The sequence below is a fragment of the Bacteroidota bacterium genome, from assembly GCA_016722565.1.
In the GTDB taxonomy this organism is placed as follows: domain Bacteria; phylum Bacteroidota; class Bacteroidia; order 2-12-FULL-35-15; family 2-12-FULL-35-15; genus 2-12-FULL-35-15.
Map to the genome: position 1 here is coordinate 346029 of JADKIU010000002.1, position 115343 is coordinate 461371.

92 protein-coding genes and 4 pseudogenes (2 of these 96 cut by a window edge) are annotated in these 115343 nt (G+C 36.9%); 61 read left to right on the forward strand and 35 right to left on the reverse strand.

Annotated elements, in window-relative coordinates; genetic code table 11:
• From IPP64_06875 to pdxH, 9 genes are all read left to right on the forward strand, one after another.
• Positions 1–250, forward strand: partial view of a hypothetical protein gene (locus tag IPP64_06875; protein ID MBL0329130.1) — the 3' portion only. 212 nt of this gene lie to the left of the window's left edge; 250 of the gene's 462 nt are visible here — the last part of the coding sequence; its start codon lies beyond the left edge, outside the window; it ends in the stop codon at positions 248–250.
• A 152-nt stretch (positions 251–402) separates the two neighbouring features.
• Complete coding sequence (locus IPP64_06880; protein ID MBL0329131.1) at positions 403–1251, forward strand: OmpA family protein; 849 nt, start codon at positions 403–405, stop codon at positions 1249–1251.
• Between the two features lie 123 nt (positions 1252–1374).
• Complete coding sequence (locus IPP64_06885; GenBank protein MBL0329132.1) at positions 1375–2967, forward strand: PD40 domain-containing protein; 1593 nt, start codon at positions 1375–1377, stop codon at positions 2965–2967.
• A gap of 85 nt (positions 2968–3052) precedes the next feature.
• Positions 3053–4360 carry an NAD(P)/FAD-dependent oxidoreductase gene (locus tag IPP64_06890; protein ID MBL0329133.1) on the forward strand — a complete coding sequence of 436 codons (1308 nt, stop codon included), beginning with the start codon at positions 3053–3055 and terminating at the stop codon, positions 4358–4360.
• Positions 4357–4896, forward strand: coding sequence for a DUF1572 family protein (locus IPP64_06895; protein MBL0329134.1), 540 nt, complete (start codon positions 4357–4359; stop codon positions 4894–4896). Before IPP64_06890 ends, IPP64_06895 begins: the two co-directional genes overlap by 4 nt.
• A 136-nt stretch (positions 4897–5032) precedes the next feature.
• Positions 5033–5644 (forward strand): rhomboid family intramembrane serine protease, encoded by a 612-nt coding sequence (locus tag IPP64_06900; protein MBL0329135.1) that lies wholly within the window; start codon positions 5033–5035, stop codon positions 5642–5644.
• Complete coding sequence (locus IPP64_06905) at positions 5641–6120, forward strand: HAD family hydrolase (GenBank protein ID MBL0329136.1); 480 nt, start codon at positions 5641–5643, stop codon at positions 6118–6120. Before IPP64_06900 ends, IPP64_06905 begins: the two co-directional genes overlap by 4 nt.
• Positions 6121–6178: 58 nt before the next feature.
• Entirely contained in the window at positions 6179–7030 is an 852-nt protein-coding gene (locus tag IPP64_06910) for an aminotransferase class IV family protein (GenBank protein MBL0329137.1), read from the forward strand.
• Positions 7031–7116: 86 nt separating this feature from the next.
• Positions 7117–7767: a pyridoxamine 5'-phosphate oxidase gene (gene pdxH, locus IPP64_06915; GenBank protein ID MBL0329138.1), complete on the forward strand. Its 651-nt coding sequence runs from the start codon at positions 7117–7119 to the stop codon at positions 7765–7767.
• Between the two features lie 164 nt (positions 7768–7931).
• Here pdxH and IPP64_06920 read toward each other — a convergent pair whose 3' ends face one another.
• The 5 genes from IPP64_06920 to IPP64_06940 form a co-directional block, all read right to left on the reverse strand.
• Positions 7932–8099 (reverse strand): 30S ribosomal protein THX, encoded by a 168-nt coding sequence (locus IPP64_06920; protein ID MBL0329139.1) that lies wholly within the window; start codon positions 8097–8099, stop codon positions 7932–7934.
• A 94-nt stretch (positions 8100–8193) separates the two neighbouring features.
• Positions 8194–8868 (reverse strand): RNA methyltransferase, encoded by a 675-nt coding sequence (locus IPP64_06925; GenBank protein ID MBL0329140.1) that lies wholly within the window; start codon positions 8866–8868, stop codon positions 8194–8196.
• Entirely contained in the window at positions 8868–9923 is a 1056-nt protein-coding gene (locus tag IPP64_06930; GenBank protein MBL0329141.1) for an agmatinase family protein, read from the reverse strand. Before IPP64_06930 ends, IPP64_06925 begins: the two co-directional genes overlap by 1 nt.
• A gap of 83 nt (positions 9924–10006) precedes the next feature.
• Complete coding sequence (locus IPP64_06935) at positions 10007–10282, reverse strand: HU family DNA-binding protein (protein ID MBL0329142.1); 276 nt, start codon at positions 10280–10282, stop codon at positions 10007–10009.
• A gap of 261 nt (positions 10283–10543) precedes the next feature.
• On the reverse strand, positions 10544–11509 hold the full coding sequence (locus IPP64_06940; GenBank protein ID MBL0329143.1) for a methionyl-tRNA formyltransferase: 966 nt from the start codon (positions 11507–11509) through the stop codon (positions 10544–10546).
• Between the two features lie 102 nt (positions 11510–11611).
• Here IPP64_06940 and IPP64_06945 point away from each other — a divergent pair, with 102 nt between their 5' ends.
• From IPP64_06945 to IPP64_06960, 4 genes are all read left to right on the forward strand, one after another.
• Entirely contained in the window at positions 11612–13078 is a 1467-nt protein-coding gene (locus tag IPP64_06945; GenBank protein MBL0329144.1) for an SLC13/DASS family transporter, read from the forward strand.
• Between the two features lie 56 nt (positions 13079–13134).
• The gene (locus tag IPP64_06950; protein ID MBL0329145.1) at positions 13135–13878 is read left to right on the forward strand and encodes a hypothetical protein; all 744 of its coding nucleotides are present in this window, start codon (positions 13135–13137) and stop codon (positions 13876–13878) included.
• A gap of 220 nt (positions 13879–14098) precedes the next feature.
• On the forward strand, positions 14099–16510 hold the full coding sequence (locus tag IPP64_06955; GenBank protein ID MBL0329146.1) for a CotH kinase family protein: 2412 nt from the start codon (positions 14099–14101) through the stop codon (positions 16508–16510).
• Positions 16511–16513: 3 nt separating this feature from the next.
• Positions 16514–17548 (forward strand): PorP/SprF family type IX secretion system membrane protein, encoded by a 1035-nt coding sequence (locus IPP64_06960; GenBank protein ID MBL0329147.1) that lies wholly within the window; start codon positions 16514–16516, stop codon positions 17546–17548.
• Between the two features lie 50 nt (positions 17549–17598).
• On the opposite strand, the gene IPP64_06965 is transcribed toward IPP64_06960, so the two are convergent.
• The 3 genes and pseudogenes from IPP64_06965 to IPP64_06975 all read right to left on the reverse strand — a co-directional run bounded on the left by IPP64_06965 (position 17599) and on the right by IPP64_06975 (position 20444).
• Positions 17599–18831, reverse strand: coding sequence for a cation:proton antiporter (locus IPP64_06965; protein MBL0329148.1), 1233 nt, complete (start codon positions 18829–18831; stop codon positions 17599–17601).
• A gap of 75 nt (positions 18832–18906) precedes the next feature.
• A pseudogene (locus IPP64_06970) lies at positions 18907–19817 on the reverse strand (M20/M25/M40 family metallo-hydrolase).
• Positions 19818–19829: 12 nt separating this feature from the next.
• On the reverse strand, positions 19830–20444 hold the full coding sequence (locus tag IPP64_06975) for a YigZ family protein (GenBank protein MBL0329149.1): 615 nt from the start codon (positions 20442–20444) through the stop codon (positions 19830–19832).
• A gap of 100 nt (positions 20445–20544) precedes the next feature.
• On the opposite strand from IPP64_06975, the gene IPP64_06980 reads away from it, so the two are divergent.
• On the forward strand, positions 20545–20982 hold the full coding sequence (locus IPP64_06980; GenBank protein MBL0329150.1) for an ATP-binding protein: 438 nt from the start codon (positions 20545–20547) through the stop codon (positions 20980–20982).
• Here the strand turns inward: IPP64_06980 and ribD are convergent.
• Positions 20979–22025 (reverse strand): bifunctional diaminohydroxyphosphoribosylaminopyrimidine deaminase/5-amino-6-(5-phosphoribosylamino)uracil reductase RibD, encoded by a 1047-nt coding sequence (ribD, locus tag IPP64_06985; protein MBL0329151.1) that lies wholly within the window; start codon positions 22023–22025, stop codon positions 20979–20981. The genes IPP64_06980 and ribD overlap by 4 nt on opposite strands.
• 44 nt (positions 22026–22069) lie before the next feature.
• Here ribD and prmC point away from each other — a divergent pair, with 44 nt between their 5' ends.
• The 11 genes and pseudogenes from prmC (at position 22070) to IPP64_07040 (ending at position 36690) form a co-directional block, all read left to right on the forward strand.
• Positions 22070–22945 (forward strand): peptide chain release factor N(5)-glutamine methyltransferase, encoded by an 876-nt coding sequence (gene prmC / locus IPP64_06990; GenBank protein ID MBL0329152.1) that lies wholly within the window; start codon positions 22070–22072, stop codon positions 22943–22945.
• Between the two features lie 11 nt (positions 22946–22956).
• The gene (locus tag IPP64_06995) at positions 22957–23751 is read left to right on the forward strand and encodes a TonB family protein (GenBank protein MBL0329153.1); all 795 of its coding nucleotides are present in this window, start codon (positions 22957–22959) and stop codon (positions 23749–23751) included.
• A gap of 5 nt (positions 23752–23756) precedes the next feature.
• A pseudogene (gene ligA, locus IPP64_07000) lies at positions 23757–25810 on the forward strand (NAD-dependent DNA ligase LigA).
• A gap of 105 nt (positions 25811–25915) precedes the next feature.
• Complete coding sequence (locus IPP64_07005) at positions 25916–26491, forward strand: hypothetical protein (protein MBL0329154.1); 576 nt, start codon at positions 25916–25918, stop codon at positions 26489–26491.
• 85 nt (positions 26492–26576) lie between these two features.
• Positions 26577–27761 (forward strand): GlmU family protein, encoded by a 1185-nt coding sequence (locus tag IPP64_07010; protein ID MBL0329155.1) that lies wholly within the window; start codon positions 26577–26579, stop codon positions 27759–27761.
• Between the two features lie 6 nt (positions 27762–27767).
• Positions 27768–27998 (forward strand): uroporphyrinogen decarboxylase, encoded by a 231-nt coding sequence (locus IPP64_07015; GenBank protein ID MBL0329156.1) that lies wholly within the window; start codon positions 27768–27770, stop codon positions 27996–27998.
• Positions 27999–28197: 199 nt separating this feature from the next.
• On the forward strand, positions 28198–30630 hold the full coding sequence (gene lon / locus IPP64_07020; GenBank protein ID MBL0329157.1) for an endopeptidase La: 2433 nt from the start codon (positions 28198–28200) through the stop codon (positions 30628–30630).
• A gap of 152 nt (positions 30631–30782) precedes the next feature.
• Complete coding sequence (porQ, locus tag IPP64_07025; protein ID MBL0329158.1) at positions 30783–31862, forward strand: type IX secretion system protein PorQ; 1080 nt, start codon at positions 30783–30785, stop codon at positions 31860–31862.
• Positions 31863–31912: 50 nt separating this feature from the next.
• On the forward strand, positions 31913–32608 hold the full coding sequence (locus tag IPP64_07030) for a (d)CMP kinase (GenBank protein ID MBL0329159.1): 696 nt from the start codon (positions 31913–31915) through the stop codon (positions 32606–32608).
• 122 nt (positions 32609–32730) lie between these two features.
• Positions 32731–35640: a PKD domain-containing protein gene (locus IPP64_07035; GenBank protein MBL0329160.1), complete on the forward strand. Its 2910-nt coding sequence runs from the start codon at positions 32731–32733 to the stop codon at positions 35638–35640.
• A gap of 12 nt (positions 35641–35652) precedes the next feature.
• On the forward strand, positions 35653–36690 hold the full coding sequence (locus tag IPP64_07040) for a PorP/SprF family type IX secretion system membrane protein (protein ID MBL0329161.1): 1038 nt from the start codon (positions 35653–35655) through the stop codon (positions 36688–36690).
• Between the two features lie 55 nt (positions 36691–36745).
• Here IPP64_07040 and IPP64_07045 read toward each other — a convergent pair whose 3' ends face one another.
• A complete protein-coding gene (locus IPP64_07045) occupies positions 36746–38191 on the reverse strand; it encodes a right-handed parallel beta-helix repeat-containing protein (protein ID MBL0329162.1) in 1446 nt (481 codons plus the stop codon).
• 240 nt (positions 38192–38431) lie between these two features.
• Between IPP64_07045 and IPP64_07050 the strand changes: the two genes are divergently transcribed.
• Genes IPP64_07050 through IPP64_07060 form a run of 3 tightly spaced genes read left to right on the forward strand, consistent with a single transcriptional unit; the run spans position 38432 to position 45555 of the window.
• Positions 38432–44428: a PD40 domain-containing protein gene (locus IPP64_07050; GenBank protein ID MBL0329163.1), complete on the forward strand. Its 5997-nt coding sequence runs from the start codon at positions 38432–38434 to the stop codon at positions 44426–44428.
• Between the two features lie 13 nt (positions 44429–44441).
• Positions 44442–44744, forward strand: coding sequence for an ATP-dependent Clp protease adaptor ClpS (locus tag IPP64_07055; GenBank protein MBL0329164.1), 303 nt, complete (start codon positions 44442–44444; stop codon positions 44742–44744).
• 10 nt (positions 44745–44754) lie between these two features.
• A complete protein-coding gene (locus IPP64_07060; GenBank protein MBL0329165.1) occupies positions 44755–45555 on the forward strand; it encodes a M48 family metallopeptidase in 801 nt (266 codons plus the stop codon).
• A gap of 54 nt (positions 45556–45609) precedes the next feature.
• Here the strand turns inward: IPP64_07060 and IPP64_07065 are convergent, their stop codons facing one another.
• Entirely contained in the window at positions 45610–46128 is a 519-nt protein-coding gene (locus tag IPP64_07065) for a hypothetical protein (protein MBL0329166.1), read from the reverse strand.
• A gap of 64 nt (positions 46129–46192) precedes the next feature.
• Here IPP64_07065 and IPP64_07070 point away from each other — a divergent pair, with 64 nt between their 5' ends.
• Both IPP64_07070 and IPP64_07075 read left to right on the forward strand, forming a co-directional pair.
• Complete coding sequence (locus IPP64_07070) at positions 46193–46741, forward strand: hypothetical protein (GenBank protein MBL0329167.1); 549 nt, start codon at positions 46193–46195, stop codon at positions 46739–46741.
• Complete coding sequence (locus IPP64_07075; protein ID MBL0329168.1) at positions 46732–46926, forward strand: hypothetical protein; 195 nt, start codon at positions 46732–46734, stop codon at positions 46924–46926. The genes IPP64_07070 and IPP64_07075 overlap by 10 nt, the downstream gene beginning before the upstream one ends.
• A gap of 4 nt (positions 46927–46930) precedes the next feature.
• Here the strand turns inward: IPP64_07075 and IPP64_07080 are convergent, their stop codons facing one another.
• Positions 46931–47893, reverse strand: a complete 963-nt coding sequence (locus IPP64_07080; protein MBL0329169.1) for a DMT family transporter — start codon at positions 47891–47893, stop codon at positions 46931–46933.
• Positions 47894–48113: 220 nt separating this feature from the next.
• Here IPP64_07080 and IPP64_07085 point away from each other — a divergent pair, with 220 nt between their 5' ends.
• A complete protein-coding gene (locus tag IPP64_07085; GenBank protein ID MBL0329170.1) occupies positions 48114–48476 on the forward strand; it encodes a T9SS type A sorting domain-containing protein in 363 nt (120 codons plus the stop codon).
• A 58-nt stretch (positions 48477–48534) separates the two neighbouring features.
• On the opposite strand, the gene IPP64_07090 is transcribed toward IPP64_07085, so the two are convergent.
• On the reverse strand, positions 48535–49347 hold the full coding sequence (locus IPP64_07090) for a DUF3108 domain-containing protein (protein MBL0329171.1): 813 nt from the start codon (positions 49345–49347) through the stop codon (positions 48535–48537).
• Positions 49348–49458: 111 nt separating this feature from the next.
• Here IPP64_07090 and IPP64_07095 point away from each other — a divergent pair, with 111 nt between their 5' ends.
• A complete protein-coding gene (locus IPP64_07095) occupies positions 49459–51291 on the forward strand; it encodes a T9SS type A sorting domain-containing protein (protein MBL0329172.1) in 1833 nt (610 codons plus the stop codon).
• Between the two features lie 72 nt (positions 51292–51363).
• Here IPP64_07095 and IPP64_07100 read toward each other — a convergent pair whose 3' ends face one another.
• Positions 51364–52584 (reverse strand): 4-hydroxy-3-methylbut-2-enyl diphosphate reductase, encoded by a 1221-nt coding sequence (locus IPP64_07100; protein MBL0329173.1) that lies wholly within the window; start codon positions 52582–52584, stop codon positions 51364–51366.
• Positions 52585–52606: 22 nt separating this feature from the next.
• Positions 52607–53956 (reverse strand): FAD/NAD(P)-binding protein, encoded by a 1350-nt coding sequence (locus tag IPP64_07105; protein ID MBL0329174.1) that lies wholly within the window; start codon positions 53954–53956, stop codon positions 52607–52609.
• A gap of 128 nt (positions 53957–54084) precedes the next feature.
• Here IPP64_07105 and surE point away from each other — a divergent pair, with 128 nt between their 5' ends.
• The 5 genes from surE to IPP64_07130 all read left to right on the forward strand — a co-directional run bounded on the left by surE (position 54085) and on the right by IPP64_07130 (position 58620).
• Complete coding sequence (surE, locus tag IPP64_07110; GenBank protein ID MBL0329175.1) at positions 54085–54858, forward strand: 5'/3'-nucleotidase SurE; 774 nt, start codon at positions 54085–54087, stop codon at positions 54856–54858.
• Positions 54859–54868: 10 nt separating this feature from the next.
• On the forward strand, positions 54869–55144 hold the full coding sequence (locus tag IPP64_07115) for a hypothetical protein (protein MBL0329176.1): 276 nt from the start codon (positions 54869–54871) through the stop codon (positions 55142–55144).
• On the forward strand, positions 55145–56245 hold the full coding sequence (gene lpxB, locus IPP64_07120; protein MBL0329177.1) for a lipid-A-disaccharide synthase: 1101 nt from the start codon (positions 55145–55147) through the stop codon (positions 56243–56245).
• Between the two features lie 5 nt (positions 56246–56250).
• Positions 56251–57417, forward strand: coding sequence for a SpoIID/LytB domain-containing protein (locus tag IPP64_07125; GenBank protein ID MBL0329178.1), 1167 nt, complete (start codon positions 56251–56253; stop codon positions 57415–57417).
• A 222-nt stretch (positions 57418–57639) separates the two neighbouring features.
• A complete protein-coding gene (locus tag IPP64_07130; GenBank protein MBL0329179.1) occupies positions 57640–58620 on the forward strand; it encodes a DUF2279 domain-containing protein in 981 nt (326 codons plus the stop codon).
• Positions 58621–58818: 198 nt separating this feature from the next.
• Here the strand turns inward: IPP64_07130 and IPP64_07135 are convergent, their stop codons facing one another.
• Together IPP64_07135 and IPP64_07140 are read right to left on the reverse strand one after the other, a co-directional pair.
• On the reverse strand, positions 58819–60303 hold the full coding sequence (locus tag IPP64_07135) for a T9SS type A sorting domain-containing protein (GenBank protein MBL0329180.1): 1485 nt from the start codon (positions 60301–60303) through the stop codon (positions 58819–58821).
• Between the two features lie 282 nt (positions 60304–60585).
• Positions 60586–61815: an MFS transporter gene (locus tag IPP64_07140; GenBank protein MBL0329181.1), complete on the reverse strand. Its 1230-nt coding sequence runs from the start codon at positions 61813–61815 to the stop codon at positions 60586–60588.
• 181 nt (positions 61816–61996) lie between these two features.
• Between IPP64_07140 and IPP64_07145 the strand changes: the two are divergent.
• The 3 genes and pseudogenes from IPP64_07145 (at position 61997) to IPP64_07155 (ending at position 65609) form a co-directional block, all read left to right on the forward strand.
• Positions 61997–63264, forward strand: a pseudogene (locus IPP64_07145) (metallophosphoesterase).
• Between the two features lie 112 nt (positions 63265–63376).
• Positions 63377–64462, forward strand: coding sequence for a DNA alkylation repair protein (locus IPP64_07150; protein MBL0329182.1), 1086 nt, complete (start codon positions 63377–63379; stop codon positions 64460–64462).
• A gap of 139 nt (positions 64463–64601) precedes the next feature.
• Positions 64602–65609, forward strand: coding sequence for a flippase-like domain-containing protein (locus tag IPP64_07155; GenBank protein MBL0329183.1), 1008 nt, complete (start codon positions 64602–64604; stop codon positions 65607–65609).
• On the opposite strand, the gene IPP64_07160 is transcribed toward IPP64_07155, so the two are convergent.
• The 3 genes from IPP64_07160 to IPP64_07170 form a co-directional block, all read right to left on the reverse strand.
• Complete coding sequence (locus IPP64_07160; protein MBL0329184.1) at positions 65610–65864, reverse strand: hypothetical protein; 255 nt, start codon at positions 65862–65864, stop codon at positions 65610–65612.
• Positions 65865–65929: 65 nt separating this feature from the next.
• Positions 65930–66118, reverse strand: a complete 189-nt coding sequence (locus IPP64_07165) for a hypothetical protein (protein ID MBL0329185.1) — start codon at positions 66116–66118, stop codon at positions 65930–65932.
• A 143-nt stretch (positions 66119–66261) separates the two neighbouring features.
• Positions 66262–68088 carry a M2 family metallopeptidase gene (locus IPP64_07170; protein ID MBL0329186.1) on the reverse strand — a complete coding sequence of 609 codons (1827 nt, stop codon included), beginning with the start codon at positions 68086–68088 and terminating at the stop codon, positions 66262–66264.
• A 111-nt stretch (positions 68089–68199) separates the two neighbouring features.
• Between IPP64_07170 and IPP64_07175 the strand changes: the two genes are divergently transcribed.
• The 8 genes from IPP64_07175 to IPP64_07210 all read left to right on the forward strand — a co-directional run bounded on the left by IPP64_07175 (position 68200) and on the right by IPP64_07210 (position 79535).
• On the forward strand, positions 68200–69345 hold the full coding sequence (locus IPP64_07175) for a glycosyltransferase (GenBank protein MBL0329187.1): 1146 nt from the start codon (positions 68200–68202) through the stop codon (positions 69343–69345).
• 173 nt (positions 69346–69518) lie between these two features.
• Complete coding sequence (locus IPP64_07180; protein ID MBL0329188.1) at positions 69519–70319, forward strand: toxin-antitoxin system YwqK family antitoxin; 801 nt, start codon at positions 69519–69521, stop codon at positions 70317–70319.
• Entirely contained in the window at positions 70320–71423 is a 1104-nt protein-coding gene (mnmA, locus tag IPP64_07185; protein MBL0329189.1) for a tRNA 2-thiouridine(34) synthase MnmA, read from the forward strand. It begins immediately after the preceding gene.
• Between the two features lie 100 nt (positions 71424–71523).
• Positions 71524–72303 (forward strand): hypothetical protein, encoded by a 780-nt coding sequence (locus tag IPP64_07190; protein MBL0329190.1) that lies wholly within the window; start codon positions 71524–71526, stop codon positions 72301–72303.
• Positions 72304–72307: 4 nt separating this feature from the next.
• The gene (locus IPP64_07195) at positions 72308–73987 is read left to right on the forward strand and encodes a S8 family serine peptidase (protein ID MBL0329191.1); all 1680 of its coding nucleotides are present in this window, start codon (positions 72308–72310) and stop codon (positions 73985–73987) included.
• Positions 73988–74006: 19 nt separating this feature from the next.
• On the forward strand, positions 74007–76166 hold the full coding sequence (locus tag IPP64_07200) for a S46 family peptidase (GenBank protein ID MBL0329192.1): 2160 nt from the start codon (positions 74007–74009) through the stop codon (positions 76164–76166).
• Between the two features lie 64 nt (positions 76167–76230).
• A complete protein-coding gene (locus IPP64_07205) occupies positions 76231–77490 on the forward strand; it encodes a competence/damage-inducible protein A (protein ID MBL0329193.1) in 1260 nt (419 codons plus the stop codon).
• A gap of 74 nt (positions 77491–77564) precedes the next feature.
• Positions 77565–79535: a response regulator gene (locus IPP64_07210; protein ID MBL0329194.1), complete on the forward strand. Its 1971-nt coding sequence runs from the start codon at positions 77565–77567 to the stop codon at positions 79533–79535.
• Here the strand turns inward: IPP64_07210 and IPP64_07215 are convergent.
• Positions 79532–82789: pseudogene (locus tag IPP64_07215) on the reverse strand (PD40 domain-containing protein). The gene IPP64_07210 and the pseudogene IPP64_07215 overlap by 4 nt on opposite strands.
• Before the next feature lie 373 nt (positions 82790–83162).
• On the opposite strand from IPP64_07215, the gene IPP64_07220 reads away from it, so the two are divergent.
• The 7 genes from IPP64_07220 to IPP64_07250 all read left to right on the forward strand — a co-directional run bounded on the left by IPP64_07220 (position 83163) and on the right by IPP64_07250 (position 95375).
• Positions 83163–83873 (forward strand): hypothetical protein, encoded by a 711-nt coding sequence (locus IPP64_07220; protein ID MBL0329195.1) that lies wholly within the window; start codon positions 83163–83165, stop codon positions 83871–83873.
• A 26-nt stretch (positions 83874–83899) separates the two neighbouring features.
• Entirely contained in the window at positions 83900–89053 is a 5154-nt protein-coding gene (locus tag IPP64_07225) for a gliding motility-associated C-terminal domain-containing protein (protein MBL0329196.1), read from the forward strand.
• 107 nt (positions 89054–89160) lie between these two features.
• Positions 89161–91056 (forward strand): gliding motility-associated C-terminal domain-containing protein, encoded by a 1896-nt coding sequence (locus IPP64_07230; GenBank protein ID MBL0329197.1) that lies wholly within the window; start codon positions 89161–89163, stop codon positions 91054–91056.
• A gap of 17 nt (positions 91057–91073) precedes the next feature.
• Positions 91074–92513 (forward strand): type IX secretion system membrane protein PorP/SprF, encoded by a 1440-nt coding sequence (locus tag IPP64_07235; protein ID MBL0329198.1) that lies wholly within the window; start codon positions 91074–91076, stop codon positions 92511–92513.
• 241 nt (positions 92514–92754) lie between these two features.
• Positions 92755–93009, forward strand: a complete 255-nt coding sequence (locus IPP64_07240) for a type B 50S ribosomal protein L31 (protein ID MBL0329199.1) — start codon at positions 92755–92757, stop codon at positions 93007–93009.
• 232 nt (positions 93010–93241) lie between these two features.
• A complete protein-coding gene (gene sucC, locus IPP64_07245; protein ID MBL0329200.1) occupies positions 93242–94453 on the forward strand; it encodes an ADP-forming succinate--CoA ligase subunit beta in 1212 nt (403 codons plus the stop codon).
• Positions 94454–94529: 76 nt separating this feature from the next.
• Positions 94530–95375: an outer membrane beta-barrel protein gene (locus tag IPP64_07250; GenBank protein ID MBL0329201.1), complete on the forward strand. Its 846-nt coding sequence runs from the start codon at positions 94530–94532 to the stop codon at positions 95373–95375.
• Positions 95376–95450: 75 nt separating this feature from the next.
• Here IPP64_07250 and IPP64_07255 read toward each other — a convergent pair whose 3' ends face one another.
• Positions 95451–97607, reverse strand: a complete 2157-nt coding sequence (locus IPP64_07255) for a T9SS type A sorting domain-containing protein (protein MBL0329202.1) — start codon at positions 97605–97607, stop codon at positions 95451–95453.
• Between the two features lie 335 nt (positions 97608–97942).
• Here IPP64_07255 and IPP64_07260 point away from each other — a divergent pair, with 335 nt between their 5' ends.
• Positions 97943–99103, forward strand: coding sequence for a SpoIIE family protein phosphatase (locus IPP64_07260; protein MBL0329203.1), 1161 nt, complete (start codon positions 97943–97945; stop codon positions 99101–99103).
• Positions 99104–99163: 60 nt separating this feature from the next.
• Here IPP64_07260 and IPP64_07265 read toward each other — a convergent pair whose 3' ends face one another.
• The 12 genes from IPP64_07265 to IPP64_07320 all read right to left on the reverse strand — a co-directional run bounded on the left by IPP64_07265 (position 99164) and on the right by IPP64_07320 (position 109129).
• The gene (locus tag IPP64_07265) at positions 99164–99571 is read right to left on the reverse strand and encodes a hypothetical protein (protein MBL0329204.1); all 408 of its coding nucleotides are present in this window, start codon (positions 99569–99571) and stop codon (positions 99164–99166) included.
• Between the two features lie 60 nt (positions 99572–99631).
• On the reverse strand, positions 99632–100243 hold the full coding sequence (locus tag IPP64_07270) for a hypothetical protein (GenBank protein MBL0329205.1): 612 nt from the start codon (positions 100241–100243) through the stop codon (positions 99632–99634).
• A gap of 9 nt (positions 100244–100252) precedes the next feature.
• The gene (gene maf, locus IPP64_07275; GenBank protein ID MBL0329206.1) at positions 100253–100840 is read right to left on the reverse strand and encodes a septum formation protein Maf; all 588 of its coding nucleotides are present in this window, start codon (positions 100838–100840) and stop codon (positions 100253–100255) included.
• Positions 100830–101798 carry a geranylgeranylglycerol-phosphate geranylgeranyltransferase gene (locus IPP64_07280; GenBank protein MBL0329207.1) on the reverse strand — a complete coding sequence of 323 codons (969 nt, stop codon included), beginning with the start codon at positions 101796–101798 and terminating at the stop codon, positions 100830–100832. Before IPP64_07280 ends, maf begins: the two co-directional genes overlap by 11 nt.
• Before the next feature lie 40 nt (positions 101799–101838).
• Positions 101839–102360, reverse strand: coding sequence for an HAD-IIIA family hydrolase (locus IPP64_07285; GenBank protein MBL0329208.1), 522 nt, complete (start codon positions 102358–102360; stop codon positions 101839–101841).
• Positions 102361–102409: 49 nt separating this feature from the next.
• Positions 102410–103174 carry a DUF2520 domain-containing protein gene (locus tag IPP64_07290; protein MBL0329209.1) on the reverse strand — a complete coding sequence of 255 codons (765 nt, stop codon included), beginning with the start codon at positions 103172–103174 and terminating at the stop codon, positions 102410–102412.
• Positions 103175–103193: 19 nt separating this feature from the next.
• The gene (ccsA, locus tag IPP64_07295) at positions 103194–105617 is read right to left on the reverse strand and encodes a cytochrome c biogenesis protein CcsA (protein MBL0329210.1); all 2424 of its coding nucleotides are present in this window, start codon (positions 105615–105617) and stop codon (positions 103194–103196) included.
• A 72-nt stretch (positions 105618–105689) separates the two neighbouring features.
• Positions 105690–106079 (reverse strand): cytochrome c maturation protein CcmE, encoded by a 390-nt coding sequence (locus IPP64_07300; GenBank protein ID MBL0329211.1) that lies wholly within the window; start codon positions 106077–106079, stop codon positions 105690–105692.
• Positions 106080–106084: 5 nt separating this feature from the next.
• A complete protein-coding gene (locus IPP64_07305) occupies positions 106085–106282 on the reverse strand; it encodes a CcmD family protein (GenBank protein ID MBL0329212.1) in 198 nt (65 codons plus the stop codon).
• A 16-nt stretch (positions 106283–106298) separates the two neighbouring features.
• On the reverse strand, positions 106299–106943 hold the full coding sequence (ccsA, locus tag IPP64_07310) for a cytochrome c biogenesis protein CcsA (GenBank protein MBL0329213.1): 645 nt from the start codon (positions 106941–106943) through the stop codon (positions 106299–106301).
• A 125-nt stretch (positions 106944–107068) separates the two neighbouring features.
• Positions 107069–107725 (reverse strand): heme exporter protein CcmB, encoded by a 657-nt coding sequence (locus IPP64_07315; GenBank protein MBL0329214.1) that lies wholly within the window; start codon positions 107723–107725, stop codon positions 107069–107071.
• The gene (locus IPP64_07320) at positions 107726–109129 is read right to left on the reverse strand and encodes an MBL fold metallo-hydrolase (GenBank protein MBL0329215.1); all 1404 of its coding nucleotides are present in this window, start codon (positions 109127–109129) and stop codon (positions 107726–107728) included.
• A gap of 125 nt (positions 109130–109254) precedes the next feature.
• Between IPP64_07320 and IPP64_07325 the strand changes: the two genes are divergently transcribed.
• A complete protein-coding gene (locus IPP64_07325) occupies positions 109255–109806 on the forward strand; it encodes a glutathione peroxidase (protein ID MBL0329216.1) in 552 nt (183 codons plus the stop codon).
• A 3-nt stretch (positions 109807–109809) separates the two neighbouring features.
• Positions 109810–110574, forward strand: a complete 765-nt coding sequence (gene bshB1 / locus IPP64_07330; GenBank protein MBL0329217.1) for a bacillithiol biosynthesis deacetylase BshB1 — start codon at positions 109810–109812, stop codon at positions 110572–110574.
• Here bshB1 and IPP64_07335 read toward each other — a convergent pair whose 3' ends face one another.
• The gene (locus IPP64_07335) at positions 110575–111333 is read right to left on the reverse strand and encodes a hypothetical protein (GenBank protein ID MBL0329218.1); all 759 of its coding nucleotides are present in this window, start codon (positions 111331–111333) and stop codon (positions 110575–110577) included.
• A 125-nt stretch (positions 111334–111458) separates the two neighbouring features.
• Here IPP64_07335 and IPP64_07340 point away from each other — a divergent pair, with 125 nt between their 5' ends.
• From IPP64_07340 to ffh, 3 genes are all read left to right on the forward strand, one after another.
• A complete protein-coding gene (locus IPP64_07340) occupies positions 111459–112535 on the forward strand; it encodes a methyltransferase domain-containing protein (GenBank protein ID MBL0329219.1) in 1077 nt (358 codons plus the stop codon).
• A gap of 17 nt (positions 112536–112552) precedes the next feature.
• Positions 112553–114253 (forward strand): T9SS type A sorting domain-containing protein, encoded by a 1701-nt coding sequence (locus IPP64_07345; GenBank protein ID MBL0329220.1) that lies wholly within the window; start codon positions 112553–112555, stop codon positions 114251–114253.
• 93 nt (positions 114254–114346) lie between these two features.
• Positions 114347–115343 carry the 5' portion of a signal recognition particle protein gene (ffh, locus tag IPP64_07350; protein MBL0329221.1) on the forward strand. It continues 347 nt past the right edge of the window, so the window shows 997 of its 1344 coding nt (coding positions 1–997); the start codon lies at positions 114347–114349; the stop codon falls past the right edge of the window.

Genomic DNA, 115343 nt, shown 5'->3' on the forward strand with positions numbered 1-115343 from the left:
AAATGGTTTTCATATTCGTTTTGAACTAAATCAAGCTTCCCAAGAGTACACGATTAAAAAGCCGGATACATCTGCATTATCGTCAGGTTTTACTACCTCTTCTTCTTCTGGTGGCGGAGCTTCGGTTGGCAAATCTAAAAAGCATAATCCTTCTCTTGAAGAACGGGCTTTTAATACCAAAAAACGTTTCAGAACATGGTTCCCAAAACGTAAAAAACGTTACCGCCCTCATCTATGTGGTAGATTTTAACCAGCCAGTTGGCAGACACCTCTGATACCTTTTATAGTTTTCATTATTATATGAAGTAGTTTGGCTTTATATATGTATTGCTATATTTGTAACACATGAGATGGATTTTAAAAGTATTTTTTAGTTTATATTTTAGTTCTATGTTTTTCTGCATGAGCAGTCAAACAATCGGAAAAGAATACCCTGCCGGCAATGGCGGTAAAATTTTTCTTCCCCAAGGGGATATTTCTTTTGCGGATGAAGTTGTAGACTTTAAAAGAGGAGAGCCGGATGCCGTTACTGAAGCTTGTGATTCCATGTTATCTATTGGTATTGCCGATTTTGCAGGTGTAGCATCTAATTTCACCTCTTTAGGTTGTGGTGGAACACTTACTTTAAGGTTTACCGACAATGCCCTCATCAATATTGAAGGTCCCGATTTATACGTTTTTGAAGTTGGAAAATACATTGAAACGACACAACTTTATGTATCGAAAGATGCTAAAAACTGGATTTCGGTTGGAGCAATCAGCGGTGGCGTTTCTTTGGTGGATATTGGAGATTCGGTAAAACAATTTGATGTATTCCATTATGTAAAATTGGAAGATTTAAAAACGGATTGCAAAGGCTCATGGCCCGGTGCCGATATTGATGCCGTTGCAGCAATTGGTTCTGGACCACAAATTACACTTAGCAGTGCCGTCCTTTTCGATTTTGATAAATATGAGTTGTTGGCGAATTCCAAACTAGAATTGGATAACCTCATCGAACAAATAAAAAAGCAAAACCCTTCAAAAATTATTATTGAAGGACATACCGATAATATTGGTCAGGAAAACTATAATCAAACACTATCTGAAAAACGAGCAGGGGCGGTAAAAGACTATATTCTTTCAAAAGTCGTGATGAGTAAATCGAAGGCAAAATCCATCGGTTATGGCAGCTCTTTGCCAGTCGCCCTTAATGAAACAAAGGAAGGACAAGACAAAAACCGCAGGGTGAGCATTATCTTGATACCATAACTTTGGTGTGCGGCACTTCTGTTTTTAATAAAAACGGTGTTACAAATCTATTCGTCTATAAAAAGCGTTCATTCGTTGCTTTTTTTTATCTTTGCATTCCAAAATAAAAAACATTCGTTCACAATGAAAAAATTAGGTTCACTTACTTTACTTATCGCTTCCCTTGTTTGTGCAAACATCGCTGTGGCTCAATCAGATAAAAAAGTAGATCCATATGTTGCGGATCAAAATTTCATCAATGGGAATTATGAAGCGGCACTCGAAGATTATTTGCTGCTGCTGGATGATACAAAAACCGATAAGTACAATTATAACATTTCGATTTGTTATTTGAATACCAATATTAACAAAACCAAAGCGATTCCTTATTTGGAAATCCTTACCCGCAAGCCGAAGTACGACCCTAATTCCATGTATTTGTTGGGAAGAGCATATCATTATGCCTACCGTTTTGACGATGCAATTAAAGCATTTAACACCTTCAAACAAACCGGAAGAGGGAATGCTGATAACCTGAAAGATGTGGATCGTCAGATTCAATTTTGTATCAATGCAAAAGAGTTGATGAAGTTTCCAGTAGATGTGAAATTTGAAAACCTTGGCCCAAATGTGAATTCACCTTATACAGATTATTATCCATTCGTTCCAAGTGATGAATCGTTTATTATGTTTAATACACGTAGACCGGACGAAGGTGCTGAGCGTGTAAAAGAGGATGGTACGCATCCTGCAGCCATTTATGTATCTAAAGTGGTAGATGGTGCTTTCGTAAAATCAAAAAACATCGGTCCACCTATCGCTAAAAAAGACGGGGAACAAGAAATTATTGGTTTGTCAGCCACCGGAGAAATCATGTTGCTGTACTACACGAATTTAAAAGGAGTAGGTGATATTTATAGTACCACCACCGATAAAAACAAGAGCTTTAAACCTGCTGATAAATTGGATGAAAACATTAATTCATCAAAAGCAGAAGAAATTGCAGCATGTATTAGTACCGATGGTTTGATTTTATATTTTGCAAGCAACCGTGAAGGTGGCAAAGGTGGAACGGATTTATATTTCAGTCGCAAATTACCTAACGGAATGTGGGGGCCGGCACAAAACATGGGTGATGAAATCAATACACCTTTTGATGAAGATTTTCCGAACGTTTCTGCTGATGGGAAAGTGATCTATTTCAGCTCAAACGGTCACACCACAATGGGTGGTTATGATATTTTTAAGGCAGAATGGAATGCCGAAACAAAACAGTTTTCGAATCCTAAAAACGTTGGATATCCAATCAATACTCCTGAAGATAATTACAATTTCCGAATCTCCAGCAATGGTCGCTTTGGTTATATTTCAGCTTTACGCGAAGGCGGTTTAGGTGATTTGGATATTTATCGTGTTACGTTGAACGAAGTGGAGCCACAATATTCAGTTATTAATGGTGACATTACTTCCGCAGACTCAACTCAAAAATTAAATTTCCCGGATGTGTTCATTACCGTTTCTGACAGTAAAACACAAGAAGTAGTTGGGACATACATTCCCAATCCGAATTCCGGACGTTATGTAATGGTTTTAGCACCGGGTAACTATGAGATGAATGTGGAAGCGAACGGATTCCAAACCATCACGGAGAAGATTACTGTCTTAGATAAAAGTTCCTTTAAATTTGAAATTTCAAAACATATACAACTCAAACCCGAAGGATTTCAAACAAAATAATTCACAAAAAGCATCGCAAATAAAAGCGGTGCTTTTTTATTTTAGACTGGTTTTATTCGGTAATTTTGTATTCTAAATTTTTTGTATGAAAGCCAACATTGTTGAAACTTCTCAAAAACGAATCGTTATTGTAGGAGGCGGATTTGGCGGACTTCAATTAGCCCGTAAATTATTAAAATCAGATTATCAAATTGTGCTGATTGATAAAAACAATTATCATCAATTTCAACCTTTGTTTTATCAAGTAGCTACTGCCGGATTAGAACCCAGCACGATTGCCTTTCCTTTTCGTAAAATTTTTCAAAACAGCAAAAATATTCACGGTCGAATCGCTGCAGTTAATAGTGTTCGTACAGCAGATAATCAATTGGATACATCAATTGGTGTAGTGGATTACGATTATTTAGTAATCGCAATTGGAGCCGACACCAATTTTTTTGGAAACAAAAAGATGATGGAACTGGCCTATCCAATGAAATCGGTAGGGGAAGCTTTAACATTGCGGAATACCATTTTGCAAAATTATGAAGATGCATTATCCGAATCCGATAAAGAAGAAAGAAAACGATTGATGAATGTGGTTGTGGTTGGTGGTGGAGCAACGGGAGTGGAGGTTGCAGGAACATTAGCCGAGATGCGTAAAAGCATTTTACCCAAAGATTATCCGGAATTGGATTTTAAAATGATGCAAGTGTATCTTTTGGAAGGTTCGCCAAAAGTATTAAATGTGATGTCGGAAAATGCTTCTTCAAAAGCTGAAGAATATTTAAAAGGTTTAGGTGTGAATGTATTTTTAAATTCAAGGGTGAAAGATTACGATGGGAAAAACGTGTTTTTGGAAAATGGAAAAGAGATTCCTACAAAAACATTGGTATGGGCTGCAGGTGTTATCGGAAACAAAATACAAGGTTTAAATCCTGAAGTTGTTGCACCGAATAATCGAATTAAAGTGAATCGAAACAATCTAGTGGAAGGATATTCAAATATTTATGCAATTGGTGATATTGCGTTGATGACAGAAGATAAATTTCCGAAAGGACATCCGCAAGTTGCTCAAGTTGCCATACAACAAGCGGTTGCATTGTCACTGCATTTTAACAACTTACTTAATAATAAAATATCCAAAGAATTTTCTTACAAAGATTTAGGCTCCATGGCAACCATTGGAAGAAATAAAGCTGTAGCTGATTTTCCAAAATTTAAGTTTGCCGGCTTTTTTGCTTGGCTGATATGGATGTTTATACATCTTATGTCCTTAGTAGGCTTCAAAAACAGGCTGTTTGCTTTTATTAACTGGGCATGGAGTTATATCACATTTGATCAATCTTTACGTTTAATAATGAAACCATCCTCCAATAAAATGAAGGATGATGAAAAAACAAAAACAACATGAGTTTTGAAAAACATTTTTTAGAAAACACCGTTGGCGTATTTACAAATTACAGAACATTAGCCGAAAAGTCGTTTGCTCAATTGAGTGAAGATCAATATTTTCATTATTCACCGGATGCAGAGTCGAATAGCATAGCGATTATTATGAAACACATGGCTGGAAATATGATTTCTCGTTGGACTGATTTTTTAACGACTGATGGAGAAAAACCAACAAGAAACAGAGATGGCGAATTTATTGAAGGAAAGGAAACAAAAGAAGAATTACTAGCTTATTGGAATAAAGGGTGGGACGTGTTTATGAATACATTAACATTTCTAAGGGAAGAAGATGTATTAAAAACGATTACCATCAGAGGAGAAGCGTTAACAGTAACACAAGCATTAAACCGACAAACAGCGCATTATGCATACCACATCGGGCAAATTGTTTATCTGGCAAAACATATAAAAAGCAGTGACTGGAATTCGTTGTCTATTCCTAAAAATAAATCTGCCGAACACATGAAAGGTAGCTATCTTGATAACATAAAGTAATGTTTTTGGGTTGTCATTCCGATCGAAGTGGAGGAATCTTTATAATTTAATGAATTAATACGAATAGAAAGATCTCTCCACTTCGGTCGAGATGACATTTGAGTAAAAATTAAAGTATTTCGTTATCTTTACCTATATGATTACTTACATAATTTTAGCGATAACCGTTTTTACTTCCATTACAGCGATGGACAATCATACGTTGAAAAATAAACTGATGTTCAACGCTTATATGATTAAAGAACGAAAGGAATGGTATCGCTTTTTTTCGCATGGCATCATACATGCCGATTGGATGCATTTGGGATTCAACATGCTTTCATTATACATGTTTGGTAAAGCTGTAGAAGATGCTTACGCTGCTATTTTTGATGGGAAGGGGATGTTGTTTTTTATTATCCTTTATGTTGGCGGTTTGGTGATGTCATCTTTGTATTCCTACGAACGTAACAAAACGAATATTTATTACAACTCTTTAGGCGCTTCGGGAGCTGTTTCGGCTGTCATTTATGCGTATATCATGTTGGCACCAACTGCTCAATTGGGAATTATGTTTATCCCGGTTCCAATTCCAGCATACATTTTTGGTTTCATTTATTTAGGAATTGAGTACTATTTAAGCAAACGTGGAAACACCGGAATTGCTCATGATGCACATTTTTGGGGTGCAATTTATGGAATTGTGCTCACCATCATTTTAAGACCACATGCAGTATCTATCTTTTTAGATCAAATTTTAGGACGATGAAAAAAGCAGTTTTTTTGGATAGAGATGGAGTAATTAATGTAGAACGTGGTTATACGCACCGTTTAGAAGATTTTGTAATCCTCCCTGATTTATTAGAAGTACTTCAGTTAGTTCAAAAAAAAGGATATTTATTGATTGTTGTCTCCAACCAAAGTGGAATTGCAAAAGGTTTGTACAAACAATCGGATGTCGAAGTTTTGCATAAATACATGATGGGGGAGTTTGTGAAAAATAATATTAAGATTTCTGAAATCTATTACTGTGTGCACCATCCGGATGTAAGTAAATGCATTTGTCGTAAACCTGACTCATTATTTGTAGAAAAAGCGTTGGCGCGTTTTGAAATAGATCCCAAACAATCCTATTTTATAGGTGATAAAGAGCGGGATACTGAAGCTGCTGAGAAAGCAGGCGTAAAAGGAATTTTAATTGAAGCAAACATCTCATTGAAAACGATTTTAAATCAAATTAATTAATTTTATTTTTCATCCCGCTAGCTTTCGGGATTCCAGTTTTTAAATTGGGAATACTACAATGGAAAACTATATCAATCATAACGGTAATTTTGTTTTGTCGGATGCACCCATCGTAACCGCCAACAACCGTTCATTCAGATATGGTGATGCATTGTTTGAAACCATCCGCTTGGCAAATTACAACCCTCAATTTTTAAAAGAGCATTTGCAACGCTTAACTGCCGGTATGGAGGTGTTGAAGATGGAAAAACATCCTAATTTGAATACTGTGTTCATTGAACATGCCATTTTAGAATTGGCGCAAAAAAATAATGTCACTTCCGATGGACGAGTAAGGTTAACGATTTATCGTAATGAAGGTGGTTTATATGCACCGAGCGACAATAAAGTATCGTTTGTTGTGGAAGTCTACCCGATTGAAGAGAAAGGGTATGTGCTGAATCAAAAAGGATTTACCGTTGACTTGTTTACCGAATTTAAAAAGGCACAAAATGCATTGTCATCTATTAAATCAGCAAATAGCGCGATTTATGTGATGGCGGGAATTAATAAAATCAATAATAAACTGGATGAATGTCTGCTGTTAAATGACAAACATCATATTATTGAAGGGATAAGTTCCAATATCTTTGCTGTGAAAAATGGAGTGCTGTATACACCTCCCGTGAGTGATGGTTGTGTAGATGGCGTGATGAGAAGGAAGATTATTGAAATTGCTCAAGCAAATAAAATTGCAGTATATGAAATTTCTGTGATGCAAAATGTTTTGCTCGGTGCAGACGAATTGTTCTTAACCAATACCATCAATGGTATACGTTGGGTAGTTGCATACAAACAAAAAAGATATTTTAACGATACATCACAAAGATTAACACAAAAATTAAATGAATTGATTTCAACTTCTTCTTAACCTAATGTTGGGTTCATTCGAACTTTCATTTCATCCCGATAGCTATCGGGAGAAGTCGAGAAATCTGTATTTAAATTAGACTTATTATGGAAGACCTCAGATTATACATTAATACATTGCGTCACGATTTTGCTAAACAAACATTAGGAAAAAAGGATGTCCACGTAAACCCTATATTGCAATTTGAAAAATGGTTTAAAGAAGCAGTCGAGTCAAAGGTGAATGAACCCAATGCAATGACTGTTGCTACCGCTACATCCGATGGTAAACCAAGTGCCCGCATTTTATTACTTCGAAATTTTGATGAAAAAGGTTTTGTATTTTATACCAATTATACCAGCAGAAAAGGTGGAGAGATTTTAAAAAATCCGTATGCCTCGCTATTGTTTTTTTGGCCGGAATTGGAACGACAAGTTCGAATAGAAGGAAGGTTGACAAAACAAAGTGCCGAAGAGTCGGATGCTTATTTTCAAACACGCCCGCGAACAAGTAAGCTAGGTGCATGGACATCAGAGCAAAGTAGAGTAGTAGCAAGTAGGAGCGTATTGGATGAAGAATACAAAAAGCTTTCAGAAAAATATCCCGGTGAAGTCGTTCCACGTCCTATCTATTGGGGTGGCTATGTTTTAGAACCCACCAGTATAGAATTTTGGCAAGGCCGACCGAGTCGTTTGCATGATCGTCTCTTATATACAAAAGAAAAAAGTAGTTGGAAGTTGGAACGATTAGCTCCTTAGATAAAGTGTGATATTGTATATTTCATCCCTACGGGGTTGATAATTCAAAAAAAATCCCTTCGTTTTCATTTCGACAAGTGTCGAGAAAACAAAGGGATTTTTATTTGAAAAGAATTGAATCTTATTCTGCTTTTTTAGCTGCTTTTTTAGGGGCTGCTGCCTTTTTAGGTGGCTGCCTTTTTAGGTGCTGCTGCCTTTTTTGGAGCTGCTGCTTTTTTCGCTGGACCAGCTGCTCTTTTCGCTTTCGCTCTTGCAGATTTATTTTTTCTACGAACTCCAAATGAGCCCATTGCTAATTTGCCTTTTTTACTTTTTTTATCACCTTTTCCCATAATAGTTTTATTGTGTTTTGGTTAATTTCTGATACAAACGTACGTTAATTTTATAAAAAATCAAATTCTTATTCGTCTTAATACGTGTTACTTACTAAAGAGCACTTTTCTTAGCGATGTAATCTTTTTCAATCAATTCAACTTTCGGAATTGAATTGCGCAACCATCTTAATAATAATTCTTCTTTCTCTATATCACTCAAATGCCAATGAATATTCGATTTGTGAAGTTTCTCTTTTAGCGTATGCAAGCATAAAGCTGCACTTACTGAGATGTTAAAACTTTCAGTAAATCCATACATCGGAATTTTTACAAATTCATCAGCATGTTCACGAACTGTATCCGATATTCCGGTTAATTCTGTTCCAAAAAATAATGCAATTGGTTTGTCAACAGATAAGTCTTCTAAATTACAATCTTTCTCATGTGGAGTGGTTGCTACAATCCGATAGCCTTGTGCTTTTAGTTTTTGAATGCAATCCAATGAATTGTTTTCTGCTTTGCGATATCTGTGCAAGTTTAACCACTTAGGGGCACCCAAGGCAATGTCTTTGTTAACCGTGTAGGCATTTTTGTTTTCAATGATGTGAATATCTTGAATCCCAAAAATATCGCAAGAGCGTAAAACAGCACTTGCATTGTGTGGTTGATACAAATCCTCCAATGCAATGGTGATGTGTCGTGTTCTGTATTCCAGTACATTGTCAAATTTCCCTCTGCGCGTTTCGGAAATGAATTGCGATAAGTATGTGATTAATTCTTTTGTCATTATGCTCTGCCATTCGATTTTGCAACCATGTTTGCGATACGATACAACAATCGAGCTCCAACATTTGCGTCCCATTCGTCACCACCCGGAGCAACTTCATTGATATCAAATGCAATGATCCGTTTGCCGGAGTCAACAATTTTTTCTATTAACATTAAAATCTGTTCAAACTCAAATCCTCCTGCAACAGGTGTTCCTGTACTCGGACAAAGTTTTGGGTCTAACCCGTCAATATCAAAACTTAGATACACTTCATTGGGTAACTGTGCAATGATATCATTACAAATCGTTGTCCAGGTTGCTCCATCCAATTGTCTGTGTTTGATATCTCTGTCGAAAAAAGTATGTATTCTCCCGTTCGAATTTTTGATGATGTCAAATTCAGCTTGACAATAATCACGAATTCCAACTTGAACCAGTTTGGATACTTGCGGTATTTTAAGTGCATTAAACATGATAGAAGCATGGGAGAATTCAAATCCTTCGTATGCATCGCGTAAATCAGCATGCGCGTCAATTTGTAAAATTGCAAAAGAGTTATTCTTTTCAGCTAACGCTTGCATTAATCCAAGTGGAGTAGAGTGGTCACCACCCAACAAGGCAACTATTTTGTTTTTATCCATAAAGGAAAGTGATTTTTCCTTCACCCAATTATTCATTTTTACACATTCGGCATTGATGAGTTGACGGATGTTTTCCATTTCGTCATTCGACTCAGGGGAATCTCCTTCTTGTAACAATTCAATGTAGGTCTCTGCTTTCCTTCTAAGACTTTCACTTTTGCTAGCGATATCATCAGAGATGGTATCCATGGCTAATCCAATTTTCCATGCATCTGGAATTTTAGGGTCAAATAAATCTACTTGGTAGGAAGCGTTGTATACTACTTGAGGACCTAACGCAGTTCCACCACTGTAAGATACGGTTACTTCCCAAGGTACAGGAAGAATGACAACCTCAGCTTCGTCCACCGTAAACGGTAAACCATAAATATTGTTATTTGCATCCCCCAAACTGTTGGGATCGAAATTGTTTATTTTATCTTGCTTGCTCATATTTTATTTTTGAGGAACGAAAATACATAAAATAAAAAAGTCCCGCATTTCTGCGGGACTTTTTTATTTGATTTAGTCAACGACTATTTGTTAACTGTTTTAGCTAAATCAGCGCCAGCTTTAAACTTAGCAACTTTTTTAGCAGCAATTTTAATTGCTTTTCCAGTTTGTGGGTTGCGACCAACTCTAGCAGCTCTTTTAGAGATAGAGAAAGATCCGAAACCAACTAATGCAACTCTGTCACCTTTTTTAAGTGCTTTTGTTGTAGCGTTTACGAATGCATCTAATGCTCTTTGAGCATCTGCTTTTGTTAATTTCGCTTCTGCTGAGATAGCGTCAACCAATTCTGCTTTGTTCATTTGATTAGTTTTTAAAGGGTTTAACATTTAATTATATAACAAAATTACTAAGATTCACTATCTGTGCAATATTTGGAGCTAAAAAAATGAGAATTTGTTGATAAGTCGCCTTTTTGTTAATAACTGTGTCTGTAAGGCTATATATAGTTATAGTTCAGGATAAGTAAATTTTGAACAAACTTTTATTGTTATTGCGTAGGGAGTTTGTAGTCTACTCCTGAACGACAGTAGAGATGACACATATTGAAAATCAATTAATTATTAAATTGCTTTCCAGCCTTGATTCATCGGAAACCCTCTTAAAAACTCAGTTGTAGCCATTTTCTTTTTCCCGGCTAATTGTAATTCTTTAAGATGAATATAGCCTGCTTTAGTAGCAATCTTTAAATAGGTTTTGGAATCCGTAATAATGCTACCAACAACATCGGTATGTTGGATAATTTCTTTTTCTGTTAAAAATACTTTTACAGAAAAACTTTTACCGTCAGGAGAAAGAAAGCTTGAAAATGCAGTTGGGTAAGGACTAAGACCTCTTATAAAATTATGTACTTCCATTACATTTTTTGACCAATCGATTTTGCAGTCGTCTTTAAATATTTTAGGAGCATGTTTTACAACTTCTCCATTTGCAATAAATTCTGCTTGATTTATTTGTGGATAGGTGTTTTCTTCAATTGCTTTTACTGTTTTTAAAACTAAATTCGCTCCAATAACCATTAAACGATCATGGATATTCCCTGCGGTTTCATTTTCAGCGATAGGTGTTTTTTCTCTGAAAATAATTTTTCCCGTATCGATCTCATGTTGCAGAAAAAAAGTTGAAACACCCGTTTCTTGTTCGCCATTTATAACGGCCCAGTTAATCGGTGCAGCACCTCTGTATTGAGGCAATAGTGAGCCATGTAGGTTGAATGTTCCTAGTCGTGGCATATTCCAAACAACCTCTGGTAACATTCGAAAAGCAACTACAATTTGTAAGTCTGCTTTTAAGTTACGCAATTGTTCTAAAAAAGATTCATCCTTTAATTTTTCAGGTTGAAGAATATTTAATCCTTTTTCTAACGCATATTTCTTTACTGCTGACTGTTGTATTTCTTGTCCACGCCCTGCCGGTTTATCCGGAACAGTAACGACTCCTATAATGTTGTAGTTTTTTTTAACGAGTATGTCTAACGACTCCACTGCAAATTCAGGAGTGCCCATAAATAGTATTCGAAGTTGGCTCATTCTTATTTTTTGAATATGAATAGATAATAAAAACAATATGCTTAAGTTTGTTTTGTTATCTGATGGTAAAACTAAAAATAATTTCAGCGCAAAAAACGGAATATGATTTCTGCTAAGCAAATAAAATTAATACTCGGACCTTTGTTGGCTGGAGTTATTTATTTCGGCTTCGACTTAATGCCAAGTAATCCATTGGTGACAAAAATGGCTGCAGTAGCTGTTTGGATGGCTGTCTGGTGGTTAACAGAAGCTGTTCATTTGGCAGTTACTGCTTTGTTACCGGTTGTTTTGCTTCCGGTTTTAGGAATAGCAGATTCCAAAACAACTGCATTTCAATACATGGATCCCATTATTTTTCTTTTTATAGGTGGCTTCATCATTGCGTTTGCAATCGAGCGCTGGAATTTGCACCAACGAATTGCATTGAAAATTTTAATGCTTGTTGGCACTAGTCCTTCTCGGATTCTATTTGGGGTGATGCTAACTTCCTTTTTAATTTCCATGTGGATTTCAAATACGGCCACCGTAATGATGCTGTTATCTGCCGTTTTAGCAGTCATTGTTCAAATCGAACAGCATTTTAAAGAAGAACATCATTCTCATAAAATGGCTTCGGCTTTATTAATCGGATTGGCTTATTCTGCAACAATTGGTGGTATGTCGACATTGGTTGGTACACCTACGAATATGATTTTTTTGCGAGAATACAACGAGAAGTTTTCAGGCAATCATGATATGAATTTTTTTGTGTGGTTTAAAATTTGTTTTCCAATCGCTTTGGCATTTTTATTTATTGCCTTTTTTGTTCTAAAAAAAATGTTCATTAAAAAAGATGTGATTTTAGCAATTGATAAATCTTATTTTTCTGATGCTTACAAACGATTAGGAAAAATGAGTTTCGAAGAAAAAATGGTATCCACTATTTTTGTTCTAACAGCTGTACTTTGGTTTACACGTGCAGACATTGACTTTGGCGTATTTTTATTCAAAGGTTGGAGTAATGTTTTTCCCAACAAAGAGTTTTTACAAGATAGTACCATTGCTGTTTTTATGGCGATTCTTTTGTTTTTAATTCCTTCTCAAACAGAAAAGGGTAGAGCATTAATGACATGGGCCGAAGTTACAAAACTGCCCTACGATATTATTTTACTTTTTGGTGGCGGATTCGCTCTTGCAAAAGGATTTGAATTATCAGGCTTGAGTACGTGGCTGGCAACTCAATTAAAATTTACTCCCGATACCAATATCTATGTACTCATTTTTTTAATGTGTGTGTTGGTTTGTATTATTAGCGAATTTGCTTCCAATGTAGCATGCATTCAATTGATGCTACCGGTGCTAATTGCCATTCAGCATTCTATGAATATTCATCCGTTATTGTTGATGGTGCCGGCAACACTGGCTGCATCATTGGGTTTTATGTTACCTGTTGCAACCGGTGCGAACACGATTGTTTTTGGTAGCAAACGCGTTAGGGTAAATGATATGTTGAAGTCGGGTTTTTTACTTGATATTATCGGTATTTTGTTGATAACCTTTTCAATATACTTTATGAAACAGATGTTTTGACCAAAAAATGTTTTAATTTTATAATATAGATAAACGAAACACAAATTATTAAACCTATGAAAAAAATTACTCTTTTCCTTTTGGCAAGTTGTTTTGCCATCAGTACTATTAATGCGCAAGACGATAAAGCCTTTCATAAAGGTGTCATTAATGCCGATCTTGGAATTGGATTTGCCATTTATGGTACGAAGATTCATTCTGAAATTGACCAACAAGTTTGGAATGGATCAGCCATCGTTACCCAACGTGAAGTGAAGGATACAACGGATGGTGCAGCATCTACCATTTATGTTTTAAATGGAGAATATGGTGTTACCGATTGGTTAGGTGTGGGTGTTCGTTTTGGATATTCCAATTATTTTGAACAGACAGAGCATGATACCATTTTAGGAACAGCTTATGCTTATAAGCCAAAGGTACGGTCAATTGATTTTGGAGTAAACGTTAATTTCCATTTAGTAAAAACAAAACGTTTTGACATGCCGATTTGCCTTACAATGGGCTATTCAAATTTCAAATACTGGCAAAACAATCCAAATTCAAATCCTCCCGGTTTAGCTGACAATGGAAATGCGATGGGAAAAGATAATGGATTGAATTATGGTATTATGTTGGTGCCAAGAATCTATTTTGGTGACCATGTCGGCATGTTCTTTAATATCGGTTATATGGGCTATAATTATCCTAGTATTGCTTTTTCTAATAATTCCGATTCCGATTTAAATAATGATGATAATTGGGAGTATAAGTTAAAAGGAAACGGTTTTAATCTTGGAATAGGAATAACCGCTAAATTTTAAAAAAATCATTTTTTAGATATTTTTAGGCATCGATCATTCGATGCCTTTTTTTGTTTCATTAAATTGTATAATCTTTTGAAAACCAATATAAAAATTGTAAATTAGTGGTGTTAATTTATTTACTTAAAATCCATTTTTCATGAATTTGAAAAATTACCCCCAACGATTCGCATTACTTCTAGTGATTTTCTGTTTTGCAAACAAAGCTAAAAGTCAAGTAATGATCAATGAATTTTCTTGTTCCAATACGAGTTCTGTCGATAATTTTGGCGAAACGCCCGATTGGATCGAACTGTATAATTCCGGTGGCTCTTCTATTTCCCTAGCAGGATATTTCCTAAGTGATAAAATAAGTAATCCTACAAAATGGCCCATTCCTTCTGGTGTTTCAATTCCAGCGGGTGGATTTATTAAGATATGGGCATCAGGAAAAAATACAGTTGTTGGTCCAAACATTCATGCCGGAATTAAATTCACACAAACTAAACCGGAAGACATTGTTTTTGCAGATCCTGCCGGAGTTATCATTGATGGGTTTGCATTAAACCCTACTCAGGTGAATCATTCGAGAGGAAGAACAACAAATGGAGCTGCTACATGGTCCGTATTTGCAACACCTACACCGGCTGCAAATAATACAGGCGCTATGCTTGAATATGCAAGTCGGCCGGTAATGAGTGTTGCTTCCGGATTTTATTCCGGTGCTCAAACGGTTTCTATTACTACCTCCGGAGTCGGATTAACCATCCGTTATACAACTGATGGTTCTATTCCAACAACAACATCTACTTTGTATTCTGCTCCAGTGAATGTTTCTGTAACAACTGTTTTAAGGGCTCGAGCATTTAGTGCAAATCCATTAGAACCGGCTAGTTTTATTGAAAGTAATACCTATTTTATAAATCAAACGCATACCATTCCAGTTGTTTCTGTTTTTGGAGATTTGACAGACGATTTATTAGGAGGTTCCTCTATTACAGCTGAGACAGGATTAGAGTATTACAATGCAGCCAAAGTTTTAATTGCTGAAACAAACGGTGAAACCAATGAGCATGGAAACGATTCATGGGCTTACAATCAAAGAGGGTTCGATTATATTTCGAAAGATGAAATGGGTTATAATTATGCAGTGAACTCTCCAATATTTGTGAATACAAGTCGTGCTTCCTTTCAACGATTAATTTTTAAAGCAGCTGCAAATGATAATTATCCATTTGCTCCTGGTGCTCCTGCTCACATTCGCGATTCATACGCACATACGCTTTCACAACGCGCTGATTTATACATGGACGAACGCTCATGGGCACCTGCAATTGTTTATTTGAATGGTCAATATTGGGGCGTTTACGATGTGCGTGAAAAAATAGATGATTTAGATTTTACCGATTTTTATGCCAAGCAAGATGATCCGTATGTTCAGTTTTTGCAAACATGGGGTGGAACTTGGAGTGCATATGGTGGAGCACAAGCTCAAACAGATTGGAATTTTATCAGAAATTACATTACTTCCAACAGCATGGCTGTTCCTGCAAACTATGCATACGTTGATAGTATTTTTAATATCAAAAGTTTTGTAGATTATTTTGTTTTTAATTCTTGGTTGGCTACTTCCGACTGGCTCGACTGGAATACCGCATGGTGGAGAGGATTGGATCCTGCAGGAGATAAAAAGAAGTGGCGTTATACCCTTTGGGATATGGATGCTATTTTAGGACATTATATTAATTATACAGGTATTCCTGATCCTTCACCAAATGCTGATCCATGCAATGTGGAAGGTCTTCCTGATCCCGGTGGACAAGGACATACGCAAATTTTAAATGCTTTAATGGCAAATCCGGATTTTAAGCAATATTATCAATCGCGCTATATTGATTTGATGAACACAAAGTTGAATTGCTCTTTTGCACTTCCGCTTTTGGATAGTATGGTTGCTGTTATTGATCCTGAAATGACAGCTCAGTGTGCGAAATGGGGTGGTTCGTATTCCACCTGGAAAGCAAATGCAAATACGTTCCGCTCAGAAATTGATCAACGTTGTACGTCATTAACACAAGGGTTAATCGATTGTTATTCGCTTACCGGTCCTTACGCTATTACATTTGATGTATCACCTGCAGGTGCAGGAAATATTGAAATCAATAGTATTATTCCTTCATCTTACATTTATAGTGGAAATTATTTTGGTGGCATCGTAACGAAACTGAAAGCGATTCCTAATGGAGTATATGTATTTGATCATTGGGAAATGCCAAGTCATACACCTACACCAAGTTCTGTGAGCGACACCGCTGAAGTAACTTTTACAACAAGTGAAAATGTGATTGCCGTATTTCGAATGACAGATGAACCTCAAGGTGGATCAGAAGTTGGAATTCCAAATGTGTTTTCACCAAATGGTGACAATAACAATGATGTTTTATTTGTATTAGGAAGTATTGATAAATTGGATTTTCATATTTATAACCGTTGGGGACAAGAGGTGTTTAAAACAAATGATCGAGCAGAAGGTTGGGATGGTACATTTATGGGACAGCCTTGTAATCCTGGTGTTTTTGCGTATCGTGTTTCAGGAATTATGCCTGGTGGTGAAAAAATTGAGAAAAAGGGAAACATTACATTGGTACGCTAGTTTATGAAGATTAGAAAATCGATACTATTTATTTTTTCAATTTGTGCAAGTTTCTCTTTTGCACAGGACGTTCATTTTTCACAATACAATGAAACGCCACAGTTACTTAATCCCGGTGCTACAGGAGTGTATAGTGGTTATGTTCGTGCAATCGTAAATTATAAAAATCAATGGGCTGCAATGGGCAATGCATTTAATACGGTTGCTGCTTCTGTGGATATGCCCTTGTTTGATAAGAAAGAAAAGAATGCGCATTTGGGTGCAGGAATAAATTTCTTTTCCGATAAAGCCGGTGACTCTCAATTCGGATTAACTCAAGCTAATTTATGTTTGGCAGCTATCTTGCCCGTAAGCAGGGAAAGTAAATTCTCTATGGGTTTGTCTGTTGGTGGTGCTCAGCATAAAGTAAATCTTGCGGATATGAATTGGGGAAATCAATATGATGGACAAGGATTTAATACCGCTGTCGCGAATTACGAAACGACTCCTACCAACTCGTTTTTTTATTTGGATTTAGCTGCAGGGTTATATTATGAATACTCAAATGGAAAAGTAAAATTTGAAAGAAACGAAAAACGCAAATTAAATGTGGGTGTATCGTATTTTCATTTGAACCGACCAACACAAAAGTATTTTTCTGTTTCTGAAAAATTGTACGGAAAACTCGTTGTAAATATGAGTGGGCATTTTGATAAGCCCGGTACCAAAGTCGCTTTTCTTCCATCAGCAATTTTTTTCCAACAAGGGAGGGCAATGGAAATTACAGCAGGTTGTGCTGTGCGATATCGTTTTAAAAACGATACAAAAATCACAGGATTGATTTCTGAAACAGCTTTAGGAGTTGGATTGTATTATCGTCATGGTGATGCAATTATTCCTTCAGTTTTCTTAACCATGTCTGATTTTTCTTTTGGACTGTCCTACGACATTAATATTTCCTCATATAGCCAAGTATCCAAATACAATGGAGGAGTGGAAATTTCATTAAAATATCACATTTTGAAAGGCGCCTTGTTCAAACAAAAAAATATGATTTAAAAAAAAGCCCCGATGAAATGAATCATCGGGGCTTTTTTTTTGAGTTGTATTTATTTCTTTTTACCCATTGATAAATTATAGATAGGCATCGCAAAGAGTGTTGTTAAAATAGCAATCAACACCAAAATAGAATACAAGTCTTTTGAAATAACAGCATACGATAAACCGATGTTTGCAACAATTAACTCCATTAATCCTCTTGCATTTGTAAGTCCTCCAATTGCGGATGATTCTCTCCAGCTATAACCGGTTAATTTCATGGCAATAGTACTCGAACCATATTTGCTCAGGAAGGCAAATGCTACACTGATGACCATTGGAATAAAATTGGTGATATTGCCGAGTACCAACATGTTTGCATTTAATCCTGAAAATGTAAAAAATAACGGAAGTAAAATAGCTACAGTAATGTCTTTTAGTTTGGTTTCCAATCCTTTTGAAAACACTGGATCACGTGGAACGGCTAAACCTAAAATAAATCCTCCAAATACCGAATACAATCCTAATTTGTCGGTAATGAGCGCAGCAGCGAGTAAAGAAATAACGATGATGGCAAAGTCTTGTTGACTCAATAGTCCGTTTTTTTGTGAGCGTTTTCCAATTATTTTTAAAAGCGGTTTGGCAATTAAGAATACGATGGCAACAAATGCAATGCCTCCAAATAAAGTAATGTATCCTGCTTCCATGCCTTTGCTTGCAGCGGCAGCCGTAACAAAGGATAAAAGAATCCACGAAACCACATCTTGAATGGAAGCGGAGATTAACGTGAGAATACCAATGGGGGAGTTCAGAATATTTTTCTCATGTAAAATTCGCGCTAGCATTGGAAACGCTGTTATGGCAAATGCAGTTCCTAAAAAGATAGAGAAGGAGGTAAGCGAAATACCTGGCATTGCAAAAAGTTCGAAATACCATGCTGCGGCAATACCTCCAAAAATAAAAGGAAAAATAACAGCGACAGATGAAAGTAATGAGGATTGCTTCATTACCTTTTTAGTAAAATTGTTGAAATCGATTTCAGATCCCACCAAAAACATGTAAAAAGATAAACCTAGGTTACTAATTACAAATAGAAAAGGCATAACCTCTTTGCTGAAAATACTGGCGCTAAGTTCCGGACAGAAGTATCCAAAGCAAGTAGGTCCTAACAATACACCGGAAATCATCTCGCCAACAACCTTCGGCTGCATGAGGTATTGGAAAAGCCTTCCGCAAAGATGTGAAATGATTAAAATGAAAACGACAGCAGTAACAACATGGATGAATAAATCTAAATTCGACATGTTTTTCTGTTTAAATGGAGTTGCACTATAGCATTAACAAATATAGAATATTATTAAAAAAATGCAATGATTCAACTACAGTTCTTTCATAAGAACACTGTATAATTTATGCATGGCCTCAATGTCTTTTTATAGACTTTTTCATCCGGTGTATGAACGTTATCTTCCGGTGCGCCAATAAAACACCAATCCCAAGGATATTCAGCCATTTGAAGTTCTTTTGCATCACTGCCTCCCGAACCTTCCACTTCTAATTGAAATGGAATTTTACTTTTTTTAGCAATCGCGATGATGCGATCGACATAACTTTTTCTTGGAATCAAACTATCTCTTAATGAAATGGCAACACCTTTGCCGTGTGGAACACCTTCAGTTACCCATGTGATATCAGAAATGATGGCCTGTTTTACTTTGTATTTTTCTGAAATAAATTTTTGAATAAAGGAAACGGTTCCTCCACCATGCTCTTCATAGCAAGAAAAAACAATGATACCATCTTTTAATGTTTCCGCTACTTTTAAAGCATTCCAAACACCCAGACGATTGTCCATATAACAACATTGAACATATTCTTTTGTTTCTCTCCAATTTGGTTTGAATGTAAGTTCTGTTCCGCGTTCAATCTCTCTTTTGTATTTATAGGAGATAACGCCTTCTTTATTCGCAATCAATTTGCACTCGATTTTTCCTTTCGAATCCTCACCAACCAAGTCCATTCCGTTGATTAACCTCGGACCTCCAATTTTTACAAGTTGATTTCCATATCTAACTGTAAAGCCAATACTATCAAGATGTGCAAAAATTGCGGTCTTCGGTTTTCCGAAAACCAATACAATACAATCCTGAAATCCTTCTCCAGAATATATTTTCGGTTGAACTTTCCAGTTCTTTTTTTGTTTGCTAATATGCTTCAACAGAAATTTTGTCATTCCTGCTTCATTGCCTGAAGGTGCATGAATTGCACACATTTCTTTTAATAATTTCATAGTGCGAATGTACTATATTGTTTTAATGTATTTAATCTCTAATCCTTCAATTTTGCTCATTCGGTCGTAAATAGCTGTCGAATTGCTTTTTCTAACCGAAAAAGTAATCGAGCACGTGAGTTCGGAGTTCTGTGATTCAATTTTTAACTCTTGGTCTTTGATAATTTTCATTACCTCGTTCATGTGCACATAATCAAATCGGATAGAATAATAATCATTGACCGTTTTTTCAGTAATTTGAGCATTGTTGATTGCATCCAATGCTGCTAATTTATAGGCATTAATCAATCCACTAACACCTAACAGGGTGCCTCCAAAATAGCGAACAACAACGATTAGAATGTTGGTGAGGTCTTTGGATTGAATTTGGCCTAAAATAGGTTTGCCGGCTGTGTTCGAAGGTTCACCATCATCATTTGCACGGTAGGCCTGTTTATCAGCTCCCAATCGAAATGCATAACAATGGTGATTAGCACCGGGATGCAGTTTTTTGAGATCGGCTAGATGTTTCTTGATTTCTTCTTCTGAAGAGACAGGAAAGGCAAGTCCTAAAAACTTACTTCCTCGATCCTTGAATAATCCTTCGGATGGCTCTTTAATAGTAAAATAGGTGTCTTCAAATAGCATATTGAGGCTCTAAAGATAAAGTCTTTTTCCTGTATAAAATCAGTTTAAAAACATTTGTTTTTTAATTAGAATATTTTATTTTAGCTAAAAATTAGAATGGATGATACTTGGATACATTGATATTGAATCCATTTCACAAAAAATGGTACTAGAATCAAATTTAGAAAGTGTGCACACCGTTGAAAAGCTTATTTCAAGGGTAAAGGATGAGTATGCCATTTCCGATGATAATTATAATGATATCTGGATTGCTTTAAATGAAGCTGTTTCAAATGCCATTAAGCATGGCAATAAGTTTAATCCTGCTAAAAAAGTTCGTTTGACAATTGAAACGAAAGAGGATCGTTATCTTTGTTTTACCATTAAAGATGAAGGCGATGGTTTTAATCCTGCTGACGTTCCTAACCCAACGAGTCCGGATAGAATTGGTGAACCTAATGGAAGAGGCGTTTTTTTAATACATAAATTAGCAGACACAGTTACCTATTCCGAGAATGGAACCTGTGTCGAAATCGGTTTCGATCTCTACAAAAATTAAGATTCGTTTACGTAGAAAAGTAATTTATCCCCACTAACATTTTCTTTTACAACAGGCTTTTGATTTAAAATTGGAGCTTTTACACCCTTTCCCAATTCCTTTTCAGAAATAAATACGCGAGCCGAATCCCACAATCCTTCATCTATAAAACTGTTGAGTAATAATTCGCCTCCTTCCACTAAAAGTGAATGAATGTTACGTTTGTATAATTCTTCTAAAACTTGCGGAATAACAGCCTGCTCAAAATTAATTTTCACAAATTCCAAATTGCTTTGTGATGGCTCGTCCACAGAAGTAAAAATGAGTGTAGGAGTCGTTTTGTCAAACAAATTGAATTGTTTAGGAATCCGTAACCATTTATCAATTGTGATGCGCAATGGATTTTTACCTTTTACTTCTCTTACAGTTAGTTGTGGGTTATCCAAAAGGGCCGTATTGGTTCCAATCATAATGGCTTGCTCTTGGCTGCGCCATAAATGCAATAATTTTTTAGAATCAGAATTACTGATTTGAATTGGCTTAGAGGTATTCTCTTCATTTCGTTTGGCATCAATAAAACCATCTGCTGTTTGTGCCCATTTTAAAATAATGTATGGACGCTTTTTTTCATGATACGTAAAGAAGCGTTTGTTTAATTTTTTACAATCCTCTTCTAAAACACCAACCTTCACATCGATTCCAGCTTTTGCTAATTTTTCAATACCTTTTCCCGAAACAAGAGAATTGGTATCGATACTTCCGATAACAACATAAGGGATTTTATGCTCCACAATCAAATCAGCACAAGGAGGTGTTTTACCAAAATGGGAGCAAGGTTCTAAATTTACGTAGAGCGTAGATTTTTTTAAAAGCGTTTTGTCTTTTACAGCATTTATCGCATTTACTTCGGCATGGGCTTGTCCATACTGCTCATGATACCCTTCACCAATAATTTCACCATCACAAACAATCACTGATCCAACCATCGGATTGGGAGCAACCTGTCCTAATCCTTTCACGGCCAAATCTAGGCAGCGCTTCATATACGTTTCGTTCGTGCTCATATAATTCTTCTCAGTGTTTTAACTATTCTTACCTTTGCTAAGGTATGAAAATTGCTTCAAATAAAATTAAAGACATTCTCCGCTATTTTCGAGAGGAGTTACAAGATGTTTATCCCAAAGAAGAACTCGAATCCATTATTGCTTATTGTTTTGAGTACTATTTAAAATTAAATCGCGCGGAATTGATTTCAAAAGCGGAACAAACAATTAGCGAATCGGAATTACTTAAATTGAATTTTGCAATTAAGGATTTAAAGATTCAGAAGCCGATTCAATACATACTGGGTGAAGCGGATTTTTATCGATTGAAATTTAAAGTAAATGAACATGTGTTGATTCCGCGCCCGGAAACGGAAGAGTTGGTGCATCTGATTATTAATGATACTGAAAATAATGCAGAATCACTGTCGATACTGGATATAGGAACAGGTAGTGGTTGTATTCCGATTGCCCTAAAAAAAAATATGCTAGCTGCAAATATAGCCGCAATGGATGTTTCTGCAGACGCACTTGAAGTTGCAAAACAGAATGCCAATCAAAATGGAGTCGAAATAGAGTTTGTTTGCGACTCCATTCTAAATCCCACATCTCATATCTCACACCTTACATCTCACTTCGATATCATTGTAAGTAATCCTCCGTATATCTGTGTTTCTGAAATGGAAGGAATGGATAAAAATGTGGTTGCTTTTGAACCTCATTTAGCGTTGTTTGTAGAAAACGATAATCCCTTATTGTTTTATGAAGCCATTTGTAATTTTGCTTTAAAAGCACTAAAAAAAAACGGAGTCATTTATTTTGAAATTAATCAACGTTTGGGTCCTGAAACAAAGAATCTGCTTGAAAATAAAGGTTTTAAGAATGTGGAATTAATCAAGGATTTAAGCAATAATTATCGTATCTTGCGAGGTAATATCTAAGCATTATTTCAATGAAAAAAATAACTTTTATTTGTGTTATAAACCTTTTCTGTATAACCTCAATGTTCTCACAAGGTGGTTTTACAGTGGATGTTTTTCCAACAAATGTTGGTGGCAAAACGGAATTTAAAAGGGTGTTTGAACAGGAGATGGTTTTTCCTGAAAAAGCCTTGAAAAATAAGTATTACGAAAAGGTGACAATTAATTTTGTAATCAAAAAGGATAGTTCGGTTTCTGATGTTAAATTAGCGATGAGAGGCGATAAAGAAACGAATGCGGAAGCACTTAGAGTGTTTGGTTTGTATCAATGGGTGCCTGCAATTAAAGAAGGACAGTATGTTGATGCAAATTGGTCGGTTTCATTTGAGTTTGATCCTGCTAAATATGCTAAAATTTGTAAAAAAAGAGGCTACGAAAAATTTAAATATCTCGCTAACGAAAAAATAGATTCCACCGGAAAAATATATTCGACAGGTGTTCAAATGCCTACCTATGAAAAGGGAAATTTTGCTTTGCAAGATTTTATAAAAGAAAACCTCGAATACCCTCGCCAAGCGCAATTATCCAATTTGCAAGGCACAGTTTTACTCAGCTTTATTGTTGAACCAAGCGGTTTGATGACCAATATTGGTGTTGTAAAATCCGTTGGTGGAGGATGCGACCTAGAAGCAATTCGTGTTTTGGAACAAATTAAATGGTATCCTGGTAAACACGATGATAAATTGGCTCGGATAAAAATGACGTTCCCATTTTATTTTATTTTAAACGAAGACTTTAAAGACAATGCTGCCGGGGAGCAGAAATAAATGATATGAGTGACAGCATAAAAAATAAGATTGAGAAAATTTCAAAAGAACTCGAAGAACATAATTACAATTATTATGTCCTTTCAAATCCAACAATTAGTGATTTTGAGTTCGATAAATTATTGGAAGAGTTGATTACTCTTGAAAAAGAACACCCTCAATATTTATCACCTGATTCCCCTTCTCAAAGAGTGGGTGGAACAATCACCAAAGAATTTAAGAATGTAAAGCATAAGTATCCCATGCTTTCATTAGGGAATACTTACAATGAAGAAGAGCTTCGCGACTTTGACGAACGTATTAAAAAGCCGGCATCAGTGATTTTGAATATGTTTGCGAATTGAAATACGATGGTGTTTCGATTTCGTTAACCTATGTGAATGGACAATTAACTCAAGCAGTTACGAGAGGTGATGGTGAAAAGGGAGATGATATTACAGCAAATGTAAAAACGATTGGAAGCATTCCGCTCAAATTAAGAGGCAATAATTTTCCAGCTGAATTTGAAATACGGGGTGAAATTTTTATGCCCAAGCGTGAATTTTTAAGAATCAATGATGAAATTCGTAAAGACCTGATAGAAGAAGAATATAACGAAGAAGAGATTTTTGAAAAACAATTAAAAAATCCGCGAAATGCTACTTCAGGGACACTGAAACAACAAGATTCAAAAGGCGTAGCAGAACGTAAATTGGATTGTTATTTATATTCTATACTTGGTGAAAACTTGCCATTTACTTCTCATTACGAGAGTTTGCTGGAAGCAAAAAAATGGGGATTCAAAGTTTCAGCCGACATGGAAAAATGTTCATCCGTGAGCGATGTCGTTAGCTACTTGAATAAATGGGATAAAAAACGTCACGATTTAAATGTTGAGACAGATGGTGTAGTGATTAAAGTAAATTCCTATGAACATCAAAAATTTCTCGGATTTACTGCAAAATCTCCACGTTGGGCGATCGCATATAAATTTAAAGCTGCGAGAGTTTCAACGATTTTAGAAAGCATTTCTTATCAGGTTGGACGAACAGGAGCAATTACTCCTGTGGCGAATTTAAAACCCATTCAACTTGCAGGAACAACTGTTAAACGGGCCTCACTTCATAATGCAGATATCATTGAAAAACTGGACATCCGAGTAGGAGATACCGTTTTTGTTGAAAAAGGTGGTGAAATCATTCCCAAAATTATTGCTGTTGACCTCTCAAAAAGAAACAATGATTTATTTTCAGATGCTGCTCAACCAACTCAATACATCACTCATTGTCCGGAGTGCAACACTGCATTAATTCGCAGCGATGGCGAAGCAAATCATTATTGCCCGAATGAATTAGGTTGCCCGCCACAAGTGAAAGGTAAAATGGAACATTTTGTTTCACGTAAGGCAATGGATATTGATAGTTTAGGCGCGGAAACAATCGCTCAACTTTATGATGCAGGATTAATAAAAACGATAGCAGATATTTATGAGTTGAAAAAGGAGGATTTGCTAAAGATTGATCGAATGGCAGAGAAAAGCGCCACTAATTTATTGGCAGGTGTTGAAGCGTCCAAGAAAGTGCCTTTTGAAAGAGTACTTTTTGCTTTGGGTATCCGTCATATTGGAGAAACCACCGCTAAAAAATTAGCTTTCTATTACAAAAATATCGAGTCATTAAAAAATGCTACCTTAGAACAATTGCTGGAAGTTGGTGATATAGGTGAACGCACGGCACAAACCATTATTGACTATTTTGCTGATGTAAGGATTGCAGAAATTTTAGGTAAGCTAAAAATGACTGGACTTCAGTTTGAATTATCAGAAGAACAGTTAACAAATACAAGTGAAAAACTGAAAGACTTGTCTTTTGTTGTTTCTGGGGTGTTTACCAAATTTTCCAGAGATGAAATAAAAAAGACGATCGAGAAAAATGGTGGAAAAAATGTCGGTTCTATTTCTGGGAAAACGAATTTTGTTTTAGCAGGTGAAAACATGGGGCCAGAAAAATTGAAAAAAGCAGAAAAACTAGGTGTTTCAATAATCTCAGAAGATGATTTTATTAAAATGCTTGAAGATTAAAAAAAATGTTATTTCGACCAATCCCAAGAGTTGCCGGGAGGAGAAATCTTTTTTGTAAACAAATAATTAGAACAAATTCTCATAAAAAGAGGGGAAGAGGATTAAATGAGCATCTTTAAAAATATAAAACTATCAATAGCCAATCGAGCATTAAAGCAAGAGCTGAAAACTGCTGCGATTGTTCGTAAACCGAGCCAATTTAGCTTTGATAATGTAAAAACAGTGGGAATTATTTTTGATGCAACCAATGCCGAAGATTTTGATATCGTGAAACGATATGTGGTTTATTTGCGAGAGCATCAGAAAAAAGTAAAGGTGATGGGCTTTTTTAGTAAAAAGGAAATCCCCGCATTAACCTATTCTAAATTAGAATATGATTTTTTTACGATTAAAGAATTGAATTGGATGGGAACACCTAATTCAGTCGTGATTCGTAATTTTATTCATGAAGAATATGATTTGTTAATAGATTTAAATATTCATGATCATTTTCCTTTAAAGTATATTGCCGCTTTATCTAAAGCTGCATTTAAAGTTGGGAAGTTTAATGAAAATGACATCGAAATTTATGATATGATGATTGATGCGGATAATACAAAAACTGTAAAATACTTTTTGCGTCAGATTGATACATATATTACAATGCTTAATAAAACAGAAGTAAATAAGGAAATGAGCTAAATGGGTTCATTGGGGGGAAGAAGGAATCGTATTTTAAAACTCCCTCAATAACTAAATTAACTTAATCAACTTAATCAACTAAACTATGAATTACATCCTCTTTGACGATACTGCAAGAATCAATCTTCTTCCACTCACATTTACCAGACCGGTTGCGGAAATTCGGATTGGTATTTTAACCATTCGTGAGAAATGGGAGAAAGTTTTGGATATAAAAGTTTCTTTTCAAACGGAAGAATACTTAAACAAAAAATTTCCAACTGAATTTGCAATCGATACAGACAATATATGGATCAACGGCTCTGTTTGTCCGAATGCAAAATTGCTGGAAGAACTAAAATCCTTACAACCCAAACAAGCCTTATTATCACTAGGAACGGTATTGGCTGTTAATTCTGGTGATGTAAAAGCTTTTGATTTTAGAAATATAGAAGGGTTTACGAAATTCGAATCCGCTGCTCAAGCCATCCGAATTGAAAACCCTTGGGATATTTTTTCAAAAAATGGCGAAGCTATCAAAGATGATTTTGAATTGATCACCAAAGGCAGAAAGTCGCTCGCCCTGAGTAAAACCAATCAAATTATCGCAGTAGAAAACATTTTTGTAGAAGAGGGTGCTAAGGTAGAATGTGCGATATTGAATGCTTCTACTGGTCCGATTTATATTGGAAAAGATGCTGAAATAATGGAAGGCTCGATCATTCGTGGCCCATTCGCATTGTGCGAACATTCGGCATTAAAATTAGGTGCCAAAATATACGGACCAACCACCGTTGGGCCGCACAGCAAAGTAGGAGGAGAGGTCAACAATTCTGTTATCTTTGGTTATTCAAACAAAGGGCATGATGGCTTTTTGGGAAATTCGGTTTTAGGCGAATGGTGCAACATTGGCGCAGATAGCAATAACTCCAATTTAAAAAACAATTATGCGGAAGTAAAATTGTGGAATTATGAGAAAGAACGATTTGTAAATACAGGTTTAACATTTTGTGGATTAATTATGGGAGACCATAGTAAATGTGGAATTAATACAATGTTCAATACAGGAACAGTAGTTGGAGTTAATGCCAATATTTTTGGTTCAGGATTCCCACGTAATTTTGTTCCTTCTTTTTCATGGGGTGGGGCAGCAGGATTTACTACCTATAAAACAAAAGATGCCTTTGAAGTTGCAAGTCGTGTGATGGAAAGAAGAGGCATGACTTTCAACGAAATAGAACAGAATATTTTAACTCATGTTTTTGAGTTAACAGAAAAATATAGAAAATAAATTTATATGGATTTTTCATCAACTGAAATTGTAGGCTATTTAGCATCTTTAATTGTATTGATTTCATTTTTGATGAAGAATATAAAAACACTCCGAATCATTAATTCTATTGGATGTGTGCTTTTTGTCGCTTATGGAATATTACTTAATTTCTCTATTCCGATAGTGATCACCAATGTGGCAATTGTTGCCATCAATATTTATTATTTGGTAAAAGTGAATAAAACGGAAAACTAATCCAGTTATTACTTGTTACAATTGTTATCGCTGAGATTTGAATGGGTTTTCCCAATAATTCACGCTCAATACACTGTGCCATTTTGTCCCAAATCTCCCCATGGCATAGCAATTGAAAAAAGGGATACATAATAGTATTAAAACGACTTAATTTACTCACAATATGACTGATAATTTTGACTTGAATGGCTTGGTACCAATGCTCCGCGACAATCTGATGGACGAAGACACTGAGTTTATTCCTTTGCTTTCATCGGAAGATGAAGATCAAATGAATTCCGAAAAAGTACCCGATGAGCTGTCAATTTTACCTCTTCGAAATACGGTTTTATTTCCTGGTGTGGTGATTCCTATAACCGTTGGAAGAGATAAATCCATTAATTTGATTAAAGATGCCTATAAAGGCGATAAAATAATTGGTGTTGTTGCGCAAAAGAACGATTCCGTGGAAGATCCTTCCGTTGAAGATTTGAATAAAATCGGAACCGTTGCACAGATCATTAAAATGTTGCGTATGCCGGATGGGAACACGACTGTGATTATTCAGGGCAAAAAACGTTTCGAATTAAAAGAAATCAAACAAACCCAGCCTTATATCAAAGCGGCTATCACCGCATTTGCTGAAACTCGCCCCAAAAAGGATGATAAAGAATTTGATGCGCTTGTATCTTCTTTAAAAGATTTAGCACTTCAGATTGTAAAACAAAGTCCGCATATTCCTAGCGAAGCCGGTTTTGCTTTAAAAAATATCGAAAGCCCATCGTTTTTAATCAATTTTATTTCTTCCAATATGAATGCTCCTGTTGAAGAGAAGCAAAAAATGTTGGAAGTAATTGACTTGAAAGAACGCGCCACGATGGTGTTGTCAAACCTGACGAAGGAGTTACAAATGCTTGAATTGAAAAATCAAATTCAATCCAAAGTAAAAGTAGATTTGGATAAGCAGCAACGTGATTATTTCTTACACCAACAAATGAAAACCATTCAGGAAGAGTTGGGGGAGAATAACAATACACAGGATATTCAGGAAATGAAAATCCGTGCAACAAAAAAGATTTGGAACAAAGAAGTGGCGCAAGCATTTGATAAAGCGATCGGGAAACTGGAACGCATGAACCCAAATGCTGCTGAATATTCGATTCAAACAAATTATTTAGAAGTGTTATTGGATTTGCCTTGGGATGAAAAAACACAAGATAATTTTGATTTAAAACGTGCTGAAAAGGTCTTGAATAAAGACCATTTCGGAATGGAAAAAGTGAAAGAACGCATTTTGGAACACTTGGCTGTTTTGAAATTGAAGGGGAATATGAAATCACCAATTTTATGTTTGTACGGCCCTCCGGGTGTTGGTAAAACATCCTTAGGGAAAAGTATTGCTGAAAGCTTGGGGAGAAAATACATCCGTATGAGTTTGGGTGGTTTACGCGATGAAGCCGAAATTCGTGGTCACCGCAAGACCTATATTGGTGCTATGCCTGGAAGAGTTTTGCAAAGCATCAAAAAATCAGGCTCCTCAAACCCTGTGTTTATTTTAGATGAAATTGATAAAGTAGGAAATGATTTTCATGGCGACCCTTCCTCTGCTTTATTGGAAGTGTTGGATCCTGAACAAAACAATGCTTTTTACGATAACTATGTGGAGTTGGATTATGATTTATCAAATGTGATGTTTATTGCAACGGCAAATTCATTAAGTACTATTCAGCCTGCGTTGCGCGACCGGATGGAAATTATTGAAATTACCGGTTATACCATTGAGGAAAAAATGGAAATTGCAAAACGCCATTTAATTCCGAAACAATTGGAAGAGCAAGGGTTAAAGAAAGACCAACTCACGTTAAATAAAGATGTGATAGAATACATCATTGAAAATTATACACGTGAAAGTGGTGTGCGTGGAATGGAAAAAGTAATTGCCAAAGTTGTACGAAATGCAGCAAAATCAATTGCGATGGATCAAAAATACAATGTGAATGTTTCTGAAAAAGATTTAGTAAAAATTCTTGGACCGGCTCATGCAAAAGACCGTTACCAAGGAAATGATGTTGCAGGTGTAGTAACTGGATTGGCTTGGACGAGTGTGGGTGGTGATATTTTATTTATTGAAACCAGCATTACAAAAGGTACAGGTAAGTTAACACTTACCGGAAATTTAGGTGACGTCATGAAAGAGTCGGCTGTCATTGCATTGGAATATCTTAAATCACATAGTACTATTTTGGGATTAAAACCGGAAGTCTTTGACAAATGGAATGTTCACATCCATGTGCCAGAAGGAGCAACACCGAAAGACGGGCCAAGTGCAGGAATTACCATGTTAACAGCGATTGCATCTGCTTTCACACAACGTAAAGTAAAAGATAAATTAGCCATGACAGGAGAGATAACATTGCGTGGAAGGGTATTGGCAGTAGGTGGAATCAAAGAAAAGATATTGGCAGCAAAACGTGCAGGTATCAAAGAAATTATTTTAAGTGCCGACAATAAAAAAGATATTGATGACATCAAAAAGGAATACATCAAGGATTTGAAATTCCATTATGTAGAAAAAATGATTGATGTTGTTAAATACGCTTTATTGAAAGAAAAGGTGGACAATCCGCTTGATTTAACAATCAAAGAAGAATAGAAGAAAAAATAGCTTTTAAAAACCGCGGCTTGTGCCGCGGTTTTTTTTGTAATGAGCTTAGAGTCAGTTACCTGTATTTTTGCAATTGCGCTTGCAATAAACCCCATTGTTTCTCGTTTAAAACACGGATATTTTTATTTATATTTGTGTTAATGAATTTTAGAGCTCTACTTTTTCTTTTATCAACAGTGGTTATTTCTGCACCTGCATTTGCTCAAGTTGGAGGAAACAATACCTACGAATTTCTGAATTTGCCTATTTCGGCAAGGGTTTCTGCACTTGGTGGAAATTTAATTCCTGTTAAGGATAACGACTTAAATGTTTCCTTAATCAATCCTTCTTTGCTTTCCGATTCAATGAGCAATAATGTTGCTTTGAGCTATATCAATTATTTTTCGGATGTGAACTATGGGTATGTAGCGTATGCGAAACACTTCGATAAAATCGGGAATTTTAGTGCCGGCATTCATTATTTAGATTACGGAAAATTTACGCGTGCGGATGAAATAGGTAATACGGATGGAACATTCGGAGCCAGTGAAATGAGTTTTAATTTGGCCTATGCAAAGTCTATTTTAGATACCAACCTAACTGTTGGGGTCACTTTAAAAACAATCTACTCTCAATTAGAATCCTATACTTCCTGGGGCTCCGCAATCGACTTAGGGGCAACCTATGTTCGCCCTTCACATGGATTTGCTGCTGCTGTGGTTGTAAAAAACATAGGTCGCCAATGGAAACCTTATGTGGAAGGAAACAGAGAGAAATTACCTTTTGAAATTCAAATCGGAATTTCTAAAAAACCGAAACACGTTCCTTTCCGCTTTTCATTGGTGTATGAAAATCTAGAAAAATGGGATTTAACCTACATTGATCCAGCCAATCCACCGCTTACGGAAGATCCACTAACTGGTGAACCAATCAAACAAAATAAAGCGAAAATATTTGGGGATAAATTTATGCGTCACATGGTGATAGGTGGAGAGTTTATCATCACTAAAAACTTTTTCTTGCGAGCTGGTTATAATTATCAGCGCAGAAAAGAATTAAAAATCCCTGAAAAAAGAGGGGCAACAGGATTCTCTTTCGGGTTTGGATTCAGAATTTATAAATTTCATATCAGCTATGGTCGTGCAGTGTATCATCTTGCCGGTCCATCAAATAATTTCTCCATAAGCATGGATTTGAACAGTTTTTATTCTAAAAAGTTTAAATCTCCTGCTACTCCATAATTTTTATTCAAAGAAATTATCTGTAATTTTGTTCCTAGCATTCTATTCTTATGACCAAAATTACCATTGCAATTGACGGATATTCTTCGTGTGGAAAAAGCACACTGGCAAAGGCATTGGCTTCAAAGCTTGGTTATGCCTACGTAGATTCAGGTGCAATGTATCGCTGTGTTACACTTTACGCGCTCAGAAAAGGCGTTATTAAAGATCATAGTTTTCAAGAAAGTGATATCGTTCGATTATTAGATGAAATCAACTTAACCTTTCAGTTTAATCCCAATACAAAATCATCAGAAACCTTTTTAAACGGAGAAAATGTTGAGAAAGAAATTCGGCAAATGGTTGTTTCTGAGAATGTTAGTAAGGTAAGCGCAATACACGATGTGCGTGTAAAAATGATTGCTATTCAGCGCAAATTAGGGAAAAACAAAGGGATTGTTATGGATGGTAGAGACATTGGTACGAATGTTTTTCCAAATGCTGAACTAAAATTGTTTATGACCGCTGATACCGATATCCGCACGCAACGTAGATTTGATGAACTTTCCTCAAAAGGTCAACACATTTCTTTTAGTGATGTGAAATCCAATTTGATTTATCGCGATCATGAAGATACTCACCGAAAAGAAAATCCGTTAACACAAGCCCAAGATGCTATTGTTCTTGATAATTCCGACTTAACGCGTGAGCAACAGCTTGAATTTGTTATCAAATTAATCTACGACCTAACCTTAAATACGGATTAAGATTGCGTTATCAGCGTATTTCTTTTTTTTGAATTTCCTTTCAAAGTTTGTCTTTTCCTATTAATTCTTTATATTAGTGTTCTATTTTAGTTATGAATACTTAATTCCAGGCACACAAGTTTATGAAACATGTTAATTATTATGGTTTTACATTTAAATTCACCAGTGTAAAGCTGTTCGTTTTTCTGTTTTTTTCGTTTGCTTCCTTTGCTGGAAATGCGCAGGTTTTTTGGACAGAATCGTTTAATAACGGTTGTTCTGCTAATTGCGGTGCATCTACCTATGTTGGTCCGAATGGTCCATGGACAGTTACATCTACAGGTCCGGAAGGTGCAGAACCCAATAATTGGTATGTCAGCTGTGCGGAAAATGGACATACTGCCGGTATTTGTGGGACAGGTTGTGTTCCAGCCAGTGCAACAGCAACCTTGGCTACGCTTCATGTGGGTGCCGACCCTTCTTTTATTGGCGATATTGGTGCGGCCTATGATGCCGGTGGATTATGTGGAATATTAACTTGTCCACAAACGGATAGAAGAGCTGAATCTCCTGTTATTAGTACTGTTGGAAAGACAGGAATCACACTTGCATTTAACTACATAGCAAATGGTAATCCTGGGACTGATTTTGCTACAATAATGTTTTCTACAAATAGTGGTGCAACCTGGTCGTTATTAACTACACCAGCTGTTACGCCTTTTGGTGGTTGTGCCCCTCAAGGTCAGTGGACGGCCTTTTCAATGCTTTTGCCTGCCACTTGTGATAACATTGCAACCTTAAAAATTGGTTTCAGATGGGTAAACAATGATGATGGAGTAGGAACCGACCCTTCTTTTGCTGTTGATGAAGTTACTTTATCCGTGCCAAGCGTAAATTCAATTACCACAGGAACAATTACGGGTAGTCCTTTTTGTGCATGCAGTGCAATGAACGTTCCTTTCACAAGTACAGGAACATATACTGCAGGAAATACATATACGGCTCAATTATCAAATGCAGTAGGCAGCTTTGCTGCACCTGTTAATATTGGATCGCTTGTAAGTGTTGCAAATGCAGGGGTAATTGCTTGTACGATTCCATGTGGTACACCAACCGGGTCAGGATATAGAATAAGAGTGATTAGTTCAACACCCGCTGTTACCGGAACCGATAATGGCGTAAACATTACCATCAATACGGAAGTGGTACCCTCTGTTTCGATCTCTGCAACCAGTACATCGATTTGTACAGGTGGCTCTGTAACATTTACAGCAACACCAACAAATGGTGGAGCAGGTCCAACTTATCAATGGCAAGTGAATGGGGTGGATGTATTAGGGGCAACAGCTACTACTTTTACTACTACTACGTTAGTGAATGGGGATGTCGTTTCAGTAACCATGGTTTCAAACGCCTTGTGCGCAACACCTACAACGGTTGTATCGAATACCATACTTATTACTGTGACAGCTATTCTACCTGCATCCGTTAGTATTACTTCTACCGGAGCAACTATTTGTGCTGGTGATCCTGTTGTTTTTACTGCTACACCTACCAATGGTGGAACCACACCAACATACCAATGGCAAATTAATGGAACAAATGTAGGTGGGGCAACCTCTTCGACATTTACTTCTTCCACATTGGTGAATGGAGATGTGGTTACAGTTATCATGACATCTTCATTGGCTTGCGTTTCCGGTTCTCCAGCTACTTCCAATAGCATTACCATAACCGTAGCGGCCGTTGTTCCTGCTTCTGTTAGTATAGCCGCTAGTCCGGGTATCGTTGTTTGTGTTGGTGATTTAGTAACATTTACCGCCACACCAACTAATGGTGGCGCCACTCCAACGTATCAATGGCAATTGAATGGAACCAATATCGGTGGTGCAACATCATCCACATTTTCTTCTTCTACTTTGGTTACAGGTGATGTAATCACCGTAATCATGACTTCCTCATTGAGTTGTGCAACCGGTTCTCCGGCTACATCCAATACACTTACAATGACGGTTACTCCAACTGTAGCTGCTTCGGTTTCGATAGTAGGAGCACCATTAACAATTTGTATTGGTGATCCTGTAACATTTACCGCAACACCAACCAATGGCGGTACAACCCCAAGTTATCAGTGGCAAATAAATGGTGTAAATGCAGGAACAAATTCACCAACATTCACATCAACCGGACTTGCAAATGGAGATGTGATAACAGTTATCATGACATCTTCATTTACTTGTGCAACAGGGTCTCCTGCCACGTCTAATTCACTTTCTGTTGTTGTAAATTCATGTACACCTCCGGTTGCTAATTTTACAGCCAATCAAACCGTATTCTGTGCAACACCAGCTTGTGTTAATTTTACCGATTTAAGTACAAATACTCCGACAAGTTGGAGCTGGTCATTCCCGGGTGGTTCTCCTTCAAGTTCTACTTCTCAAAATCCTACAAACATTTGCTATTCAGCCAATGGTTCGTATGATGTTGTTTTAATTGCAACCAATGCAGATGGCTCGGATACCTTAACCCAAATCGGATACATCACCGTTGGCGCACCTGTTACTGTAACTGTTTCAGGTAATTTAGTTATCAATGCCTGCGAATCCACAACCTTGTATGCGAGTCCAAGTGATGGAACATATTCTTGGTCACCGGGAATCAGCACAACAGGTCCTGAAGCCACTGTTTCCCCAACCGTAACAACGGATTATACAGTTGAATATACCAGTCCGCAAGGTTGTACCGATACAGAAACGGTGACCGTTGTGGTGGAAAATATTTTCACCTACTACATGCCAACCGGATTATCTCCGAATGGTGATGGTGTAAATGATGTGATACAAGTGCATGGAAGAGGTATTGATTATATCAGTCTGAAAATATTCGATCGAATTGGAGAGAAAGTTTTTGAAACTACCGATCCTTCAAAAGCATGGGATGGTAAATTGTTGGGACTACGCATGAATGATAATGTTTTTGTTTACGATTTGGTAGTAGTTTTTTGTGATGGTAGTGAAGCCAAAGAACATGGCGCAATTATGTTGGCGCGATAAATAAAATGATTTATGATTAAAAAAATTATATATACCGTATTTGCTTTGGTTTCCTGTGTGACTTCTCTGTCTGCACAAGATTATCATTTCTCTCAGTTTTACTTAGCACCATTGAATGCAAATCCGGGAAATACCGGAGCAATTAATTCGGATATTAGAGCATACACATTGTATCGGATGCAATGGTTTACGGTTACCAATCCATATAAAACATTTAATGTGGCAGTGGATGGTCCGATTTTTAAAAAGCGCATGTTGAGTGATGATTTTTTTGCAGCTGGGTTAAACATTGTGAATGATAATCAAGGACCGATGCGATTAAAAACACAATCCTACAATGCATTGGTTTCGTTTACCAAATTTATTGGTGGTCGCCAAAAACACAACATTACGTTAGGCTATACCATTGGTTACAATATCAAATCGGTTTCATTGGGTGGTGTGAAATGGGACAGTCAATACAATCCTGTTTCAGGAACCTATGATCCAAGTTTTGGAGTGGCTGAAGGTGGAGGAGGAACTGGGTATTTAGACATGTCTACCGGAATTGTTTGGAATTTTAGAACGAACCATTTATTCAGAAGCGCACTCGGTTTTTCATTTCACCATTTTACCGCACCACGTGTAAGTGTTATTGGTGGCCCGGAACGATTGATTCCTAAATTCGGAGTACAATGGAATATTGGTTATAAATTGAGTGAAACAAGTAATACTACCTTAATGCCAAGTATTATTGCTTATCAGCAAGGTTCATCCTTATTATTAAATGGTGGTTTGAACGTAAAATACGTGTTGGAGGAAGCATCTCGTTATACGAGCAATCAAACGGATAAAGCAGTTTATTTTGGAGTGTTTTACCGTTTCAGAGATGCTGTATATGTTACCTTCCGATATGAATTTAAAGAGTTTGCTTTTGGTGCAGCCTATGAAGTAACGGCTTCTAAATTAACTCCTACATCTAAGTCGGTTGGAGGATTTGAATTGTTCCTTCAGTACAACGGAATCTTTAAAAACAAACAAGCGAAAAAAGCAAGAGCAAGATTCTTATAAACTGTTCTGAAAGATAAAAAATCCCTTCGGTATATTCCGAAGGGATTTTTTATTATTAATTGACCTCGTAAGCTCCAAGATCTGAAAGTCCGCCCATAGGCCGTAGAACAGTATTAATATCATAAAGAATAATAGAACCCGGAGCAGGATTGCCTTTATTTACAACATTTGCAGTCGTTAACGGTTTGTAATTGTTAGCTCCAATATCCGTAAAGCCTGGATCAAAATTTTTATATGCACTATTGTAATGAATTCCGTTTGGAATAGCTCTTTCTGTTTTTAATAAGGTGTATTCAAATTCATAAGAAAAAGCACCGCTGGTTAATGCTGTATCCATTCCAATTTCTTCAGCGATATCGCCATAAATAATACAGTTTCCAAAGTAACAGCTGTCCATCGGTCGGAGAATTTGTGAACCGCCTGCCGAATAATAGTAATTACTCATTGCAAGAATGGGTGTTGTGCGACTATCGTAGCTCCAGTAATTGGCAAACGTGCAATGTTCAAATCGGTATTTCCCGCCAATGGTAAGTGCTGCGACATATTGTCCGCAGTTTGCAAATACACAATTTACAGCTCTAATATGAGCACCTTGTCCGTATAAAGCGGCAGCCGACATGTTTTTTACAATGGTGTTCGATAGGCGAAGCGTGGGAGTGGTAAGCGATGCAACAGTATCAACCTGTATTCCAATCTGTCCGTTTTTAATAATTGCGTAATTGATAATATTGTTTTTGCTCAAGGCGGAGAGCCATATTTTCCCCCATTGCCCCGGAACATCTTTGTATTCAGCTTCCAAGCGGTCACCTTGAAAAGTTACTTCGTTATTATAAGTACCCGCAATTTCTAACGTCCCATCTCTATATACCCAAAGCACAGCGTTATTATGCATGTATATTTTAGTGTTTTGCTGAATAATTACTTTTTTTGCAGAATCAACAACAACATATCCAAACATTAAATGTGGTTTATCGTTGGGTAAGGTTGTATCCGTTCCTGAAAAAGCAGATGTAATGGAGTAAAATTTTCCCGGCAATGGTTTATGTAAATACACATCTTGCCCAATTGCAATCAACTTTACATCTTGTATATTTCCGTTGGTTTCAAAAATGATTGAATCTTTAATAATTACGGGCATACTTCCGGAAGGATTCACATACACTTGAACAAATACATACATACTATCTCCGCCCAAAATTTCAATATCCGTTAATACCGGCATGCTGGCTGTTGTGGAAATTCCATCAATGTTTAATTTGAATGCAGAACTTGAACCACCTGCTAAATATGCTTTTGAAATGTTTATAGGTTGGTCATGTTGATTGTAAATACGAAATACTTTCGTAGTAGAACCGGCATAATGGAAAACCGTATCAAACAATACGGTATCCGCTGAAAATTCAAGTTTAGCACTAGAATCGGTAATCAATTCATCCTTCCTGCAGGAAGATAAAACAACAATAAATAAGAGGCAAAAAGGCAGAATCTGTTTCAATTTCATAATACAAAGATAGGAGAAGCGCTAAACTAACGGAATTTGAGCTCAAATATTTTAATGGGATGAAAATTGCCCCCAATCTATGGAATTTGCTAAGAAATAGCATCAATCAATAAAAAAACTTAAATTTGTATGTTAAGGTGGTCACAAATATCGTTTTGTATATGGCAACGTGTTGTAAATCACTATTTTGTTAATTATCAATTAAAGCACAATTCTTCCTGTAAAACAGGAATTCTGTATATGAAGCATGTAAGGTTTGTTTACTTATTGCTAATCACGTTTGCATTCTGCACGCGCATTGCTTCGGCTCAAACCACTTTTGGTTCGGAGGAAGAATTAAAAGCTCAAGCTCTCAAGCTATTTGATGAAGATGAGTTTGAAGAAGCCTATCCCTTATATTCCCAATTAACGAGTATTTATCCAAAGGACCCTGATTTCAATTATCGCTTGGGTGTATGTATGCTCTACGCCAGCGATGATAAAGAAAAACCGATTGCTTTTTTAGAATTCGCTTCTAATAAACCGGAAGTGGAGAAAGAAGTATTCTTTTATCTGGCCAAAGCCTACCATTTGAATTATCGTTTTGATGATGCCATCAAAGAATACACGAAATATAAAGATGTGGCATCTTCTGCTAAAGCGGAAAAATTAATGGTGGATCGACAAATTGAAATGTGCAGAAGCGGTAAAAAATTACTCCGCAACTTAACCGATTTGGTGGTGATTGAAAAGAAAGAAATGAGTCGTACCGACTTTTATCGCTCTTATGATATTTCCGGCATTGGCGGTAAACTCCTTGCCAAACCAGATGAAGAAGCTTTTAAAACAGCGCTCGATAAAAAGAAAAAAGAGAAATCAATTATTTATCTCGCATCCAATAACAATCAGGTGTTTTTTTCCAGCTATGGTGATAACATGGATCAGGGAAAAGATATTTACATTATTCGTAAACTCCCTACAGGCGAATGGAGTAAGCCACAAACATTAGGTTATCCTGTAAATACAGAATACGATGAAGATTTTCCTTTCTTACATCCCAATGGAAAAGTATTGTATTTCTGTTCGAAAGGGCATAATTCAATGGGTGGTTACGATATTTACAAAACGACTTTAAACGAGGAAACCAATACCTGGAACAAACCGGTGAACCTTGATTTTCCTATCAATACTCCCGATGATGATGTTTTGTATGTAACCAATGAGGATGAAAAAGAAGCCTATTTCTCGTCCGCAAGGGCAAGTAAGAGTGGTAAAACTGCTGTTTATCATATCAATGTAGAGCGCAAGCCAATCGATATAGCAATCATTAAAGGAGCGGTGATTAAGAATCGCGACAACCAAGCAATTGATGTGAAGATTACTGTAAAGGATTTAGCTGATAATGTCATTCTCGGTATTTTTAATTCAAAAGCTTCCAATGGAGTTTATTTGATTAATGTTCCGAATGGTGGAAAGTTTTTGTTTACGGTGGAAGCAACTGGATTTGCGACACAATCCGATGTAGTGGAAGTGCCTGTCCAATATGTATTTCGCCCGATGAAACAAGAGATTAGTTATGAGTTGGGGACAGATAAGTTAATTATCAAAAATTTGTTTGATGAAGTATTGGATGATGCAAGTTATTTATTGGCATTAAACTTTATTAAGGAAAAATCGAAGATGGATGTGAATGTGAATGATGCAAGTGCATCGAATACATCCACTACAAAAGATGCTGATAATGCAACAGATGTTGCTGCAACAACCAAAGACAATACAACAACAAATACGACCAAATTAACAAACGATGATATTGTTAAAATTGGATACTCGGATGCAGAAGAAGTGGCGAAAGAAGCCAAAGATCTAAAAGAACAAGCGGATGTTGCTTTGGTTTTGGCAAATCAAAAGAATGAATTGGCAATCAATAAAGCAAAAGAGGCGGAGCAATTGATAGCGGATGCCTCTAAAATGTCGGATAATGTTACAAAACAAGCCACCATTGAAGAAGCGAATGCCGCCACAAAAGAAGCTGAAGAATTGAATCAGGAAACGGTTGCTGCATTTAATTTGGCAAAGAAAATTGAATTCAGGGCAGCAGCAAAAGAACAAGAGGCAGAACTATCGATGCAATATGCAAAAGATTTGGAAGCTGCTGTTAAATCCAAAAATACAGATCCAGCCTTGTTTGCGAAGTTGGAAGAGCAACAAAAAAAGTTAGATGCTTTAGCCGAACAAAATAACAATCCTACTTTAGCGAATAGCCTAAAGATGGATGTGGATAACAAGAAGAGGGATTGGGAAAAAGCAATTCAAACTTCTGCCGATATCAAACAAGAAATTGCTGACAATGAAGCATTGATTGTTACCACCCAGGCTGAAGCAGACAAAGAAAGGAATGCCAAAGTAAAACAAGGTTTGTTGGATCAAGTGGAAGGTTTGAAAATGGACACCGAAGACAGCAAAAAAGATTTAGCATTAAACGAACAAAAAGTAGCACAGCTGCAAAAAGAATACAATGGTGCCTTGAATGAAACGGCATTGGTGTCGAATATTTTTGATAAAGCAAAAACAACAACCAACGAAAAAGTTGCTGCGGATGTGGCAATGGTTGATAAGGCAAAATTGGAAGCCCAAGTAAACACAATTAAAAACACTCCCGTTTCTGATAATGCCGTTGCTTTGAATACCACGAATGCAAAATCAAATCCTGTAACGGATTCTAAAACTACTGATACGAAAACAACTGATAATTCAGTAGCTGATTCGAAAACAACCGAAGCAAAAACAACAGAGAATGCTGTTGCTGATAACAAGACAAGTGATTCTAAGACAACTGACGTTGCAGTAACAGATTCAAAAACAACTGAAACAAAAACAACTGACAATGCTGTTGCAGATAACAAGACGACAGACGTTGCGGTAACAGATTCGAAAACAACTGAAACAAAAACAACGGATACTGCTGTTGCGGATTCAAAAACAACGGAAAACCAAACAACCGATAATGCTGTTGCTGATAATACGACTGAAACAAAAGTTGATTATACTCAAAAATTCAACGTAGAACTTTCCGCTGCCAATAATATTCAAAATGATTTAGAACGTGAGAATAAAAAAGCTGAATTGTTAAAAGAATGGTCGGATTCCATCAGTGAAGACATTGCCGCTAAAAAAACAGAAGCGAAAACTGAAAAAGATAAAACAAAGAAGAAAGAGTTGAATTCAGACATTGCAGCGCTTGAAAAAGAATTGAAAGAAAAACAAAAATCCACTTCCGAAGCACTTGCAACCGTTGAGAAGTTGAAAAAGGAAGATGCTGTTGTTGCTGATAATTCTACAAAAACAACAGATAATGTTGTTGCAGAAAATGGTTCAACTACCTCAGAAAATAATACTTCTGATAATGCTGTTTCAACCACTACCAATATCAATACGAAATATAGTAATGAAGTTGCTGCAACCAATTCAATTCCAAATGAGGTTGATCGAGAAAAGGCAAAAGCGGATGCGTTGATGAATTGGAGCAAAGCAATTGATGCAGATGTTGAGAAGAAAAAACAAGAGTTAAATGCCAGTTCAGATCCTGAAATGAAAGCATTGTTGGCGATGAAAATCAAACAAGGGGAAGATTTATCAAAGGAAAAACAAAAAGAAGCTGAGCAAAGTTTAGCGAAAGTAGAACGTATTAATAATCCAACGATTGCTGCAACAACTGAAACAAAAACAACCGATAATGCAGTTGCTGATACCAAAACAACAGATACAAAAACTACAGATGCTGCCGTAACGGATGTAAAAGCAATAGAGACGAAAACAACTGACAATTCAGTTGCTGATTCTAAAACAACCGAAACAAAAACATCAGATAATGCTACGGTTGATACAAAAACATCAGAAACAAAGACATCTGACAATGCAATCGTTGATACAAAAACGACAGACAATGCTGTGACGGATGCTAAATCTGCACAAACAGAAGAAAAAGGTTTTGCATATTCTTCCCCAACAGCCAATGAGCAATCGGTAAAAGCAACAACCTTAAACAAGGAAGCAGATGGATTAATGTCGCAATCCAACGATTTAAAAGCGAAAGCTACCGCAGAAAGCAATACAACAACAAGAAATGCAATTTATGCAGAAGCTGAGGAGTTCGCTAAATTGTCGGAAACGAAACAATTAGAAGCTGCTCAGATAATTGGTGTAGCCAATACAAAAGAATATGGTGATAATAAAAGTAAATTAGATCAATTTGTAAAAGCTACCAAAGGGAATACTTCAGATGATTTGTCGATGGCTGAAATGATGAATGATGAGGCGGATATATTTTTCAATCGAGCGCAAAAATCGCGTGAACTAGCATCCACAGCAAGCACATTTTATGAAAAAGAATCTGCCTTAGAAGATGCATATAAAAATGAAATGATTGCATTGGAAAAGCAACAAAAAGCAACTTCAATCTATTTAAAATATACTCCAGATGTTGCAGCTAAAACCGCTGAAACAAAAACACCTGATAATGCAATTGTCGATGCAAAAACTTCCGAAACCAAAACACCGGACAATTCAATAGCTGATGTTAAAACGACAGAAACCAAAACCCCGGATAACACAGTAGTTGATGTTAAAACGACAGATACCAAAACCCCGGATAATGCAGTAGCTGATGTTAAAACAACAGAAACCAAAACCCCGGACAATACTGTAGCTGATGTTAAAACGACAGAAACCCAAACCCCGGATAATACAGTAACTGATGTTAAAACAACAGAAACCAAAACCCCGGATAATACAATAGCTGATGTTAAAACAACAGAAACTAAAACACCAGAGAATACGACTGGTTCTTCCGTTTTAGTTACGAATGATTCTGGAGTACAAACCAATGAAGTGTTTGTAAAAACATCCGTTCCTGTTTATTCTGCTGCAAAACCAATTCCGGTAAATGAAAAATTACCGGAAGGCTTAATTTTTAAAGTACAAATTGGTGCATTTAGAAATCCAATTCCTCAGGATTTGTTTAAAGGAATGTCGCCAATAACAGGTGAAACAACTCCTCAAGGATTTACACGATATACCGCAGGTTTATTTACTTCCTTCACAACAGCAGATAAAGTAAAACAAGAAATTAGAGACCTTGGATACAAAGATGCCTTTGTGGTTGCTTTTTTAAATGGAAAACGGATTCCAATATTGGAAGCAATGGCGATGGCCGGTGTTTCTGTTCCACCTTCTTCAACTAATCCAACTAGCACGTCATCTGAAACGACTAATGGTTCAGCTGTTGTGAATAACACAACAACAACAACCGAAACAAATCCAGCTACTTCTGTTGTAACCAATCCGAATATTCCGGTGAATAATTCAAATTCGCAACTGACAACACCGCCAAATACTCAGAACATCGCAACTGTTGGAGGACTTTTCTATACAGTTCAAATCGGAGTGTATTCACAAATAGTTTCTTCTGCAAAATTATACAACATTCAACCGTTGTATACTGAAACGGCTCCTAATGGAAACTTTAGATACAATACAGGTATCTATAATAATGTTCCGCGTGCGATTGAAGCAAAAAACATGATTGTGGATGTTGGAATTAAAGATGCATTTGTAACAGCATATTACAATGGTAAACGTATTTCATTACCGGAAGCAGATAAACTGATTAAAGAAGGTACTGCAGCCTATTCAACAGCTCCCAATATTAATCAGTTGCCAACTTTTACAGCTTCTGCAAACAGAGCAACTACTCCGGTGAGCCCGAGAACGACTACCACACCTGTTGTGACTACACCACCTGCCGCTGAGAGAAGAGAAACAACCAATCCTGTTGCTACAACTCCTGTTGAAACGGTTGTAACTACTCCTTCAACAAATACGAATCCTATACCTGCAAGCGTTATTACTACACTTCCCGTTGTAAGCGATCAGGTGAAGTCAGCTGCTGAAGCAAGTAATGTAATGCAGATTGATTCTGGAATTGTGTTTAAAGTTCAAATTGGTGCATTTAAAGAAGAAGTGCCTTTGGAAATTGCCAACAAGTTTTTAAAGATTGCAAAAAAAGGTGTGAAGAATTATAAAGATCAGAATGGGTTAACCATCTATACGGTTGGAACCTACAAAACATACGCAGAAGCAAGTACAGTAAGAGCAGAAGTTGTTGCGGAGGCTGGAATTACAGATGCATTTATTGTGGCTTATAAAGATGGAGCGAAAATCTCTATTGATGAAGCCAGAGCTTTAATGGGAAATTAACCAGATTGAAAAAATGAAGATTAACGATTTTGATAAGCAACATGAATTTGATACTGAATCGGAGGTATTATTAGCTCCGGATGAAGTGGAAGTTGAAGGAAAACAATTGATTGTTTACAACGATGATTTTAACACCTTTGATCATGTCATAGAGTCGTTGATTAAAGTATGTAAACACGATCCCATACAAGCAGAGCAATGCACATTTTTGATTCATTATAAAGGAAAATGTTCTGTGAAAAAAGGTTCCTATGATGCTTTAGAACCGATGTGTACTGCATTGCTTGAAAGAGGAATTACTGCGGAGATTGAATAAAAAAATAGTTATGAAAAAGAAAATTGTATTAGCGGTTGGCGCATTGGCCATTGTGATTATTGCTTGTCAGAAAGTACCTATTACCGGACGAAAGCAAATGAGTTTGATATCCGAATCGGAAATGATTGGGATGAGTTTGACAAGTTATGCTGAGTTTTTATCAAAAAATCCTGCTGTAGCTGAAACCGATGCGAATGCAAAAATGGTTTCACGCATTGGTGTGAACATGCAAAAGGCAGTCGAGAAATTTATGGCAGATAAAGGTTTATCCAGCCGATTAGAAGGCTATCAATGGGAGTTTCACATGGTAAATGAAAATACAGTGAATGCTTGGTGTATGCCGGGCGGAAAGGTGGTTGTGTATTCTGGGTTACTTCCTGTAACACAAACTGAAGCCGGATTGGCTTGCGTAATGGGACACGAAATTGCACATGCAGTAGCCCGCCATGGGAACGAACGTATGAGCCAAGGTTTATTAGTACAAGCGGGTGGTGCGGCTTTGTCTGTTGCTCTTTCGCAAAAACCACAATTAACTCAAAATTTATTTTTACAATCGTATGGTGTTACTTCTCAGTTGGGAATGTTAAAATATTCCCGCACACATGAAAGTGAAGCGGATAAAATGGGCTTGGTTTTTATGGCGATTGCAGGTTATGACCCTTCGGAAGCGATTGCCTTTTGGGAGCGCATGGAACAAGCAAGCGGAGGAAATAAACCACCGGAAATTTTAAGCACTCATCCGAGTGATGCGACTCGTATAGCAGATATTAAAGCATTTTTGCCGGAGGCAATGAAGTATTATAAAAAGTAGTGGTGGAATATGAATCACATTGCTTTTAGCAGTGTGATTTCGTATTCACTATTGTTACTCTTTCTCAGTCAAAAAGCTTGTCAAGGTATCCACTAAATCATTCAATAGTACTTGTCTTTCAGAAGTAATATTTTTCTTGAAGTCTTTAACTTTTTTTATCGCAGCGTTCACATCCGTCTCTGTAAATGGCCCTTCCATATTTTCAATGGTGGTAATTGCTTCTAATGAGATAAGGTAGTTTTCATCCAATGCCAATAAAATAAAAAAGGGCAAGTATTTACTAAAATTAATTTCCGATTCCCAGCATGCTGCAACAAGGAGGTGGCGAACATCTTTGGCTTTCGGACTGGCAATTGCTAATAGCAAAGTATCACCACCTTTTTCTTTTTTTAATGTAAGCAAAGCCTCTTCTTTTATTTCTTTATTTGCAGGATCGGTCAGTAACGAGATCAGTGCAGAAATTTTATCTTCATTTGTTACAGGCATGGTGACACCATCTTGGGTGTTACCAACAATGGTAGTTGCGTATTCTTTGGAATTGAAATATTTTTTTAAGTCGTTTGTGGCGTCCATATTTATTTTTTTGATAACATAAAGTCCTTGTTATGATAACACAAATATCCGTAAATTTATTGATATGATTCATCAGAAATTTCTTTCAATTAAAGAGCCTTGTAGCCAAGTCTGGGAGACGATGCATTTTTCCGAAAAGGGTCGTTTTTGTAATTCTTGTCAAAAGCAGGTACATGATTTTTCTAATTCTTCTTTTGATCAAATTAGGCAAGCTTATTCTGAAAGTAACGGCAGCTTATGCGGAAGATTAACAGGAATGCAATTACACAAACAATATGTAGATTCACAAATTGAACGAGCTCACGTCTCTTATACTAAGCGATTCTGTCTTGCAGTAATTGTTTGTTTTGGAACAAGTTTATTTTCTATACAATCATCAAAAGCAACAGTTTTTTCTCATTTAAAAAATAATTTTTTCAAAATTGTTTCAGATACCAATATGATTGAAATTTGTGGTGTAGTTGCAGATAAGGAAACAAAGGAAGTAATGCCTTTTGTTACAGTTTCATTATTGGAGGGAGATTCATTAATTGCAATGGTTGAAACGGATAGTTTAGGTGAATACAAGTTTAATGTGGATACTAAAAAAATACGAAGCTCCGTATGGAAGTGAAATCAGTCGATTATACACTTGCTTTGAAAGAATTGATTTTAGAAAACAGCGTTTCAATTAACATTGATTTGGAAGTTATTCCTATCATGTTGGGTGGTATGGGCTTTCAAACAATTTCAATTCCAATTAAACATTTTAGTTATCCCAATATTGTAGACACACCTCCAATAAAAATTGAAGACTGAAAAATTAAAAATGCTCTCTCCAAATCAACACCATCACACCTGCAATCGCAATCAATGCCGCAATAATTGATTTTAGGGTTATTTTTTCTCTGTAAAACAAATAGGAGAGGGGCAATACAAAAACCGGCACTAAAGCAAATATGGTTTGGGCTACGGATGGTTTGTTGTGGAGTAAAGAAACCGCCAACATAGATGTGCTTACTCCAATAACAGGACCGAAGATCGTTCCTCCTAAAGCAAAAACAACTCCGTTGTTTTTATTTTCTAAAACGGGTTGAGTGGTTTCTTTAAACTTGCCTCTTACGATGGTAATCAAATACATAATCGAAGCAGCAATGATCATACGAATCCAAGTGGCTTGAAAAAAAGGTAAATCGTGTCCATTTATCTGTGATTCAAATCCTTTGTTAGCAAGTACTAGTCCGACACCCTGACAAACCGCTGATAAAATCGCAAACAAAATGCCTTTCTTGACAGAGCCAATTGCATGATTCTGCATGGGTTCTTTTCCGCCTCTGTTCAGGATTAACCATACAACTCCGGCAATGGTGATGAGAATGCCAATGATTCCAATAAAGTTGATGCGTTCACCAATTAGGAAAAATGCGGATAACAATGCGGCTGCAGGAGCAAGGGTTGTAAAGATACTTCCGATGCGGGTTCCCAAAATAACAAAAGAGGTAAACCCGAAATAATCACCCAGCGCTAATCCGATTAACCCGGATGCTCCAAACCAGAGCCAATGCTGTGGCAAAGGGCTTGTAAATAAATCGGAGAAGGATATGGGTAAAACAATTAGAGAGATAATAGTTAAAAAGATGACTGCAAATACAAGGCGAATGTGATTGACAGCATTTGGCCCCATCCTGCGGGCCGCTTCGGTAAATGGAAATATACCTATGCTCCAGGAAAGTGTGGTTCCTAATGCTACTAGTTCACCTAAATATTCAAATGTGTGGCTTTCCAACGATTTTCAGATTATGCATTGCAAATGTACCTTTTTGTCGGATCCCCCTCTTTTTTTGCTGTTAATAGTAGCATAAAATGTATTCATCGATAAAAAGTGCTATTTCGTAGTAAAATGTTAGTGTAATCGCACATTCAGGTGTTAATAAGTTCGTCCTCAGTGTTTTGCTTTTGTAAAAAAATTAAACTCTATTTGTTAAACCAATATTAAAAAAGTATACATGAACGCATTCAGAAAAATATCCATTATCGGCTTTTGTATTTCATTTTTTATGATTGCTCAAACTGCTGCTGCACAAAAGAGTCAAATCCCTGCAGAAAGTGCTGACTTTAAAGTTTTTCCTAATCCAAACCAAAGTGATGCTGACACCTATGTAAGTTTACAAGGTTTTAAGGCTGAAAATTTATTGGTGGTAGTTTATGATATGCTAGGTCGTGAAATCTACTCGAAAGTAGAATTAATGGAAAACGATGGTTTCTTATTCACCATTACTTCAGATGGTCATCGTTTAAATTCCGGCATCTATTTGATTTCCGCTTCGGCTAATGATAAAGTATTTCATCAAAAACTCATTGTAAAGTAAAAATTGTCTCTCTAAACAATTTCTAAAACAGCTCTTCATCTTCGGATAAGAGCTGTTTTTATTTTGGTACAATGCAGTTTATAGGATTCTTTAATCCTTCGTATTTAAACAGTCGTACTTTTATTGTTCCTACAACAATTGGGGTTTCTACATAAACTGGCATTTTGTTTTCATCATCGGTCACCCAAACCACCATGCCTTCACCACCTTTAAAAATCGTTCCTTCAATTAACTTCGGACTAAATTTGATGCATCGAACAGTGCCAAGCAATTCCGATTTTATTGTTTCTTTTCCAAGATAGCGAATATAAGAAGGGAACACTTCTCCATCTAAAACAAACGTAATCGGGATGGTATCTTTGGGTTTGTATTTTGAAAAATCCAAACAACGTGCATAAAATATGGCCGTCATCACATCATTGGTGCAAGCATTAACACTAATTGAATCTAATTTTGACGGCTTTCGATTGCGCTTGGAAGAGGTATATACCTTGTTTTTTTTCTGGTTAAACACATAATCATCATAGGTATAACTTCCACCTTCTTTGGCATCGCGAATAAAGCGCAATGGTTTTAATGTTGCAGTATCCGTATACGATTCATATTTATCGCGGACTTTATAAAACCAATCATACTTTGGATAAGTTGCTCCTAACCCTACAAAATGATACACATTTTTGCCGTTCATTTTATTTAGGAAAACACTGAAACTCGCTTCACCGGCTTCCATCCAGATGGCTCCCCAATTGTAGAATATTTTATAATTGAATTGTTCTCCGGCTTTAAAACTGTTGTTTTCTATTGTGCAATTCTTCTGTGCTAAAAGCGACAGTTGAAGGAAAAGAAATAAGAAAAACAGCCGTGTTTTCATCTTTTAAAAGTACGAATTATATTCTTTTAATATGGATGATTATTCTCTTCCATTTTAGCCAAATTTTGATATATTTGTTTAACGAAATTAAAACTCAAAAAATACATCAAAATGAAAAAAATAGCTACACTACTTTTTGCATGCATTTTAGGAATAAACACATTGTCGGCACAAACAATGGGTGGACCAGATGCTTATGGTTACATTTGGCGCGACAGCAATGATACGCTTGGACCGGTTTACAACTGGATTGATATACTTCCTTTGGTTGGTGCTCAAGAAGTACGCTTTTTGGCGGATGATAATACTGTTGGTTCATTCCCAATTGGTTTTCCTTTTCACTACTATTGGTACGATGTTTCTCAATTTTGGGTTGGCTCTAATGGATATATCGGTTTTACAAACGGACAAATTTCCGCTCCTTTTGGTATGATTCCAAATACTGCAGGTACACAAAATTTCTTAGCTGCAATGGCATGTGATTTATTATTTGATATTTCGAATACTGCTGAGTGCTGGCGATACACGAATCCTGCTCAAGACACATTAATTGTTTCTTGGTTGAATGTTCCTTTTTATGATGCGGCAATTCCTGCTGGTTCAGGCAACAATGAGTTTCAAATCATTTTAAGTGCGGTGGATAGTTCAATTACCTACCAATACAAAACACAAACCGGCTTTCCTGCTGCCGGAACGAATGTGGTAATCGGTATCGAAAACAATTCAGGAAACATTGGTTTGCAACATTCGTTGAATGTTTTTCCTCCTGTTAATTATGCAATCAAATACATGTATCCAAGTAATACGACTTATGTGGTTAATGATGCATCTACCACTTATAATGACAATACCGAAACAGGTGGTGTTTTCCGTTCGCGAAATGGATTGCCGTTTACGATGACAACCAGCATCAAAAATACAGGAAATCAAAATTTGCCTTCTTACAATGTGTTCTCTCGTGTGTTAAATTCCGTTGGATCAACCATTGTGTCGGACAATAAAATGAGCTTGGCGTCTACTCCGGGACAAACAGAGAACATGACCATGACGAATTTATTCAATCCGACAACTGCAGGAACATTTCGATTTTTAACAAATACACAATTACCGGGAGATGCAACTCCTAGTAATGATCAGAAAGTTCAGGAAATTGTGGTAATTGATACCACAACCACTGCAATTCGTTTATCATATGATAACAATGTGGAAGCTGGATTGGGCGGCTTAAACTGGACCGGTGGTGAAGGTGGTGCTGCCATCTATTTTGTTCCTCCTTGCTATCCCGTAAAACTTACAGAAATGTATGCATATATTGTTGCCAATCCAATGTCTGTAGGATATTCGATGGTGATTTATGATGATAATGTTGCTTCCGGTGCTGCTGGAACTCAATTGGATTCTATCTATATTCCTTCAACATCTGTATTCACTTCTACATGGAATACAATTCCTTTACCGACTGCATTGACCATTAACTCCGGTGGGGTATATGTGGCATGGGTGATGAATGGTGATGCATTGACCTTAGGACAAAATCAAGTTCCTCCTTTCTCTTTCCGTACGTTTGAAATTATCAGCAATACATGGGCGCCATACCGCTACCGTGAAACAGAGGATTTGATGATCAATATTGGAATCGAAAAGATTATTGTTTCAGGTGCAAGTATCACTGAAAATGCAATGAATAATTATTTCGGTGACTTTTATCCGAATCCTTCATCGACAATGGCGACAATCAATTATGATATTCCATTCAATGTGAAAAATCTATTCTATCAGTTGTATGATGTACAAGGTAAATTGGTAACGGTTACTTCTGCTAATATGCAGTCAAATTCAGGTAAGTTTTCTATTAACGTTGCTTCTTTAGACGCAGGTATCTATACATGCAAAATTGCTGTGGATGGGGAAGTGATTGTGAGAAAATTGGTGATTACCAAATAAAAGTTTTGTAATCAAAAACAAACGGCGTTCTAGAAATGGAACGCCTTTTTTTATTGGTTGTAAATAATCAGTTTAGTTCAAGCCACCAATCACTTCATCTATTTTTTTAGCAGATGGGAAATACGAAATAATCTTCTGTAAAACTTCATCCACAATCGAGTCAGGGCAGGAGGCACCACTCGTAAGGATGATATCAATGACATTCTTCTCCGGAATAAAATCAAGGCTGTGCAAGTGTTTCTGATGTGAAAAATCGAAATGGTGGATTTCATTTATAGAAACGATTTCTTTTGCAGAAGAAATAAAATACGTTGGAAGTTTTTCTTCACATAATTCCACAATGTGTGAAGTGTTGGAGCTGTTGTATCCACCAACAACAATTGCAATGTCGGCCTTATTTTTTAACAAACCATAGGTTGCTTCTTGATTTTCGTTGGTTGCATAACACAGTGTGTCTCGTGTATCCGCAAAATGATTCTTTAAGTCGGCATCTCCAAACTTCTGGACCATAATGCTTTTAAAATAATCGGCAATTTCTTGTGTTTCGGTTGCCAACATGGTTGTTTGATTGATTACACCTACGCGTTCAAGATGTTTTGTTGGGTCAAAATTGTCAGAGTGTTTGCCTTTGAATACCTTATTAAATGCATCGATGTCAATATTTCCTAAAATATATTCTCCAAGCACTCTGGATTCAACGATGTCTTTTACGATGATAGAAGGAGCATTTTGTTCACTTCGTGAATATGTTGCTCTGGTTTCTTCATGGTTAAATTTACCGTGAATAATAATACTGTATTTATCCTCGCCTAATTTCTCCGACTTTTTCCACACACGTTCTACAAATGGACAAGTGGTATCGTATTTTCGGACTTCGATGCCTAATCGGTTTAATTCCTTTTCAATCGTTAATGTGGTTCCAAAGGCAGGAATAATCACAATGTCGCTCGCATTTAACGCATCGAAAGGAATAATTTGATTGCCGGAGGTATCCATCAAAAATTTCACTCCACGGTTTAATAAATCGTTGTTTACATCCGGGTTATGAATCATTTGACTCAATAAGTATATTTTTTTATCGGGATTTTCTTCAATGGCTTTGTAAGAAATTTCAATCGCATTTTCAACACCATAACAAAAACCAAAATGTCGAGCAATGTGAAAACGCACCGGACCAAAATCCAAAAGGGTAGGGGTAAAATCCTTTTTACGTGGATCGTTTATTTTACGAATCTCTTTTACTTTTGAAATAACAGGACTTTTATAAAAATCGGGAATGTTAAAGTTTTTCATTGCGCAACAAAATTACGGATTTCTATTTAATAGAATTAATAATTTGTTTGGCAATATGTTCTGTTTGTATTCGAATATCCGGAATGGCTGTTGTTTCCCAAAATAAGCCACGAAGCATGGAGCCAAGGGCATACAAATCTTTAGAGACTTCTTGGTTGTTTTGTAAAACTTCACCATTGATTGTTGCTTGTATACCCATTTTTAATGGATCTGAAAGAATCATTTTTTTGCTCAATAAATTCATGATTAGCTGATCTTGCAAATCGTTGTAATTCGTTTGCGGACCTGTACAATTCACAACTGTTCCCACATTTAATTCACGAATAACCGACTGCTTTCTCAATTGAATGGTTACTGAAATATTCCCGCTTTGTTCCTGCAGATTGTCAATTCGTCCTCCTATCACCTCCATTTGTCCGGATGTTTGGAGTTGATTCATCTCCTCATATGTTTTAATAGGCAAGCGGTGGCGCACAACACCCCAGATATGTCGCAAGTGTGAAATAAACTGTTGTTTATCTTTCTCTGATAAATGCAGCCAGATCTGCTGAGCATTCGGACGTAAAGAATCGATCACCGCTCTCCAGGTAATATTCTCTTTGGCTGCTTTGCGGATATGTTTTCGAATCGTTTTGTAGATGTCGAGTAATGACTTATTTTCTAACTCCGAATAGAAATCAGGATAGGTTTCAAGAGGGCCATGAGCAACAGGAGTGTAGCCTCTCGGTGAAACAACATAGATTGTTTTTTGGAAATCGATTTTCTTTAAACTTAAAATACAATCAACCATTGTTAATCCTGTGCCAATCAGCAATATATTTTTATCAGTAGCTATGTTATTTAGATAATCGTTTGTCCACGGATTTTGAAAATAACGATTGCTTTTATAAAAAGCAGGCGACTTTAATTTGGGAGAAGCGGGAAGAAAATTTCCCAATGCTAAAACGATTTTATCCGCAAAAACCGAATTGTTGGTGTTTAATAGAATCTCATAGTGATTCTTTGATTTTTGTATGTCGATTGCTCTGGCATCAATCACTTCCAGTTGTTGGTTGCTTTGATATTTTTCAACGAGTTCGAGCAGGTAGTTTCCATATACTTTGCGTGGGACAAATTCATTGGTCGGATTTGTTGAATAGCCTTTTGAGATCAACCAATCAGAAAAGTGGTTGGGCTTATTTTTAAATGCACTCATTCGTCCTGCAGGAACATTTAACAGATGCTCCGATTCGTTGGTGCTGTATGCAATTCCCAAACCGAGTGGAGGCCCTGAATGAATAATTTTCACCCGAACCGTTTTGCTCCTCTCAAGCAATTGTATTGCTGTGAATGTTCCGCTCCAGCCACCGCCAATAACAACAATTGTTTTCATCTGCAAGTAAAATTAGGAACTTACCATCTGATTTCAGATAATTTTTGTCTGTTTTATCAACAATTAATTGTGAATGCATTGTTGTTTGAACCCCAACAAATTTAAGATTACTCAGTAATTTTGTAGGAATGAAAACAAAACGTCCTTTAATACTCGTTACCAACGATGATGGTATTACTGCTCCAGGAATTGCTTCCTTAATTGAAGTGGTGAAGACCATCGGTGATGTGGTGGTGGTGGCACCCGACAAGCCACAATCAGGCATGGGGCATGCAATTACCATCAATGCCACCTTGCGCATTCACAAAGTAAATATTTACGGTGTAAAAGAAGAGTACAGCTGTACCGGTACTCCAGTAGATTGTGTCAAAATTGCCATCAATAAAATTTTAAAACGCAAACCGGATATAGTGGTGTCAGGAATCAACCATGGATCAAATATGTCCATCAACGTTATTTATTCCGGAACAATGTCGGCTGCTGTTGAAGGTGCTATTGAAGGCGTTCCTTCAGTAGGTTTTTCATTGCTGAATGAATCCATTGATGCTGATTTTACAGCCGCAAAAAAGATTGTAAAAACAATCGTAAATCAAGTCCTTGAAAATGGAATGCCTAAAGGTGTTTGTTTAAACGTAAATATTCCGAAAGTAAAATACGATTTGATTAAAGGAATAAAAGTATGCCGACAAGCACGAGCAAACTGGATTGAAGAGCTGGACGAACGAAAAGATCCTAGCGGGAAAACCTATTTTTGGCTCACCGGCCGATTTGATAACTATGATAAAGGGAAAAAAGATACGGACGTATGGGCATTGGAAAATCAATACGTTTCGATTGTTCCTACTCAGTTTGATATGACCGCACACCATTCGATTAAAGAAATTGAAAAGTGGAAACTTTAAATTAAATAAAATGAAAAATTTTAATTGGAATCAAACATGGGTAGGGTTGGTGTTGGGCATCTTAACACCCATCATCGTTTACACGATCTATTATTTTTTCGTGTACGATTCCGGAATCAAAAAAATAAATGTGAGCTTGTGCATCGCTGCGAACTTAATACCTTTTTATGTATATCAACGCAGAGATAAATACAATGGTTTAAAAGGTGTTTTGATTTCTACATTGGCTTGGGCCGGTATTATTTTTTGCTTGACCTTTTTTACCAACTACTTACGCATCGGATAAATGAACTACTACATCATAGCAGGCGAAGCGTCAGGGGATTTACATGCTTCCAATTTAATGAAATCCTTAAAAGTGTTGGATACAGCTGCTCAGTTTCGTTGTTGGGGAGGCGATTTAATGCAAAAGCAAGGTGGCGAAATTGTGAAACATTACCGCGATTTAGCGTTCATGGGATTTACAGAAGTCCTGATGAATATTCGCACCATCTTTAAAAATATTGATTTATGTAAAAAAGATATCTTAGAACATCGTCCGGATGTATTAATCCTTGTGGATTATCCCGGATTCAATCTGCGCATTGCGGAGTTTGCAAAAGCAAACAATATTAAAGTGTTTTATTATATCTCTCCACAAATTTGGGCTTGGAAACAATCACGTGTACATAAAATCAAAAAGATTGTAGACAAAATGTTTGTGATTCTTCCCTTCGAAAAAGAATTTTACAGCCGTTTTGATTACCCTGTTGATTTTGTTGGACATCCTTTGTTGGACGCTGTAGATAATTATTCGAGTGAATCAAGCGAATTGGGAATTGTGACCGATAAACCGATTATTGCGATTTTACCGGGAAGTAGGAAACAAGAAATTTCTACATTATTACCTTTGATGTTATCGATGCGAAAATTTTATCCGAACTACCAATTTGTGGTGGCGGGCGCTCCTTCGCAAACTCCGGAATATTATCAAACCTTTTTTCCGGATAAGGATGTGAAAATTGTTTTTGGAAAAACCTATCAATTGCTTCAAAAATCTGAAGCAGCATTGGTGGCTTCAGGAACAGCAACCCTTGAAACTGCTTTGTTTGGCGTACCTGAAGTGGTGTGTTACATTGCCGGAAAAATCTCATATATAATTGCCAAACAATTGATAAAAGTAAAATACATTTCCTTGGTGAACCTCATTATGGACAAAGAGATTGTTCGAGAGTTGATTCAAGACGATTTGAATGAACAAAATTTGAAATTGGAATTGGATAAACTTCTAATACCCGAAACACGAAACAAACTTCTGGCTGATTATGCCGAACTAAAAACCAAATTAGGCGGTTTGGGTGCATCACAAAAAACAGCGCAGTTGATGATCAATTATTTGAAACAGTAATGCAAATGAAAAAACTACTTTTATTCCTTTCTTGCTTTTCTGTTTTTATCTCTACGCATGCGGCTGTAATTAATGTTCGAATCCTGACCACCAAAGTGATTCAATCCTTTATCTTTTCTCCAATAAACGGTACCTATGATGTTTATGGTGATGGCGTATTGCTTTTAAATAGTGATACTCCTGGAATTTTTCAACTCACCATCGAAAAGGATTCCATTATTTTAAAAACATTTGAACATACCATCGGTAAATATGCTTCCCTCAAAATGCTTTCGAAACAACCTGGTGGTGCATTTAAAATTAAATCCGTTGTTCCGGAGGGAAAAGTACGAACCTATGAAGATGATGTAACCATTCACTTAACGTCTGATAAAAAGCAGTTTTTGCTCATCAACAAAGTAGACATTGAAAAATACATTGGTGGAGTAGTGGAGTCAGAATCCGGAAAACGAACCAGTTTAGAATATTATAAGTTGCAATCGATTTTATGCAGAACCTATTTATTGGCACACATCACTCGCCATGTCCCGGAAGGCTTTCAGGTATGTGACGATGTGCATTGTCAAGCTTATTTGAGCCGTACAACCGATGCAGACATTCAAAAAGGAGTGAACGATACAAAAGGTTTAGTTGTAGTGGACAATGATTTAAATTTAATTACAGCTGCCTTTCATTCCAATTGTGGCGGACAAACCGTGGCTTCACAAGATGTTTGGGCAATGTCAACCTCGTACTTAAAATCGGTGAAGGATACATTTTGTATGTCGCAAACCCATGCGCATTGGAAACGCAGTATTCCCTTGGAAGATTGGAAAGCATACTTACAATTAAAACATAAATATCCGGTAGACGATAGTTTGAAGTTAAACAATGCAACCACTTTTTCGCAACCGAATGGAAGAGCGATTTATTTTACAGATAAAGATTTAAAAATTCCATTGAAAGTAATTCGTGCGGACTTCCAACTGAAATCAACCTACTTTTCCGTAGAACAACAAGGCGAAACGGTTGTGTTTAATGGACGAGGTTATGGGCATGGAGTTGGTTTGTGTCAGGAGGGAGCCATGCGTATGGCCGGTTTAAATTATTCGTATAAAGAGATCTTAAATTTCTATTATAAAGATGTGCACTTGGTGGATTTATCTGCTTTGAGTTATTTTCGACAGGAATAATTTTCTCTCGAGCGGTTCCACTATGCCAACCGTAATTACTTGCCACGACAAGGGGGATCCTAGCTAATAGTCTAAATTATCTTTTGAGTTATGGGTATTATGGAGCGTCATTGCGAGGAACGAAGCAATCTGTGTTTCAAATAGGACTTATCTTCACATCATGATAGATTGCTTCGTTCCTCGCAATGACGAACTGAAAGAAAATCTTTCTTATCTTTATTCGTGCGATTTACTATTAAATATCTTTTATTACTTACTCTTTCAGTTGCTTATCGTAATTCAGTCGGACAAACTGCGCAAGATAGTACGAAGGTACTTCCACCCATTCATGGAGCGAGAACGGTAAATTATGCGGCAGATTCAAATTCGATTCAACCTTTTTCGAAAAAGCGTTTTGTTCTTGTGGCAGGCGCAGAAACAATATTATACACTGGCTCACTCATTGGCTTAAATGAATTATGGTACAAAGACTATCCGCGTTCATCCATGCATTCTTTTGACGATACCAGAGAATGGTTGCAAATGGATAAAGTAGGACATGTAACAACATCTTATTACATCGGAAGAGTTGGAACTCAACTTTATAAATGGAGTGGTGTAAAACGCAAAAAAGCCATTTGGTATGGTGGAATGTTAGGCTCTGTTTATCAAAGTACAATCGAAGTATTGGATGGATATTCTTCCGAGTGGGGATTTTCATGGGGCGATTTTGCTTCAAATACTGCTGGTTCGTTGTTGTGCATTGGACAAGAATTGGCGTGGGATGAACAGCGCATTGTATTGAAATTCTCGTTTATGCAAAGCGAATATTCAAAATTTCGCCCGAATGTGTTGGGCAAGAATTTGCAAGAAAATATTTTAAAAGATTATAACGGACAAACGTATTGGCTTTCGGTGAATCTCGCTTCGTTCATGCGCAAAGAAACGAAATTTCCTAAATGGCTAAATGTGGCAGTTGGTTATGGTGCAAACGGAATGACAGGTGGAGATTTTAATCCTCCGTATACCGATGCCGATGGTTTTCAAATTCGTCACGATCGTTACCGCCAATACTATTTATCGTTGGATGTAGACTTAACTCGAATAAAAACAAAATCGAAATTCCTGAATACGGTATTTTATTCAATCGGTTATTTGAAAATTCCGGCACCCGCTATTGAGTTTTCTGAAAAAGGTGTAAAGGGAAGTTGGTTGGGGTTTTAAGCTATAGCGATTGTATCCTATTATCTATTTTGATTCCATTTCAATATGTTTATTTATGTGTAATATTCTAACAATAGAACACACAGGATGTTCGTAAAAAAAATTAACGTAGAGGTCGTGTTGTGTTTTTTTTACACCTGAAAATTGAAAAAAAAAAGCAGCGGAATGTCGCTGCTTTTTCTGGCAAAGAAAAATTTATTAATTCACCAAAATGCGTTGTGTTATTCGTTCATGATTTGTAATGATAGTAACCAAATAAACACCCTTGGTGTAATGGCTCAAATCAAGTTTTATGGAGTTGGTTGGTACCGTTGTAGAATATACTTCTTCGCCTAACACGTTATATAAATAAATAGCTTGCAGTGCAGTACCAAAGTTTTTGCTAGTTATTTGCAGTTCACCGCTCGTAGGATTTGGATATATGCTGACTAAGGAAGTGAATGAGGTTTCGTTTACTCCAAGGGTGGGTAGAGAAAAAATTCTTGCCTGCCCTGCATTTGCTCCTGGAATATCAAAGTAGGGCGATCCAACAGCCAAAGTATTCGCATCGGGCATGCTCACTGATCGGCCTGCTAAATCACCCGCAGTTAAACCATCAATATCCATCCCGATTTGCACCCAAGCTGTTGAGTTCCATCCATAAATTCGTGCATGGCCTGCAGATGTGCCGATTCCGTCATTTGCATATGCACCAATAGCAATAGTGTTTGCATCGGGCATACTTACGATACGTCCTGATAAATCACCGGGAGCTTCTCCATCAATATCATTTCCTTTTTGAATCCAAGCAGAACCACTCCAGGTGAAGATTCTTGCGTGACCTGCGCTTGCACCTGAACCATCATTATCACTTGCTCCAACAGCTAAAGTATTAGCATCAGGCATGCTAACAGCAACCCCTGAAAAATCACCAGCAGCTTCTCCATCAATGTCAATCCCTTTCTGAATCCAAGAAGAACCACTCCAGGTAAATATTCTTACATGGCCTGCATCTGTTCCTGCGCCATCATTGTACAAAGCACCAATAGCAACGGTATTTGCATCGGGCATGCTCACTGATCGTCCAAAATTATCATCGGAAGCTTCACCATCTATATCAATACCTTTTTGAACCCAGGTTGAACCACTCCAAGAAAAAATTCGCACATGTCCTGCATTGGTACCAGCAGCATCATTTTCTGTAGCACCAATAGCAATTGTATTTGCATCGGGCATGTTTAAAGAATAGCCAAAGCTATCATTGGCCGCTTCCCCATTAATATCACTTCCTTTTTGCACCCAAGCTGTGCCACTCCATGTGAAGATTCTTACATGACCTGCATTGGTTCCCGAACCATCATTACCCGAGGCTCCAATGGCAACTGTATTGGCATCTGGCATGTTAACATAAAAGCCGGAAGCATCGTTGGCAGCCTCTCCATCAATATCACTGCCTTTTTGAACCCACGCAGAGCCATTCCATAAAAAAACTCTTACATGGCCTGCATTAGTTCCTGAACCATCATTGTTCATCGCTCCAATGGCAATAGTATTTGCATCTGGCATGCTGACTGACCATCCTGAATTGTCATCAACAGCTTCGCCATTAATAGCTAATCCTTTTTGTGTTTGCGCATAGGTAGTAAGTGTAAAACCTATAAATGCCGCCAAACTCATGAGATTTTTAATAGTTGTTTTCATCATAAAAAAGATCTTTAGGTTGAGTTTAATATTTTTTAAAGTCGCATATACAAAAATAAACTAAAATGGAAGGAAACAAATGATCGTATCTGACTTTTTAATTGCACATCAAAATATTTGTCAGAATCTTTGGAAAAACGAACGCAAACGAGAAGCAGAACAATTTCAATATTTATGCATGAAGGAGTCTTTTTCTCATTTTCGTTTCACTTTGTTCTTGCTTTATTTCAAAAAATCAAGAGTTAGTAAATCAAGATAGGTAAGCTTTTATCAAATAGACCAAACTTATTTCACCTTCGCCAACTTACTAACCCTCTGAAGCATAAAGATGTTCAGCACAGCAAAAACTACAACAACATAACCTAAAGTGTTATAATGTTCGAGCGGACTGGTTTTCGTTTGTTGCACTACAATCAATCCGCCAATGATAGAAGCAATGCCACCAGCCAATTGTTGCAGAGAAGAATTGATGCTCATAAATGCACCACGGTCGTGCATTTCGGGAAGAGCTGTTACCAATGCCATGGATGGAACCATGCGTCCCATAATACCAATCATCATGGTGATGTTTACGATAATAACAAGCCACAAAGATGTTGGTCCCATGTTGGTATAAATCACAACTACAAGAATCATCCAGATGGATGCAAACGTGAAGATGGTCATCTTGTTGAGTTTATCACTCATTTTTCCAATTATCGGCATAATTAACAAGGTAGCGATACCTGCAACCATAAATAAGATGGGAAGTTGTTCGTTGGTTACTTTTAAATTGTTTATCGCAAATGCACTTCCCCAAGGCATCATCATAAATCCTCCTAAGGAAAGCAGAGCTGTTGTTAAGAAACCAATTCTATAATTTCGGTTTTTGATGGTGTTCCACAAATGTTGAAAGGCATTGTTTTCTGATTTACCATCCAAATGTGCAGTGATCGGTTGTAGTTTTAAAACAAGTATAACTAACACAAGTGTTGCCATTCCAACAATCATAAAAAATGGACTTTCCCAACCCCAATGATTAGAAAGGTACAAACTGATTGGAATACCCAATACCTGACTAGCACCAAATCCCATTTGCATAAAACCCATTACACGTCCACGTTGTTGAATTGGAAAAAGATCTGCAACAATTGCCATAGAGATAGAACCAATCACTCCACCAAATAATCCGGTAATGATGCGTGCTGCCAATAGCATGATATAATTTGATGATAATCCACAAAACAAGGTGCCTAAAATGAATCCCATGTAAAAAAACAAGAGTAGCTTTTTTCTATCGAACCGATCAGCAAATCCTGCGGTTAATATTCCTGAAAGGAAAGCGCTGATAGCATAGGCTCCAACGGAAATACCGAATTGGGTTGTGGTTAAATCCATCTGCTTCATGAGCATATCACCCAAAGGCGACATAACCATAAAATCGAGCACAACAGTAAATTGTGTTAATGCTAAAAGTGTAATTACTAATACTTGGTAGGATGTGAATTTTATGGGTGCTGCTTTTGCTTCTGTCATAGGATTAATTTTCTTCTACCTGCATCTGTTTATTAAATGATGTTTTTAAACAACTAAGTTAAAGTATTGTTCTATCTCAATCGTCTTCACTATTATGAATGCAAATATATGTTAAATTGCTTTACGGAAACTTTGAAATCGAAAAATGTTTCCATAGTTTTACTCACTAATTATTAATAGTATGAATGCAGGGTTACGAATTCTTATTATAGGTATCGCATTGTTTTTATTCGATCTCTATTTCTATCAATCCATAAAAACAATATTGGCAAACAGTTCTGATTTTAAAAGGAACCTGGTTTTTTACATTTACTGGAGCTTTACCATCATCACCTTTTTACTGTTTTCCGTTCCTGCTGTTATTTCATTCAACGACTTGCCTCAATATTTCAGAATTTATGTTTTTGCGTTTGTCGTAATGGTTTTGATTTCGAAGTTGATTGGTACGACCTTTATTTTATTAGATGATATTATCCGCTTGTTCCGTTGGATAGCCAGCTATCTGGTTAAACCTGCAGAAATCGTTTCCAATGAATTAGAAGTAAATCCGCACGCCATTTCCCGTTTACGTTTCCTAAACATCGTTGCTGTTGGGATGGCTGCTCTGCCATTTGCCAGCTTCATTTATGGAATGGTGAAAGGTGCTTTTGATTATAAAATTCACAAAGTAAAAGTAGTGTTGCCGAATTTACCTTCTGAATTTAATGGTTTAAAAATCGTTCAGATTTCTGATATCCATTCGGGTAGTTTTGTATCCGCTTCTCCACTGGAATCAGCTGTAAAACTTATTATGGAGCAAAATGCGGATATCATCTTTTTTACCGGTGATTTAGTCAACAACGAAACGAGTGAGGTCTTACCTTTTGTGGATGTGTTGAAAAAAATTCAAGCACCCATGGGTGTTTTCAGCACTCTCGGCAATCACGATTATGGTGATTATATTACTTGGGAAAGTCAGGCTGCAAAAAATCAGAATTTAGAGAATTTAAAAAAGACGCATGCTGCAATGGGTTGGAATTTATTGATGAATGAACATGTGCCTTTGAAGAAAGGAGATGCCGAAATTGCGTTGATTGGAATTGAAAATTGGGGTGGGAATTTAAACTTCCCGAAATATGGTGACATGAAAAAGCACATACTGGAACAGAAAAATATCCTGTTAAATTGTTGTTATCACACGATCCTTCTCATTGGAACATGCAGGTAACGGAAGAGTTTAAAGACGTGGACATCACGTTCAGCGGGCATACTCACGGTTTTCAATTCGGAATTGAAATTCCGGGATTGATTAAATGGAGCCCTTCACAATTTGTTTACAAGCAATGGGCAGGATTGTACTCGAAAGATAATCAACATTTGTATGTGAATCGTGGGTTAGGATTTTTAGGCTATCCGGGCAGAGTTGGGATTATGCCAGAAATTACCGTGATGGAGTTGTATAACGCTTAAAGGTGACTAGGTAACTATGTAACTAAGTGACTAGGTGTAGCGTATTTTTCTAACTTTGAACTTTCTCCCGAAGGGATTCCTTCGGAACATCGTAAAACCTTCTAACTTTCTTATGGCAGACGCACTCAAAGACATGTTCTCAAAAAAATTCTATGAGCGATTAGCGCATGAATTGAATAAAGCAGACAAAAACATCCATCCTGAAAAATTTGTAAAGGATGTGACAAAAGACATGGACGCTTTGTCTTTAAATCAGCGGATGCGCAACACTTCCGTTGTTTTGAAAAAACATCTTCCGGATGATTATAAAAAATCCATCGATACACTTTATAAAGTTGTTCCTGAATTTCAAAGAAGTTATACTGCTTTGCTTTTTCCTGATTTTGTTGGTCAATATGGTCACCACGACTTTAAAACATCCATGGAAGCCTTAAAATATTTTACCCAATTTGGGTCTTCTGAATTCGCTATTCGTGAATTTTTAAAACGCGACTTAGATAAAACATTAGCCATAATGAAAAAGTGGGCAGGCGACAAAAACCATCATGTAAGACGATTAGCAAGCGAAGGTAGTCGCCCACGATTACCATGGTCGTTCAATCTTGACGCCATTGCTAAAAATCCAAATCATACACTTCCAATTTTGGATATGCTAAAGGCTGATAACGAATTGTATGTAAAAAAATCGGTTGCGAATCATTTAAACGATTTCTCCCGCATCAATCCGGATTGGATGTTAAAGGTGGTGAACTCGTGGGATAGGAAAAATGAGGATACCGCTTGGATTGTAAAGCATGCGAGTCGCTCGTTGATTAAGAAAGGTGATCAACGCTCATTAGCAGTTTTTGATTATGAAAAATCTCCGAAAGTGAAAATTGAAAATTGGAAAATTGGAAAATTGAAGATTAAGATGGGTGAGAGTTTTTCATTTTCATTCGACATAACATCTGAAAAAACTAAATCCCAGAAACTGGTAATTGATTATGCCATTCATTATCAAAAAAAATCCGGGGAGCTGGCTCCGAAAGTATTTAAGTTGAAAGATTTGGATTTAAAAGCAAAGCAGACCGTCTCCATTACTAAATCACATCGTTTTATGGATTTCACCACCCGCAAACATTATCCAGGGAAACATGCCGTTGAAATATTGGTAAATGGGAAGTCGTATGGGAAGAAGGAGTTTGTGTTAGTAAAATAAATGTTTGTTTTGGACGTCATTGCGAGGAACGAAGCAATCTCCTCATAATGTTGATCACCCTAAATGATTGCTTCGTTCCTCGCAATGACGCATCGTAAGATTAGAAATAATTCCTATTTTTACGCACAAATCATCCGCTGTGAAGTCTAAAGCATTTCAAGTTTTCCAATACATTCTCCTTCTTGCAGTCGGTATCTACCTTTGTGTTCTCTTTTTTAATACCCTTGATTTCGAAGGATTAAAAGCGAAAGTTGCGAATGGAAATTTTTCTTGGTTTTATGTCGTTATGTTTGTTTCTGTTATGGTGTATGTTATTCGTACACTTCGTTGGCAAATGTTAATCCGTTCCATCGGTTATGAAACCAAATTCCTGAATGCATTTTCAGCCTTGTCCATTAGCTATTTTGTAAGTTTTGTTGTTCCACGTTTAGGTGAAGTGACACGCTGTTTGTCGGTTAAGAAACAACATGACATCCCTTTTATGCAGCTACTCGGAACTGTTATCATTGAACGCATTATTGATATCTTAAGTTTACTTATTCTTTTAGGACTAACCCTTGTTTTACAATTCGATCAGATAATGGAGTTTGTAAAAACTAATGTTTTTCATCCGATATATGATAAAATTATTCTGAAAATAGTCAACGGAAACATCGTGGCAATAGTTGCTGCTGTTGCTGTTTTGCTTATGGCTGGAGCATTGTTTATTTACTTTCGAAAATACATTCGTGAACGTTCACCAAAATTGATTGTGAAATTTGTAGAAGGATTGAAGGAAGGAGTTGCTAGTGTCGCAAAATTGAAACAGAAAAAGCTATTTATTCTCTATACATTTCTGATTTGGGTTTGTTATTATCTAATGACCTATTTCTGGTTTTTTGTTTTTGAAGAAACGAGTGTTCTTACTTGGGGAGCCTGTTTATCTATTTTAACGATTGGCACCATAGGTCGCTCTGTTCCGATTCAAGGCGGTGGCATGGGCGCCTATCATTTTTTAGTCACAAGTGTCGTAGTGTTGTATGGCTTATCTGAAACTTGGGGCAAAGACTTAGCAACATTGATTCATGCCGGACAAACATTTTTTACATTTGCGATGGGCTTGGTGGGATTGTTGATTTTCTTTGTTTCTTATTGGAGAACAAAATAATCATTTCAATTTTTTTATCACCATCTTCGCTCTGGCAGCAAATGCCGCAGTTGTTTTCGGTAACTGATCTTCAATCGCTGATTTTAATTCCGGAATCAATTCTCGATGTTCTTTTGCAATATTAGCAATGCATTGCATGGCATGGACTTTCATTACTACCTTTTCGGTAGGGGATAGCATTAAATCAAAACAAACAGTGATTAATTTTCCTTGAAGTTTTTTAGGGATTTCGTGACTTGCTAAAACCACAGACATATTTCGTCTAACAGCATCCAATTCAAATTTCTGAATATCGTTAATAAACTTTGAAAGATAGGGTTTTAGTAATTCCGGATGTTTTTATTTACCGTTGCTAATAGCCAAGCGGCACGTTGAGGCAAGGGTGGTTCTGCATGATAAATGATATCAATTATCTTGGCAAACTCTTCGGAGTCATTTCCAATTGCTATTGCAATGCGATCGGTGTTTTGTCGCGAATGTTCTTGTAGTAGTTGTGAGACGTAATTCATTTGGCAAAGAAAAAAACAGTATAATATGAACGTCATTGCGAGTTCTGATCTCAATAGCTATCGGGATTTGGCAATCTCACTGTTTTTGCAGCAAGATTGTTTCGTGTCTCGCAATGACGTTCTAAAAAGGTATGACCTTAATTTTACTTTAACTCCGGCAACGTATATTTTCTTCCTTTATTTACTTCTTGCAAGTATCCCATCAAAGGAGTGAAGTAATCCAACATTGCTTTCGCACTCAATTCACTTCCTGTTTTATCTTTTAACAATTGTCTCCAATCTGCACTTGCACCCGGTTTCATCATTTCTCCGATAAATTTTCCAACTTCTTTGTTGCCATAATAGTTGGTGGCATGTGGATCTTGGTGTAAAATGTTTTTTGAAATATGATCATGCACTTGGAATAATAATACATACGATAATGCATAATCATAATACTGTGCAGCATCATTGTTAATATGCGTTTTTGTTGCTGCATCACAAAATTCTTCTCCGCGGTTTGTTGGAGGAGCAATTCCTTGATACTGTGCTGCTAATTCCCACCAACGTTTGTTAAATTGATCGGCAGGCAAGTTATTTGCGTAAATATCATGTTCGAACATACTCATTGTTCCGGTGCTGAATGGAATAAACACAACGTAGTTCAATGCTTCTTTTAGAAGTGTTTGCATCTCATCTGATTTTGAATTTTTAGGAATCAAATTTAAGTTTTCCATAAATGGTTTTTGCATCGCTGCCATTCCCATTAAACTTCCCAACGCTTCGTGGTAAGCTCGGTTTGCTCCTTCACGCAATAAGTTCGGCACTTCAGGATTGCTATATGATAAATAGTAATAGATATGACCTAATTCGTGATGTGAAGTCTCATACCATTCACTTGTTGGTACAGCACTCATCAAGCAACGAACATCTTTGTCGTAATTCATGTGCCAAGCTGAAGCATGATTGTTCTTCTTGTACGTTGCATCTTTCGGAGCAGGGTAGAGGTCTGATTTTTCCCAGAAGGATTTCGGTAATTCAGGGAAACCTATACTTACATAAAAACGTTCACCTTGTTTCACAATCCATTCAGCGTCTTTTGTTTTTAATGCACTGTCCAAGTTAATTCCTTTTACATCCACTAAACTTCCCCAATCTTGTCCCCAACGATTCGGCAACCATTGTGCAGGCAATAAATCCGGTACTTCTTTTACCCCATATTTTTTAGCGTATTCGTAACGCGCGTAAGTATGTAATTCTCTGTAAAGCGGATACAATTCCTTATTAAATTTTTGCAACATCTCAATCATTTCTTGCGTGGTCATGCCATAGTCTGAAACTTGATATTCGAAATAGTCTTTATACCCTAAGCCTTGAACTGTTTTGTTGCGCAAATCGCGTAAGTTTACCAATCCGGTTTTTAAACCTTTACCAACTTCTTTACTTGCTTCCCAAGCTTTAAGGCGCTTAGTCATGTTGGTTTCATGGGATAAGATAGCATCAATATCATTTGTAGAAACAGATTTTCCATCAATTTTAAAATCAAAGCCAAACATATTTTCATTTTGTTTGGTTTCCGCTTTAATACGTTCTTTCACAATATCCTGAATTGTTTCCGGATTATTAGCCGCTTTGTACATGATGCTTTTCAATTGCTTCACCTGAATAGGGGTTAATTTATCCTTTTGCTCCAGGTATTTGGTAGCCATTTCAATATTGTGCTTACTGCCTGTAAACGATGCATACGCCTCTTGCGCTTTGTTTAAAGCTGTTGCGTTGGTGGTATCACCGTCTACAATATGTGTATTCGCTTTCCAATCGGTTTCATTTGAAATGATGCTCAATTCCTGATATTTCAAGTTGTACTCGTTCAGGAATAATTGAACGCTATCCTGAATGGCTTTGTTGGCAGTTTCATCAGATTTGGACGTGTCACTTCCACAAGAGCAAGTAAGAACAGCAAGGCTTAAAAGGAATATGATTTTTTTCATAGATATGATTTTTAAATGGTGTACAAATGTAGTAAAAACACCTCATTTTAGTGCTCCTTCTTTTTTAACAGCTTGGAGTGTGGCTGGGGTTTTTAATTATCTTTGTAACCAATGTCAACTCAGAAGCAAAAAGCAATCATTGTCGGACCCGCATTTCCATTGCGAGGCGGGATTGCGAATTTTAATGAAGCATTATGTAGGGCAATGAATGCAGATGGGATTGATACCAAAATTGTTTCTTTTTCCTTACAATACCCCAATTTTTTATTTCCAGGGAAAACCCAATTTGATAAAGGAAAAGGACCACAAGACATCAGGATTGTTACAAAAATTAATTCAATCAATCCCTTTAATTGGTTTGCTGTTGCAAAGTATATAAAGCGACAAAAACCGGACTTCGTTGTTTTTAGATTTTGGCTTCCATTTATGGGACCTTGCCTGGGAACTATTGCCGGACTTGTAAAAAGAGGAACTACAATTAAAGTGATCGCAATCACTGACAATGTAATTCCCCATGAAAAACGTTTTGGTGATCGTTTGTTTACAAAGTATTTTATCAAACGATGTGATGGCTTTATTGCGATGTCACAATCTGTATTGAATGACTTAAAGGAATTTACATCTACTGATAAAAAAGCCTTTTTGCCACATCCCATTTATGATATTTTTGGAGAAAAAGTGAGCAAGACGGAGGCTTTGAACAAGTTGCAGTTGAATCCAAAGGATAAGCATTTGTTATTTTTTGGTTTTATCAGAAAATACAAAGGATTGGACTTGTTATTAGAGGCGATGGCGGACGAACGTGTGAAGAAGTTGGATGTTAAACTGATTGTTGCCGGGGAATATTATGAAGACTCGGCTCCTTTCAATGAAATTATTCGTAAAAATAGCTTAGAGCAGAATGTCATTCTGAAAACGGAGTACATCCATTCGGATGATGTACGTTACTATTTTTGTGCTGCTGATATGGTGGCACAACCTTATCGTACCGCTACTCAAAGTGGTGTAACTCAAATTGCATATCATTATGAACGCCCTATGTTGGTTACCAATGTGGGCGGGTTACCAGAAATTGTTCCGCACAATAAAGTCGGTTACATTACCGAAATATCCGCACATTCTATTGCAAATGCCATCGTAGATTTTTATTCTAATAACCGAGAACAAGAATTTACCGAAAATACCGTTATAGAAAAGAAACGTTTCTTGTGGAGCAGTTTTGTGGATGGATTGGTTGATTTATTCAAGACTTTATAGCTCAAACGCTAAACAATTCCCACTTTTTTCAATTCCCTCAATTATGGCTTAATATTTGAAATCCACACCCTAAATTTTAGTACTTTTGTACTTGATTCGTTATCTGAAAAAATGACAAAGTCTTGTATCTTTTGTCAATTTTTACGTTTTATTAAAAACTAATATTGAATACTATGAAAAAATCGTTTTTAATTGTGATAGGGATGCTCTTTTCAACCCTTATCTGGGCTCAAACGGCTCCCAATCTGACGGATGCATCCGGTAAAAAGCAAGGGCATTGGATTAAGTATGATGAAGACAAAAAGAAAATTTACGAAGGAAATTTCGTAAACAATATACCTGTTGGAACGTTTACTTATTATTACGATACTGGAACACCTTGGTCGATTTCAGTTTTTTCTCAGAATGGAAAAGTGGCTCGTGCAAAAATGTTTGACGCAGGAGGAAAGCTTACCGGAGAAGGAAAATATGTAAATGAGAAAAAAGACAGCGTATGGAAGTTTTATGATCAAGATGGAAAATTGTTGTCGGATGAAGTGTATCTCAATGGTGTAAAAAATGGTGTTGCGAAAGTGTATTATACAAACGGTCAAGTTTCAGAAGAACGTTTATGGAAGAATGGTGTTCAGGAAGGACCTTGCAAAAAATACTTTGAAAGTGGCCAATTAAAATATTCTGGTGCATACACCAATAATAAAGTTACAGGAAAAGTAACCTATTACTATGCTTCAGGCAAAATTGACGCGGAAGGGATGTATGTAAATGATTTAAAAAATGGTCCATGGAAATATTATAAAGAGGATGGAACATTGCTTCGTACAGATACCTACCAGTTTGGTAAAATGACTGAAACAACAGACAAAAATAAGAATAGAGATGTGATTACAAAGGAGCAACAAGAGGAAGAGAAAAGAAAATCACAACAGTTTGAATTGAAAGATCCCTATTCAAATGATTATCGAGGGGAATATTAAATGAGTAAAAAAGGAAAAGTATTATTGGCAATGAGCGGTGGAATTGATAGTTCCATCGCTGCTTTGTTATTACACGAACAAGGATACGAAGTGGTTGGGATTACCATGAAAACATGGGATTATGCCTCCTCAGGAGGATCAAGTAAAGAAACAGGTTGTTGTAGTCTGGATTCCATTAACGATGCTCGCATGTTGGCTGTGAATCTGGGTTTTCCACATTTTATATTAGACATTCGTCAAGAATTCGGGAACTACATCATCGACAATTTTGTGGAGGAATATATTGCAGGACGAACACCTAACCCTTGTGTATTGTGCAATACACACATCAAATGGGAAGCCTTGCTAAAACGTGCTGATATGTTAGGTTGCGAGTTTATTGCAACCGGTCATTATGCACGTATCCGTGAAGAAAATAATCGGTTTGTAGTTTCTAGAGGATTGGATACCAATAAAGATCAATCGTATGTTCTTTGGGGATTAACGCAAGAAAGCCTAAAGCGCACTATTTTCCCTTTGCAGGATTTCCGTAAATCAGAAATTAAGCAAATGGCAATCGACAATGGATATGTTGATTTAGCGAATAAAAGTGAAAGTTATGAAATCTGCTTTGTACCGGATAACGACTACCGCGGGTTTCTAAAACGAAAAGTAGATGGTTTAGAAGAACGGGTTGCCGGTGGGAATTTTGTTGACAGAACAGGACGCATTTTAGGGAAACACAAAGGGTATCCATTTTATACAATTGGTCAGCGCAAAGGATTAGAAATTGCTGTAGGAGAGCCATTGCATGTATTGGAAATTGTTCCGGAAACAAATACGGTTATTTTGGGAACAAAGGAAGATCTTGAACAACAACAGATGATTGTTGGGAAATACAATTTGATTAAATACGCAAGTATTCCTGATAGTTCCGAGTTCTTAACTAAAATCAGATACAAAGATGCAGGTTCCATGGCTTCCGTATCTCAAGAAAACGATAAGCTGAAGGTATTGTTCCATAATCCTGTTTCTGCTGTGGCACCTGGACAATCAGCGGTATTTTATGAAGGCGAAGATTTAGTTGGAGGCGGGATTATTGAGCGTCAGAAACCACTGTTTTGATTTTTAATTAGTCACTCAGTCACCCAATCTGTTAGTCACTTTTAATATTTCCTTTTCCCAACAATAATCATTAACTTAGCTGATGATTAAATTGTAACAGATGCAAAAAAGCATTACCCTTTTTTTTGTCCTACTGATAGTCGTTTCGGGAAGTATTTCTTGTAAAAAAGAAAAAGACCCGGATCCTGATATGGGGTATCGGTATTTTCCTGATCAAGTGGGAAAATATGTTGTTTATGATGTGGATTCATTTTATTACAACGATTTTAACGTTCCTCTGACGATTGATACCTTTAAGTTTCAATTGAAAGAAAAGGTTCAATCAACTTATTTGGATGGACAAAATAGAACAACACTTCGGTTGGAAAGGTCTGTTCGTTATTACAATCAATTGATTCCTTATTCTTCTTTGCCTTGGATATTGCGGGATGTGTGGGCGGCAAACAGGACAGCTACCACTGCAGAGAAAGTAGAAGAGAATGTTCGTTTTGTTAAGCTTTCTTTTGCTGTTTCACAAAATAAAACCTGGAATGGGAATGCACAAAATATAAATGGAGAGCAAACCTATTCGTACACATTCATTAATCAGCCGCGTACCATTGGTGGAACCGCCTTTGATTCTGTATTGCAGGTTAATCAAAAAGATGAGTCTTCTATTATTGGGAAACAGTATTCTGTGGAATGGTATGCCAAACGCACAGGATTAATTTATAAACAGGTTATTGATATTGATTCTCAACCTAACCCGGATTGGTATAATTCTACACTCTTTCCATTTGGCAATGATTCAATTACTGCTTTTTTTAGTATCCCCATTTTAAATCGCGTGACGTCCGGTACGCAATTTACTTATACGTATAACTCTTCCGGAATCGAATAATTTTATGAAAAAAATAATTTCAATTTTTTCCTTCTTATTGTTTCTACAATTCGCTGGTGCCCAAACTTCAAAAACGTACGTGGTTGTTTTTAAAGATAAAATGGATTCTCCATTTTCAATTTTTCAACCTGAAAAATACCTGTCGAAAAAGTCCATTTTGCGTAGACAAAAACAACACATTGCTATTACTGAAAAAGATTTACCGGTAAACATGGCTTATATTCTTCAAGTTAAAAACATTGGTGTGAATGTATTAAACGCTTCTAAATGGATGAATGCAGTTACCATTTCAACCAATGACGAAACAAAAATTTCAACCATAAAAGAACTTTCATGTGTTGCAGGAATTGTCTTAACATCTTCTCCCGCTTTAGACAGAAAACCGTCTGCCAAGTTTGATTTTGAGAGCACAACACAGCCTCTTTCAGAAAATCTGTCACAGGAAAAAGCGGTCTCTTCCGTTTTAAACTACGGCCCTTCATTCTTTCAAGCAAATCAAATTGGTGTTGATTGTATGCACGACATGGGATATATGGGGCAGGGGATTACTGTTGCAGTTTTGGATGCAGGATTTTTTGATGCAAATATTTTACCAGCATTTGATAGTTTGAGAATCAATAACCAATTATTGGGTTGTAGAGATTTTGTAACCGGTGACACCTTGGTATTTGAAGATTTTCCTCACGGGATGAATGTGCTTTCGTGTATGGGAGGAAATTTGCCTGGAGAATTGGTAGGAACAGCTCCCAAAGCAAAATACTGGCTATTGAGAACTGAAGATGCATTTACTGAAACATTGCAAGAAGAAGTGAATTGGTTGGTTGGTGCTGAGTTTGCGGATAGTGTAGGAGCAGATGTAATTAATTCGTCTTTAGGTTACAGCACATTTGATGGTGGTATTGGGGATCATACCTATGCAGACATGGATGGGAATACTACTATTATTACAAATGCAGCAGATTGGGCCGCAAGTGTTGGTATATTTGTAACGACTAGTGCCGGTAATGCAGGCGGTCCGCCATGGTTTAAGATTACGGCACCAGCTGATGCAGATAGCGCGTTAACGGTTGGAGCAGTTGATTCGGCTGGATTTATTGCCGGATTCAGTTCACGCGGATTAACATCGGATGGCAGAATAAAACCGAATGTTTGTGCTCGCGGGGTACAAGCGGTAATTGCTGCAAATTCCGGTGGTATTACAGGAGCAAGTGGCACCTCTTTTTCTTCTCCAATTACTGCTGGTGCGGTGGCTTGTTTATGGCAGGCTAATCCTTCTGCTACGAATATGCAGTTGCTTTCAGCAATTGAACAAAGTGCTTCTCAATATACTTCTCCCGATTCAATTTATGGATATGGAATCCCTAATTTCTGTAAAGCAGATTCGATTCTTAGCTTTATCTTGAGTGTAAACGATATTCAGGGAAATCAAAACAGTTTAACTGTTTATCCGAATCCATTCCATTCGAATTTCACAATCGAATATTATGCTTCAAACAAAGAGGTGGTGTTAGTAGAGCTGTTTGATGTTACAGGAAAAAAAGTGATTAGCCAGCAACAATCCGTTTTGGGGAATACAAAAAACAGTTTTACGCTGTCAGGTGTTGCTATACTTTCAAAAGGGATTTACACGTTGCGTATTGTAAGCGCAAATGAAACGCAATATTCAAAAATCATCAAACAATAATTTATAGTTCTGCACAAGTATGAAAAAGTCAATTCTCTTTTTATTAATTTTTAATTTTTCAATTTTTAATTTTTTAAAAGCCGATGAAGGAATGTGGTTACCCATTTTCCTAAAGGCTATGAACGAAGCGGATATGCAAAGCAAGGGCTTAAAGCTCTCTGCAGAGGATATTTATAGTATAAATAAATCCAGTTTAAAAGATGCAATTGTTCATTTTGGTGGGGGATGTACTGCTGAAATTATTTCTGACCAAGGTTTGATGTTTACGAATCACCACTGTGGATACGGACAAATTCAAGCACATAGCACCGTTGAAAACGATATGCTTACAAATGGCTTTTGGGCAAAATCTCAATCAGAGGAGTTGCCAAATCCAGGATTGACGGCTACGCTGATTATTCGTATGGAAGATGTTACTTCCAAAGTTTTAGCGAATGTTACTCCTGGCATGTCCGATGCTGACCGCGAGAAAAAAGTAAATGAAGCGATTGCAAGCATCATCAAAGAAGCAACAGCGAACACACATTATGGCGCTTACATTCGTCCATTCTTTTACGGGAATGAATACTATATGTTTGTTACGGAAACATTTAAAGATGTTCGCCTGGTAGGTGCACCGCCATCTTCCATCGGTAAGTTTGGTGGTGATACTGACAACTGGATGTGGCCGCGACATACCGGTGATTTTTCCATTTTTAGAATCTATGCGAATAAGGATAATAAACCTGCTGAATATTCAAAAGACAATGTTCCTTATAAACCGAAATATGTGATTCCTATTTCGATTAAAGGAATTGAAGAAAATGATTTCACAATGGTATATGGTTTTCCGGGACGAACAACTGAATATTTAAGTTCGTATGCTGTAAATATGATCATGAATGAAAGTGATCCAGCGAAAGTAAAAATACGTGAAACGCGTTTAGAAATTTGGGATGTGGACATGAAAGCGAACGATAAAGTCCGCATTCAGTATTCTGCTAAATATGCAAGTTTGGCGAACTACTGGAAAAAATGGGATGGTGAAATGAAAGGCTTGAAAAAAGCAGATGCCATCAATAAGAAAAAACTCTTTGAACAAGACTTTCTTTTGAAAGTAAATACCGATGATGATGCAAAAGGGAAATATGGAAATCTGTTTTCTGATTTTGAAAAAATGTATGCAGAAATCAGTATTTGGAGTAAACAGCGCGACTACCATTCAGAAGCGATTATGGGAATTGAAATTGTGGGTGTAGCATCTTATTTTTATGATGTAATGGAGATTATGAATAGCGGGAAAAAAGCTGCAGATGTTGAAAAATACATCAATAAGATAAATGGGGAGGTAAATGAATTTTACAAAAACTTTAATGCTGCTACGGATGAAAAAATCTGTGCAGCAATGTTGAAAACCTATATCGATAATATTGAGAAATCGCAACAAGCGACTGTGTTTGCTGAAATACAAAAAAAGTACAAAGGCGATTTTAAAAAGTATGCAAAAGACTTGTATTCCAAATCAATGTTTGTATCAGAAGCAAAAGTAAAAGCAGCATTGCTGGATATGGATAAAAATTATAAAAAAATTGAAAAGGATCCGGCTTACAAACTAATGTTTAGTTGCTTGTCGAAATACAAAAAAGAAGTTTTACCAACCTATACTGAATTGGATGCTAAAATTAATACGCTAAATCGTGCGTATATGAAGGCGATGCGGGAGTTGGTAACTACAAAAAAATATTATTTGGATGCGAACAGCACCTTGCGCGTAACCTATGGAAAAGTAAATGGCTACTATCCGAAAGACGGGGTTCATTACAACTATTATACAACATTAGAAGGTGTTATGGAAAAAGAAAATCCTGCTGTAGATGAGTTTATTGTGTTTCCGAAACTGAAAGAATTGTACAAAAATAAAGATTATGGACAATATGCGAACAAAAAGGGGGAGTTGCCTGTTGCTTTCTGTGCAAGCAATCATACTACCGGTGGAAACTCAGGTAGTCCGGTTTTTAATGCAGAAGGACAATTAATTGGGACCAACTTCGACAGAAACTGGGAAGGTACGATGAGTGATATTATTTACAATCCGGATCAAGTTAGAAATATTGTTTTAGATGTTCGTTTTACGCTTTTTGTGATTGATAAATTTGCCGGAGCAGGATATTTGTTGAATGAAATGAAGATTATTAAATAGTGCGGATCCCGATTTCGATCGAGACGAATACAAAAAAAATACAAATTTACGAGTGTTAAAATAAATGGACGAAGTAGAAATTATAACCATCGGTGACGAAATTTTAATCGGTCAAATTGTTGACACCAATTCAGCATTTATTGCTCAGTTGTTAAACATGAACGGAATGAGTGTCAAACAGATTTCATCTGTTTCGGATGATCGTGAGCACATTTTAAAAGCATTGGATGAAGCAAAGAGTCGTGCGGATATTATTTTGATTACAGGCGGATTGGGGCCTACTAAAGACGATATTACTAAAAAGACCTTATGCGAATATTTTAATACAACCATGCGATTTGATGAAGGTGCTTACCAAGATGTGGTAAATATTTTCGCAACTTATGGTAAAGAAGTGACACCGATTAATCGGTTGCAAGCGGAAGTTCCTGCAATTTGTGAGGTTATTCACAACTACAATGGAACGGCACCGTGCATGTGGTTTGATGTGGATAATAAAATATTCGTTTCAATGCCTGGAGTTCCTTATGAGATGAAAGCTCTTATGAGAGATCAGGTGGTGCCTAAGTTAAAAGAGCGGTTTCAATTTCCATCCATTTATCATAAAACCATTTTAACACAAGGAATAGGGGAGTCGGCATTGTCAGAGTTGATTTCTGATTGGGAGGATAGTTTAGCTGCTGTAAATATTAAATTGGCCTACTTACCATCACCAGGAATGGTACGTTTGCGTTTAAGCACAAAGGGGAAAGATGAGCAGATTTTAGTAAAAAATGTTGATCAAAAAATAGAAGCAGTTAAACCAATTATTTCTGAATACATCTATGGCTATGAAGTGTATGGTGAAGATCGTGAAAGTTTGGAGATGATGGTTGGAAAGTTGCTGCGCGACAAAAAGAAAACAATTTCTACAGCCGAAAGTTGCACGGGTGGGTACATATCTCATTTATTGACAAAAGTAGCGGGCAGTTCCGAATATTACATCGGCTCGGTGATATCATATGCTTACGAGATAAAAGAAACAGAGTTGGGCGTTCCTCATGACATTATTCTAAAACATGGAGCTGTTTCCCAGCCAGTGGTGGAACAAATGGCAAAAGCTATTCGTGAAAAATATCAAACCGATTATGCCATTTCTGCATCTGGCATTGCAGGTCCGGGTGGTGGAACAGAAGAAAAACCCGTTGGTACAGTTTGGGTGGCGATTGCAACTCCAACTAAAATAATTTCAGAAAAGTTTTTGTTCGGAGCAAACCGTGAGCGTAATATTCAAAAAACTGCGAATGCGGCATTGAATTTATTGAAGAAGGAGTTAGAAGGGTAGGTTTTAATTTAGTTTCCAAATCAACAAATTTCCATTTTCATGTACGATTTGATAATACATCTGTTGGCTATTTCATGAGCGATTCGAAAAAAATAAATGAACTCTTAGCGAAAATTGAAAAATTGGAGCAGGAAAATGCTATGCTCAAAAGAGATTTTTCTGCTGTGGCTAAAGGAAATACGGTAAATGTTCCAGAAGGAATTAAGCCCCTGTTTGACGAAGCTCAAAAGATTGTTGGAGACTATTTTCGGAATTTAAAAATGGATCCTACGCATGGAACAATCGAAATTAATGATCAACGTTATGTATTGGTGAGGGCTTCCGCTTTGTCAAATGATTTTTTGCATACGATTCAAAAATTGTACTCTGACAGAGGAGAAAAAGAAGCGATTTCAATTGGGAAAAATTTCCTGTTTGATATTGCCCATGTAATCGGGATGAATGATGCAAGAAACTTTCACCAGAAAATGAATTTGGTGGAGCCTATTGAAAAATTATCTGCTGGACCGGTTCATTTTGCTTATTCCGGTTGGGCATTTGTAGATATTCTTCCTGAAAGTTCCCCTACACCGGATGAAAATTATTATTTAATCTATCAACATCCCTTTTCTTTTGAAGCAGATTCATGGATTCGTTCTGGCAAAAAATCAGAAACACCGGTATGCGTAATGAATTCAGGTTATTCATCCGGTTGGTGTGAAGAAAGTTTTGGAATGCCGCTTACTGCTGTTGAGGTAACTTGTAAAGCAAAAGGAGATGAACATTGCACATTTATTATGTCGCCTCCTCATAAAATTCAGGAGCACGTCAATCGCTTTGCTGCAGATTCAAAATATATTAATAGAAAAATTACGTATGACATTCCTACTTTTTTTGAACGAAAAAAAGTAGAAGAGGAGATGCGAAACGCAAGAAAAAAAGCGGAGGAATCGGATAAAGCGAAAACGGAGTTTTTAGCAAACATGAGCCACGAAATTCGGACTCCCATGAATGCAATTATCGGATATGTTGATTTGATGTTAAAGGATAATGTTTCAGTTGAGCATAGAGATTATCTGGAGACCTTGAAAGATAGCGGAAAGCTATTATTGAATTTAATTAATGATATCTTAGATGTTTCCAAGATTGAAGCAGGACAATTAGTTATTGAACAATCGGCAACTTCCTTGTCTGAAATTCTAGATAATAAAGAATTATTGCTAAAAAACTTAATAATAAAATCCGGTAATGAAATTAAGATTGAAAAAAACATCGATGAATCAATCGCAGATGAGGTATTTCTTGACTCTTCTCGTTTGCAGCAAATTCTAAATAATTTATTGAGTAACGCAGTAAAATTTACAAATAATGGAAGTGTACACTTTGGTGTTGTTTTAAAAGATTCTGAAACCTTAGAATTCTATGTAAAGGATTCCGGAATTGGGATAAACAAAAATGATCACATAAAAATTTTTGAAATGTTCGGACAAGCGGATGCATCTTCAACACGTGAACATGGCGGAAGTGGATTGGGCTTGACGATTTCAAAAAAATTAATTGAGTTGATGGGAGGGAAAATCTGGGTAGAATCAACAAAAGGAAAAGGTTCTAATTTCTATTTTACGCTTCCTTACAGACCTTTAGCAACAACGAATGAGATAAAATCAAAATCAGTAAAGAAACAAATAGTTGTAAAAGATAAATTGTTGTTAGTAGAAGATAATTTGATTAATCAACGATTGACAAAGTTGATTTTAGAAAAGGCAGGATATGAAGTGCTGACAGCAAACAATGGGCAGGAAGCAGTCGACTATTATAGGAAAGATGGCTCCATTAAATTAATTATCATGGATATTCAAATGCCCGTGCTGGATGGTTTGGCAGCAACACAAGTGATCCGTTTTCATGAGGCAGAACAAAAGCTAAAAAAAACACCCATCATTGCACTTACAGCACATGCAATGAAGGGTGATAAAGAAAAGTGTTTGGAAGCTGGTTGTGATAATTATTTATCAAAACCGATTATGTTGGATGTATTGGTAAATACTATTAAGAAGTATATTTAATCCCCAAACTCACAACCACCCATAAAACTATTCGTTTCTTCGTGCCAAGGGAAGTTATTGTTTGACTTTAAATTCTCCCAATAAAATTTACCACGTTTTACATCATAGTTTCCAATTTGATTCATGGTTTCTGCATCAAACAATCGTCCATTTACCATTACATATTTTATGGATTCTGTGTTGCGAATGTTTTCTAATGGGTTTTTATCCATAACAATTAAATCGGCCAACTTTCCGATTTCTAAAGATCCGATTTGATCTCCCATACCAATATAATCAGCTCCATTTTGTGTTGCACATCTGATTGCTTGCAAAGGTGTTAATCATCCCATTTGCAGCATCCAAAGCTCCCAATGAGCACCAATACCTTGTATTTGTCCGTGTGAGCCCATATTTACTTTCACACCTGCATCTGTTAATTTTTTACAGGATTTGGAAACTTGAATGAACCCGGCTTCATATTCTGTGTCAGGAATCATGGTACGGTGACGAGAACGGGAATCAATAATGCTACGCGGGAAGAAATTTAGCAAGCGTTTGTTTTCCCAAACGTTTGTTTTTTGATACCAATAATTTTCTCCATTAATTCCACCGTAAACAACAATTAGAGTAGGAGTGTAGCCGGTTTTACTTGCACTCCAAAGTTTAACAACATCATTGCTTAAATCTGCAACCGGAATGTTGTGTTCGATTCCGGTATGACCATCTAAAATTTCACTCATGTTGTGAAAGAAAGTGGATCCTCCTTCAGGAACAACCATGATGTTTAAATCACGCGCTGCTTGAATCACTTGTTGGCGTTGTTCTCTGCGTGGTTGGTTATAACTTTTCACAGAAAACGCACCAAATGCTTTTGTTCTTGCAATGGCTGAACGTGCATCATCTAAACTATTAATTACGGCTTTAAAATCTCCTTCAGCTCCATATAAAATAGTTCCGGTTGAATAAACTCTCGGTCCAACCATATAACCAGCTTTCACCATTTCTGATTGTGAAAAGCACATTTCGGAAACAGAAGAAGGATCATGAGTTGTTGTAACACCGAATGCAACGTTTGCAAAATAGCTCCATTGCTTTTGTGGGCTAGGTCCTAAACGCCAAGTGCTTAGATGCGAATGCACATCAACCATTCCAGGCATAATTGTTTTTCCTTTGCAGTCGATTGTTTTTGCATCTGCAGGGATTTTTATTTCAGCTGCATTGCCAATCGCTTCAATTTTATTTTCATTAACAATGATGGTTCCGTTTTCAATTATCTCATCTCCTTTCATGGTGATGATGCGTGCATTTGTAAAAACAACCTTGCCTTTTGGTTTGTCCATAGGCAATTCAAGATTGATTTTAATTCCAACAGAATCCATTGGCGCTATTTTTTCTGGCGATCCTTCCATAAAAGTGAAACGATCTTTGAGTGTGTTTGTAAAATATTCATCACTGTATGTCCAATGAATTTTTTTACTGTCTTTACTCCAATGAATATTTAATCCAGCATCTTTTGCAATTTGAGTAACAGGAACTGATCCCATGTTTGCACTTAATTCTAAAGGCTTTCCGGTTTTCGGAAATGCAGCAACGTATGCTTTGAATAGTTCAATAAAAGCTACCCAGTTTCCATCTGGACTCACCGCAATAGAGGTTGCATATTTGGATGTGAAGTGTGTGCGAATATCTTTTCCATCAATAGCAATACTTTTATAGGTTTTATCTTCCCCTTCAAAAGACTGAAATAAAATTCGGTCGCTGCCAATAAATTGCGGATCAAATCCATCTTTTGAAAGCAGCTTAGGAACAGCACCTACTTTGTTTTCAATCAAATAAATTCCAGGATTCACACAAAATGTAAAGCCCATATGATCGTTTCCATCTTCTTTCTGATAGACAATATATTTTCCATCAGCAGAAAAACGGGGAGTTCTATAAATTCCTTTTTCTGAAGTGATTTTAATTGCTTTTTTATCCGCTACATTCATTTTGTAGATCGCTCCCATGTTGTCGTCATTCCATGTGGTGTAGACAATTTCATTTGATATCGAAGAGAATGAAGGTTCAAATTCAAGATCCGTCCCAGAGCTTAATCTGCTGGGTGTTCCAGATGGCAGATCTTTTTTCCATAAAAACCCGACAGAATTGAAAACCAAGATCTTTTCATCAGGTGATGTGGTTGCATTGCGAATAACTTTTACATTAAATTTTTCAGGAGCAACTTCTTGTCGGAATTTCAAAGCATCTATTATTTTATGTTTTGAAATTGCATTGAATGGAATTTCGATTGCTGTAGATTTTGTGATATCTACATTCATAATTTTACCATTTGCCCAAACGATAATGTGTGAAGCATCTAACCAATTAAATCCGGGATAAACACCGAAAATGGCCCAAGCTTCTTGCTGATCTTTACTTAGTTTATCATATACTGGCCATTCTTCACCCGTTTCCAAATTTCTTAGGTATAATACAGATGCTTCATGAACTCTTCTTACAAAGGCTAATGTTTTCCCATCTTTTGAAATTTGTGGACGACAAGCTCCGCCTGGTCCACCGGTAATGACATCCGTTTCTCCGGTTAATCTGTCGAAACGTTTGATGACATAAATTTGGGAGTTGGGGTCTTTGTTATATTGAAAAAATCCACCCGGATACATGTCTTCACTAAAATAGACATACTTACCATCGGCAGAAGTGCATGGCTCACCTGCATCTTGTTGTGCATTTTTCTTTTTTGTCAATTGAATTCCTTCACCACCGGAAACGTGGTACATCCACATTTCACCAGCGCCCATTGAACGAGTAGAAGAGAAGTGTTTTCTGGCAATGAGGTATTGGCCATCCGGAGTCCAAACTGCATTGTTTAATAGTCGGAAGTTCTCAGTAGTTACTTGTTTTGCATTGGTACCATCCAAATTCATTGTCCAGATGTTATCACCTCCACCGGCATCACTGGTAAAGGATATTTTCTTTCCATCCGGACTAAATCTCGGTTGCACCTCATAGGGGAATCCATTTCGGAGTACTTTCGCTTCACCACCTGCTATTGGAAGCAAATAGATATCACCAAGCAAATCAAAAACGATGTTTTTCCCATCCGGACTAACATCTAAGCTCATCCATGTACCTTCAGTGGTAGAAAATTCTAAATCTTTGTAGGTGCCTTTGGGATTAGAAACATCCCATTTCTTCTCCTTTTCTTTATCGTTTTGTGCTGAAATGTTGGTGCAAAAAGATAGTGCAGCAACAATTAATAGGTGCTTTTTCATAGATTTTGTAATTAAGCGACTAATTAAGCAATAAAAAATGAGAAAAAATAGAAAAAAGGATGAACGGTTGTTTTTCTACTTTTTAACCAAATCAATGGTTATAGCGCATTTTTTTTGCCATCTAATTTTTAGTTATTAATGAGGAATAAAAGATGTTTTGGGATTTTAGAGGTAAATAACCATGATTTGTCGGCAAAAATAGATGTTTGGTGTGCTACGGGCATCTGTCGACTCCTAATATTAACAATATATTGCTAAAATCTTCATGCAACCTTTTGTTTGTATTTGTGCGTCATTATACTATATTTATCGAAAACTAATGAATCACTACTCTAAACTCTAAATTTTTATTAATTTTTTTAATTAAAAAATTATGACAAAAACAGCTCTCTCTAAACTAAAACTAACCGTTGCCATGGTGGTGCTCTCGTTGGGCATTTCTTTTACGGCAACTGCATCTCACGTACAAGGTGGTAATATCACCTACAGGTGCTTGGCTGGAAATCAATTTGAAGTAACATTGGCGCTCTATCGAGATTGTGCCGGAGTTGCGGCTCCAACCTCCGTTTCAATTAACAGGCGATCTGTTAGTTGTGGAATCAACGCAAATTTTGTGCTTAATGCGGTACCCGGTACTGGAATTGAAGTAACACCGGTTTGTCCGACTTCAGCGACCCAATGTACTGGTGGATCTTTGCCGGGTGTACAAGAATATATTTATAAAGGTATTGTTACGTTGCCTCCTTGTTCAGACTGGGTTTTATCTTATTCTTTATGTTGCAGAAATGCTTCTATTGGTACCATTGTTTCCCCGTCTGCTCAAAACATGTACATCGAGGCGACATTGAACAATTTAGCATTCCCTTGTAATGATTCACCAACCTTTACAAATCGTCCGGTTCCTTTTGTTTGCGTTGGTCAACCATATTGTTTTAATAATGGTTCTATTGATCCTGATGGCGATTCATTGTCTTATACATTAATTCCACCTCGTCATACTGCAACGGTAAATGTTACTTATTTACCAGGATTTTCTGCTACTCAGCCGTTAACATCTGCACCCCATGTACCTTTAACCCATTAACAGGTGACATGTGTGTAACTCCTACAATGATTCAAGTTTCTGTATTTACAGTTTTAGTAAAAGAGTGGAGAGGTGGTATTTTAGTTGGTAGTGTTATGCGTGATGTTCAAATTAGAACAATTGCTTGTACAAACAATAATCCATACTTAAATGGAATAAATAATACAGGTGTTTATACTTTAAATGCTTGCTTGGGAGCTCCAATCACTTTCAACATCCCTTCTTTTGATGTGAATGCTTCTCAGAATGTTGTATTGACATGGAATGCAGGTATTGCAGGTGCAACCTTTAACCCTGGTACTGGATCTCGTCCTACTGGTGTTTTTACTTGGACACCAACCCTTGCAGATGTAGGAAGTGTTCCACATTGCTTCACGGTAACCGTTACTGACAATAATTGTCCTTTGTTTGGTAGTCAGACGTTCTCTTTTTGTATAACGGTCGGTGGATTTACGGCTACGGGGGCTTCCGTCAATGCGATATGCACTAGTCCAAATGGTTCAGCAACAGTAACACCAACAGGTGGCGTTCTGCCTTTGACCTACAGTTGGGCTCCTTCAGGTGGAACTGCGCCAACAGCAACCGGTTTAACTCCTGGAACCTATACCTGTACAATAACAGATGCTACAGGATGTACACGAACAGTTCCTGTTACAGTTGGTTCGACACCAGGTGGAGTAGCGTCTATCAGTTCATTTGCGAATGTAACTTGTAATGGTGCAGCCAATGGTACTGCAACAGTAACAATGGGCGGTGCAGTGACTCCTGCATTTACGTATGCTTGGACTCCCTCTGGAGGAACAGCAGCAACAGCAACAAATTTAGGACCTGGAACATATACCGTAGTTGTAACCGATGCTAATGGATGTACAGCTACAACAACACAAGCGATTACCCAACCTGCACCTTTAACTGTTACTCCAACATTTATTAATGTGAGTTGTTTTGGTGGAAGTACAGGTACTGCCACAGCTACCCCTGCAGGTGGAACCGGTCCATACACTTATTTATGGATGCCTGGAGCTTTCACAACACCTTCGATTAGTTCGTTATCAGTTGGATCTTACACGGTTACTGTTACTGATTCAAGAGGATGTACTGTAACAGGTACAGCAAATATTACTCAACCACCAGCATTGTCTATAACTGCAACACCTACCAGTGCCAACTGTGGATTGCCAAATGGATCTGCATCAGTTGTTGGAGCGGGTGGTTTTGCACCTTATTCTTGGTCTTGGTCAAATGGACAAACTGGTCCAGCTGCTTCAGGATTACTTGCTGGTACTTATACAGTTACGATTACTGACTTAAACCTTTGCACCACATCGGTTCCTGTTACAATTGGTACCATTGCCGGTCCAACGGCCTCAATCATTTCTTCAACCAATGTTGCTTGTTTCGGAGGAAATACCGGAAATGCAACCATAGGAGTAACCGGAGGAACAGCCCCATTTACTTATTTATGGAGCAATGGACAAACAACCCCAACCGCAAACAATTTAGTGGCAGGTATTTATTCTGTAACGGCTACTGATGCTGCAGGTTGTGTTGCATCAACAAGCATTACTATCACACAGCCGACTGTTTTAGTGGCCAATGCCGTTAGTTCCAATCCAATTTGTTTTGGAAATACAAATGGTACTGCCACAGCAAGTGCTGTGGGTGGAACAACTCCTTACTCTTATGTATGGACAACACCTGGTAGTCCGACTACTTCAACCGTATCTGGACTTGGTGCTGGAACGTACAGTGTTACAGTTACAGATGCCTATGGATGTATTCAAAATGCGTCAGTAACCTTAGTAAATCCACCTGCATTAACAACAGCAATTACTTCAGTAAATGTTACTTGTAATGCTGCATGTAATGGAACGGCTACGGCTACTGTTAGCAGTGGTACTCCTCCATATACTTATTTATGGAACAACCCGGCAGCACAAACAACGGCTACTGCAACAGGATTGTGTGCTGGAAGTTTTACAGTAACCGTTGCTGATGCAAATGGTTGTCCTTCACAAGGAGTAGCTTTAATTACTCAACCAACCCCTTTAACAAATGTACTTTCATCATCAGGCAATTTAACTTGCTTTGGTGTTTGTACTGGATTTGCACAAGTTACTGCAGGAGGTGGAACCGCTCCATACACTTATAGCTGGTCGCCAAGTGGAGGAACAACGGCAACTGCTTCTAGTTTGTGTGCAGGTTCTTATACTTGTACCGTAACTGATGCAAGAGGTTGTACTGCAACTGTTAGCGCAACGATTACACAGCCTGCTCAATTGGTAGCAACAGTAACAGGTACCAATATTAACTGTTTTGGTTCTTGTGATGGAACCGGTGTAATTAATTTTACCGGTGGTACCGCTCCATATTCATTCTTATGGACACCAAGTATGCAAACGATATTCAATCCTAGTAATTTATGTCCTGGTGTTAATTCAGCTACTATTACTGATGCAAATGGATGTGCGGTAACAGGAAGTGTTACATTAACCCAAGCCTTTACTCCGGTAGTTGTAACAACCACACCAACAAATTCAAACTGTGGGCAATCCAACGGTGGTGCTTGCGCTACAGTTAGTGGTGGTTTGCCACCATATTCATATATATGGAATGATTTAGCTGTAACAATGGCTCCATGTATGGATTCCGTTCCAGCCGGCACGTATTTATTAGATGTTACTGATGCAAATGGTTGTTTGGTTACATCAACGGTTAACGTGAATGATATTCTTGCTCCAACTGTTGTGATTACATCACATACAGATTTATTGTGCTATGGATTAACCAATGGAGCAGCTACGACTTCAATTACGGTTGGGGGAACACCTTACGCTGTTTTATGGACACCAGGCGGTCAAGTAAATCCGAATCCAACGAATTTAGCCGGTGGAGTAAACACGATTACTGTTACTGATGCTGCGGGATGTATTTCGTCTCAATCCGTTACAATTTTAGAACCACCTCCAATTAATCATGCGATTTCAAGTATCACGAACGTAAGTTGTTTTGGAGCATGTAATGGAACAGCAACCGTTGTAGCGGCTGGTGGAACAGGGGCTTTGACTTTCCAATGGAATGACCCAGCTTCTCAAACAACTGGAACAGCCTCTGGATTATGTGCTGGAACATATGAAGTGATAACTACGGATGCCAATGGTTGTATGGTTGTCGATTCAGCATTGATCATTTCTCAACCTGGAACCTTAGCGATTACATCAAGTACAGCAACAAATATTACTTGTTTTGGTGATAATGATGGAAGTATTACAACCACAGTAACAGGTGGAACACCATTTTATTTATTTGCTTGGACACCAAGTGGTGGTTCAGCTCCAGTAGCGAATGCATTGGCTCCGGGAACATACACACTTACTGTGACCGATCAAAACGGATGTACTACCAATCAAAACTGGACAATAACTCAACCGACATTATTGACCGATACATCTTCGTTTGTTCCTAGTACTTGTGGACAAGCGAATGCAACTGCATTAGTAACTCCAGCAGGAGGTTCTCCGGGATATGTGTATCAATGGAATGACCCTGCTTTACAAACAACACAAACAGCTACAGGTTTATTGGCTGGTACATATAGTGTAATTGTTACAGATACACATGGTTGTACAACCACGCAAAGTTATACTATCAACGATTTGGCTGGTCCAGTGATTGATACAGTTACTTCAACTCCTGTATTATGTTTTGGTGGCAGTACAGGTACAGCAACTGTAACAACAGTAGCCGGAACAGGCACGTTGCCACTTTCATATGATTGGAATCCGGGTTCTCAGATTAATCCTGTTGCAACCTCTTTAACACAAGGTACATATAGTGTTATTGTTACTGATGATAATGGATGTTCTGCAACAGGTGTAGTTGTTGTAAATGAACCACCTTTATTAGAATTATTTGTTAGCACAACGGATACAATTTGCTATGGTGACACCACTCAAGTGTATGCTACTGCTTCGGGTGGAAGTCCGGCATACAGTTACTTCTGGGTTGGTGCTTCCGGATCAGGTTTTTCTGGTGGTGGACCTCACATGGTAATGCCAACAACAACTACGATGTATACTGCGTTGGTTTTAGATGCAAACGGTTGTAGTGCCGGTCCGCTTGATATGTTTGTTGTTGTTAAACCTCCTTTAACAGTTATAGCAAGCGATACTTCTGTTTGTGATGGAGATGCTGCAACAATTTATGCTACAGGTGGTGGCGGTAATAGTGGTCCTTATACGTATTCTTGGGACAATGGGGCGCTTACACAATCACAAATTGTTACACCACCAAGCGGTTCTGTTACCACAAATTATATTGTAACAGTTTCTGATGGTTGTTCTGCACCTGTGTCAGATACATCAACTGTAACAATTAATCCAGGTTCTATCGGATTATTGCAAGGTTTGCCAACAAGTGGTTGTGAACCATTAACTGTTGCATTTACCGGAGCAAGTAATAATGGTGTTACGTATTTATGGGATTTTGGTGATGGAAACACCGCAACAGGGGCGAATCCAACAAATATCTATATGAATTCGGGTACTTACGATGTTGAATTAACAATTATCACTGCATTTGGATGTGAAACAATCATAGATAGTTTAGCTTATATTAACGTATATCCTGGACCGACTGCTGATTTTATTGCATCTCCAAATCCAGCATCATCCTTATCACCACTCGTAACGTTTACAGATATTTCTACTGTGGCGTCCGAAATAACGAATTGGGCTTGGGATTTTGGTGATTTGCTAAGCACTACTGATGTTTCTTCATTACAACATCCTACTTACACATATCAGGGTGCAGGTTACAATACAGTTACATTGATCGTAACTAACCAATATGGTTGTATTGATACCACTCAGCAAGTAATTCAAATTATTGATGATTTTGTGTTCTTTGCACCAAATGCATTTACACCTGATGAAGATGGTGTGAATGATATCTTCTTACCACAAGGAATCGGTTATGATATTAACACATTCAATATGATGATTTTTGATCGTTGGGGAAATATGATTTATTCAACGGATGATTATAACAAAGGATGGGATGGAAGAGCAAATGGTGGAGCAGAAGTTGCTCAAATCGATGTATATGTTTGGAAAGTGAGTTTAAAAGATAATCAAGGAAAACCACATAAATACATTGGTCATGTTACTATTGTAAAATAATAGCGTACTATAGGAAGAATCCCCTGAGGCAACTCCGGGGATTTTTCTTTTTACAAGAAGTAAAAATACCTTAACTTCGTGCAATTATTATTGACTGCTAAAACGGTATGAAACAAATTACATTTAGCTTTTTATTGATTTCCATTTTTACTTTTTCAACAGCGAAAGTAAATGCTCAATCTGTAGGTGGGACAACCTCCGGAGCGGCTACGTATTGCTCAACAACAAACTCAGGTTTTGTTAGTGTTGCAGGGTATGTTGGAACAATTTTAAATTGGCAATCCTCTACAGATGGCGGTGCAACGTGGAGCTCTATTCCGAATACAACGCCCAATCAAACTTATTTTAATTTAGCACAAACGACCTGTTATCAGGCGGTAGTTCAAAATGGTGTATTTCCCCCTGATACTTCAACAACTGTATGTATTACAATTTATCCCGAATCCGTTGGAGGAACAATCAGTGGTGGCGGAACATATTGTGCTGGATCAGGGCCTGGAACATTAACATTATCCGGCTATAATGGAAATATTCTGTATTGGCAATCTTCAACAGACGGAGGTTCAACTTGGACAACCATACCAAACACAACACCCACCGAAAGTTATTTAAACATTACGACTAGTACTTTGTATTGGGCAGTGGTACAAAACGGAGCAATGTGTCCAATGGATACTTCTTCTCAAGTTTCTTTTGTGATAGATCCAGCTACTGTTGCTGGAAGTGTTTCCGGGGCGGCAAGTGTATGTTCAACAGGGAATAGTGGTACCTTAATTTTGTCAGGATATACTGGAACCATTTTAGGGTGGTCGTATTCTACCACTGGTGGTGCAACCTGGATTCCTATTGCGAATACAACCAATTCACAATCCTACTTAAATTTAACAACAACTACTTGGTATCATGCAATTGTTCAAAGTGGGAGTTGCCCAGCCGATTCAACAGCTGATGTTATTATAACAGTAAGCCCACCAGCCGTTGCTGGAACCATTACTGGAGGTGGTGTGTTTTGCGGTGTCCCAGCAACAGGCACACTTACATTATCAGGTTATTCAGGAACTATTACAGGGTGGATTTCATCCACTACAGGTGGGGCGAGTTGGACACCTATTGCCAATACAACCAACACGGAAAATTATACTGCCTTACCTGTTACAACTTGGTATACGGCTATTGTTCAAAGTGGCGGCTGTCCTGCAGATACAGCGAATATCGAAATCGTGGATGTGGCTCCTAATACTGTTGCAGGTACAATTTCACCGAGCGCTACTGTTTGTTCCGGAACCAATTTAGATTCTGTAATCTTATCAGGAAATATTGGAAGCGTTTTGGGTTGGTTATCTTCAACAGATGGTGGTTTAACTTGGTTGCCTGTCGCAAACACAACAACTACGCTTATTTATAGCGGACTAACTGTAAATACAACCTACACAGCTATTGTGCAAAGTGGTTCATGTTCCATTGATACTGCAGCATCAGCAACAATTTCAATCTTACCTCCATTTCCTGTTTTTGCCGGAAACGATACCAGCATTAACGTGGGACAAACTTTGGTGCTAAGCGGAACAGGAAGCGGAACGCCAATATGGACTCCTGGAGCAACCTTGAGCGGTACGACAGTGTATTCACCAACTGCAACTCCATTAACTACCACAACCTATGTATTGACAGTAACTGACATAAATGGTTGTGTGAATTCGGATGCCATTACCGTAACGGTTATTCAACCATCATTCAATGGAATGGTTTCTAATTTATTCACTCCAAACGGAGATGGTGTAAATGATAATTGGTATGTAGAAGGGATTTTAAATTTCCCGGAGAATGAAGTATTTGTTTACAATATTTACGGAAACCAAGTCTATTCTAAAAAATCGTATACAAACGATTGGCAGGGAACATACAATGGTTCCGAATTACCGGATGGTACCTATTTTTACGTAATTCGTTTGGATAGCCCATCACGCGTTATTAAAGGTTCAGTTGATATTTTAAGAAAATAAAATTAGTGGTAGTAGAGATGAAAAAAATAAATTTAATACTAACGTCCTTCTTGTTTGCTTCGCTTTCTTATGCGCAGCAGATAGGGATGTATAGTCATTATTTTTATAAGCCGATGGTTTATAATCCGGCATATGCGGGAGCCAGTGATGCAACAAATGTAATGTTTGTTAGCCGTGCGCAATGGTCAGATTTTAGTGGAGCTCCACAATTAAATATTGCAACAATGGATGGTAGTTTGATGGATAAAAAAATCGGATTGGGTGCAATGTTGGTGAGTGATAGAAAAGGAATTACAAATAGAATCGGTGGAGACTTATCTTATTCCTACCGTTTGACAATCAACGATGATATGCATCTTCGCTTTGGGATTTCATTGGGAGTAGTTGACCATTCGGTGGATTATTCGAAAGCGTTGGTGGAAACAGCAAATGACCCGACATTATTTACAAATGAACAGCACAAAACTGTTTTTAACGGGAATGCAGGTTTTCTTTTTGTATGGAAAGGGTTGGATTTTGGAGTTGCTGTTCCTCAAATAATTGGCAACAAAGTCAATTATGTCGATACCAGTAATGTTCGCGGTTTTTACACACAAGCCCGTCATTACATGGGTTCTTTAAAATACACCTTTGACATCAATAAAGAAAAAGGTCTATCTGTCACACCGCAAGGATTAGTTCGGTTTGTGCCCAATGCACCATTCCAATACGATGGGAATGTGACATTTGATTGGAAAGACAAATTTTGGGTAGGAGCAACTTATAAAAGTGATTATGCCGTAGGTGCAAATGTTGGTTTTTGTATTCACAAACAATTGTATGTAGGTTATTCCTATGATTTTATTATAGGAGATATCGGAGAATATTCTGGAATGGCGCATGAGTTGATGCTGAATTTTAAGTTTGGAAAAAACAAAAAAGAAGAAGTAAAAGAAGACAAAACACTTGAAAATGCAGCGTATGTTAAACGCATGGATAGTCTTGAAACAGAATTAAGAGAAAGTCAAGCCAAATTGCAAGCATTAAGTGATCGCTTGGATCAACAGTTAAAGCAACAACCGCAACCGCCAGTAAACAATCAAACAGGAACTGACACTCCGAATAATGAGAATCAAAACGCTCAAATGGGGGAGAAAAGTGAAAATAAAGTTGTTGAAAATGGTGTTTTGATTGTGACCAACAAAAAAGATGAATTTAAGGATGAAGACGGATATAAACCAACGATTGGTTTTTATGTGGTAATCGGAACCTATTTTTATAGAGATTTGGCAGAGGCAGAAACAAAACGCTTTATAGCCAAAGGCTATCAAACAGCTGATTGGGTTTACTCTGGACCGAGTAGTTTCAATTATATTTTTATGTTTAAATGTACAACCAAGGAAGAAGCGCTTGAGAAGCTGAAAATTGCACGTGATGCCGGTGTGAAGGATGCTTGGATTCAGAAATTAATTGAATAATTAATCCAACGAATTGCAGGTTACCCAGTATTTGTAACCAACAAGGGCCATTTCCCACTTTTTAAGATTTTTGAGGTCGCGGTTGTAATATTTTGGCAAAACAGCTTTGTTAAAGCGGGCTAAAAGCTTAAAAGTAACTTTTTCATGTCGCCAAAGGTAGTTAATTTAAAATTTCTCAAAAAAAATTGCAGATTTAATACAAATACCTATATTTGCAGTCCGAAATAAAAAAACAATAAAAATGAAAGCAGGAATACACCCAGAAAACTACCGTTTTGTAGTATTTAAGGATTTGAGTAATGATTACTCTTTTTTAACAAAATCATGTGTTGAAACAAAAGAGACCATTAAATGGGAAGACGGAAATGAGTATCCGGTTGTAAAATTGGAGATTTCTCACATGTCACACCCGTTCTATACAGGAAAAGTGAAATTGGTAGATACAGCTGGACGTGTTGATAAATTCAGAACACGTTACAAAAAAGCTGAGAAATAATATTTTCAAGGTTTTGTACCTAAAGATCCCTCATCATGCAAATGATGGGGGATTTTTGTTTTAACTACTTCATAATGCTTGTTCTTAAAAAACAGAAGATTTAAGCGTAAGAATATGTAATAGAATATTAATTTTCGAGAAAAGTGTTCCTAAAATGTGAATAAAACAAATTTGATATTCATCAATAAAAAACATACTTTTGAAGCTATTAAAATCTTAAAACCATTATCGTATGAACATACATGAATATCAAGGAAAAGCTGTTTTAAAAGGCTTTGGAGTTGCAATACAAGAAGGTATTGTGGCAGAAACACCTGAACAAGCGGTTGAAGCTGCAAAAGAACTGCAAAAAACAACCGGTACTGGATGGTGGGTTGTGAAATCTCAAATTCATGCTGGTGGTCGCGGAAAAGGTAAAATTGCAGGAACCGAACAACGTGGTGTGGCTTTAGCGAAATCTTTAGATGACGTAAAAACAATTTCTAAAAATATTTTAGGAAATAACCTTATTACCCTTCAAACAGGTGAAAAAGGTAAAAAAGTAAGCAAGGTTTTGATTGCTCAGGATGTTTATTATCCAGGAGAAACACCTACAAAAGAATTTTATGTGAGTGTGCTTTTAGATCGTTCAAAAGGCAGAAATACAATCATGTATTCCACAGAAGGTGGAATGGATATTGAAACCGTTGCACACGATACTCCTCATTTGATTTTTAAAGAAGAAATTGATCCTAAAGTTGGTTTGCGTGATTTTCAATGCCGCAAAGTTGCTTTTAACCTAGGTTTAAGTGGTGAAGCGTTCAAACAAATGACAAAATTTATTGCTGCGCTTTACAAGGCTTATGAAGCAACAGATTCTTCCATGTTTGAAATCAATCCTGTTTTAAAAACATCTGACAATAAAATTATTGCGGTTGATTCAAAAGTATCATTGGATGGAAATTCACTTTTTCGTCACCCTGATTTACTTGCATTGCGTGATAAAACGGAAGAAGATCCAACCGAAGTAGAAGCAGGTGAGCACGACTTAAACTACGTAAAACTGGATGGTAACGTTGGTTGTATGGTAAATGGTGCTGGCTTAGCAATGGCAACAATGGATATTATCAAATTGTCCGGTGGAGATCCTGCTAACTTCTTAGATGTTGGAGGTACCGCAAACGCAGCACGTGTTGAACAAGCATTCCGTATAATCTTAAAAGATCCGAATGTGAAAGCAATTCTTGTAAATATTTTTGGTGGGATTGTTCGTTGCGACAGAGTTGCTCAAGGAATTGTGGATGCGTATAAAAATATGGGTAACATTAATGTGCCAATCATCATTCGTTTGCAAGGAACAAATGCTGTTGAAGCAAAGAAAATTATTGACGACTCCGGCTTAAAAGTATATTCTGCGATTGCTTTGCAAGAGGCAGCAGACTTAGTAAAAAAAGTATTAAGCTAAGCTCTTATCTATTGAAACCTGTTAAAGGGGATTCCTTTGGAATCCCCTTTTTTATTTATAATTCAAAACAAAAAACATGAAAGCAAAAATTACTTTACTTAAGATCTTTATCCTATTGTCAATAACAGCAACTGCACAAATAGAAAAAAATAAAGAACTGAGCTTTACCTTCGGACCGGCTTCAACGAAAATTAAGAATAAAAACATTTCAGAAGATAAGTACAAAGACATTAATGATAAAAATGGTTTTAACATTAACTTATTGCTTAGTAAATATAAAAGACGAGTTGGAATAGGAATGGGATTAGGGTATTCAACCTATAATCAAGAAATTTATCAAAAAGGATTATTTGAAAGTTTCAGTCAAAAAGATCGCGATGGGAATCTTTATGATAGTTGGATCGCATCAGATATTACGTATACGAATAAGTTAAGTTATTTAGATATTCCAATCACTTTGCACTTACTTTTAGGGAATTCAAATCGCTTTTATGGCTTTTTTGATATTGGAATTGTGAATCAAATTCAAATTGGTGGGAATTACACAATGAAAGGCAGTATTGAAAATATGGGAAGATACGAAACAGGGAATCCCTATTTTTTCACGTTGTCTCAAAATAATCCTTATTACTCCTATAAAGCAGACCTTTATGATGTAAGAAAAGAAGATATGTATGAAACTTATTCGCTGTCCGGTCATATTTCCTTAGGGTTGGCTGCAGCAATGACTGATAATTTAAACCTTAAAATTCAACCATACGCGAATTTTGGTTTCTCTGATATAACAGCGAAGGAATTAAGAGATATACCTTATGAAGATGTTTTTGGTAGAAAAAGCGACTATCAAAAGACAAAATTATTGGCCATCGGAATAAATGTTGGTTTTGCTTATAACATTGGGAATGTAAAGGTGCAAAACTAAAACGGATTGTTCTTTTTATGCAAAAGCCCTGAAATAAAAATTTCAGGGCTTTTACATTTAAGTAGTTTCTTCTTATTAATTCTTGATAATCTTTTTATGTACAATTTGTTTATCAGTAATAATCTCCAATAAATAAATTCCTTGCGGAGCTGTATTTAAATTAATTGATTTCGTGAACTTACCACTGAAACCTGTTGTCTCTTCTAAGTAGATAACTTGTCCAGCCACATTCATTATTCTTAAACTCAACTCACTACTCATTTTGTCTTCAAAAACGATGTTCACACTATTGCTTGTTGGGTTCGGAAATACACCCAATTGGTATTCGTAGTATTCATTGATACTAAAAGGGAATTCAATTGTGTTGATTGCAGTGTTGGTGACAATTGGCGAATTGAAATCAAAATAAATATAAGCAGTGTTTGTAATTTGATCACCTGGACTTAATCCGGACACAGGAGCGATGGAATAACGAACATATCCATGACTTTCTGCTTCATTGCTTGTGCTGTCTGATAAGAAAATATTACTAAAATTAAATTTCAAAACATTTCCTGGCAATAATAGAACAGTCATTGGATGACTACTTGAAATAATTTTCAAGGTTGTAATGTCTACATCCACATCCAGTGTATCCAAGATATAGATATTGATAGCCGGTGCAGTTCCTGTATTTTGGAAGTTAACAGTATAGTCGAGTTCCGGAGTATTCGCAGGAATATAACCGTTCACACCTGTTCCTTTGGGTGATACTTCTTTGTTGTTAGGATCGTAGGAATTACCGACAATAAAATGCCCATTATAAGTATTGTTGGTTGTATCTGCATCACCAGTAATAGGAAGTACAATTAACGTAATGTCAACAATGTCGCCAATAGTAGCCGTGCTGGATGTCGTATAATTTATTCCATAAGTCATATACGCATAATAAGGTAAAGCAGTGATGTCTGCAATTGACCATTTTAAAGTATCACCTGTTGGTGCAGGGATAACAGTTGTTGGAGGCGTTGCAGACGCAAATGGTCCTGTATAAGTTATTAAAGGGTCTAATATCAGTATCATTTCTCCGGGTATTGGTGCGCCAGAACAATCAGGTCCAATTGAGCTAACAGAGGGGTAGAGATAGTGTGATGCGCCAGGGAAAAATGCAATTCCAGAAACTCCAATCCAAGTGGAGGCGAGGTCAAATACACCACAATCAACAGCAAAGTTCTCAGTAGTAATAATGGATGGGGATACCGTTGTTAAGTGTGCAACACTTGTGGGACAGGTTACCGGCAAACTAGGTGAAGAAACAACTTCTATCGTATATGTTCCAGGAAATACATCAAAATAGTAGTATCCAAAAGGATCAGTCCAAGCATAATCAACAAATGTTCCTCCCGAACTTAGTTTCAATTGAGCGAGCGGAATAAGATTTTCCAATGTATCTAAACTGCAGTTCGAATTCATGTCAGCAAAAACATGACCGGTAAGTGTACCACAGGTATCAATATTTACCCAAATGCTATCTGTTACATTGCAAGTAGAATCGCGAACGTAGTTTAAAGTATACCAACCTTCATTCAGCATAGATACAGATGAAATTGTTGGACTTTCGAGTGAAGAAGCAAAACCGTTTGGTCCGGTCCAATTGTAATTACCTAAACCAAAATGGTTCGTTGCCAATAGTTGTAACGTACCATTTACGCATAATGGAGAATTGTTGTATGCATTTGTAACACAGGTTTCTTCACAAGAAACTGTTCCTGTGCTGGTAGAATCGAAATTAAACGAAACGTTGGCTGGAAGATTCGAAAAATTGGTAATCATTAAAATGTAATAATTGCCAGCGGTACCGGCAACATTTACTTGCTCTGTGTAGGAAGTTGAATAACTACAATCCAGTGCTGTTCCTGTTAAACCTCCTGAACAAGGAGTTGTGGGAGAAGAAAAAGGACCCCAACAAACAAAATCAACGTCAACACCAACGCCTGCTGTATCCAATTGAGAAATATTAATGACAATACTACCGGATGAGTCTACTTTAAAATAAAACCAAGCAGGGTTTAGCTGGGAACCTAAACAGCCATAATTAGGTCCAACTTCTGCTGGAATACTTCCGTAGCTTGAAGGATATGTATTCACAGTTCCATTGCAGATTGGAGTTGAGGTATTACAGGTTGCTGCTGTTTGCGAGTATGAAAGGCTTATTTGGCAAACAAGAAACAGGAGAAGTAGATTTTTTTTCATGTCTAGTTAATTTTCTATTAACTAGGATGTTCAGATTCTGCAATAAGTTGCATCTGTTGGTAAGTTTTAATGGCATATTTTTATAATTACGCTGTTTTTTTCAATTTCATAAAATTATCCTACATTTGTCCCAATCAATACAAAAATGTCAATAGCACTTTACATCACCTCTTTATTATTCATTCCGATGGTCATTACCATGGGAATGCGCTATTGCTTCACTCAAACGCGATTAAATCGCATTCCCGTTAACAGATAATTTCTCTGTCGCTTCCTAGAAGCAAATCTCTTTTTTAGTTTTTAATTCAGGCATTTTGCCTTTTATACTTTTTATTATGTCACTCGTAACTGATGCTATATTAGCAAAGCTCAACAGCTTAATCGTTGTTGTTAACCACCATGGAAAAATTGAATATGTAAGTCCTTCTGCAAAACGAATTTTAGGTTTTGAACCGGAACAGCTCATGGGTGAAGGATGGTGGAACCTAACACGTATTGATGAGTTGGAGCGTGCTGACATCAAAGCGTTAACATTTCAGCAATTAAAACAAGATTCCTTGCAAGAGTCTGTGCCCTACGAGCGATTACTAAAAACAGCCACCGGTGGCGATAAATGGATTTTGTGGAATACTTCTAAAGGTTCGGCTAATACGCTCGTTGGCATTGGTCATGATATAACCGACAGAAAAATAGCGGAACAAAAATTAATAGAGAAACACAAAGAACTCGAGCAACACAATAAAGATATTGTTGATAGTATTCAATATGCCAGTCGCATTCAAGAAGCAATTTTGCCGGATGTTAACAGAATAAAAAATGCGTTTGATGATGCATTTGTTTTGTATCAACCAAAGGATGTGGTAAGTGGCGACTATTATTTTTGTTATCAAAAGGGAAGCAAAACCTTTTTAGCAGTTGTTGATTGCACGGGTCATGGTGTTCCTGGAGCTTTGATGAGCTTTATTGCGAACGGAATTCTTAAAGAAGTAATTATCAAAAAAGGGATAGAAGAACCTTCTGAAATTTTATATGCGTTGGATGATGAATTATTTGCTGCCTTAAACAAACAAAATAGCGAAAGTATTACCAACGATGGGATGGATGTGGCCTTGGCTGTTTTTGATTCTGAAAAGAATACGGTGAATTATTCAGGAGCGTTTCGGCCGATGTTATTGTTGCGTGATAATGAATTAATAGAGTTTGAGCCCAATCGTTATCCAATTGGATTTTATGGTGATGTTGAAAAACTATTTGTATCAAGGAAATTAGAACTACAAAAAGGAGATTTGTTCTATTTTTTTACAGATGGCTATTGTGATCAATTTGGAGGTGAGTTGAAGAAGAAATTCAATCGAAAACGTTTCAAAGAGTTATTGCTTTCTTTACACAGTATGGAAATGGCAGAGCAGCGGTCGTTTTTGCAATATGCGTTGTTGAATTGGCGACAAGACGAACCTCAAATGGATGATGTTTGTATTGTAGGTGTTAAAATATAATAGAATAATGTAACACGTATTGATACAATAAAAATCGTGTGCAAAAAATTGCACACGGTTTTATTTCGCTTTCATTTTGTTTCCTTTGGCTTCGTGTGTTAACTCTGCCATTCCTAATTTTTCCATTAATGGGGGGATGTACATTCCAAAACGACCACGAAGTCCTTTTTTCAAACCATACCATCCTTTTACAGGATTCTTTTCAGATCGTCCCCAGGCTTCAACAGTTCCTTCTTTTGCAGGTTTTTGTTCGTCTGCACTTCCTAATTCCATCCAGTCGCCATGTTTTTTTAACATAATGTGTAGATCATTGAGGCAACGAATATCATAATGCAAAACTGTTTTGCCAACTGTACAGACTAAAATTTCCTTTCCATCCTTTTCATCCACATGCATGGTGTATTCTGAAGATAAAGGTGGTGTTTTTAACTTCATAGGATTTTCTTTCGTTCCGATTTTAGTTTTCATGGGATATAACGTATTAAAAAAATAAGTAGAACTAATTTAATCAAAATAATGGAATAAATCTTATTTCCAATAAAACTGGAAACCGATAGTGGGTGCTATTGAATGAAAATCCTTGTCGTATGGATTAGTAGAAATTTGATTCACATAGATATAAGGGACATTTAATTCTATAGCAAAGTTTTTTGAAACAAAATAACTTGCACCAACACCAAACAACGCAGTAAACACAGCTTTATTTGCATGGCTGTTTTTAATATACGTTAGAGAAGAAGTATAACTAGTTTTTTGCTCAAAATTACCAAAGCCTGCTGAACCTTGCGCATAGGTTAGAAATTTTTCTTTTGAAACAAAGTAATATCTCAAATATGTATTTAAGCCATAAAGTTGAATCTGTTGGTGTTCTTTTACTGGACCACCATACCACGATGAAGAATATGAGTTAGAAACCTTTGAATAATAAGGTTGGATACCGATACCCAATTTATTTATTGTTAAATATCCCATATTTCCAGCAACAGCAAATCCGTAAATTTCATTATCCGGAAAAAATTTAAGAACATCTAAAATAGGAAGAACAGAAATCCCAACTTGTGTGGTTGTCTTTTCTAACTGAGCGAATCCATTTCTAAAAGATAGTGAGAATACGATAATTGCAATAAGTTTTATTTTCATTTATGGATATTAAAACTTCAGCAACTCTTCATACAATTCCTTTACAGGCAATCCCATGACATTAAAATAGGTACCCTCAATTTTTTCTACTGCAACCAGGCCAATCCAATCCTGCGCCCCGTAAGAGCCCGCTTTATCGAAAGGTTTATAGTTGTTGATATAAAACTCAATTTCTTCCAACGTCAAAGGTTTGAAATATACCTTTGTTAACGCATAAAAGGATTTTGTTTTTTTTTTTGATTTTAAACAAACACCTGTATATACTTCATGCATTTTACCGGAAAGGAGTTGTAACATCCGAACTGCATCGTCAAAATTTTCAGGTTTATTGAGTACTTCATTGGTTTGAGGAAGCCAAACGACTGTGTCAGCTGTAATAACAATGGTGTTATCGTTTAATTCCTCATCAAAGGCGTGTGCTTTCTTTTCACAAAGATAAAGTGGAATTTCGTAAGCTTTTAATTCGTCAGGAAAACTTTCGTCAACTTCTTTGGTGCGCACTTCAAAGTCTAATCCAAGCTCTTTTAATAGATATTGTCTGCGTGGCGATTTGGACGCCAGCAGAATTTTATATTTTGAGAGTTGATTAAATGACATGCAGGAAGTCGTGGAGAATAGGGTAAGCAAAAACAAGCAAGTAGATAATACCCATCAGCATTATAAATTTTGAAAGATTACCGGCAAATCGAAATTCCTTTTTATCACCTGCTTTTTTGATTTTGTAAATAAGAAAAAACAATGGCAGTTGGAGCGCAACAATAAAATAAACCAATGAAATATAATCTTCGAGTTTCAAAAATTCCAATTGAATAAAAACAAGGCAACAAATAGTGAGGAAGGCAATAAACATGGCAATGTTCTTTGTTGTTTTTATGCCTAATAAAATCGGCATTGTTTTGCACCCATATTCGTTATCTCCATCCATATCCTCAATATCTTTGATAATTTCACGCAAAAGGGTTGTAATGAATGCAAAAAAGGCAAGTGCAACGGTATATTCCCAAACCGAAATGAAGCTCAAGTTTTCATCCACAGGAAGGTATTCTCTATAAATGGGAATCATTTCGTAGATGACTGCGATTAAGGGCACCAATGCTGTAAATAAGGCAATAACAACATTCCCGATTAAGAATTGGCGTTTGAAAGAAGTAGAGTAGAACCATAATCCACCTGCACAAACAAAATGAATCAATGCTAATCTCCACGACCCAATCGAATGAGCCACATACAGTGCAATTGCAATTGCTAAAAAATTAATAACGGTATGCGCTCCAATAGCAACTCTTCGTTTTACACCTTTTCCAATAACCATTCGCTCAGGTTTATTTACCTTATCGATGCTGATGTCAAAATAGTCGTTGATAATATAACCAGCTGCGGCAATCATCACAGTTGATAGTACTAATAAGAAAAAATTAAGTTCTGAAAGTTGCAATTCATAGAAGGAACTATTTACTTTGATGATTGGGTAAATAATGCACCAACGCACCACATATTGCGTAAAGGCAATGATGAGTAAATTTTGTATTCGTATTAATTTTAGAAATGCAATCATAAACCTTTTGAATTATCCTCTTTTGACTTTCTAATTTGAATTACCAAACAAATCCTTCTTTGTCCAACCATTTATCTTGAACTTTTAATACTTGTTCAATCACATCCCGAACAGCACCTTCACCACCTTTTTTATCGGAAACATAAATTGAAATGTCTTTTATTTCTTGTGCAGAATCGCTCGGACAAGTTGGAACACCTACCTTTTTCATTACCTCATAATCAGGAATATCATCCCCCATGTAAAGTATTTCTTCCGACTGAATATTATAAATTTCAATAAATTCTTTATACGTATCAATTTTGGTGTGACTTCCTAAATAGACATCTGTGATTCCAAGCCCATTTAAACGTGTTCGTACCATTTCTGATTTTCCACCGGAAATTATGGCAATCTTATAACCTTTTTTTACCGCCAATTGCAATGCGTATCCATCTTTGATGTTCATCACACGCACTTGCTCTCCGCTGGGCATTAATGTGACAGACCCGTTCGTAAGCACTCCATCTACATCAAAAATAAATGCTTTTACACGTGTAAGTTTGGTTTTGAAATTTTCCATCGCTACTAAATTACTACATTAATTGTCATTTCTAGCATAGCCGAGAAATCTATTTTACTGTTTTAATAATACTCTTACTTAGCAACTCGTAGATTTTTTTTAAATCCTTTTCGTTTGTCAACAATTTCAAATGTGCATCGATTGTTTTTTTATCGTTTCGGATTGCTGGGCCTGTTTGTGCGCTCGAAGGTTTTGTATTTTTTATTTTATGTGCCGTTTCTTCAATCAAAGGCTTTAGTAAGTCGAGTGATAGCTTATCTTTTGCCAAAAGATGTTCAGCAATTGCATACATATGATTCGTAAAATTGCAAGCAAAAACAGCAGCTACATGAATTTTTTTACGTTGCTCGGAATTTACTTTTTGAACGTTGCCACTGATACTCCTTGCAAAGTATTGCAATGTAGTGGAAGTAGTGTTGTTGTTTGCTTCGATGCAAATGGGAATTGTTTTAAAAGATGCTTGTTTCTCTTTTGAAAATGTCTGTAATGGATAAAAAACTCCGTAATTTTTAGATGTCTTTTTCAGAACATCCATTGAAACACTTCCGGAAGTATGAACAACAATCTGGTCTTTTAATTTTAATTGTTTTGCAACAGATTCAATCGCATCATCTTTCACCGAAATGATATATATGGAAGAATCGGTAGAAAGTTTTTTTAGCTCAACTATTGCTTTTGCCTTTAACTTTTTTGAAAGTACTTCCGCATTCTTTTTGTTACGACTAAATACTTGTGAAATCAAATACCCTTCTTTATGCAAGGCTAAGCCAAGTTGTGTAGCTAAATTTCCTGAACCAATGATGGATATTTTAATTGGTGATTCCATATAGAGCTTATTTTTTTCTAACTCTTTCTAAAATCGCAAGTATTGTCCCGATAGCCATAACAATACATCCAATCCAAAGAATGTTGATGTATGGAAAAATCATAGCTTGCATAACGATAAAATCTCGAACATTTGATTTTTTCTCTTGTAGGGAGATTTGGATTTTTCCGTCTTCCGGATTAATTTGCCAGAACATGAATTTTAATCCCAATTCATCCACTCTTGATTCGATGGGTTGAATACTATTATCACGAATCACATAAATTGGATTGGCTTTGTATTTCTTTTTGATGTCAAGAACTTGAAAATGGGCTTCTACAGCGATATCATTTTCCTTAAGCTGGTATTTTGCTTTGTCGACATTCAATGATAGTGAATCAAAAATAATAATCGCATTGGAAGAGAAAAGTGTATCGCCTTTTTTGATTGTATGGTTTTTGGCTTGTGCATATTCGTCTTTGTTATTTGCCTCTTTCTCTTGAAGCGTTTCCATATCCGCAAACGTAATGTGCGTATATACATCGTATGTTAAAAAGTGACGTGTATCCGGTTCTGCTACATTGCCCATACGTGGGTTCGTTTGAAGCAAGGGAGCCAACGAAAATTCCTTCACCAATTTTCCGTTTTCATCTTTTGTAAAATAATCTACGTCAAAATAGATATTGATTCCTTCATGACGTTTGCCAACATAGGTCACATAGTATTTACCCATTTTTAAGGTATCTCCTTGGGTGAGTAAAATGTTGTCGTTATTGGAATACGACTTACCCAATTGAGAAACATCCTTACCGGAAGTGTTTTGTGAAATAATATCTTTTTTAGAAGTGGAAATTAAGGCACCTAACAAAACCAATGCAAATCCGATATGCGCAATGGATGCACCCGCTTTTTTGACTTTCCCACCCATAACGCGGAAGAGATAATCGATATTGGCAACAGCAGCAAAAATAGAGGAGAAGAGCAGAATTGAAAAATAACGATCATTAAAATTCAAAATGTAAATCATTAAAAACGTCAATGCCAAAGAAACCACAAATGATATCCCGATTTTTTTTAGAAATTGCTTGATATCGGTGTTTTTATATTTAAAAAATTGTCCGACTGCAATTAACATCGTTACAACAAAAGCAAATGGTAGTTGCCAGTTGTTATAGAATTTAATAACTTCCTTTAACGGTGCTTTATTCATTCCGAATAACTTGTTCCATACCGGAATAGATGTATAGAAGATTATCTGGAAGGAAGAAACCAACAAAACAATGGCACCTACAAACATCCAAAACTCACGCGACCAAATGCCTTCTTCTTTTGTTTGTTTTGGGAAATGTTTCCAACGGATTATTAATAGAACCATCCCCATTATCACAAAGCAGAACATATACACGAGCAACTGGCCAGCCATTCCTGCCGTTGGGAAAGAATGCACAGAGGTTTCTCCTAAGATTCCACTGCGGGTTAAATAAGTTGAATACAGAATCAATAAAAAGGAAATAATAGCGAGGAAGAAAGCGGTAAAGAGAGATTGACCGTTGTTTCGGTTAATCAGCATTAAATGAGCAGCACCTACTAAGGTGAGCCAAGGCACTAAAGATGCATTTTCTACCGGATCCCATGCCCAGAAACCACCAAAACTTAATGCTTCGTAAGCCCAAGCACCACCCATTAAAATTCCGATTCCTAAAACGGCTACTCCGGCAAAAGTCCATGGTAAAGCAGGTTTAAGCCACTCGTTAAATTGTTTTTTCCACAAGCCTGCAATCGCATAAGCGAATGGAACAACAGTTAAGGCGAAACCTAAAAAGAGAGTAGGAGGGTGAATCGTCATCCAATAGTTTTGCAATAATGGATTTAATCCTCTTCCATCAAATGCGGGATTGGCTAAATAGTTGGCATCAGTAAAAAGAGGAATTTTTGAATATTCAGGGTGTTCACGTAATAAAACAGTGAACGGATTACTTCCTAAATGATAAACATCTGCAATCGTGATTCCTAGTAACATGGAAGCTAAAAAAACTTGAACCAAAGCAATCACAGCCATTACGGGTGCTTCGAAGTTTTTTGCAGTGCGCTGTAGTATCAATCCTAACACTACATGCCAGAAAGTCCAAAGTAAAAAACTTCCTTCTTGTCCTTCCCAAAAGCAGGAAAGGATATAACGCATGGGCATTTCTTTGTTGCTATGGTGCCATACATATTCATACTCAAAATAGTGATTCATGAGCATGATGAACAGGGTGCTTACAATTCCTAATACAGAAAGACCATGTAAGCGAAAAGCGATACGTGCAATCTTTTTCCAAGAGGCCGCATCTTCGTTTTCTTTAGCAGCGAAAAAATAGGAGATACATGCTAAAAGTGCAAAAACAAAGGAAAGAATAACAAATAGATTTCCAATTTTACCAATTCCTAAATGCTCTCCGATGTATTCCATAAAATTTAATTAATTCAATAAGCAATAGGCAAGGGGCAATGTTTTATCAATTGCACCCTGCCTACTGAAGGATTATTTTACTGCTGTTGGTTGGCCTTCATTATATTTTGAAGGACACTTCATTAAAATATCAGAAGCCTCAAACTGTTGCCCATTCATTTGGCCAATCAACACAATTTGTTCCGAACGTTCAAAGTCTTGCGGTTTGTTTTTGTGCAGCACAACTTTACATTCCATTCCTTTATTATCTACCATATAAAAAGTAAATACGTTTGCATCAACTTTCGGATTGTATATAGCTTCTTTTTCTTTATTTAACTTACCAACCACATGGAATTCACTCTCCGGGTCGCTTGCCGCTTCAGCAAAACTTGCATACGTGCTGGTATTGTTTAATGTTGTGAAGATGGCTCCGATGGCAACTGCAATAATGATAATGCCAAGTATGTGTATTTTTTTCATTCTGTTTATTTTTCTTTTTCCAACTTACTTATCTTTCTGTCTAGTAGAATTAAATATCCTGCAATGCCAACAAAAATTAAAGAGATCACAATTACAACTACGTAAATTTTCCCCGATTGATACAATCCTGTGGCCATTTCAATTGGCGCATTTTCTTGTGCAAAACCAGTAGATACTGATAAAAGCAGAGCAATGAAGAGCATTACTTTTTTTAAAATATTAGTCATTGAATAATTTTTTTCTTTTTAATTTTTCTATTCGAACTCTTAATGTAAATATCCATACGGCAATTAAAATCCAACCTATAACAGCTGGGTAAAATACCATGCGCATATTGCTATCTAAATCATATTTGTTAAATCCAGGATTTCCTCCATTCCCAGGATGAAGTGAATCACTCATACGTGGTAATATCATCAAAAAGACAATTAACAAAACATAAGCAAAAATGTTGTAAACCGCAGCAATACGAGCACGTTTTTGTTCTTCATCCAATGAGCCTCTCAAAACAAAATAAGCAAGATAGATGAGCATCGTGATTGCAGCTCCGTTTAGTTTGGTATCCGCAACCCACCAAGCACCCCAAGTATATTTTGCCCATACCGATCCGGTAACCAAACCAAGTGCACCCACCAACATGCCTACATGTGCCGCTTGCGTTGCAATGATATCTGATACAATATCCGATTTATTAAGATATTTGATGCTATGCCAAACAGAAACAAATAAGATGGTCATCATGGCAAACCACATTGGAACATGAAAATACAGGTTACGAATGGTTTCGTGAAGGATGGCTTGTGCTGGAACAGGAATTAAAAACCCGGCAACGATGGTGTATAGCACAAGTGCAATTGCAATTATTTTCCACCAATTTTTTTCATTTTACTACTCAAATGTTACTTAGATTTCTCCGCGTTGGTCGAAATGACTGTTTACTTGTCATATCGAGCGTAGTCGAGATATCTTGCTTGTTTTGCCCCTTGCGTTTAATCACGCCAAAGATAACGAAATAATAGATAAGATAATGCGATAATTATCAGATTTAGGAGCATAAGAATTGTTAAATAATTCAAGTCCCAGCGTTCCAATCCATCAATCGCATTTTTTGATAGTTTAATCAAAACCATCAATAGAGGAATAATGATTGGGAAACTCAAAATAGCCATCAATGTAAAATTGTTTCCTGCTTTTGAAGCAATGGCTGAAACCATAGTTAATAAAGATGAAAAACCAAAGCTACCCAATAACAACGTAAGTAAAAACAAGGGCATATCTTGAATGATATTGCCAATAAATAGACTGTAAGCCAATAAACACAAGCCTGATAGAACAATTAGTAAAAGTGAATTGTAAGCAATTTTCGACAAAATAACCGCTTGTGGACTCGTTAAGGTATAGATATAAAGCAAACGCCCTTTGGTTTCCGTGATAAAGCTTTTTGCAATTGCATTAATGGAGGCAAAGAGGAGGATTATCCAGAAAAGAGCATTCCAAGTGGCTGGGGTGACAATTTTTTTAAACGATAAATAGCTGATAAAAATGGTAGAAACCACATACAATAAGATTCCCCCAAGCGCATACTTGTTGCGGAGCTCGAGTTTAAGCTCTTTGATAATGAGGTATTGAATATGTTTTAGCAACATTTAATTGATTTCAACAATGTCATTTTGTTCAGGAATGCTAATGTGCTTAAATCCTGCTTCAATGAGTTTTTCTTTGTAATTTAATTGCACCTCGTACTCCCCATGTACCAAAAATAACTTTTTGATTTGCTTTTTATCCTGGCAACCTAGATATTGAATCATTTCATTATAATCTCCATGCGCGCTATACGAATCAATGATAATGACTTCTGCTTTTACTTCGTGCTCTTCGCCAAATATTTTTACCACTTTGTTACCTGCTCTCAGCTTCCCACCCAATGAATGCGGCTCTGCATACCCAACCATCAGTATGGTGTTTTTGGGATTAGAAACATTGTTGGCGATGTGGTGCTTTATTCGACCCGCATCCGCCATTCCTGAAGCTGAAATGATGATGCAAGGCTCTTTTAACTCGTTCAATCGTTTCGAATCTTCCACATCTTGAACATAAATCAAATTGTTAAAACCAAAAGGATTGGGATCGGTTTTCATGTATTCCAAAATATCTGCATTAAAACATTCCGGATGATCCCTCATGATGTTCGTTGCATTCACAGAAAGAGGGCTATCCACATAGACGTTAATGCGTGGTAACATTTTTTTCTTTTCCATTTGGTCCAAAGCAAAAACCAATTCTTGCGTTCTACCCAAACTGAAAGCAGGAATGATTACTTTTCCTTTTTTTGTGATACAGGTATTGTAAATCACATCAAATAGTTGTTGCTCACTGTAGGCGGTATCTGTATGCAATCGATCACCATAAGTGGATTCTGCGATAATATATTCCGCTTGCGGAAATGGCTGTGGATCTTTTAAAATAGAACCATTGTAGCGTCCGATATCACCTGTAAAGCAAATTCTCTTCTTAACACCATTTTCCGTTAGTTCGAGATTCACAGCCCCGCTACCCAAAATATGCCCGGAATCAGTAAAAGAAACCGTCAAGCCATCATAAACGGTATACATTTTATTATAGTCGATGCCAAAAAAAAGTGGCAAACATTTTTCAACATCTGTTACTTTATAGATCGGTTTAAATGGTTCTTCACCGCGTTTAATCCTGCGTTTATTCACATATTTCACATCGTTTTCCTGGATATGGGCACTGTCGGTAAGCATAATTTTGCAAAGATCTTGTGTTGCTGTTGTGCAAACAATCGGACCTTTAAAACCTTGTTTAACCAGGTTTGGGATATTTCCAGAATGGTCGATATGCGCATGAGATAGGATGAGGTAATCAATTTCGCTTGGATTGAAATTAAACTCGCGGTTCATTCCATCCGTTTCAGAGCCTTTGCCTTGAAAGAAGCCACAATCAAGTAATATTTTTTTTCCATCCGCTGTTGTAATCAAGTGTTTACTACCGGTTACAGTGCGAGCGGCCCCTAAAAATTGAATCGTCATATTACTTATTTAAATTTTCATCAAAGATACAATCAAATCAATATGTTGCGATAAATATTTTTCTGAACAAAATCAAGTTCTGTTTGTTTTTCGTACATTTGATAACCCTTAAAACCATAACTTCTATGAAAATGAGAATTTCTATCCTGTTCATTGCAATTATTGCACTTTCAGCATTCAGCATAAAACAAACTACCACTTCCTTTTACGACTTAAAAGCAAAAACAATTGATGGAAAAGAATTTAATTTTTCCGATTTAAAAGGAAAAAAAGTATTGATTGTCAACACCGCCTCCAAATGCGGCTATACTTATCAATATGAAGATTTAGAAAAATTGTACAAAGCCTGCAAAGACAAAAATTTCGTAATTATCGGATTTCCTGCAAATAATTTTGGTCGTCAAGAGCCTGGTACCAACACTGAAATCAAAGAATTTTGTACAAAAAATTATGGTGTTACATTTCAGATGATGGAAAAAATTGATGTAAAAGGAGATGACATGCATGCTGTTTACAAATGGCTTACTTCGAAAATTTTAAATGGAAAAATGGATTCATCTGTAAAATGGAATTTCCAAAAATACATGATTGATGAAAAAGGAAATCTTGTAGATGTTGCCTATTCTGGAGACAAGCCAATGGATGATAAAATTGTAAACTGGATTAACGGAAAATAAAAAATGACTGCTAGTAACGACTCTTCATTATTTGCACCTTTATCTCCATTGCATAAATTAGATATTTTAGCAATTGGTGTTCACCCTGATGATGTAGAATTATCTTGCTCAGGTACTTTGCTAAAGCATATTGCTTTGGGTAAAAAATGTGGAATTTTGGATTTAACGTGTGGCGAGATGGGTACTCGCGGAACAGGTCCGTTGCGTTTGCAAGAAGCGGCCAATGCGGCAAAAATATTGGGCATTACTGTTCGCGATAATTTAAAAATGGCAGACGCCTTTTTCAAAAACGACAAAGAAAGTCAAATTGCAATTGTCAAAAAAATCAGAGAATATCAACCCGAAATTGTATTGTGTAATGCCGTTTCGGATCGTCATCCGGATCATGCAAGAGCATCTCAATTGGTTGTAGAAGCCTGTTTTTATAGCGGTTTAGTAAAATTGGAAACAGCCTACGATGGTTTTAAACAAACTGCATGGCGTCCAAAAGCTGTTTATCATTATATTCAAGATCGTCAGTTAAAACCTGATTTTGTTGTAGATGTAACCGCTTTCGTTGAAAAGAAGATGCAAGCCATTCAAGCATTTAAGTCGCAGTTTTATGATCCCACTTCAAATGAACCGGAATCACCGATTTCGGTTAAAAATTTCTTTGAAGTGGTGAAAGGAAAAATGGCTGTGTTTGGCAGAGATGCAGGGTTTGATTATGCAGAAGGATTTACTGTTGATAGAAGTATTGGTATTACTAATATTTTTGATTTAAAATAGTTACCAAAACTTTGTTACTGTTTTTGCTGAATTATTATCATAATTCAGATAGTAAAAATTGCGCTCCAATCCTTTGATTTCAATTGTTTTTCCAGATCCTTTTCGAACCAGATTGCCATATCGATCATAGAGTTCATACATCGTTTCTTGATTAAACTCAATTACATCTGCAAGTTTTTGTGCATCGCCAATTATTTCTACATTCAAATCGGGAAACTCAAACTCAGCAGTTGCTGATAATCTTGTTTTTCCGGAAGCAACTTGCTTCACTCTAAATTTATTTTGCCTTGAATGTGGCTTCGTTTGGAAGGAATAGGCATTTTCTTCCATTCCACCTTTCCCTTCAACTTCTCCAATTTTCACCCATTTGTTCCAGCGGTATTGTTCAACAGTATAAGGCAAAGGATGGATTTCGTTTTTACTAATCCAGTGCAGAATACCATTGGAATCTATGGAAATCGTAACAATGTCAAAATTGCCTTTGGGAGAATAATTAGGGGTAATCACTTTGGGTTTGCATCCAGCTTTATGCGTGATTTCAATCTTGATGGTATCGTCTAGTTTAAAACCGAGTGAATCAAGTTTGATTTCGTAAGCGTTTGTATTTTGTATGCGAATTTCGCTACCGTTAACAATGACCCTTTCCGTGCAAAAACTACCTTTTTCATCCGCCTCCGGATTTTGAACAAATACATTTTTTCCTTGATAGGTACCTTCTAATACTATTTTTTGAGCAAACCCCGAAAGCGAAATCGCCAAAAAAAACACTATAAACAAGCTTCTATTCATGCCCCTAATTTACTCATATTTATACAAATTTCCGCTTTAGATTTTCTATTTGGAATTCAAATCCTATCTTTGAAAAAAAATAGAAAAACTGAGGTATGGACTTTTTTAAGAAAGAGAAAAAAACAGCGTTAGAAGCAATTGAATATGCGCAGTTTATTGCACATGCTCCAATGGTATTTCAAGCAAGCCGTGTTTTGCGTGATAGTGGGATTTTGCAAGTGATTATGGATGCTCGCAAAGTTGGACTAACGCTTGAAGAAGTGGTTGAAAAAGTGAAACTACCGCATTATGGAGTTCGAGTTTTACTTGAATCAGGCCTAGGCATTGGATTGGTATTGATTGATGATGAAAACAGATATACGATTTCCAAGACAGGTTATTTTATTTTGAATGATCAAATGACCCGTGTGAACATGGATTTTGTTCAAGATGTTTGTTATAAAGGGCTCTATAATTTAGAAGATTCTATAAAAAATGAAAAGCCGGAAGGGTTAAAAGTATTTGGTGAATGGAAAACCGTTTATGAAGCCTTGGCGCATCTTCCAGGTGTTGTTCAAAAATCGTGGTTTGGCTTCGATCATTATTATTCAGATGATGCCTTTCCATTGGTGTTGCCATTGGTATTCAAAAACAAACCAAAAAAGCTATTGGACATTGGCGGTAATACCGGTAAATGGTCGATTGCTTGTGCAAAATATGATAAAGATGTTCAGGTAACAATTGTGGATTTACCCGGACAAGTGAACATGGCAAAAGCCAATATTGAAAAGCATGGTTTGTCGGATCGTTTATCATTTCATGGGACAAACATCATGGACGAATCACAAAAACTTCCCAAAGGCTATGATGCTATTTGGATGAGCCAGTTCTTAGATTGTTTTTCTGAAAAAGAAATTGTGTCGATTTTAAACCGCTGTCACGAAGCCATTAACGATAATGGTTATGTTTATATATTAGAGCCTTTCTGGGACCGTCAGCGATTTGAAGCAGCTGCGTTTTCCTTGCAACAAACTTCTTTATACTTTACCGCAATTGCAAACGGAAACTCACAAATGTATCACTCCGAAGTGTTTTTAAAATGTGTTCGTGAAGCTGGCTTTGAGGTGGTAGAGCAGATTGACCAGATAGGAGTGAGCCAGAGTTTGCTGAAATGTAAAAAGATCCAAAAATAATTTCTTATCTTAACATCATGAATGTTAGGTCGATTCTTTTTTCTATTTCCTTATTGATAGGCTACGTAAGTCAAAGTCAAACTTATAGTTTCGAATGGGTAGCACCTGCTGGTGCTACTGGAAGCGAAACCTCCTCATTCCGAAGTGCAGTTGATGCATCGGGAAACGTTTATAATATAGGCGTTTTTGACAGTATAACTGATGTCGATCCCGGTCCAGGAACATATCTGTTGTACTCCGGGCACGACAACACCAGCGATATTTATATAAGAAAGCTCGATGCTGCAGGTAATTTGGTCTGGGCTTTTCAGCTAGGTGATCCTGAATATCAGGATAATATTACTACCATAAATGTCGATCCGTCCGGAAACATAATAATTTCAGGATTCTTCACGGATACACTTGATCTCGATCCCACTGCAGGAGTTACCAATGTTATAGCCAGTCCTGTCAACGCTGATATTTATATTGCAAAATACACTCCTTCGGGCACTTTGCTTTGGGCGAAACAAACCGAAGGTTCGGTCGCTTCTGGGATAATACCTTTGACAAGTAAGCTGGATCCAATGGGGAATATTTATTTGACTGGGCAATTTGCTGATACAATTGATGTAGACACAGGTCCTGGAATTTCAACTATAAATTCTGTAAATCAGTCAGTATTTGTTATCAAATTTGACAATTCCGGAAACCTTATTTGGGCAAAAGCTGTGGGAGTGAGCAGTTGTTCGTTTTGTGACTCCTGGGCAACAGCATTGTGTTTAGATCAGTCGGGCAGTATATTGTTGACAGGCTTGTACAGAGGGACATGTGACTTTGATCCCGGAGTTGGTATCAGCAATTTGTCTTGGCCTGGTACTGACTACCAGATCTTCATTTGTAAATTGGATCCGCTCGGAAACTTAATTTGGGCAGAAGCAATCGGAAACAGGGTATCCATTTATGACCTGACTGCAGACATTATAGCCGATGCTTCCGGAAATTTTTATATCACAGGATGCTATGATACCATTGCGGACATGGATCCGGGTCCAGGCGTTACCAATTTAGCCTTTTCTGGAACGATCCATAACGACATCTTTATATGTAAATTTAAGCCTTCAGGAGATTTGATCTGGGCAAGGGGAATAGGTGGTACAGGAATTGATATTCCAGGTACTTTGGTGCTTGATCATAGCCGCATAATTCTAAGCGGATTTTTTCAATATACCATGGATTTTGATCCAGGACCGGGTAGCACTTTTATTTCGCCTGGTGGCTTTTACGATTCATTTATTCTTTCCTTGGACACTTCAAGTGCTTTCATAAATGCACTTCACTTGAAATCTGACCCTGTAGCCTATAATTATGGACGTACGTTGATTCGGGACATTTCGGGAAATTTATATTTTACAGGAGGTTTTGATGATGGCTTTGTAGATTTTGATCCGGGACCATTGACTCACAACATTTATGCACAAGGCATACTAGAAAATGTATTTGTTCTGAAGTTGCATGCAAGTTTTATGGATATAGTCGAAAATGAAATTGGAGCCATTTCTGTGTTTCCTAATCCCGGAAATACAGGTTTTTCGTTTACTGCCTTTACTAAGATTGACAAGATTGAAATCCGAAATGTCTTGGGTCAAATTGTTTATTCTGAATCAAATCCTTCAATGGATTTTGTGAATATGACTTCATTCTCTGACGGTCTTTATACACTTTTTGTTTTCGTCTGAAGGTCGCACAATGGCTACCAGATGGCTGAAATCAAATTGATGTTTCTCAAGAGAGTTTTTTTGCTAAATTTGCCTTCCTAGAAAATATATGACATGTTTGACAATTTAAGTGATAAGCTAGATAGAGCCTTTAAAGTTTTAAAAGGTCATGGTAAAATTACAGAGATAAATGTATCGGAAACGGTTAAGGAAATTCGTAAGGCCTTATTGGATGCCGATGTAAACTATAAAGTTGCAAAACAATTTACGGATACCGTAAAAGAAAAAGCACTTGGGCAAAATGTATTAACGTCTATTTCACCTGGACAATTACTCACCAAAATTACGCACGATGAGTTGAGTAAGTTGATGGGCGAAACCAGCACCGACATCAAATTGGGTGGCAATCCAACGATTGTATTGATGAGCGGTTTGCAAGGTTCTGGTAAAACTACTTTTTCAGGAAAATTAGCAAATCACCTAAAAACAAAACGTGGTAAAAAACCTTTGTTGGTTGCCTGTGATATTTATCGTCCTGCTGCGATTGACCAATTGCATGTATTGGGTGAACAAATTGGTGTGGATGTATTTTCAGATAGAGAAAACAAAGATGCTGTTTCCATTGCTCAAAAAGGAATTGCACATGCAAAATTAAATGGCAACTCTGTTGTTATTATCGATACTGCCGGTCGATTGGCTGTTGATGAGCAAATGATGAATGAGATTGCAGCTGTAAAAGATGCAATCAAGCCGGATGAGATTTTGTTTGTGGTGGATTCCATGACTGGTCAAGATGCTGTTAACACGGCCAAAACATTTAACGATCGATTGAATTTTGACGGAGTAGTTCTTACAAAATTAGATGGTGATACCCGCGGGGGAGCTGCATTGTCAATTCTATCTGTTGTAAATAAGCCCATCAAATTTGTTGGTACAGGCGAAAAGATGGATGCCATTGATGTATTCCATCCGAAACGTATGGCTGATCGGATTTTGGGCATGGGTGACGTTGTTACATTGGTGGAGCGTGCGCAAGAACAGTACAATGTTGAAGAAGCCAGAAAACTTCAAAAGAAAATCGCAAAAAATCAATTTACATTCAATGATTTCT

Bases quoted from the DNA above. Each gene is read 5' to 3' on its own strand.
- IPP64_06880 (MBL0329131.1), top strand. From the start codon at position 403: ATGAGCAGTCAAACAATCGGAAAAGAATACCCTGCCGGCAATGGCGGT.
- IPP64_06885 (MBL0329132.1), top strand. From the start codon at position 1,375: ATGAAAAAATTAGGTTCACTTACTTTACTTATCGCTTCCCTTGTTTGT.
- IPP64_06890 (MBL0329133.1), top strand. From the start codon at position 3,053: ATGAAAGCCAACATTGTTGAAACTTCTCAAAAACGAATCGTTATTGTA.
- IPP64_06895 (MBL0329134.1), top strand. From the start codon at position 4,357: ATGAGTTTTGAAAAACATTTTTTAGAAAACACCGTTGGCGTATTTACA.
- IPP64_06900 (MBL0329135.1), top strand. From the start codon at position 5,033: ATGATTACTTACATAATTTTAGCGATAACCGTTTTTACTTCCATTACA.
- IPP64_06905 (MBL0329136.1), top strand. From the start codon at position 5,641: ATGAAAAAAGCAGTTTTTTTGGATAGAGATGGAGTAATTAATGTAGAA.
- IPP64_06910 (MBL0329137.1), top strand. From the start codon at position 6,179: ATGGAAAACTATATCAATCATAACGGTAATTTTGTTTTGTCGGATGCA.
- pdxH (MBL0329138.1), top strand. From the start codon at position 7,117: ATGGAAGACCTCAGATTATACATTAATACATTGCGTCACGATTTTGCT.
- IPP64_06920 (MBL0329139.1), bottom strand. From the start codon at position 8,099: ATGGGAAAAGGTGATAAAAAAAGTAAAAAAGGCAAATTAGCAATGGGC.
- IPP64_06925 (MBL0329140.1), bottom strand. From the start codon at position 8,868: ATGACAAAAGAATTAATCACATACTTATCGCAATTCATTTCCGAAACG.
- IPP64_06930 (MBL0329141.1), bottom strand. From the start codon at position 9,923: ATGAGCAAGCAAGATAAAATAAACAATTTCGATCCCAACAGTTTGGGG.
- IPP64_06935 (MBL0329142.1), bottom strand. From the start codon at position 10,282: ATGAACAAAGCAGAATTGGTTGACGCTATCTCAGCAGAAGCGAAATTA.
- IPP64_06940 (MBL0329143.1), bottom strand. From the start codon at position 11,509: ATGAGCCAACTTCGAATACTATTTATGGGCACTCCTGAATTTGCAGTG.
- IPP64_06945 (MBL0329144.1), top strand. From the start codon at position 11,612: ATGATTTCTGCTAAGCAAATAAAATTAATACTCGGACCTTTGTTGGCT.
- IPP64_06950 (MBL0329145.1), top strand. From the start codon at position 13,135: ATGAAAAAAATTACTCTTTTCCTTTTGGCAAGTTGTTTTGCCATCAGT.
- IPP64_06955 (MBL0329146.1), top strand. From the start codon at position 14,099: ATGATCAATGAATTTTCTTGTTCCAATACGAGTTCTGTCGATAATTTT.
- IPP64_06960 (MBL0329147.1), top strand. From the start codon at position 16,514: ATGAAGATTAGAAAATCGATACTATTTATTTTTTCAATTTGTGCAAGT.
- IPP64_06965 (MBL0329148.1), bottom strand. From the start codon at position 18,831: ATGTCGAATTTAGATTTATTCATCCATGTTGTTACTGCTGTCGTTTTC.
- IPP64_06975 (MBL0329149.1), bottom strand. From the start codon at position 20,444: ATGCTATTTGAAGACACCTATTTTACTATTAAAGAGCCATCCGAAGGA.
- IPP64_06980 (MBL0329150.1), top strand. From the start codon at position 20,545: ATGATACTTGGATACATTGATATTGAATCCATTTCACAAAAAATGGTA.
- ribD (MBL0329151.1), bottom strand. From the start codon at position 22,025: ATGAGCACGAACGAAACGTATATGAAGCGCTGCCTAGATTTGGCCGTG.
- prmC (MBL0329152.1), top strand. From the start codon at position 22,070: ATGAAAATTGCTTCAAATAAAATTAAAGACATTCTCCGCTATTTTCGA.
- IPP64_06995 (MBL0329153.1), top strand. From the start codon at position 22,957: ATGAAAAAAATAACTTTTATTTGTGTTATAAACCTTTTCTGTATAACC.
- IPP64_07005 (MBL0329154.1), top strand. From the start codon at position 25,916: ATGAGCATCTTTAAAAATATAAAACTATCAATAGCCAATCGAGCATTA.
- IPP64_07010 (MBL0329155.1), top strand. From the start codon at position 26,577: ATGAATTACATCCTCTTTGACGATACTGCAAGAATCAATCTTCTTCCA.
- IPP64_07015 (MBL0329156.1), top strand. From the start codon at position 27,768: ATGGATTTTTCATCAACTGAAATTGTAGGCTATTTAGCATCTTTAATT.
- lon (MBL0329157.1), top strand. From the start codon at position 28,198: ATGCTCCGCGACAATCTGATGGACGAAGACACTGAGTTTATTCCTTTG.
- porQ (MBL0329158.1), top strand. From the start codon at position 30,783: ATGAATTTTAGAGCTCTACTTTTTCTTTTATCAACAGTGGTTATTTCT.
- IPP64_07030 (MBL0329159.1), top strand. From the start codon at position 31,913: ATGACCAAAATTACCATTGCAATTGACGGATATTCTTCGTGTGGAAAA.
- IPP64_07035 (MBL0329160.1), top strand. From the start codon at position 32,731: ATGAAACATGTTAATTATTATGGTTTTACATTTAAATTCACCAGTGTA.
- IPP64_07040 (MBL0329161.1), top strand. From the start codon at position 35,653: ATGATTAAAAAAATTATATATACCGTATTTGCTTTGGTTTCCTGTGTG.
- IPP64_07045 (MBL0329162.1), bottom strand. From the start codon at position 38,191: ATGAAATTGAAACAGATTCTGCCTTTTTGCCTCTTATTTATTGTTGTT.
- IPP64_07050 (MBL0329163.1), top strand. From the start codon at position 38,432: ATGAAGCATGTAAGGTTTGTTTACTTATTGCTAATCACGTTTGCATTC.
- IPP64_07055 (MBL0329164.1), top strand. From the start codon at position 44,442: ATGAAGATTAACGATTTTGATAAGCAACATGAATTTGATACTGAATCG.
- IPP64_07060 (MBL0329165.1), top strand. From the start codon at position 44,755: ATGAAAAAGAAAATTGTATTAGCGGTTGGCGCATTGGCCATTGTGATT.
- IPP64_07065 (MBL0329166.1), bottom strand. From the start codon at position 46,128: ATGGACGCCACAAACGACTTAAAAAAATATTTCAATTCCAAAGAATAC.
- IPP64_07070 (MBL0329167.1), top strand. From the start codon at position 46,193: ATGATTCATCAGAAATTTCTTTCAATTAAAGAGCCTTGTAGCCAAGTC.
- IPP64_07075 (MBL0329168.1), top strand. From the start codon at position 46,732: ATGGAAGTGAAATCAGTCGATTATACACTTGCTTTGAAAGAATTGATT.
- IPP64_07085 (MBL0329170.1), top strand. From the start codon at position 48,114: ATGAACGCATTCAGAAAAATATCCATTATCGGCTTTTGTATTTCATTT.
- IPP64_07090 (MBL0329171.1), bottom strand. From the start codon at position 49,347: ATGAAAACACGGCTGTTTTTCTTATTTCTTTTCCTTCAACTGTCGCTT.
- IPP64_07095 (MBL0329172.1), top strand. From the start codon at position 49,459: ATGAAAAAAATAGCTACACTACTTTTTGCATGCATTTTAGGAATAAAC.
- IPP64_07100 (MBL0329173.1), bottom strand. From the start codon at position 52,584: ATGAAAAACTTTAACATTCCCGATTTTTATAAAAGTCCTGTTATTTCA.
- IPP64_07105 (MBL0329174.1), bottom strand. From the start codon at position 53,956: ATGAAAACAATTGTTGTTATTGGCGGTGGCTGGAGCGGAACATTCACA.
- surE (MBL0329175.1), top strand. From the start codon at position 54,085: ATGAAAACAAAACGTCCTTTAATACTCGTTACCAACGATGATGGTATT.
- IPP64_07115 (MBL0329176.1), top strand. From the start codon at position 54,869: ATGAAAAATTTTAATTGGAATCAAACATGGGTAGGGTTGGTGTTGGGC.
- lpxB (MBL0329177.1), top strand. From the start codon at position 55,145: ATGAACTACTACATCATAGCAGGCGAAGCGTCAGGGGATTTACATGCT.
- IPP64_07125 (MBL0329178.1), top strand. From the start codon at position 56,251: ATGAAAAAACTACTTTTATTCCTTTCTTGCTTTTCTGTTTTTATCTCT.
- IPP64_07135 (MBL0329180.1), bottom strand. From the start codon at position 60,303: ATGATGAAAACAACTATTAAAAATCTCATGAGTTTGGCGGCATTTATA.
- IPP64_07140 (MBL0329181.1), bottom strand. From the start codon at position 61,815: ATGACAGAAGCAAAAGCAGCACCCATAAAATTCACATCCTACCAAGTA.
- IPP64_07150 (MBL0329182.1), top strand. From the start codon at position 63,377: ATGGCAGACGCACTCAAAGACATGTTCTCAAAAAAATTCTATGAGCGA.
- IPP64_07160 (MBL0329184.1), bottom strand. From the start codon at position 65,864: ATGTCTGTGGTTTTAGCAAGTCACGAAATCCCTAAAAAACTTCAAGGA.
- IPP64_07165 (MBL0329185.1), bottom strand. From the start codon at position 66,118: ATGAATTACGTCTCACAACTACTACAAGAACATTCGCGACAAAACACC.
- IPP64_07170 (MBL0329186.1), bottom strand. From the start codon at position 68,088: ATGAAAAAAATCATATTCCTTTTAAGCCTTGCTGTTCTTACTTGCTCT.
- IPP64_07175 (MBL0329187.1), top strand. From the start codon at position 68,200: ATGTCAACTCAGAAGCAAAAAGCAATCATTGTCGGACCCGCATTTCCA.
- IPP64_07180 (MBL0329188.1), top strand. From the start codon at position 69,519: ATGAAAAAATCGTTTTTAATTGTGATAGGGATGCTCTTTTCAACCCTT.
- mnmA (MBL0329189.1), top strand. From the start codon at position 70,320: ATGAGTAAAAAAGGAAAAGTATTATTGGCAATGAGCGGTGGAATTGAT.
- IPP64_07190 (MBL0329190.1), top strand. From the start codon at position 71,524: ATGCAAAAAAGCATTACCCTTTTTTTTGTCCTACTGATAGTCGTTTCG.
- IPP64_07195 (MBL0329191.1), top strand. From the start codon at position 72,308: ATGAAAAAAATAATTTCAATTTTTTCCTTCTTATTGTTTCTACAATTC.
- IPP64_07200 (MBL0329192.1), top strand. From the start codon at position 74,007: ATGAAAAAGTCAATTCTCTTTTTATTAATTTTTAATTTTTCAATTTTT.
- IPP64_07205 (MBL0329193.1), top strand. From the start codon at position 76,231: ATGGACGAAGTAGAAATTATAACCATCGGTGACGAAATTTTAATCGGT.
- IPP64_07210 (MBL0329194.1), top strand. From the start codon at position 77,565: ATGAGCGATTCGAAAAAAATAAATGAACTCTTAGCGAAAATTGAAAAA.
- IPP64_07220 (MBL0329195.1), top strand. From the start codon at position 83,163: ATGACAAAAACAGCTCTCTCTAAACTAAAACTAACCGTTGCCATGGTG.
- IPP64_07225 (MBL0329196.1), top strand. From the start codon at position 83,900: ATGATTCAAGTTTCTGTATTTACAGTTTTAGTAAAAGAGTGGAGAGGT.
- IPP64_07230 (MBL0329197.1), top strand. From the start codon at position 89,161: ATGAAACAAATTACATTTAGCTTTTTATTGATTTCCATTTTTACTTTT.
- IPP64_07235 (MBL0329198.1), top strand. From the start codon at position 91,074: ATGAAAAAAATAAATTTAATACTAACGTCCTTCTTGTTTGCTTCGCTT.
- IPP64_07240 (MBL0329199.1), top strand. From the start codon at position 92,755: ATGAAAGCAGGAATACACCCAGAAAACTACCGTTTTGTAGTATTTAAG.
- sucC (MBL0329200.1), top strand. From the start codon at position 93,242: ATGAACATACATGAATATCAAGGAAAAGCTGTTTTAAAAGGCTTTGGA.
- IPP64_07250 (MBL0329201.1), top strand. From the start codon at position 94,530: ATGAAAGCAAAAATTACTTTACTTAAGATCTTTATCCTATTGTCAATA.
- IPP64_07255 (MBL0329202.1), bottom strand. From the start codon at position 97,607: ATGAAAAAAAATCTACTTCTCCTGTTTCTTGTTTGCCAAATAAGCCTT.
- IPP64_07260 (MBL0329203.1), top strand. From the start codon at position 97,943: ATGTCACTCGTAACTGATGCTATATTAGCAAAGCTCAACAGCTTAATC.
- IPP64_07265 (MBL0329204.1), bottom strand. From the start codon at position 99,571: ATGAAAACTAAAATCGGAACGAAAGAAAATCCTATGAAGTTAAAAACA.
- IPP64_07270 (MBL0329205.1), bottom strand. From the start codon at position 100,243: ATGAAAATAAAACTTATTGCAATTATCGTATTCTCACTATCTTTTAGA.
- maf (MBL0329206.1), bottom strand. From the start codon at position 100,840: ATGTCATTTAATCAACTCTCAAAATATAAAATTCTGCTGGCGTCCAAA.
- IPP64_07280 (MBL0329207.1), bottom strand. From the start codon at position 101,798: ATGATTGCATTTCTAAAATTAATACGAATACAAAATTTACTCATCATT.
- IPP64_07285 (MBL0329208.1), bottom strand. From the start codon at position 102,360: ATGGAAAATTTCAAAACCAAACTTACACGTGTAAAAGCATTTATTTTT.
- ccsA (MBL0329210.1), bottom strand. From the start codon at position 105,617: ATGGAATACATCGGAGAGCATTTAGGAATTGGTAAAATTGGAAATCTA.
- IPP64_07300 (MBL0329211.1), bottom strand. From the start codon at position 106,079: ATGAAAAAAATACACATACTTGGCATTATCATTATTGCAGTTGCCATC.
- IPP64_07305 (MBL0329212.1), bottom strand. From the start codon at position 106,282: ATGCTCTTCATTGCTCTGCTTTTATCAGTATCTACTGGTTTTGCACAA.
- IPP64_07315 (MBL0329214.1), bottom strand. From the start codon at position 107,725: ATGTTGCTAAAACATATTCAATACCTCATTATCAAAGAGCTTAAACTC.
- IPP64_07320 (MBL0329215.1), bottom strand. From the start codon at position 109,129: ATGACGATTCAATTTTTAGGGGCCGCTCGCACTGTAACCGGTAGTAAA.
- IPP64_07325 (MBL0329216.1), top strand. From the start codon at position 109,255: ATGAAAATGAGAATTTCTATCCTGTTCATTGCAATTATTGCACTTTCA.
- bshB1 (MBL0329217.1), top strand. From the start codon at position 109,810: ATGACTGCTAGTAACGACTCTTCATTATTTGCACCTTTATCTCCATTG.
- IPP64_07340 (MBL0329219.1), top strand. From the start codon at position 111,459: ATGGACTTTTTTAAGAAAGAGAAAAAAACAGCGTTAGAAGCAATTGAA.
- IPP64_07345 (MBL0329220.1), top strand. From the start codon at position 112,553: ATGAATGTTAGGTCGATTCTTTTTTCTATTTCCTTATTGATAGGCTAC.